Source organism: Streptomyces sp. AA4 (assembly GCF_000158875.1).
Lineage (GTDB): Bacteria > Actinomycetota > Actinomycetes > Mycobacteriales > Pseudonocardiaceae > Amycolatopsis.
Genome location: NZ_GG657746.1, coordinates 4,670,890 through 4,786,232, shown reverse-complemented (window position 1 = coordinate 4,786,232; position 115,343 = coordinate 4,670,890). Strand labels below are relative to the sequence as shown.

Genomic DNA, 115,343 nt, shown 5'->3' with positions numbered 1-115,343 from the left:
GGGAACCGATGGTCACGACCCGCAGGTCCAGTCCGAGGTCCGCACCGGCTTTCGCGGCGGCGTCCCGCCAGGCACCGCCGGTGAGTCCGGTGAGGACAGTCCACCGGCCGCGCCCGACAAGGTCCAATGTGGACACTCGGCGACCGTCGGGGCGGACGAGCCACACGTGCGGCAGTTTCGCGCCCGGCGTGGTCGTGGGCCGGTGGTACAGCTCGGCATCCCGCGCTGCAGGCGGTTCCTCGCCGTCCGGGAGCACCGCGCTCGAGACGTACCGCTGATCCATCTCCACGCCGTGCGCGTTGAACTCGTAGTTCTTCAGCTCGATCGCCGCCTGCAGTTGCTTCCGCCGCAACGCACCGGTCTCGGTCGCGGCCGTGCAGGCGGCGAGACCTGCGGCGATGGCGTCCGCATCGGTGTCGCCGTCGATGCCGAGCGCGGCGAAGATCGGCCCGAACTGGTCGCGGCTGAGGTTCGCCCGGTCCACGATCTGCTTGCCGACCGGCGCTCGCTCGGCGCTGTAGCTGTCGAGAAGCCCCTCGCCCGCCTCGCCGCGGACAACCATCGCGAGCTTCCACGCCAGGTTGTACGCGTCCTGCACCGACGTGTTGGACCCGAGCCCATTCGACGGCGGATGCCGGTGCACCGCGTCGCCCGCGCAGAAAACGCGGTCGGCCGAGTACTGCGTGGCGTAGCTGTGGTTGACCGTCCACAGTGAAGTCGAGGTGATCTCCACCGGCAGGTCCGGATCGCCGACGAGGTCCCGCACGATCCGGGTGGCCTCCTCGCCGGTCACATCCGGCGGCGGCTGCGCGATGTCGTAACCCCAGGTCAGCAGCCATTCGTTCCACGGCCGGACCATCCGCACCAGGCCCATCCCGATGCCGCTGAGGTGCGCGCCCGGCCGCATCACCCAGTACAGCACGCTCGGCCGGTGCGCGACGTACTCGGACAAGTCGGCGGTGAAGGTGATGTTCATGCTGCCGGCCTTGCCGGACTGGCCGTCGATCGGCAGCCCGGCCTGCTCGGCGACGCGGCTGCGGGCGCCGTCCGCGCCGATCAGGTAGCGTGCGCGGAGGGTGAACTCGTCGCCGCGAACCCGGTCCCGCAGCCGCGCGGTGACGCCGTCGGCATCCTGGGTGAAGTCCAGGAATTCGGTGTCCAGGCGCAGTTTCGCCCCGCGCGCGGCGGCGTTCGTGACCAGGATCGGTTCCAGATAGGTCTGCGGCAGGTCGATCAGGTGACACGGGCTTGCAGAGCCGTACTCGGCAGCCGAGCGATCGGCGGTGCCCCAGCTGGCGATCCGGCCGATCTCCTCGCCCGCGAGCGACGTGCACAGCACGGTGTCGCCCATCAGCTCCGGGGGAGTGCCCTGCGCGAGCGCCTGGTCTTCGATGCCGAGGTCGCGCAGGACTTCCATCGTCCGCTGGTTGGTGATGTGCGCCCGTGGGGTGTGCGCCGTCCAGCCGTATTTGGTGACGAGCACGGTGCGGACGCCGTAGGTCGCGAGCAGCAGCGCGGCGGAACCGCCCGCCGGGCCGCTGCCGACCACGAGGACGTCGGTGTCATGACTGGTCATGGTGGGTTCCCGGGGAGATGCGGAAGGTGAATTCGAGGCGGCGCCAGGGTTCGCGCCCGTCCGGCGCGGGGCCGGTCTGCTCGGCGAAGTCGACGATCAGGCCGTCTTTCACGCCGAACACGGTGTCCGAGTCGAGGTACTCGCCGCCGCGGACGAACAGCTGGGTGACCAGCGTGCGGTAGCCCGGTTTGGCGATCATGAAGTGGACGTGCGGCGCGCGGAAGGGATGCCGTCCGGTCGCGGCCAGCATCCCGCCGACCGGTCCGTCGTCCGGGATCGGGTACGCCGACGGCACGATCGTCCAGAACCGCAGCCTGCCTTCGGCGTCGGTGCGGAACCGGGCGCGCAGCACCGGACCGTCCACGTCGGGCAGCTGGACGTCGTAGAAACCGTCCTCGTTGGACTGCCAGACGTCCACGACCGCGTCCGGCACCGGGGTTCCGTCCGGCTCGGTCACGTGGACATCCGTCCACAATGGAGTTCCCGGAAGTCCTTCGGCGAGATCCGCGCCCTGCTCGGTTTCCGGCGGCCCCTCGACGTAGAACGGGCCCAGCACCGCCGAGGGCGTCGTATCGGGCGTGCGCGAGTTCGTGAGCACGTCGACCACGCTCGAAACGCCGAGGGTGTCCGAGAGCAGGATGAACTCCTGCCGCGTGTCCGAGCTGATCTGCCCGGTGCGCGTGAGGAAGCCGATCGCGTACTCCCACTCCTCTTGCGTGAGGTCGGTGCGCACGACGTACGAATGCAGGGTGCGGACCAGTTCCGACAGCAGTTCGCGCAACCGAGGGTCTGGCGTGGCGGCGAAACTGTCCACGACCTCCTGCGTGAGCCCGCGCAGGTCCGGCGGGGCGCCCAACGCGGGGGCCGGCCGGGTGCCGGACCACGCCTGCCGCAGCAGGTCTTCGATGCCGTCGCGAGTGAGTTCGCGCGGATTCGGATACGGCGCGGCGGTGGCCAGTTCGGCGGCCTTGGCGAGATCGCCTTCGGCAAGACCGATTTCGGCCAGCGAACGCGGCACCGGCAGACTGGCGATCAGATCGAACACCGCGGTCGGTGCGTCTGGGGCTCCGAGTGCTTCGGCGATCCGCCGCATCGCGTCGGCGGCGTTCGGCGCGTTGTACGCCATCGCGTGGGGGAGGACGATCGTGTGCGTTTCCGCGTGCGGCAGCCCGAAACTGCCGCCGAGGGTGTGGCAGAGCTTGTGGTGCAGGCCCATTCCGACCGAACCCAGGCACGAACCGGCCAGCCACGCGGCGCGCAACGCGTCCGTCCGGGCGTCCGCATCGGACGGATCGGCGGCGATCCGCGGCAGCGCGGCGGCGAGCAGCCGGATCGCTTCGAGGGCGAACTGGTCGACGATCGGGTTCGCCTGCGCCGAGTAAAGCGCCTCGACCGCGTGCGCCATCGCGTTGACGCCGCTGGTCAGCGAGGTCGGCACGGGCAGGCCGAGGGTGAGGTCGACGTCGTAGACGACCACCTCGGGCAGCACCTTCGGCGACGACTGCGTGGTCTTGCGCCCGTTCTCGGTCTGGCCGACCACCGGCGTCATCTCGGACCCGGCGTAGGTGGTCGGCACGATGACCTGCGGGATGTCGGTGCGCAGCGCGAGCGCCTTGGCGAGTCCGGTCGCGGAGCCGCCGCCGATCGCGATCACGCAATCGACGTTGTGCTCGGTGACCAGCGCGAGCGCGCGTTCGGTGACCTCGACGGGGGTGTGCATGGCGGGCTCGCCGAAGCGGGCGGCAAGCAGCGGGCCGAGCGCCTCGGCCGTCTGATCGGCGGCCTTGGCGGCGGATTTTCCGGCCACCAGCAGCACGCGGCCGGCGCCGAGCCGCTGCACCTCCTCGGGGACGACAGCGAGCGTGCCGCTGCCGAACACGACCCGAGCCGGGTTGGCGGTGTAGGTGAACATCGTCGGTCCTTCCACGCGGGTACGTCGAGTATCCGGGCGGCGAAGACCCAGCGCATGCACAGACGTGCTGAGCGGGTTGCACGAAACGCGCGCGTCAGCCGTCCCGGCGAAGCGCGGCGGGCGTGGTGCCCAGCTGTGCGCGCAGCACCCGGGTGAGGTGTTCCTGGTGGGAAAACCCGCAGCGCACGGCGATGTCCGCGATCGGTTCGGTGCCGGTGCGCAGCAGCAACCCGGCCTGTTCCACGCGCAGCCGCAGCAGGTACCGGTGCGGCGGCAGCCCGGTGCGCGCCTTGAACCGCCGGGCGAACCGGCTGACGCTCAACCCGGCCGCCGCGGCCAGCTCGGCCAGCCCGAGCGGTCCCGCGAGCCGTTCGTCCATCAGCTCGCGCACCTGGGCGAACTGCCGGTCGGTCAGCGCCTCGACCGGCGGCGGCGCGGGGGGAACGCTCCGCCCGGCCCGGTGCTGACGCGCGAGCTGCGCGGCCACGAGCGCACCCAGCTGATCCGCGTACGCGCGAGCGCCCGGCTCCCATTCCCGGACGACCCGGTCGAGCGCCAGAACGAGCTGTTCGAGCAGGGGATCGACGGTGCCGAGTTCGTCGGCCAGCCGGACCGGAGCGTCCGATCCGGCGGCCTCCTGCACCGCCGAATCCGGGAGGTAGACGTGCAGCGTGTCCAGTTCGCCGCCGAGTTCGACCGACAGTTCCTGGTGCGACGGCTGGAGAAAGAGCCCGCCCGCGGGGATCCGCCGGCTGCGCTCGCCGGGCGACCCGACGCCGCGGCGGACGGTGACCGGACCGGCGAGGTGCAGGATCAGCTGGTGCGTGCGAGCGGGCCCGAACTCCGCGCGATACGGCCGTTCGCGCTGTTTGGACAGGTAGATCCGGTCCCAGCCGAGGCCGGCGCTGGTGCGCTCCGGACGGATCCAGGGCAGGGAAAGGATGCCGTTGGTGTCGGCAGGCCCCAGCTCGCCCACGGCGTCCTCCTCTTCGAGGGTCCCGTGGGCGAGCGTACCTCTCAGAGCGGGTTGAACACGCCCAGCGGCGCGGTGCAGAACGGCCCGCCGACGTATTCGGCGGCCGCCCCGGTCGGCGCGGGCTTGTCCGCCAGCTGCTCGGCGTAGACCTCGGCGTTGTCGTGGGACTTGTAGCCCAGCGCCTCGGCCTCGGCGAGCGAGTAGACGCGGCGGGTGTTGTCCGAGACGCCCCAGATCAGCCGGTAGCCCGGCGACGGCGCGCTCAGGCACGCTTCGAACAGCCGCGCGCCGTCGTCCGGCGACAGCCAGCTGGTCAGGCCGCGGATGCCGAGCGGCAGCGGCGTTTCGAAGCACGAGCCGATGCGGACGACGATCACGTCCATGCCGAACCGCGACGCGTACAGGCTGCCCAGCGCTTCGATGGCGGCTTTGCTTACACCGTAATAAGTATCCGGCCGGGTGCTGGAGTCGGCGGGCAAGCCGCTCTCGCCCGCGTCGGCGTTCCGGCGGAAGCCGACCGCGTGGTTGCTCGACGCGAGCACGACCCGGCGGATCCCGGCTTCGCGCGCGGCTTCGAGGACGGTGTGCGTGCCGTTGATGTTGACGTCGAGCGTGTCCTCCCACGACGCCTCGCGGCTGAGCCCGCCCAGGTGGATCAACGCGTCCGCGCCCGCGCAGGCGGCGGCCATCGCATCCGGGTCGGTGACCGAACCGGTCACGATCTCGACCGCTTCGCCGTCCTCGGCGGGAGGCTGCTCGGCGAGGTCGAGCAGCCGCAGCACCCGGCCTTCCCGGCGCAGCCGCGGCCGCATCAGGGTGCCGACGACGCCGGCCGATCCGGTGATCAGCACACGCTGGTCTGGCATGGATTTCCTCTCACGAAAGCCCGCGGGCGGGCGACACGGTGGCGGCGGTCAGCGGATTCCGGCGCGGCGCAGCTGCTGGCCGAGCTCGGCGGTGGTTTCGGCCAGCAGCTCGCCGACGCGTTCGACGTCGGCGTCGGTGACCTTGCCCAGCGGCATCGAGCAGCTCATCGCGTCGGTGCCGGGAATGCGGTACGGGATCACCGCGGCCACGCAGCGCACGCCGAGGGTGCCCTCTTCGATCTCGGCGGCGTACCCGCGTTCCCGGGTGCGTGCGAGGTCGGCGTGCAGCGCGTCGAGCGTGGTGATCGTGTTCGGGGTGAGCGCGACCAGTTCCGCGGGCATGAGCGCCTCGACCTCTTCGTGGGTCAGCTCGGCGAGCAAGGCCTTGCCCAGCGCGGTCGCGTGCGCGGGCAGAGTGCGGCCGACGCGCGAGATCAGGTGCGTGGAGTGCTGGGACTCGCGCGTCTCGAGATAGACGACCTCGGTCCCGTTGCGGCGCGCGAAATGCGCGGTGAAGCCGGTCTTCTCGCGGATGCGCTCTAAAGCTTCGGTGGCGTAGGGGACGATCGCGTCGCGGTCGAGGTACGCGGTGCCGCAGATGAGCGCGCGGACGCCGAGCCGGTAGCGCGCGGAGTTCGCGTCGGCCTCCAGCCAGCCCGCGTCCAGCAGGGTGCGCAGCAGACCGTGCAGACTGGAGCGGGGGAACCCGGTGCGCGCGTGGAGATCCGACAGCGACAGCCACACGTCGTTCGCGGCGAACGTCTCGATCAGGTCGATGGCGCGCCGCGCCGACTTCACGCCCGCGGACTCCGCGGGAGCGGTGGCGGGGTCCGTCTTCTGCGCCATGCGCGTCCTCCAACCGGGCCGTTGACTTGTGAGTCCGGCCATATTAGCGTCCCGAACAGCGTTCTTGTGGGTGAACATAGTCACGATAACAGACTCCATTCAAGAATGTGAACATTGGAGCAGAAACTGATGGCACAGACCGAGATCGAGCTGGACGGCTTGCTGGCGTTCCCGCTGACCCCGTTCACCGAAGACCTCGAGATCAACCTCGACGGGTTCGCGGAAAACGTGGAGAGCCACATCGCCGCCGGTGCGGGCGCGCTGTTCGTCGCGTGCGGCACCGGGGAGTTCAGCTCGCTGTCGGTCGACGAGGTCGCCGCGCTGCTGGCCAAGGCGCGCGAGGTCGCCGGCGGGCGAGTGCCGGTGTGGGTCGGCGCGGGCGGCGGCGCGGCCGGTGCTCGTGCGGGCGTCGCGGCGGCGCAGGCGGGCAACGCCGACGGCGTGCTGCTGCTTCCGCCGTACCTGGTCACCGGGCCGCAGGAGGGTCTGGTCGACTACGTGCGCTACGCGGTCGGCGACACCTCCGTGCCGGTGATCGTCTACCACCGCAGCACCGGCGTGTTCACCGCGCCGGCCGCGGCGAAGCTGCTGGACATCCCGTCGGTGGTCGGGCTCAAGGACGGCTACGGCGACGTCGAAGCGATGACCCGGATCGTCACCACGATCCGCGCGCTCGGCACGCAGCGGTCCGCGGACTTCTTGTTCTTCAACGGTTTGCCGACGGCCGAGGTGTCCGCGAAGGCGTACGCGGCGGCGGGCGTCGCGCGCTACTCCTCGGCGGTGCACTGCTTCGCGCCGGAGATCGCGCACCGCTTCCACCGCGCGCTCGCCGAGGACGACAACGCGACGATGGACGCGCTGCTCGCCGGGTTCTACCTGCCGCTCGTGGCGTTGCGCGACGAGACGCCCGGCTTCGCGGTGTCGCTGGTCAAGGCCGCGGCCCGGCTGCGCGGCGACAAGGTCGGCACGGTCCGGCCGCCGCTGATCGAGCCGACGCCCGAGCAGATCGACCGGCTGGGCAAGGTCGTCGAGAACGGTTTCGCCGTGCTGAAAGGCCTCTGATGAAGATCCGGGACGTGGTGCTGACCCCGGTCGCCTTCGCGGACCCGCCGCTGCTCAACGTGATGGGCGTGCACGAGCCATACGCGTTGCGCAGCGTGGTCCAGGTGAGGTGCGACGACGGGGTGGTCGGCCTCGGCGAGTCTTACGGCGACGCGGCTTTCCTCGGCGAGGTGCGCAAGGTGCTGCCGGAACTGGCCGGACACGACATTTTCGACCTGCCGGGCCTGAAGCGGATCATCGCGCGCACGCTCGCCGGGACCGTGCTGACCGACGAGCACGGCCTGATCGGCGGGTTCTCCATCCGCAAGACGATCGCCAGCGTGTACTCGCTGTTCGAGGTCGCCTGCCTGGACGCGCAAGGACAGTACCTCGGCCGTCCGGTCGCCGACCTGCTCGGCGGCAAGGCGCGCGACGCCGTCGACTTCTCCGCGTATTTGTTCTACAAGTACGGCGCACACCTCGGCGCGGAAGAGGACAGCTGGGGCGAGATCCTTACCCCGGAAGCACTGGTCGGTTCGGCTAGCCGGATGGTTTCGGAGTACGGCTTCCGCTCGATCAAGCTCAAGGGCGGGGTTTTCGCGCCGGAGCAAGAGATCGAGGGCATTCGCGCGCTCGCTGCGGCGTTCCCCGCGCATCCCTTGCGCATCGACCCGAACGCGGCCTGGACGCCCGAGACCGGCATCCGCGTGGCCGCGGAACTCGACGGCGTGCTGGAGTACCTCGAAGACCCGACGCCGGGCATCGAGGGCATGGCGCAGGTCGCGCGCGAGGCGAGCATGCCGTTGGCCACCAACATGTGCGTGGTCAACTTCGGCGACCTGGAGCCCGCCTTCCGGGCGCGCGCGATCGGCGTTCTCCTGTCGGACCACCACTTCTGGGGCGGCATGCGCGACACCCAGGCGCTGTCGGTGGCCTGCGAAAGCTTCGGCGTCGGGCTGTCCATGCACTCCAACAGCCACCTCGGGATCAGCCTCGCCGCGATGGTGCACGTCGCGGCCGCCACCCCGCATCTGACGTACGCCTGCGACACGCACTGGCCGTGGAAAACTGCCGACGTGATCGAACCGGGCGTGCTGACTTTCGTCGACGGAGCGGTGGCGGTGCCGGACCGGCCCGGGCTCGGGATCACGCTGGACCAGGACGCGCTCGCCAGGGCGCACGAGGACTATGTCCGATGTGGACTGACCAAACGGGACGATGTGACGTACATGCGCAAGTACACGCCCGGCTTCGAACCGAACACGGCGAGGTGGTGACCCGGTGAAGGTGACCGGATACGCGTATCCGTGGGACGTGCTCGGCGAAACCGCTTTCGTCGAGCGGGTGCAGGACCTCGGCGTGGACGAGGTCGCGGTGGCCTTGTCCTACCACAGCACCCGCGCCGCGACGCCGTGGTCGACCGAGCAGACGTCGGTGGTCGCGCGCACTGCCGCGCTCTACCGTCCGGTGCGCGCGGAAGAATGGTCGGATCTCGTCCCCGCCGCGCCGGACTGGGTCGCCGGGGAAGACAGCGGCGGCGACGCGGTCCGCCGGCTCAACGAGGCCGGAATCCCGGCTGCCGCGTGGATCGTGCTCACGCACAACTCGCAGCTGGGCACGAAGTTTCCGCAGTACACCGTGCGCAACTGCTTCGGCGAGACGTACCCGTGGGCGCTGTGCCCCGCGCACCCCGAGGTCCGCTCGTACGCGGCGACGCTTACCGCGGAATCCGTTGCCGGACTTGATCTTTCGTCGGTTGTGCTGGAGGCGTGCGGCCCTCTCGGTGCCGTACACCAGCACCAGCACGAAAAGACCGACGGCGTCTGGGCTCCGGCCACCGCGCGCCTGTTGTCGATCTGCTGCTGCTCCGCTTGTGCCGAGGGCTGGACCGACCTCGACCCGTCGGAGGTCCGGGAAACCTTGCGCGCCGAGGTGCAGCGGCTCATCGCCACGGCGGATTTGTCGGTGGTCGAGGATAGACTCCCGGCTGGATTGAAGGAAAAACTGCTCTCCGGACGGCAGCAGTCAACCGACGCACTGCGGTCCGCGGTCCTGGCTGTGCTGGAGCCGGGTACGCGAATCGTGCTGCACGGCGCGCTCGACCCGTGGGTCACCGGCGCCCTGCCCGGCCTGACTCCGACGGCCGCCGACGACGCCGACACGGTGGTGCTGCAGAACTGGGCCCCGGGTCAAGGCAGCGTCGACGCCGTTGCCGCCGCTCGACGGGCACTGCCGGAACGGGTCGCGATCGGCAGCTACATCACGGCCGTGGCGGCGAGCGCGGTGCCGGATATTGAGGCGTACGTGGGCGAATTGGCGAAGGCCGGGGCGGGGGAACTGCACCTGTACCACTTGGGCCTCGCCGGGCCTGCCCGGTGGCCGGACCTGCACGCGGCTACCGCTGCTGCGCATTCGGCTCCCTGACGTTGACGAGGTGATCCGATGAGCCGGGGAATCTCCGCTGGGGACCGCGCGGCCGTGTGCCGGACCTGGGCGAGTGGCGGGCGCGCTCGGTGTTGCGACGTTGACGAGGTGAGCGGTTGAGCCGTGAAACTTCTCCATCGAGTTGGAGATGGGCTGGCCGCTCGTTCGCCGTGGCCGATGCCCTGCGCCTCGGTGCCCTGGCGGTGCTCGACGAGGAGATCCATTGACGCGCGAAATGAGAAGGTGGCCAACGGGGTCGAGCGGCAGGCGCGCTCGGCGCGCTGCCGTTGACGAGGTGATCGGTTGAGTCGCGAAGCTTCCGCCATGGAGAGTGTGCTGGCAGCCGCTCGCCACCACCCCCGCCCATGGAGCCGAATGGCTGGCCGCCGCGGCACCCTGAACGTGTTTGACGAGGAGATCCATTGACCCGCGAAACTTCCCCCGCCGACCTGGAAAACGTCCTGTCCGCCGCTGCGGCAGCCGCCCGGCCGTTCGCCGAAAGCACCCCGGCCGACCGGGCCAAGTGGCTCGCCGCCGCTGCGGACGCGCTCGACGCCGCGGCCGAAGAACTGATCCCGTTGGCGCATCAGGAAACCCGCCTCCCGGCCGCGCCCCGGTTGAAGGGCGAACTCGCGCGCACCACGTTCCAGTTGCGGCTGTTCGGCGAAGTCCTGCGGGACGGCGAGTTCCTGGGCGCGACCGTCGACCACGCCGACCCGGCCTGGCCGATGGGCGCGCGGCCGGACCTGCGTCGCGTGCTGGTGCCGATCGGGCCGGTGCTCGTGTTCGCCGCGAGCAACTTTCCGTTCGCGTTCAGCGTCGCGGGCGGCGACACCGCTTCGGCGCTGGCCGCCGGCTGCCCGGTCGTGCTCAAAGCGCATCCGGGTCACGAAGAACTCTCGACGCGGACCGGCGAGATCGTCGCCCGGGCGTTGACCGCGGCCGGTGCGCCGGAGGGTGCGTTCGCGGTGATCCACGGGGTCGAGCAGGGCGTCACGGCGCTCAAGGACCCGCGGATTTCGGCCGCCGCTTTCACCGGTTCGGTCCCGGGCGGACGCGCGCTGTTCGACATCGCCGTCTCGCGGCCGACGCCCATTCCGTTCTACGGCGAGCTGGGCAGCGTCAACCCGGTCGTCGTCACGCCGGGTGCGGTCGCCGCGCGCGGCGAGGCGGTGGCGAAGGGCTACGCCGGGTCGTTCAGCCTCGGCGCGGGCCAGTTCTGCACCAAACCGGGCCTGCTGTTCCTCCCCGAGGGCCACGGGCTCGACGAAACGCTGCGCGAGGCGGTGGGCGCGGTGGCCCAGCAGGAAATGCTGAACGACCGCATCGCGGCGGGGTTCGCGCGGAAGCTGGCGGACTTGCGCGCGGTGTCCGGCGTCGAGTCGGTGGTGGAAGGCGCGCAGGACGGCGACGCGTTCACTCCGTCGCTGCTGGCCACCACCGCGAAGGAGTTCCTGGCCGGCGGAGAGGCTGTCCGCGAGGAGCACTTCGGTCCCGCGTCGCTGATCGTCACCTACTCCGACCAGGCCGAACTCATCGAGGTGCTGGACAGCCTCGAACCCGGCCTCACCGCGACGATCCAGGGCGAGGACGGCGACGCGGACTTCGTGCGTCCGCTGCTGCCCTCGCTCACCCGGCTGGCCGGTCGGCTGCTGTGGAACGACTGGCCGACCGGCGTCACGGTCAGCTGGGCGCAGCAGCACGGCGGCCCGTACCCGGCGACGACCGCGCCGACCACGACGTCGGTCGGCACCGCGGCCATCGAACGTTTCCTGCGTCCGGTGGCGTGGCAGAGCTTCCCGGACGCGCTGCTGCCGGAAGCCCTGCAGGAAGCGAACCCGTGGCAACTGCCGCGCCGCGTCGACGGAGCGCGCTGAGCAGACCCCTCGTGAGTGGCCAAGCCGGTTCTGACCGGCTTGGCCACTCACGACCCAACACACTGGGAGGCACCGTCATGCCCGTGAACCGCAGAACCGCACTGCGTGGCGGTGCCGTCGCCGCGGCGCTCGCCGTCACCGCGCGCCCGGCCTTCGCCGCGCCCGCTGCTGATCCGCTGAAGAAGATCGTGGCCGGTTACCGTGAGCTGCAGACGGGCATCAACCGCCCGTCGCCGGAACGCTCGGCCGCGCTGAAGAACCTCGGCCGGGTCGCGAAGTCCTACTACGACGGCATGTCGGTGTCCGGCAACGGTCCACTGTGGACTGATCTCCCGCTCGGCCCGGGCAGCGACTACACCACCTCGATGTACGCCCGGCTGCGGGCGATCGCGGTCGACTGGGGGACCCCGGGCAGCACGCTCTCCGGCGATCCGAAGGTGCTCGACAGCATCAAGAAGGCGCTGGAGCTGATCTACGCCAGCCAGTACAACCCGCAGGTCGGCGAGATCGGCAACTGGTACACCTACGAGATCGGCGTGCCGTACTACCTGCTGCACACTCTCGTCACAGTCGCCGACCAGCTGACCGCCGACGAGCTGGCGCGGTACGTCAGCCCGATCAAGCGGTTCGTCGGCAACCCGAATCTGCGCGCGAACAACCCGAAGGTCGTCGAAACCGGGGCGAACCGGGCGGACAAGGCGCTGATCTCGATCGTCTCCGGCGCGCTGATCGGCGACACCGCGTGGATCCGCACCGGCATCGACGCGATCACCGACGTCGCCGGCGGGGGAGCGGCCAGCGTCCTGGCGAGGCTGGACCGCGCGGCGGGCGACGGGTTCCACGTCGACGGCTCGTTCATCCAGCACGACACCATCCCGTACCCCGGCCACTACGGCATCGTGTTGCTGACCGCGCTCGCCGGGACGATCCACGTCACCGAAGGCACCGAGTACGCGCTGCCGGACGACCTGAAGCAGAAGGTGTACGCGCTGGTCGGCGACACGTTCGCGCCGTTCGTGTACGCGGGCGCGCTGATGGAGCCGGTGCGCGGGCGGATGCTGTCGCGCCAGGGCGAAACCGGGCACGACATCGGGCACCAGTTGACGGTCGCGACTTTGGTCCTCGCGCGGTCGGCGACCGGGACCGTGAAGACTGAGTTGTCCGGGCTCGCCGCCAAGTGGATCAAGGAGGGCACGTACGCGCCGTTCCTGGAGATCCCCGATCCAGAACGGTTCGCGCCCGGCCCGGACCTCGTCGCGACACCGGGCATCGAGTTCGCCCAGGAGATGCTCGCCGGACGCGTGCGTCCCGCGCCGATCGTCGCGGCGCACCGGATTTTCGGCCAGCAGGACCGGATGGTGCACGTGACCGAGGGCTGGTCCGCGTCGCTCGGGGTCGGGTCCGCGCGAATCTCGCGCTACGAGTCGATCAACGGCATGAACCTGCACGGCTGGCACGTCGGCGACGGGGTGCTGTATTTGTTCCTTCCCAACGCGAAAGGCCACTACTCGGACGCCTATTGGCCGACGGTCGACCCGGCCCTCCTGCCCGGCACCACCGCGAAGGCCGGGCCGCCGGGACCGCTGGCAGCGACGCCGTTGACGACGAAAGCGCACGTCGGCGGCGTGCGCTGGGACGCCCGGCACGGCGCGTACGCGATGGATTTCGTCTCCGAAGACGGTTCGCTGACCGCGAAGAAGTCGTGGTTCTTCACTCCGGCGGGCATCGTCTGCCTCGGCGCGGGGATCACCGACACGTCCGGGCAGGCGGTCCGGACGACGATCGAAAATCGGAACCTCGGCGAAAACGGACGCGGCACGCTGCTGGCCGACGCGCGCGTGGTCGGCGATTCGAGCACCCTGCACCGGCCGCGCTGGCTGCACCTCGAGCACGTCGGCGGATACGTGCTGCTCGACAACGCCGAGGTCACCGCACTGCGCGAAGACCGGACCGGCGCGTGGCGGGACGTCGACACCGGGGCCAACACCAAGGGCACCACGACGCCGAACACGCGGCGGTACCAGAAGCTGGTGATCGAGCACGGCGCGAAGCCGGTGGACGCGAAGTACGCGTACGCGGTCCTGCCCGGCGCGTCGGTGGTGGGGACAGTCGCGTCGGTGCTCGCGTGGCGCGTGCGGGCTAATACGCCCGCTGTCCAGGCCTTGCGACTGTGGGATAACACACTGCTCGCAAACTTCTACAGTGCAGGTACCGTAGACGAAGTATCAGTCTCAGGACCCGCTTCGGTGGCGCTCGGCCGGGGCAGCCTCGCTGTTTCCGACCCGACGCAGCTGCAGGACAGCGTCCGCGTGACGGTACGGCGGCGCACGGTGGAAGTTCCGCTCAAGGACACCTTCGGCGCCACCAAGGTGGTTTCCCTGCGGTGACCCGGTTTTCCCCGCCGGGCCGGTGGTTCCCGGCCCGGCCCGGCGGGGCCCCACTTGATCCGGCCCCGGCCGTAAGGTGGGCGGAGTCGCTTCTCGCGGGGAGGAATCGTGGCGCATTTCGACGTCCTGGTCGTCGGAGCCGGGCTGTCCGGCATCGGCGCGGCCTGCCGGCTGCGGCAGCAGGCGCCGGACCGGACGTACGCCATCCTCGAAGCGCGCGACACGATCGGCGGAACCTGGGACCTCTTCCGGTACCCGGGCGTGCGCTCCGACTCGGACATGTTCACGCTCGGCTACCCGTTCCGGCCGTGGCGCAAGGAACAGGCGATCGCGTCCGGCGCCGAGATCCTGGAGTACCTCCGGGAGACCGCCGCTGAGCACGGGATCACCCGGCACGTCCGGTTCGGACATCGGGTCGTCCGCGCGTCCTGGTCGTCCGCCTCGGCCCGCTGGACGGTGGAAGCCTCGCACGACGGCGAGATCGTCCCGTTCACTTGTTCTTTTCTGTACCTGTGCAGCGGCTACTACAGCTACGAGAACGGCCACGTCGTCGACTTCCCGGGCCGCGCCTCGTTCCGGGGCGAGATCGTGCACCCCCAGTTCTGGCCGGAAGAGCTGGACCTCTCCGGCAAACGCGTGGTCGTCATCGGCAGCGGCGCCACCGCGGTGACCCTGGTGCCGGAACTGGCTTCGACGGCGAAGTCCGTGACGATGCTGCAACGCTCGCCCAGCTACGTCCTGGCCCGCCAGCGGACAGATTCGCTCGCCCGCCGCCTGCGGGGAGTCCTGCCTTCCCGGCTTGCCTACCGTGTGGTGCGAGCGAAGAACGTCCTGGTGGCCACGCTGCTCTACCAGGTCTCACGCCGACTGCCCCGCCGCACGGCAGCGTTCCTGGGGGGCGCGGCCGCGAAGCAGTTGCCCGCCTCGATACCCGTTGATCCGCATTTCTCGCCCCGGTATCAGCCCTGGGATCAGCGCCTCTGCCTGACGCCCGGCGCGGACTTCTTCGCAGCGCTCCGCAGCGGAAAGGCGGACATCGTCACCGACCGGATCGCCCGCTTCACGCCCGACGGCATCACGCTGGAATCGGGCGCACACCTGCCCGCGGACGTGATCGTCACCGCCACTGGCCTGCGCGTGATCGCGTTCGGCGGAATCGACCTGACCGTGGACGGCGAGGTGATCAACCCTTCGGAACAGCTGGTGTACAAGGGAATGATGCTCGGCGGGGTGCCGAACCTCGCGTGGTGCATCGGTTACGTGAACGCTTCCTGGACCCTGCGGTCGGACCTCGTTTCCCGGTACGTGTGCCGCGTGCTGAACCACCTGTCTCGCAACGGTTTCGACACCTGTGTGCCGCACCCGCCCGCGCTCCCGCCCGCCCGGCGGCGCCCCATCATGAACCTGACGTCGGGCTACCTGACCCGCGCCGCCTCCGCCCTGCCCCGCCAGGGCGACCGGCGCCCGTGGCTGATGCGGCAGAACTACCTGCTGGACGCGGCGGATCTGCGCCTGAGCCGAGTGGACGACGGAGTCCTGCGGTTCGGGCGGCGGAGTCGTAGCGCTTGACCTCCTGTTCTTCTGGCTTTCTGGTCTCCCGGCGTCTCGGTTCGAGGCTTGGCATTCGGGACGACTGGGCGGGGAGGCATTGCTCCCCGTGCCGAGCTTCCTGGCGACCTGGCTGGAACATCGCGGTCCCGCCGAAATCCTTCAGCCCCGGGCGACACGTTGGCCTGTCAGCAACTCCAGTCTTTGTCCAGATCCAGGTTCTCCCGCCGCTGGGTGAAGGAGAACCAGTTCCCGGAATCGTCGCGGAAGATGGCTTCGGTGCCGTAGGGCCGCTCCTGCGGCTCCTGCACGAACTCCACCCCGCGCGCCTTCAAGGTCTGGTAGTCGGCGTGAATGTCGTCGGTCCCGAAGACCCCCGCTCCCAGCACCCCTTTCGCGACGAGCTTCTTCAGCGCTTCAGCGGATTCCGGATCGAGCGCGGGCGGTCCAGGGACCATCAGCGTGATCTCGAGGTCCGGCTGGTCCTTGGCCCCGACGGTCAGCCAGCGCATCCCGCCGTCGCCCATCGTCAGGTCCGTGCGGACTTCGAGGCCCAGCTTTTCCGTGTAGAACTCCTTGGCCCGGTCATGGTCGAGGACCCAGACGTTGGCGATGGACAGGCCCTTGATCACAGTGACTCCTTGTGCCCGGCGGGCGCTGTTCGCCCGCTCTCTGTGATCGACAGTAGCCACTCCCGGGCCGCCGGACTTCTCGAAAATTGCGGTCCTCGGCGGGGCGGGCCGAGCGGACGGGGAGCGGTGTTTTTGTCGTACCTGTCTGGAATGCTCCGGGCATGGACCTGACGCTGCAGTTGACGATCGACTGTTCTGATCCCCCGAAGATGGTGCCCTTCTGGGCCGAGGCACTGCTAAGTGGCGCGCGCACTGGGCGGCGATGGGAGTTCCCGAGGCGGAGCTGCCGCCCGGGGCCGGGGACGGGGACCGCGGGTGTGGTTCCAGGAGGTTCCGGAGCCGAAAGCGGCCAAGACCGGTGGCCCTTCGCCCTGAAGGTCGGCGGCGGCCGGGACGGTCCGCTGGATGTCCGCGCGGGACAGGTCAAGTCCGAAGTGGACCGCCTGGTCGAAGCCGGAGCCACCGTGCTGCGGATCAATGACGAACCGGACCGCGGGCTCTACGCCGCTGCCATGCAGGACCCGGAGGGCGATGAATTCGACATCGTGGGGTGACGGGCTGGTCGCCGCCGTTCGATCCCCCCGGGATGCGGCGGCTGGGCCCCGGCGAGCCAGACGGCGCGAGCGACCGTCCGCGCGACGGGCTTCGGTGTCGTTGGCGAGGGGCTACTTGTGGTGGCGGGCTGGAGCGCTGTTGGCGGGTGCGAGCCGCGCCGTTGCGACGGACTGGGCGGTTGTTCGCGGGTGCGGGCTGTGCCGTTGCGACGGACTTCGGTGCCGTTCGCGGGTGCGGGTTGTGTTGTGGTGACGGGCGTGGGTGCCGTTGGCGGCGGGCTGCACTGTCGAGACGGGCTTGGGTGGTGGGTGCGGGCTGCGCTGTAGCGGTGGTTTTCGGTGCCGTTGACGGGTGCGGGTCGCGTTGTGGTGGCGGACCTGGGTGCCGTTGGCGAATGCGGGCTGTGCTGTTGCGCCGGGCGTGGCGGTCGTTGGCGGGTGCGGGCCACGCGGTCGCGATGGGTTTCGGTGCCGTTCGCGGGTGTCGGCTGGGCTGTCGTGCCGGGCTTCGGTGTCGTTTCCGAATGCGGCCCGCGTTCTCGCGCCTGGCTTCGGTTTCCTGGCCGGGACGCGGTTCGGTGGCCCGTCACTCAAGGTTCGTTTTCGGCGCCTGGTCCCAGTCCCTTGAACCCGCCGTGCCACAGCAGCGCGTAGCACCCGGGAACCAGGGCCGAGTTCTGCCGGACATGGCGCGCCCGGTATTCGCTCGGGGTCAGTCCGGTGTGCTTCTTGAAGCTCGCCGAAAACGAGCCGAGACTGCTGAACCCGACCAGCGTGCAGATCTCGGTGACCGAAAGGTTGGCGGTCCGCAGCAGGTCCTCCGCCCGCTCGATCCGCCGGCGGCTCAGGTACTGCCCGGGCGTCTGCCCGTACACGGCCCGGAAAAGCCGCACGAAGTGGTAACGCGAGTACCCGGCATGGGCTGCGATCGCGTCCAGATCCAGGGGCGCGGCCCAGTCCCGGTCCATGGCGTCCTTGGCCAGGCGCAGCTGCCGCAACTGCGAAAGCTGCGCATCGGGTGGCGAGCCGGGCGTGGTTCCCATTTCCCGATGGTGACACACCCGCCGCCGCGGAGGCTCGGGCTGGCCGGGAATCCGGGACGTCTCCGAAGCCTTCGTGCCTTCGGCGTCGGGCCCAAACGCGGCGCGGGCATAGGGCTGATGGGTCGGGCGGGGCGAGGTATTCAGCTCGGCGGGGAGGAGCTGGGGCCGTTCGGTGGCTCGGCGTTTCCGCAACAGAATGCGGGCGGGTCGATGAGTCTTGCCGGGTTTGGCGGAAGCGGGGCGGGGGAGCGTGTCCTTGGGGGTCGGTCGGTGGCTCGGAATCGGGGCCGGGGGGCGTGGTCAGCTCGGCTGGGAAGCGGCTCGGCGGTTCACGCCGGAGTGAGGTGAGGGCTGAGCGGTGAGTTTTGCTGGGCTTGGGGAGGCGGGTCGGGGAGCGGGTTGCTGGATCGGGCGGGGCATAGGGCTGAGACTTGAGCGGGCAAACGTGGCCACCTTGGCTGGGCGAAATCGCGAGCGGAACCTCCAAGCGGAGCCCAGCGCTTGGCTCGCGGTTGCTCACGACAGGGCTGAAACCCAGGCAGGGCAACGCGTTCCGCGCGGATGAGCGGAAGGGAATCCGCGCGATGGTCGACGTCCGATGGCGTGGCGCAGCGGGAGAGGCGGCAAGTCGTTCCGTCCGGCAGCACCGGCGAAACCGTCCGCAGGCAAAGCTTGTGCTGGTGCAAGACAATTCTTATGTCCCGCTGCCTCAGTTTGCTTCCGTCGAGCTACCCAGGCGACGGTCTGGGTCATTGCGCGGTCGCTGACGCGGCCCAGCGGGTCAAGTCCTCCCTTCGGAGCGCGGCGGCCATCAAGTCCGGGAAAAGATCCGGCGTGCAGGCGAAAGCGGGAACTCCCAGTTCGCTGAGCGCGGCCGCGTTGTCGTGGTCGTAGAAGGGCGCTCCGGAATCCGACAGTGCCAGCAGCGTGACCACCTGCACTCCGGAGCCGACTAGGTCCGCGACTCGGCGCAGGAGGTCGTCTCGTACTCCGCCTTCGTACAGGTCGCTGATCAGCACCAGGAGGGTCTGTTCGGGGCGCTCCACCAAGCCTTGGCAGTACGCCAATGCGCGGTTGATGTCGGTGCCGCCGCCGAGTTGGGTGCCGAAGAGGACGTCTACCGGGTCGTCCAGGTGATCCGACAAGTCAGCTACCGCGGTGTCGAAGGCGACGAACTTCGTGCTCAGGGCGCGCATCGAGGCGAGTGCGGCACCGAAAACTCCCGAGTACACCACGGATTCCGCCATCGAGCCGGACTGGTCGACGGCCAGGATCACGTCGCGGCGGACGCTGTGTTCTCGGCGGCCGAAGCCAAAAAGCTGTTCGGGCACAATGGTTTTCAGCTCGGGGGAGTAGTGTTTCAGGTTCCGGCGGACGGTGCGGTCCCAATCGATGTCCGCGCCTCGCGGGCGTTGGGTGCGGGCGGCGCGGTCCAGTGCGCCGCGGACTGCTGCTCGGGTGCGTTCGGCCAGGCGTTCCTCGAGTTCCGTGACGACTTTGCGCACGACGGCGCGTGCGGTTTCCTTCGTCTCTTCGGGCAGGACGTTGTTGAGGGACAACAACGTTCCGACCAGGTGGACGTCCGGTTCCACGGCACTGAGCAGTTCCGGCTCCAGCAGCATCCGGGTGATCCCCAGGCGGTCCACGGCGTCGCGTTGCATGACTTGGACGACGGAGCCGGGGAAGTACTTCCGGATGTCGCCCAGCCAGCGGGCGACTCGCGGTGCGGAGGCTTGCAGTCCGCCGCTGCGGTCGCCGCTGCTGCGCGGGTTTTTGGGGCGCTCGTCGTAAAGCGCGGCCAGCACGTTGTCGACGCCGGTGTCCCCTTCGGACAGTGCGTGGCCGGTGCCGTCGGAATCGCCGCCGAGTACTAGGCGCCAGCGGCGGAGGCGTTCGGTGCTCACGAGGCGGCTCCCAGGATGGTGGCGAAGACCGGCAAGGCGGCTGCGGCGCGGATCTCGTCCAGGTCTTCGGCGACCGTCGGTTCGGTGCGGCGAGTGCCGGACAGGGTGGCGGCGCGTTCGCCGATGGCGCGTTTTTCCGGACCGGCGAAGGCGCCGAAAGTGCGGCGCAGCAAGGGAAGCACCTCGGGGAAGACCTCGGGCGGGATCGAGGACAGCCAGGTGTCGACGACGCGCAGCATGCGTTCGTCGTGGACCAGCAGGAGCGCGCCGCCGGAGAAGAAGCCTTCTACGTAGGCCGCGCCGTCCGTCGGGGCGATGCCGGGGGTGAGCATGCGGCCCAGCCGGAGTTCGACCTCGGCGCCGTCGAGCAGGTCGGCGTCGTGCAGGAGGCGCACGATGCGGCCCGCCAGCAGCGGTGGCAGGGCGTCGCGGGTGGACAGCCGGGCAAGCGCGGTGAACCAGCGGTCGCGGGCCGCGTCGCCGAGGAGGTCGGTGGCTTCGTGGACGTCGTCGATCAGTTCGCAGAACTGTGCGGCGGCCTCCTCGTCGATGCCGTGCACGGCGGGCGGGAGACCAGCACAGACTCGGGTGAGGATGCGGTCGGCGACTTCTTGCAGCTGTGCGGTGTCGGTGCCGCGGACGTCGCCGTAGCGGGTGGCTCGGGCCAGCGGAGGCAACGCGGACATGAGGTGCGCGACGTCCGCGTCGGCGGCGGCACGGGTGTCCAGGGCAGCGAGCGTTTCCGGCAGCGCGTCGCCTAGATCGGCCAGCAGGCAGCGCTCGACCGCGGCGGTGATGTCGGCGAGCGGAGGAGCTTCGGCGACGGTTTCGCGCACGACAGCCGTCGCTGCGGCGGGCACGGTGGTTCCGTGTACGGCGGCTGCGACCAGGTCGACCTCGAAACCTGGTTCCCAGCACAGGGTCCAGGTTTCGCGGAAGGTGCCTTTGTTCCGCACCGACGACGGTTCCGGTTCGCCCCACGGGATGCCGAGGATCTGCAGGCGATGCAGCAGGCGCGAGCGGTCCAGACCGCCGGGCGTGCGCAGGTCCAGATCCAGTTCGCGCGCCTGGGGTTCGCGTTTGAGCCGGAGGCGGCGGGCGGTGGCGATCAGGTCGGCGGCCAGCGGCGCCTGCGGAACGTGGTCCGGGACCTCGCCGAGCAGTTCGCCGACCACGAGCCGACGCGTGACCAGGTCGGCCTGGACGTCGTCGCCTCCGCACAGAACCGCGCGGGTGGCGGCGTCGACCTCGGCCAGTCCGGCGGACGACCGGCCGCGCAATGCGGCCAGGGTGTCGGCCAGCCGCACCGCTTCGATCACGTGCGCGGTGGAGACAGGCAGATCTTCCTCGCGCAGCACTCCGGCGACGGCGGTGAGCCACCTGGTGGTGACGTCGCCGGGGGTGCTGAACAGGTGGTGGTACCAGCCGGGGGAGCGGACGCCCGCGCCGTAGCCGGTGACCGACGCAAGCCTGCCGTGCGTCCACGGCACCCACGTGCACACGACCTTGCGCTTCGGCAGTCCTTTGAGGACCGCCTGGTCCCTGGACGCGGGCGGCAGCGGATCGGCCAGCGCGGGCACGTGCCAGGCACCGCAGACCACGGCGATCCGCTCGTAGCCTTCTTTCCGCGTCTTGCGCAGCACGTTCCGCATGTACGCCTCGCGCCGCTGCTCGTGCGGATCGTCCGGACGGTCGCCCTCGCGCAGCGCGGTCATCGCGTCGGCGATCACCTCGAACGGCGATTCCTCGCCCCGGCGGGACTCGACGAAGTCGTCCCACCAGCGCTCCGGGTCGTCGTACCCGCCCGCCGCGGCCAGTTCCGCGAGCGGATCGGTGCGGGGCGCGGTCCGCTCCTCGCCGAGCGCGAACTGGTGTGCCGCAGGGAGATCGCAGAACTTCACCGGAACACCGGCCGCCGCGGCGTACCGCAGGGCTTGCCATTCCGGGCTGAACACCGCGAACGGCCAGAACGCCGCGCGCGACACGTCGTCGGACGCGTACGCCAGCAGCGCCACCGGCGGCCGCATGCCGTCGTCCGCGGCGAGATCGACGAGCTGGTCCGCTTCCGGCGGTCCCTCGATCAGCACCACGTCCGGCTCCAGTTCGACGAGCCGGGCGGCGACCGCCCGCGCCGAACCGGGACCGTGGTGCCGGATCCCGAGGAGATGAGTGGTCATCCGGCGATCTCCTGGCCTGCCCGGTAGAAGTCGGCCCAGCCTTCCCGCTCGCGCACCACGGTCTCCAGGTACTCGCTCCAGATCGCGCTGTCGGCGACCGGATCCTTCACCACCGCACCGTGGATCCCGGCCGCGACGTCCTGCGCTCGCAGCACGCCGTCGCCGAAGTGCGCGGCCAGCGCGAGACCGCCGGTGAGCACGCTGATCGCTTCCGCCGTGGACAGCGTGCCGGACGGGGTCTTCACCGCGGTGCGCCCGTCTTCGGTGCGGCCGGCCCGCAGCTCCCGGAAAACCGTGACCACGCGGCGGATTTCGGCGAGATCCGCGGCTTCGGCGGGCAGCGACAGCGCGGCCCCCAGCTGACCGACCCGCCGCCGGACGATGTCCACCTCGGCCTCGGCGGTGTCCGGCAGCGGCAGCACGACGGTGTTGAACCGCCGCCGGAGCGCGCTCGACAGCTCGTTGACGCCCTTGTCCCGGTTGTTCGCCGTGGCCACCAGCGTGAACCCGGGCCGGGCCGGCACCTCGGAGCCCAGTTCGGGGATCGGCAGCGTCTTCTCGGACAGGATCGTGATCAGCGAATCCTGCACGTCCGCCGGGATGCGGGTGAGTTCCTCGAGCCGGGCTACCTTGCCGTCGCGCATCGCGCGCAGGATCGGGCTTTCGACCAGCGCCTGGTCGCTCGGCCCCTCGGCGATGAGCCGCGCGTAGTTCCAGCCGTAGCGGATCTGCTCCTCGGAGGTGCCCGCGGTGCCCTGGACCAGCAGCGTGGAGTCGCCGCTGATCGCCGCCGCGAGGTGCTCGGACACCCACGTCTTCGCCGTGCCCGGCACGCCGAGCAGCAGCAGCGCGCGGTCGGTCGCGAGCGTGGCGACCGCGACCTCGATCAGCCGCCGCGGGCCGACGTACTTCGGGCTGATCTCGGTGCCGTCGTCGAGTTTCCCGCCGAGCAGGTAGGTGACCACCGCCCACGGGGAAAGCCGCCACGACGGCGGTTTCGCCCGGTCGTCGGCCGCGGCGAGGGCGGCCAGTTCGCCGGCGTATTCGGCTTCGGCGTGCGGCCGGAGAACGGGGGACGTCATGCGAGCTCCTTGTGCATTTCACGGCGGAAGGACAGGGTTTCGGCGACCGCGCGCCGCCACGGGGCGGCCTCGCCGGGAAGCGGGATCTCGGCCAGCGGGTGGCCGAGGCAGGCGACGGGCACGGCTTTCGCGATCAGCGCGGCCGCGTGCGCGACCAGCCGGTGGTCGCGCTGTCTGGCGACCCAGTCGAGCAGCACCGTGCCGAGCGCGGCGGGCCACGGCTGCGGCAGGTCCAGGATGAGCCGGGTGAGGGCTTCGACCGGCAGCCCGCGGGTCAGCTTCGCGACCGTGGCGGCCTGTTGTCCGGGCGACAGCACTCCGATGAGCGCGGCAGTGCTGCGTCCGCCCGGTTCGGCCTCCACGAGGGCTTGCGCCCATTGCTCGTCGCGTTGCCGAAGTGCGGCGGTCGCCCAGCTTTCGCGCACCACGTTCAGCGGCGGGCCTTCGACGAGCATCCCGGCCAGTTCGCCCGGAGTGCCGTACTCGGCCCAGAACCGCAGCGGAGTGGCGGCGATGATCGCGCGCAGCCGCGCGGTGCCTTGCCCGGGCCCGGGCGGGACCCGGATGCCGTCGCGGATCAGGCTCTCGTCCGGCTCCGGCGGGGTGAACTCGAGGACGTCGGCCCGCAGCGAGCGGCTGCGCACGGTGACGCAGGCGCGCAGCCGTTCGATCATCCGCTCGCCGGACGCGGAATCGGGATACCGGCCGATCAGCCGCAGCGCGATTTCGCGCACCCCGGCCGCCCGGTCGCCGAGCGCGGCTTCGACGAACGGTTCGTCCTCGGCGGTGAGATGCTCGCCGAGCAGAGTCAGGAACGTCGCCCGGACGTCGGCCGGTTCGCTGCCCCAGGCCGCGGCGAGCGCTTCCCGCGCGCGGGCGGGATCGGCGACGAGCACGCGTTCCAGCCAGGCCTGCCGGCGCGCGGCGGTGCCGAACTGCCAGGCGTCGTCGCTGGTGTCGTCCGCGGCGGCGACCAGGAACGCCCAATCCGGGTTTCGCTCGCCGAGCCACGCGCCGACCGGTCCGGCGACGGCGGCGAGCGGCGCGCGCAGCGACACCCGGGTCCGCGCCGCGTCGGCGAGTGCGGGCAGCCGCTCGGCCGGGACGCGGAATCCCTTGTCCGCCACCGTGACCAGCCATTCCTCGACCAGCTCCGGCCGGTTGGCGGAAAGCAGGTGCACGAGCCGCGCCCGCGCCACGGCCGGGATCAGCGGCCGGGTGTCCTCGGCGGCCGCCGGTTCGGGTTCGATGCCGGTGAGCGGTCGCTGCCCGGCGCGCCGATAGCCGGTGCAGGCCGCCGCCGCGACGAGCGCTTGGTCCGCGGGCTCAGTCCGTGGTGCGGCGATTTCCCTTACTCCGGGCGGCAATCCGGCGAGGTCGACGCTTCGGCGGCGGGTGCCGAGCAGGACGGTGCTGACGAGGTCGTTCCAGGCGCTCACAGCCGCACCATCCCGTCGCGATGCCAGCAGCTCAACGGCCGCAACCCCGCCGTCGTCCACTCCGCGGCCACCGTGACCGGCCGCTCGGCCGCGACCGCCAGCAGCGGCCACGGATCCACGGCAGACACCAGCGGCAGCGCCGCACCGTCCACATCGGACAGTGCCCAGCCCTCCCCGTGCCGGGCCGGACGGAGCTCGCTCACCAGCACCGGCCACCGGTCCAGCCACGGATCAGCGGCGAGCGCGGCAGCGTGGCCGGCGAGCGCGGCCGCGAACGTGCCGCCGACCGGCCCGCTTTCCGGAGTCACCGGTTCCTCCCGGTGGTCGAACACCGCCCGCAGCGGCACCGCGCCCGGGTGGAACACCAGCTCTCCCGCGACGACGAACCCGGGCGGCAGCGAGCTGTCCAGCGGACGCCCGGGCGGAGCGAACGACAGCACCAGCGCGTCCCGTCCGCTGCGTTTGCCCCGCAGCCACGTGCGCCTGCTGCGCAGCGAATCCTGTTCCTCGTCGATCGCGCCGGTGACCAGCCATTGGTCCGGCACCCGCTCGCCGGACTCCAGCACCTGCGCGGTGCTGACCGAGAACCCGAGCCGCGTCCGTACGGTGTCGGCGAGCCCGGCGGGCAGCGCTTCGAGCCTGCTCGCCGCGTCCGCGAGCACGTACCCCAGCGACAGTTCGGCCAGCAGCCGATCCGGCCAGTCGCGGCCGCGGCCGACCAGCGCCGCCGCCCGGCGCAGGCCGTTCGCCAGCCCGGGAGCTTGCGCGTCGACCATGCGCGAGGCGACCGAGTACAGCTCGTCGGCACCGCCGCGTTCGAACGTCGCGAACCCCGCCGACACCCGGTCAGTGAGCCATCCGCGCAGCTCGGCGGCCCCGGCGGTGACGCGCGCGAGCCGCTCCTGCGCCCGCTTGGCCGCCGCTTCGAGATCCTTCGGCGCGTCCGTCTTCTTCTCGGCCCGCTCCGCCCGGGCGGCCCGTTCGTCCAGCCACGTCCGCACCCATCCGGGCTCCTCCTCGCGGGGGACCTGCCCGTCGGCCCAGAGCAGCAGCAGCCCCAGCGCGTGCTTGCACGGGAACTTCCGGCTCGGGCAGGTGCACCGGAACGCGGGCGCGGCCGTTTCCACCGTCGTCTGGTACGGCCGCTTCCCGCTGCCCTGGCACGCGCCCCAGACGGCACGGCCGGACGCACCCGCGTCCGCCCACTTCGCCGGTGCTGCCTGGCCGCGTCCGGCTTTCGCCGACGCGGCGTCCGGCGCGAGTTCGAGCACCCTCTCCGGGCTCCACCGCGCCGCTGCTTCGTCCCCCACGTTTTCCTTGCCGCTCTTCCCGTTCCGACCCCCTCCGGGGCTGACTCGAAGAGCATCCCACCCCCCACCGACAATTTCCGGCACGGCGGGGGAGAGCAGCGGAAATCAGGACGTTTCGACCGCTCCGCGCCAGCGCACCGTCGGACGCAGCCGCTCGTCGTTCACCCGGTGCTTGTTCGCGCCGACGATGTCGAACATCGACTCGATCAGCGTGTCCGACAGCAGATGCGGCTCCAGCCCCAGTTCGACGAGCCCGGTGTGCTTGACGTTGTAGTAGTGCTCGGGCTGCTCCACCCGCGGGTTTTCCAGGTTCTCGATCTGCACCGGCCCGGGGAAGCGGTCGGCGACGACCTCGGCGATCCGGCGCACCGACATGCTCTCGGTCATCTGGTTGAACACCCGGAACTCGCCGCGTTCGGCCGGGTTCTCGACGGCCAGCCGGATGCACTCGACGGTGTCGCGGATGTCGATCAGCCCGCGCGTCTGCCCGCCCTTGCCGTACACCGTGAGCGGCTGCCCCAGCACAGCCTGGATGACGAACCGGTTGAGCACCGTGCCGAACACCGCGTCGTAGTCGAACCGCGTGGCCAGCCTCGGGTCGAGCGCGGTCTGCGGCGTCTGCTGGCCGTACACCACGCCCTGGTTGAGGTCGGTCGCGCGCAGGTCCCAGATCCGGCACGCGAACTCGATGTTGTGCGAATCGTGCACCTTCGACAGGTGGTAGAACGACCCCGGCTTCTTCGGGTAGAGCATCCGGTCGCGGCGGCCGTTGTGCTCGACCTCGAGCCAGCCTTCCTCGATGTCGATGTTCGGGGTCCCGTACTCGCCCATCGTGCCCAGTTTGACCAGGTGGATGTCCGGGTCGATCTCGGCGATCGCGTACAGCAGGTTGAGGTTGCCGACGACGTTGTTGTGCTGCGTGTAGACGGCGTGCTCGCGGTCGATCATCGAGTACGGCGCGGACCGCTGCTCGGCGAAATGCACGATCGCGGACGGACGGAATCCGCGCACCGCGCCGAACAGGAACTCCGCGTCGAGCAGGTCGCCCTCGTAGCGTTCGATGCGCTTGCCGGACACCGCGTGCCACGCGTCGACGCGGGTGCTCAGGTCCTCGATGGGGACGAGGCTCTCGGCGCCGAGCTCGACGTCGTACTGGCGCCGCGCGAAGTTGTCCAGAACCGCCACTTCGTGGCCTTTGTCCGACAAGTGAAGCGCAGTGGGCCAGCCGAGGTAGCCGTCACCGCCCAGAACCAGCACTCGCATCCGGAGCACCCTTTCCTTTCGTCTTCGCGACAGGCACGGCCTTTCGTTCTACACGAAGCCCGGTGTCGCGGTGGCAGATCCGAACCTAATCGCCCGCCGCTGATCGTCGGCTGGCAGTCAGCTGTGAATCCGCTGTGGGCCGGGGGGCCGCGCGGCGGAGCCGGCGGCCCGAGGGGAGACTGAGGACTATGACGACGGTAACCAACCCGGCGAACCCCCGCACGACGGAGGAATCGCCCAAGCCGCGCCGCCGCGGCCTGGTCCGGTTCGTCCGCGCGGCCGCCAGTTCGGTGGCCGCGACCCTGCTCAGCCAGGCCGCGCTGATCGCGGTGCTCGCCGCCGGCGGGGCTCCCTGGCTGGCCAGCGCGTGCGCGTTCGCGGCCGGGGCGGTGCTGAACTTCTTCCTGACCCGCCGCTGGGTGTGGGGCCGCCGCGGCCGTCCCGAACCGGTCCGCGAGCTGCTGCCCTACGTCCTCGTCATCTCGCTCGGCGGCCTCGCCTCGGTCGGCCTGACCACGCTCGCCGGGCACCTGCTCGCGCCGCTGCACCTGCCGCATTTCTGGTGGGTCGTGCTGCTCGACGCGGCGTACGTGCTCAGCTACGCGCTGGTGTTCGTCGCGAAGTTCACGATGCTCGACCGGTTCGTTTTCGACCGCGGCGCAGCACGTACCCGCGCCACCACGTCCCTGTCATGACCCGCGCGTAGTTCGCGCCGTACACGACGCTGCCGCCCTTTTTGCTCTTGCCCGCTTTGCGCAGCCGCATGCTCATCGGCCGTTCGAGCACGCGCGCGCCTCGCGCGGTCGCGCCCAACAGCAGTTCCGACGACTGGTACTGCGGTTCGTTCAGCGGGATCGCGCACGCGAGTTCCGCGCGCAGCGAACGGAATCCGAACGACGTGTCGGTGATCCGCCGCCAGGTCAGCACCGACGCGAGCCACGCGAACACGCGCACGCCGACCCAGCGCATCCGGCTGTCGGCCTCTTCGTGCCCCAGCCGCCGGGAGCCCGTCACGAAATCCGCGGTGCCGTCGAGCAGCGGCGCGACGAGTTCGGCCATTTCGCTGTTGTCGTACTGGCCGTCGCCGTCGGTCGTGACGATGTACTTCGCGCCGTTCTCGGCCGCGAGGTGGTACCCGAGGCGCAGCGCGGCGCCTTGACCGCGGTTAGTCGGCGCGACGCACACGTACGCGCCATGGTCTTCCGCGATGGCCGCAGTGTTGTCCGTACCGCCGTCTACGACCACCAGGACGTCTACTGGCAGTCCGAGACATTCGTCCGGCATCTTCTCCAGCACCTGGCCGATGCCGTCGGCTTCGTTGTACGCAGCGATCACCACGGTCAGCTCGGACAGCTTCGCGCCGGGATGCCGGTCGTGGAAGTCCGCGATCGCGCCTTCGTCGACAGCGTCCGGGTAACTGCCGAGACGCCGGTGGCTGGCGACGGTGAGCGTGGTGAACCCGAGCGCCCCGGCGACCGGCAGCAGCACGAGCGCGGGAAGCTGGTAGCGCCAGGAAAACTCGAACACCGCGGACCCGAACAGCAGGAACAACCCGGTGCCCGCGGCGAACAACGCCCCGCCGCGCGCCGGGTGCCGGGGTTTCTTGCGCCGCAGCACGGTCAGCAGGCCGAGCAGCGCGAAGAACCCGAGCACCGCGCCGGGCACGAACCCGCCGTTGAGCTGGTAGCCGCGCAGGAACGCCGCGATCGGTTCGTCGACCTGGGGATCCGTGCCGTCGAACTGCTGCGTGACCGCCTTGACCGCGGCGGGTTCGGCGAATTCCGGATAAGCGAGCTGGAACTGCCACCGGTCGATCGGCACGTCGGTGGGTGCGGTGTAGCGGGTGAACTGGAAGCTCTTGCCGAAGTCGCCGAGGATCGCCGTCGCGACGTCCCACCACTGCGCTTTCAGCGTGGTCATCGCGAATTCGTGCGCCAGCGCGCCCTTGTCCGCGCCGGGCGGCAGCGGGCCGGGCCACGCCGGGTCGAGGTCGGCGTGCGTGTAGTTGTCGACCAGCCGGTTCTCGACCGGTTCGGTGGGGCAGAACGGCCGCACGGCGGGGTCGAGCCGCAGTTTCGCGCAGTCCGCGACCGCGGCGGTGCGGCCGTAGAGCATGCTGCCCGACGGTCCGCTCAGGCCCCAATTCCCGGTCTCCGCCTTGACTTTCGCCGCGTACGGGACGACCACGGCGAGGATCGCCAGCAGCCCGGCGCCCGCGTTGCGCCAACCGCGCCAGGTGCGCCAAGCGCTGCCCGCGGCGAGCACGTACAGCAGGAACGGCGCGGCGATCGTGACGCCGATCAGCCGCACCAGCACGCCGAACCCGACCACCAGCCCGGCCAGCGCGATCCGCCGCCAGTTCGGTTTTCCCTTGGCCAGCACCAGCCACAGCAGCCCGAACAGCAGTGCCTCGAACAGCACCTCGGCCATGATGTTCTGCTCGATCTGCACCTGGTAGGCGTCGAGCAGCAGCGGCGCGGCGGCCAGCGCGCCGACCCAGTTGCGCGCGCCGAGCCGCCGGGCCAGCGCGTAGCTCCCGACCGCGATCGCCAGCCCGGCGAGGTGCTGCACGGCGGCGACGAAAGACAGCCCGCCGACCGCGAGCAGCGGTTTCAGCAGCAGGTCGTAGCCGACCGGGTTGATCCCGTCGGCGCGCAGGCCCTGCAGATTGTCCAGGTACCGGAAGGAATCGATGTACAGCAGCGCGGGCCGGTAGGCGAGCCAGGCCAGCACCCGCAGCGTGATTCCCGCGGCGAGGAGCACCAGCAGGAACGCGTGGCGGCGGAGGAATCCGGTCACGGCGCCTCGGCCCGGTCCAGTCCGGAGAAGTACTTCCACGCCGTGGCGAGACCGTCGGCGAGGCTGATTTCCGGGCGGTAGCCGATGGTTTCCGCGCTCGCCGACACGTCCACGACCACTGCGGGCATCTCGCCGGCGGGCGCGGGCACGTGCTCCACGGGCAGCTCGGCCCCGGTCACCGCGCGCACGGTCTCGACCATTTCCAGCACTGACACCGAATGTCCGGCCCCGACGATCGCGCGGCCGGTGTAGCCGCTCTCGTACGCGAGCGCGATCGCACGCACGACGTCGTCTACGTGCACGAGGTCGCGACGCTGCTCGCCGGTGCCGTACACCCGCACGCCTTCATTATTCAACGCCGCGCGCATCATCCGCGGGACGAAGCTGTCTTTATGCGACATGCCGGGCCCGTACACGTTGGTGAAGCGCAGCGCGCACGTCGTGATGCTGTACGCGCCCGCGTAGCCCGACAGGAGCATCTCGCAGGCCGCTTTCGTGGCGCCGTATGGCGTAAGCGGCTTCGTGGGCAGGTCGACCGTGATGGTGTTAGTGCCGACATCGCCGATCACTGCGTTCGTGGACGCGAGGATGAAGCGCGGCACCTCGCGTACGCGACACAGTTCGAGAAGTTCTTGTGTCACGGCGACGTTCTCCGCGTACGTGTCGCGCGGCAGCTCTACGGACTTCAGTACGGACGTCAGCGCGGCAAGGTGCACGATTCCGCCGACGCCTTCCTCGACAGCCGCTTCGCGGGTCTCGGCGTCGCGCAGGTCTCCGACGACGACGCGCACTCCCTCGTCCGTCGTCTCGTAGCGCACGCGGTCCACGACTGTGACCGGATAACCGCGCTCACGGAACGCGCGCACGACAGCGCGGCCGATGAAGCCGCTGCCGCCGGTGACGACGACGGGTGTCCTTTCGGGACTGTGGGGGAGTGTCATGGCGCACAACCTACCTCCGCAGCCTGTGCGGCACTTGTGCGTCCCTCGCTCGACCAGGAGCGGGCAGGCGCGGGACCGCGTGCGGGCACCCCCAGCGACCGCACGCGGATCCCGGTGTTTAGTTTTCTAAACGATGCGCGGGCCGAGTGTATCCGTAACGGGACGGCTGGTGTCAAGTTTTCGAGACGGTTATGCTGGACGCTGTTACGGAGACGGAACGGTGGTGGGGGCGGCATGGCCGAGCAGGACCAGGAGCGCAGCTTCGCGGAACGGCTGGCGCACCTGATCGCGACCGTGCACCCGCCGGACCGCAAGCCCTACTCCTACCGCGAGATCGCCCAGGGCGTCGCCGACGTGACCGGCGTCAGCATGTCGGCCACGCACGTCCAGCAGCTGGCTGTCGGCGCGCGGCGCGACCCGAAGCGGTCGCACATCCAGGCGCTCGCGCGGTTCTTCGGCGTGCCGGTCACCTATTTCTTCGACGACGAGGTCGCCGGCCGGGTCGACGAGCAGGTCGCCGACGTGGTCGCCTGGCGCGACACCCAGGCCCGCGAGCTGGCGCAGCGCGCGATGCGGCTGTCCGAGCGCGACCGGCGGACCGTCGCCGCCCTGATGGACCAGCTCGGCAGCTACGCCGAGGGACGCGAGCGCACCCGGCGCGGACGCAAGCCCGAGTGATCCGGGCGGCTATGCTGGCGGCGGCCGGAGCGTCGGGGACCCCCTGGTGCACCAGGCTGGTCCAGCCGCCGATCGCCTCGGGAGGGGACATCGACCCGACCGTGCGAACGCGCGCCCGCGACCGGGTGCGCGACCTGCTGCGGCACGTGCCCGCCCCGCGGCCGTGGTCGATGAACGCGTGGATCGACCGGCTGGAACGGCACCGCGGCCGCGACATCGACCTGGTCGCGGTCGACTACGCGCCCGGCCAGCCCTCCGGCGCGTGGCAGCGGCACGACGACTACGACCTGATCGCGTACGCGGCGGGCACGTCGTCGCTGCACCAGGACCACATCATCGCCCACGAAATCGCCCATCTGCTGTGCGAGCACCGCGGCGAATGCGTGCTCGTCGACGCCGAAGCGGCGACGCTCGCGCCGGATCTCAGCGCGCACCTGCTGTCGCATTTGCTGACCCGTGTCACCACGAATGCCGACGAATACGAAGCGGAGCTCATCGCCGTGTTCCTGATGAGCGCCGCCACGGCGGACGGCGCCCCATTGCGTCCCGGCGCGTCCGGACCGGCTGCGGATCGCGCGCGGCGTTTCGCGTCGCTGCTCGGGTAGTGCGCGAATGATCGACGTTCTGTTCTTCGGCGTCGGCCTGCTCGCCGTCGCGACCGGGATCTGGCGCGCGGTGCGAGCGCGGCGGACCGGTGCGGGCTCGGGGCTCGCGATCAGCCTGATCGCCCTCGGCATCGCGTTGTGCTTGCTCGCCGACAGTGCGCAGGCGATCGAGAGCCAGCTGTACCCGAGCCTTGGCCGGCTGCTGTCGAACCTCGCGACCATGGTGGCCGCGTACGGGATCGAAGTGACTGTCGCGGAGATCGGTGGCGTGGCAGAGCGTCGGCGGCGCGCACGGCTCGGGGTGTTGATTGTCGCGCTCGTCGTGCTCACTGCGTCGTTCTTCGCGACGCGCGGGCTGCCGACGGGCGTAGGGCTCTTCGACGCGCTGTACCGGTCGAATCCGACACTGGTCGTATACATCGTCGTGTACACGCTGTACCTGGGCTTCGCGGTGGCGGACATCGCCGTGGTGTCGGCTGGGGCAGTGCGCGCGGGTACCGGCGCGCTGCGGGCCGGGCTGGGCATCATGCTGCTGGCCTGTGTGTTCGCTTTCGCTTATCTGGTCGGCAAGATCGTCGATCTGATCAGCGGACTGACCGCCGAGCATCCGGCCCCGAAGCTGTGCCGCGGCGCGTTTTCGACGGTTCGGTGCACGCTCGCGGTCGGCTTTCCGGCGTTATCGGTGCTGCTGATCGTCGTGGGGCTGACGGTGCCCGCGTTGCCCGCGTTGGGGCGGGCGGTGCGCGACGCGCGTACGCGGGCGGCGTTGCGGCCGTTGCGGGAGCACCTGGCTTCGCGGTACCCCGACATCGTCCGTCTTGACGACGCGTCGGGGACCGGCCGGGAGCGGTTGCTGACGATGATGAGCGAGATCAACGACGGGTTGCTGTTGTCCGGGGTCGGGCCTGATGCGTCGCCGACCGCGGCTGCGCAGGTGGTGCGCAGTTCGGGGCCGGTGCCGGACGAGCCCGCGGAACCGCCGGTGCTGCCCCAGGAGACGGCTTTCGCGGCCGAGGTCGCCCGGCTGCGGGCTATCGCGCAGGCGTTCCGAGCGGAGCCGACAGCCGGAGCTGCCAACCCTGCTCCGTGAGCACGACGAGGTGCAGCGTTTCCGCCCGGGCGGTGACCGGCAGCGCCGCTCGGGCTCGTTCGGCGACCTCGGCGCGCTGGTCGTCGGTGCCGCCGAGGGCGATCGTCAGGTGTGCTGGCGGGTGCGCGCCGAAGCGGCCGCCGTACGGGGGCGTGTCGGGCCAGCGGTCGCACACGGCGTCGGCGAGGGGCTGCAGCGCGGGGGCGGCCGCGGCGACGAATCCGGGCGCGGCGACCAGGTCGGCGAGTTGCACGTCTGTCGCGGGGAAGCTGGCGGCGAGCTGGCTGATGTCGGCGCTGGTCCGGTCGGTGAGCCGGTCGGCGGGCAGGAACGGGTACAGCGCCGTGACGTGCGGCGGGAGGCCGGGACGGACGAGTCTGGGGTCGACAGCCGCGGCGGTTTCGAGCAGGACGGCGGCGGAGGGGAGCGTGACGACGAGCGCGCTGGTTCCGGGCGTGGGCACGGCCCCGATCCTGCCGGACTCCCCGCCGCGGCGCACCGGAAGGGCCCGCTCGGGGCGGAGAGGAAAGGCAACCCTTTCTTTTCTGCTTCTTCCGGGGAATTCGGCTGAACCGAACCCTAAGTTTTCCCCAAGTCCGCCGACGGCGATTCTTCGCGGTCCTACACTCGGTGGATGAAGATCGTCCTATGGACCGCATTGTGCGGATTGTGCGCCGTCACCGGCCACGTGCTCCTGGGCGTCGTGGCAGGTTTCCTTCTGCTGGCTTGCGTTCCGAACCGTCCCGCTCCGGGGCGGCCGGCGCCCGAAAGGGAATTGATCAGCTCCCGCGGCTGACTTTCCGGCGAATTCGCCCGGAAATTGCCGCCGGGCGCCCGGCGGAGCCCCCTCCCGCCCGCCGGAGTCCCGGAATTGTCGGTGCCGTGCGGTACAACGGTGGCCGGCGAACAGGGAGGAACGATGCATTGCGTCGAACACGGTTCCGGCACGCCCGTGCTGGCCGTCCACGGCTGGATGCCGGACCACCGCCTGATGACCGGCTGCCTCGAGCCGGTTTTCGCGCGGCGGCCCGGATTCCGGCGGATCTACCCGGATCTGCCCGGGATGGGCGAATCGCCCGCCGGGTCCGCGCGCGGGTCGGACGACCTTCTCGCGGCGCTGGAGGACCTGGTGGACGACCTGATCGGGGACGAGCCGTTCCTGCTGGTGGGGGAGTCGTACGGCGGTTACCTGGCGCGCGGGCTCACGCGGGCGCGGCCCGGGCAGGTGGCCGGCTTGGCGCTGGTGTGCCCGGTCGGCCGCCCGGTGCCGGTGCTCGAGAGGGACGTGCCGGACCACGAGGTGCTGCGCGCCGATCCGGAGCTGCTGGCGGGTCTCGACCCGGCGGAGGCGGCGGAGTACGGGGAGATCGCGGTGGTCCAGTCCGCGGAGACGCTGGCGCGGTTCCGCGCGGACGTGGCGCCGGGCCTGGCGGTCGCGGACCGGGCCGCGCTGCAGCGGATGCTGGCGGGCTGGCCGCTGTCGGTCGATCCGGAAAGCGGTCCGGAGTACCGGAAACCGGCGCTGATCGTGTGCGGGCGGCAGGACTCGTCTACGGGATTCGCGGAGTCGTACGGATTGCTGGGGCACTACCCGCGGGCGAGTTACGCGGTGCTCGACCGGGCGGGGCACAACCTGCAGTTCGAGCAGCCGGTGCTGTTCGAGGCGTTGGTGGAGGAGTGGCTGGACCGCGTGGTGGAGGGGAGTGGTGCGGCGGAGTGAGGGCGGTGGCGCGGTTCGTGGTGCGGTGGCGGGAGTTCGGCATCCCGGGCGGCTGTTCCGTACTTTGTGGGCCCGGGCGCGCGGCTCGGCGGGATGCGGAGTGGACGGCGGCCCCGGCGAGTCGCTGAGTGCGGTTCGCCGTGCCATGGCGTGCGGTGATGGCGGTCGGTGATTTCCTTGTGCCGCATGCGGTCCTGCCTCTCGCGATGCGCGGGTCGGTGTGGCGTTGGGGACGGTGCGGGGCGGGGCGCACGGCCGCGTGCGGTTTGTCGTGCCATGGCGGCAAGGTGTCGTTCGGCTGGTTTGTGCGTGGCATGCGGTTGTGCGCCCAGTGATGCCCAGGTTCCGCTGGGGCTGGGGGAAGTGCGCGCGGGTGGTCAGGTGCTGTTCCGTTGCGCGGTCCGGCGGGGTGCGGGAGCGGACAGCGGACGAGGCGAGTCGCCGAGTGTTCACCGCAGCGTCGTTGAAGGGGGTGGTCCCGGCGGTTAGCGTCGGCGCGACTTCTTTGCTGCGGAGGTAGGGCATGTCCACTGGGGAACTCAACCGGCGCAACCTGTTCCGGGCCGGCGGCGTCGTCGCCGCGGGGGCGGCGATGAGCATGGTGCCGGGCGTCTCGTTCGCGGCGCCCGCGCCCGGCGACGGGCAGCAGACGAAGACCGTCACCGGCACCTTTCGCCCGGACGTGCCCGACTGGTACTACCTCCCGGTCGACGTGCCGCGCGGGGTGAAGCAGATCGACGTCGTCTACTCCTACGACCGGCCGTCGGTGCCCGCCGGGACGCGCGGAAATGCTTGCGACATCGGGATGTTCGGCCCGGAGGGGCACGAACTGGGCACGCGGCGCGGCTTCCGCGGCTGGTCCGGCGGCTTCCGCGACCGGTTCTCGATCAGCGCCGCCGAGGCGACGCCCGGGTACCTCGCCGGGCCGATCACGCCCGGCCGCTGGCACGTGATCCTCGGCCCGTACACGGTCGCTCCGCAGGGGCTGAACTACCGCGTGGACATCACGCTGACCTTCGGCCGGGACACCGCGAAGCCGTTCCAGCCGAACCCGGCCCCGGAGACCGCGCCGGCGCGCGATCGCGGCCGGTCCTGGTACCGCGGCGACTCGCACCTGCACACCGTCCACTCCGACGGCAGGCGCACGCCCGAGCAGCTGGTCGCGGACGCGCGGGCGGCCGGGCTGGACTTCATCGTGTCCACCGACCACAACACGTCCAGCTCGCAGCTGGTGTGGGGCAACTACGCCACCGACGACCTGCTGATCCTGAACGGCGAGGAGGTCACCACGCGGTCCGGGCACTGGCCGGCGATCGGCGTCCCGGCCGGCACGTGGATCGACTGGCGCTACCGGGCTTCCGACCCGCGCGACTTCCGCCGGTTCACCGACCAGGTGCACCGGGCGGGCGGCCTGGTCACCGCCGCGCACCCGTTCGCGAACTGCTTCGGCTGCACCTACGAATTCGCCTACGAGATCGCCGACCTCGTCGAGGTCTGGAACGGCCCGTGGACCCCGGACGACGACGCGAGCGTCACGCACTGGGACGGCCTGCTGCGCGGCGGCCGGTGGATCCCGGCGATCGGCGATTCCGACGCGCACAACCCGGACCACACCGTGGCGCTCCCGCACACCGTCGTCCAGGCGGACCGGCTCGGCCGCGCCGAACTGCTCGCCGGGCTCAAGGCAGGCCGGTCGTGGCTCGCCGAATCGAAGGACGTGCAGCTCGACTTCTCGGTCTCCGGAGCGGGGCGTACCGCGGGCATCGGCGGACGGCTCGTCGCCGGCACTGGCACGCCGATCGAGGTGCGCGCGGTCGTTCGCGGAGTGCCGGGCACGACCGTGACGTTCCTCGACCAGCTCGGGCCGGAGCACAGCGAGACCGTCCCGGAGTCCGGCGCCGCGACCGTCACGTGGACGACGTACCCGCGCTACAGCCGCTGGGTCCGCGTCGAGGTGCGGCGTCCGTCGGGCGGCCCGAAGACGACGACGCCAAACGCCATGGTCGCCATGTCGAACCCGATCTTCCTGGGCCCCGCCGACGCGGGCTGACCTGACCCGAGCGTCTCGCGGCCGGGCCGCCCGGGCAGACTGTGCACTTAAAGTGGGCAGTGGGGAAGGGCGGGCACGAGTGCGCGGGTGTGGCGTGCGAGCGGCGATCCTGGCGGTCGTCGTGGCGCTCGCGGCGGTGGTCGTCGTGGTGGTCATGTTCTCGAGCAGTGACGAGGTGAAGACCCCCGGCTGCACGGTCGCGTTGCCGAAGGGGCCGAACGACGCGTCCGCGCCGCAGTACACGCTGCAACCGGAACCGATGAACAACGCCGCGATCATCGCCGCGGTCGGGATCAAGCAGGGCCTGCCCTCGCACGCGGTCACGGTCGCCCTCGCGACCGCCCTGCAGGAGTCGAAACTGCGCAACCTGAGCGGCGGCGACCGGGATTCGATCGGCCTGTTCCAGCAGCGCCCCAGCCAAGGCTGGGGCACTCCCGACCAGCTTCAGGACCCGGTGTACTCGGCGACGGAGTTCTACAAGAAACTCGCGAAACTCGACAACTGGCAGACCATTCCGATCACCGAGGCCGCGCAGGCGGTGCAGCGCTCAGGCGCCCCCGACGCGTACGCCCAGTGGGAAGACGAGGCCACCGCACTGACCGGTGCGCTGACCGGCCAGTACCCCGCGGCGCTGACCTGCCGGAACCTGACGCTGAACCCGCCGGCGAACCTGGTGACGGTCGCGAACGCCGAACTCGGCACGGCCCGCTTGAGCGGCGCGCACCCGGCCGCGGAGGGCTGGCGGATCGCGAGCTGGCTGGTCGCGCGCGCGGCGAGGCTGGGCGTGGACCGGGTGAGCTTCGCCGGTCAGACGTGGACGGCCGAGTCGGGCGCGTGGGCCCCCGATGACAAGGCCGGGCAGAATCTCTCGCTGCACCAGGCCCCGGCTGCGCCGCCCAGCTCCAGCTGATTGGCGGGGCAGCCCTCCGCGGTCGAGGATTCTGCGCATCGCATCGAAAGTGGGCACCCTCGTCGTGCAAAGACTGGAGAGCGGGATCCTCGCCTGGGGCGAGCGCCGTTGCTTCTTCCCGCATCGCACGTTTCGCCGCCCGCCGTTGCGGACGACCACTTTCGGTGTCGACCGCCCGGATTCGTGCCGGGAACGCGCTCGTCCGCTCGATCGACGGCCTCCCACGTCGTCAGCGCGACGCGTCCGCCCGGACGGTGCACTCGGCGCATCTCCCCGAATAACTACGCGGTCGCCGGGAATTCGATCAACGCACACGATCCCGTCCACTGATTCGGATGGCACGGTCGTGTCGGCGAGGCCGCCCGGAAAGAACTGTGCGTCTCCGGGATCGAATCGTTGAGCCAGACGACGGGCTTGGTCGATTGCCGCCCGCGCGAAATCGGCACCGATCAACCGCGTGCCGGTTCGGGAAGCGATCTCCGGGCCGTATCCGCCGCGCCCGCATGCAAGATCCAGCAGTCGGTTTCCCGGTTCACGCCGCAGCGCCTCGACGGCTTCCGCGATGCCGTCCCAGGTGAGCGGGCTGCTCGACAGTCCAGATGCCGCTGGTGGATGTCGTCGTGGGCGGCGCTGTCTCGCAGGTGCGAGCATCGCAGCCTTCCGCCAGCCCGTTCCCGTCGACAGAACCGTACGCGGAGAGTCAGCTGATCGCGGAGCGGTAGAGCTGGTCGATGTCGTCGTCGAAGTAGGCGCTGTAGGAGACGTCCGGGGTGGCGCCGCCGGTTTGGTAGCCGCCGATGGCGCCGATGACGGTGCCGGTTCCGGTGTTCGGGTCCTCGTTGATGACCCAGGGTCCGCCGCTGGTGCCGTCGGGGAAGCCGGGGCAGGCGACGCGTTGCTGGTAGGTGTCGGACTGGGTCGTGGTGCCGGTGCAGACGACCGGCTGTTCGGTGCCGTCGGGGTAGCCGGTGAGGGTGATCGTGTGCGAGAACCCTTGGTTCGTGCCCAGCTGGTTGGCGCCGGTGAGGCTTTCGAGGCTCGCGGAACCGGGCTGGGCGACCTTGAGGAACGCGAAGTCGAGGTCCTGGTCGGACGAGGATTTCCACCCGTCGGCGACGACCGCGGCGGTGACCTGCCAGGTGCCGTAGGGGGCGAGGCCGTCGTGGTAGCCGGGTTTGAAGGTGACGCCGGAAATGTCGCCGCTGACGCAGTGCGCGGCGGTGAGGAGCAGGTCGCCGGCCGGGCTGTGCACCACGCTGGCCGAGCAGAAGTGGTTGCCGCCGGAGAACAACGCGCCGACGGTCGGGCTGGCCGTCGCGGTCGCCGGAGCCGCAGGCGCCGGGTTCGCGGGCGTCGCCGAGTTCGCCGGCGCTGCCGGGCTCGCGGGGGCCGCCGGGGTGGCAGGCGCCGCCGAGTTCGCAGGCGTCGTCGGGGTGCTGCCGGAGGAGAGGTTCGTCCCGGAGCCGCCGGAACCCCCGCCGGTCGAGACGGCCGGGGTGCCGACGCCGCTCGGCTGGACGGCCGGGCCGGTGACGTCAGCGGTGTCGACGACGGCGTTGGCGCCGCCGGTCGCGACGATCGCCGCCGCCGCGCAAACGACCAGCGCTGTCCGGGAAACGTTGACTCTCACGCTTCAAGATGACCATGCCGACGCCCGCCAGGCATCCCGTGCGGCCGGATGCACAGCAACCTCACAGCGCTCGCACATCCGCTCACAGCAGGGGATTCGGCCGCGGGCGCGCGAGATTTTCCACCCTCGCGGGGGTGGTCCGCGGGGTGCTCGGAGGTGCAGTTCGCCTCCCAACCCACCACATCCGCATCGGGCGGCGCGGTGTGCCACCGGCCAGCCTGGGGACTGGCTGGTGGCCTGCCCCCGGTGGGTAGGGCGCAGCACGCTGTCTCGCCCGCGGTTGTCGGCGTTGGTGGGCTCTGATCGTGGACCAGTCTGGGGCATTGGCGGGTCCCCGTCTTGCGGTGCAGGCAGCACGGAGGAGAACGCAGGGCCGAGCCGGAGGCCGTCCGCGTGGGCGGAGTGGCCGCGGTCAGTCCGGGATCGGCTCGGCTGCCTGGTCCGCCGCCGGTCCGGGTGATGACTCCGGAACGAAGGGGCGACCGTCCGAGCTGGTACACACTCCTTTCCCCGATAGGGCTGTTTCCCGCAGGCGGGTTCCTGGTCGCTCAGCCGTTGACGTCGGCAAGTGCGATCTCTGGACAGGGCCGTTGATCATTCGCGTCGGCAGCACGCCTGAGACGTCGGCGGCGTCCTCTCCAGGCGGCAGGCGGCAGGCGGCGATTGCCGGTCCGGTCGTCGGCCACCGACCGGACCGGCAATCGCCGCGAATCGCGCGAGCGACGGCCGGGACTGCTGGGCTTACCTGGCCACCAGCGCCTCCGGGCCGGAGCGAGTCACTCGGGTGCCGCGGGGTTTCGTCATGGTTGCCCACCCGCCGCGGGGCCGTGGGTGACCAGCAGGGTCACGCCTGATTCTCCGTCGCAGTCGACCATCACCGGGCCCACTCCGTCGCCGATCTTCGTCGTGAGTAGCGCGGTGGCCTTGAAGGACTCCGGGTTCGCGTCGACGATCTTGACGTCCTTCAGGATCTGGTGGCCGGGATAGCCGCCGATCACCTTCTTCAGGCCTTTTCCTCCGCCGCAGTCGCCGGTGATCGTGACGTCCCCGCCGGGGGCGGCCGGGTTCGGGTCGACCTTCACGGTCGCTCGGGCGCCCTCCGGCGGCTGTTCGGCGGCGGGCGGCTGGGCGACACCGGCACCGGCACCGGCAGCAGCACCGACACTGGCAGGCGGAGCCGGATGGGCGCCGGGCGAAGCGGCGGCCACTCCGATCGTTCCGCCCGCGACGACGGCCGCGGCGAGTGCCGTGCCTGCGGCCAGCCGGCCGTGGCGCAGGATCGAAGACTTCAGTGACATTCGGTTTCCCTCCCTCGGAGTGTCCATTGAGGACACCGTGCGGTTCACCCGTGCACGGGTTCGTCCGGATAGTCGACGCGACCCCTCCCGCAGGTTCTCTCCGGCACGAAAAGTGACGGGGGTCACACAAGACAGAAAAGGCTACGATGGCGAGAAACCCAACGCTGGCGGGGAGTTTTCGTGACAGTGGCCGGAGAAGCGCGCGAACGGCTGAGTCCGCGGGTCGCCAAGCAGGTGCGCGACCTGATCCTCACCGGCGCGGTCCGCGGCGGCGAGCGGCTGCGGACCGAGCATCTGGCGGAGCGGCTCGGCGTCAGCGCGACCCCGGTCCGCGAGGCGTTGATGGCCCTCGCGGGCGAGGGCATGGTGGATTTCCGTCCAGGGCGCGGATTCCGGGTGATCCCGGTGACCCGCCGGGACGTCGTGGACGTCTACGCGATGCAGGCCTACGTCTCCGGCGAACTGGCCGCGCGGGCGGCGGAGGCCTTCGACCCGGCGGGGCTGGCGCGGCTGGACGATCTCCAGCGCGAGATCGAGAAAACGGTCCGCGAAGGCGACCTCGACGCGACCGAGCGGGCCGATTTCGCGTTGCACCGCATGGTGAATCACGCTGCGGCCGCGCCGAAGTTCACCTGGATGCTGTCGTTGACGCTCCGGTACGTGCCGTTTTCGGCGTACGCGGACATCCCCGGCTGGCCGCTGCTCGCGCGCGACGACCACGATCGGGTGCTCGCCGCGCTGAACGAGCGCAAGCCGGAAGCGGCCCGGGAAGCGATGGCGGCGCACATCCGCGAGGCGGGCGACCTGCTGGTCGACTTCCTCGCGGCGCAGGGCGTCCTCGCGGCGCACTAGACAGTCGGAGCGTTTTCTATAGAATCCGGCGGCGAGGAGAGAACCTAGGTCGGAGGAGACTCGGTGGCTGAACGCGACGTGCTGTACATCGGCGGCGAATGGGTCCGTTCGGACGGGAAATCCACGATCCCGGTGGAAAATCCGGCCACCGAGCAGGTACAGGCGCACGTCCCGGAGGGCACGGCCGCGGACGTCGACCGGGCGGTCCGGGCGGCGCGCGAGGCGTTTCCGGCGTGGGCGGAGACCAGCCGGGCGGACCGTGCGGAGCTGCTCCGCAAACTTCTCGACGGGCTGGCGAAACGAGCCGACGAGATCGGCGAGACGATCGCGAAGGACGTCGGGACTCCGTTGCGGATCGCGACCCGGATCCAGGCCGCGCTGCCGCAGACCGACGTGCAGACGTACGTCGACCTGCTCGGCCAGGAGGAGCCCGAGGAGAAAATCGGCAACTCGCTGATCGTGCGCGAACCGGCGGGCGTGGTGGCGGCGATCACGCCGTGGAACTACCCGCTGCACCAGATCACCTGCAAGATCGCGCCCGCGCTGGCGGCGGGCTGCACCGTCGTGGTGAAGCCGAGCGAGGTCGCGCCGCTGAGCGCGTACCAGCTGTTCGACGCGATCCACGAGGCCGGTTTCCCGCCGGGCGTGGTCAATCTCGTCACCGGGTACGGGCCGGAGGTCGGCGAGGCGCTGGCGACGCATCCGGAGGTGGACGTCGTGTCGTTCACCGGTTCGGTGCGCGCCGGGACGCGGGTCGCGGAGCTGGCGGCGCGCACGGTCAAGCGCGTGACGCTGGAGCTGGGCGGCAAGTCCGCCAACGTGATCCTCGACGACGCGGACCTCGCGACGGCGGTCAAGGTCGGCGTCTCCAACGCGTTCCTCAACGGCGGCCAGACCTGCACGGCGTGGACGCGCATGCTCGTCCCGCGCGAGAAGCACGACGAAGCGGCGGCGCTTGCGAAGACGTTCGCCGAAGGGTTCACGACGGGCGATCCGCTGGACCCCAAGACCAAGCTCGGCCCGCTGGTGAGCGCGGCACAGCGCGACCGCGTGCGCGGGTACATCGAAAAGGGCATCGCCGAGGGCGCGACTCTGGTGACGGGCGGCGTCGAAGCTCCTGCGGACACAGGCTACTTCGTCGCACCGACAGTTTTCGCGGGCGTCGACCCGGATTCGACGATCGCGCAGGAAGAGATCTTCGGCCCGGTGCTGTCGATCATCCCGTTCGACGACGAGGAAGACGCGCTGCGGATCGCCAACAACTCCCGCTACGGCCTGCACGGCGCGGTGTGGGCGGCCGACCAGGACCGCGCGCTGGCCTTCGCGCGCAAGGTCCGGACCGGGCAGATCGACGTGAACGGCGGGGCCTTCAACCCGCTGGCCCCGTTCGGCGGGTACAAGCAGTCCGGTCTCGGCCGCGAGATGGGCCGCGCTGCGCTCGACGAGTTCACCGAGCTCAAATCCATCCAGCTCTAGCCCGATCCGAAGGAGAACCCCCGTGGTCAAAGCCGTGGTCGTGCGCGAGCAGGGCGGGCGTCCGGAAGTGTGCGACATCGTGCTGCCGCCGGTCGGGCCGGAGGACGTGCGGGTGCGGGTCGCCGCCGCCGGCGTGTGCCATTCCGATCTGTCCATGGTGGACGGAACGCTGCGTCCGCAGTACCCGTTCGTGCCGGGGCACGAGGCGTCCGGCGTCGTGGCGGAGGTCGGCAGCCAGGTCGCGCACGTGCGGCCGGGGGACCGGGTCGTGCTCAACTGGGCCGCCGCGTGCCGGGAATGCTGGTTCTGCCGGGCCGGGGAACCGTGGTTGTGTTCGGCGATCGAGGGCGTCACGACGCTGCCGCGCGGGGAATTGGACGGCGCTCAGCTCAACGTCCTGCTGGGCGTCGGCGGGTTCGCCGAGGAGACCGTGGTGCCAGGCCGGTCCGTCGTGCCGCTGCCGGACGGCGTGCCGCTCGACCTGGCCGCGCTCATGGGCTGCGCGGTGCTCACCGGGGTCGGCGCGGTGCGCAACACCGCGAAGGTCCGAAGTGGACAGAGCGTGCTCGTGCTCGGGCTCGGCGGGATCGGGTTGTGCGTGGTGCTCGGCGCGAAACTCGCGGGCGCCAGGCAGATCATCGCGGCCGACCTGTCGCCGGAAAAGGAAGCGCTCGCCCGCGCGGCCGGTGCGACGGATTTCCTGGTGAGCGACGACAAACTCGCCAAACAGGTGCGCGGGCTGACCGAGGGCCGCGGCGCGGACTACGCCTTCGAATGCGTCGGTGCGGCGACGACGATCCGCGCGGCGTGGAGTTCGGTGCGCCGCGGCGGGCACTGCACGGTGGTCGGCGTCGGGCGGAAGGACCAGCAGGTCGTGCTGAACCCGCTGGAGATCTTCCACTTCGCCCGCACGCTCACCAGCACGGTCTACGGCGCGTCCGACCCGGACCGCGACATCCCGGTGCTCGCCGACGAGGTCCGTTCGGGCGAACTGGATCTGGAAACCCTGGTGACGCACCGGATTTCGCTCGACAAGGTCGGCGAGGCGTTCGACCGGATGCGGCGCGGGGAAGGCGCCCGGTCGCTCGTCCGGATCGGGAACTGAGGCAGGTGCCGAAGGTCCGTGAAGGACTCCCCGAGGGAATCTGATTCCCGGAAGGAGTCCTTCACGGACAACAACCTCGGTCAGTCCGCGACGTCCAGCGCCGCCTGGATGATGCTGTCCGTGTCGATGCCGTGGTGCCGGTACACGCTCTCCAGATCGCCCGACTGCCCGAACCGCGTCACGCCCAGGTGCGCCGCCCGCACGCGGTGGACGTTCGCCAGGAACGCCAGCGTGTGCGGGTGCCCGTCGAGCACCGTCACCATCGGCGCGGACCGTTCGGACGGCAGCGCCGACTCCAGGATCCACGTGTCGGCGGTGTCCTGGCCCGCCCGGGCCTGCACGGCGCGGAACAGCAGGCCGGGGCTCGTCACGCACACGACGTCGGCGTGCTTGCCCAGCGCGTCCAGCCGGGAGGCGGCTTCCAGCGCCTCGGTGACCATCGCGCCCATCGTCACCAGCGTGACGTCCGGGCGCGCCACCGCGGCGGTGCGGATCGGGTACGCGCCCGCCACGACCTGGCGGCGACGGCGCTCCCGCGCGGCCGGGTCGGTCGGCACCGCGGCCAGGCTCTGGTCCACCGGGCGGGTCGAGAGCCGGAGGTACGCCGAGGTGCCGTCGGGGCGGCCGAGCCGCGAAAGGGACGCCAGCAGGGTCCACTCGACGTCCAGCGCGAACGCGGGTTCGTACGTCACGCAGCCCGGCTGTTCCAGCCCGACCGACGGCGTGGTCACCGACTGGTGCGCACCGCCCTCGGGCGCGAGCGTGACGCCGGACGGGGTGCCGACCAAAATGGACTGTCCGCCGCCGTAGATCCCGAACGACCACGGTTCCAGCGCGCGCTCCACGAAGGGGTCGTAGAGCACCCCGATCGGCAGCAGCGGGCGGCCCCAGCGCGACCACGTCGTGCCCAGTTCCCCGAGCGCGCTCACCAGGTTCACCTCGGCGATGCCCAGTTCCAGATGCTGTCCGCTGGGCCGCTCGCGCCAGTGCAGGATCGTCTCCGGGTCGTCGGCGAACCAGTCGACGCGTTCCTGCGGCGACCACACGCCGACCTTGTTGACCCAGCCGCCGAGGTTGGTGCTGGACGAGACGTCCGGACACAGCGTCACGACGAGTTCCGCTGCCTCGGGAGCTTCGCGGGTCAGGTCGAGCAGTGCGCGGCCGAGGGCGGCCTGCGTCGTGGTGCGGCCGGACGGCGTGCGGCCGATGTCGGACGGCAGAGCCGGAACCGGTTGCAGCTCAACGGGTCCCCGCTTCAGGCGAGCGGCGGTCGAGGCGCACAGCTGGGCGGCCGCGGAGCCGTCGGCGAACTTCTGCCACGGGTTCTCCGGCGAAATCCCGACGCGTTCGGCCAGCGCACCCAGCTGCTCGGCGGTCAGCAGCGACGAGTGGTTCTGCGGATGTCCTTCGCTCGCCAGGCCGAATCCCTTGACCGTGTAAGCGAAAACGACCGTCGGCCGGTGGTCGTCGATGGCGTCGAACGTGTCCAGCAGCGCGGACAGGTCGTGGCCGCCGAGGTTGCGGATGGCGGCGTGCAGCGTTTCGTCGTCGAGGGTGTCGAGCAGCGGAGCCAGTTCCGGCGTGGCCAGGCGTTCGCGCAGCTGGGCCGGGGTGCACCGGAGGAGGCGCTGGTACTCCGGGTTCGGCATCTCGTCGATGCGCCGGCGCAGCGCGGAGCCGCCCGGCCGTTCGAACAGTTCCTGCAGCAGCCGCCCGTACTTCACGGTCAGCACCTGCCAGCCGGCCGCCTCGAACATGCCCTGCAGCCGGGTCGCGCCGATGTTCGGGACCACGCGGTCGAGCGACTGCCGGTTCAGGTCGACGATCCAGACGACCTCGCCGAGTTCGGCCACGTTCGGGTCGAGGATGGCCTCCCAGCACGCGCCCTCGTCCAGCTCCGCGTCGCCGACCAGCGAGTACTGCCGCCCGGTGCCCGCGCCGCCGCCGTGCGATTCGACGTAGCGGCGGGCGAGCGCGCCCCAGATCGGGGCGGTCGCGCCGATGCCGACCGAGCCGGTGGAGTAGTCGACCTGGTCCGGGTCCTTCGAGCGCGACGGGTAGCTCTGCAGGCCGCCGAACTCGCGCAGCGTCGTCAGGTACTTCTCGTCGAGGTCGCCGAGCAAGTAGTTGATCGCGTGCAGCACGGGGGAGGCGTGTGGTTTGACCGAAACGCGGTCCTCCGCGCGCAGCCGGGCGAACCACAGCGCGGTCATGATCGACACCATCGAGGCGCTGGACGCCTGGTGCCCGCCGACCTTGAGCCCGGTCGGATTCGGCCGCACCCGGTTCGCGTGGTCGATGATCGCGGCCGACAGCCACAGCACCCGGTCCTGCACCTCGCGCAGGACGGTCACCGTGTCGTTGTCCGGAAGGCGTTCGGGGGCGGCGCTGCTCACGAAGGATCGGACCTTTCTTGGGCGGAAAGTTCAGGCCAGTCCAGCAGAGCTGGGTAAGGTGCACAACAAGTGCGTTCGACATTGCGCAGAACGCCCAACACAGCACCGCGCGGTGCGGAGAGGATTGCGCAGCATGCCCAGCACTCAGCGGCTCGATGCCACCGACGCCCGGATCCTGCTCGCGCTCGGCCGCACTCCGCGCGCCACCGCGGTCGCGCTCGCCGACGAGCTGGGCCTGTCGCGCAACACCGTGCAGAGCAGGCTCGCCCGGCTCGAACAGGGCGACGCGCTGCGCTCGGCCGAACACCGGATCGACCCGGCCGCGCTCGGCTACCCGCTCACCGCGTTCGTCACGGTGCAAGCGCGGCAACGCCTGCTGGACGAGGTCGGGCGCGCGCTCGCCGCGGTTCCGGAGGTGCTGCAGGTGCGCGGACTGACCGGCGCGCAGGACCTTCTGGTGCACGTCGTGGCGACCGACGCGGACGACCTGTACCGGATCGCCGGGGAAATCCTGGAAATCCCCGGCGTCGAGCGCACCAACAACGCGCTCGTCATGCGCGAGATGGTGCCGTACCGGCTCACGCCGCTGCTCGAGCGCGCCGCGCAGCGCGGCTGATCACGTCCGGTCGTCGTCGGGCACGGGTTCGCGGCGGCGCTGCAGCGTCGTCCGATGAATCCAGACCAGCAGCGGCGCGGCGAGCAGGCCCCACAGGAACCATCCCGTCTCGCCCGCCATCAGGCCGAAGACCAGCATCAGCAGAACGGTGACCTCGGCCAGCACGAGGATCTTCTGCCACCGCCGGGTGTGCGCCGGCGGCACGCCTTGGCTCAGCGTCGCGGCGAACACGGGGTCGCTCGCGGCGAGTTCCTCTTCGATCTTCCGCAGGGCGCTGCGGTCGCGATAGGGCAGCATGATCCCCTCCTCGGGCAGGACGGGCCGGTGATCGCTCAAGTACCAGTGGAGTACCCGGCCCGGGCCGCCGTCAAGCCCGGGTTTTCGCGGGATCGATCCGCAGGCCGGGAGGCCGTTGCAAACTGAAACACGTTCTAATACCGTGCCGGGGGTGAGATACGGGATCGTGCTGTTCACCAGCGACCGGGGCATCTCCCCGGCGGCGGCCGCGCAGGCCGCGGAAGAGTGCGGGTTCGCGACGTTCTACGTGCCCGAGCACACCCACATCCCGGTCCGCCGGGACGCGCCGCATCCGCGCACGGGCGACTCCTCGCTGCCGGACGACCGCTATCTGCGCACGCTCGACCCGTGGGTCGCCCTCGCCAGCGCGGTGCCGGTGACCTCGACGATCCGGCTGGCGACCGCGGTGGCGCTGCCGGTGGAGAGCGACCCGATCACGCTGGCCAAGACCGTCGCGACGCTGGACCACCTGTCCGGCGGCCGGGTCACGCTCGGCGTCGGGTTCGGCTGGAACACCGACGAACTGGCCGATCACGGCGTGCCCGGGAAGCGGCGGCGGACCGCGCTGCGCGAGTACCTCGAGGCGATGCGCGCGCTGTGGACCGAGGAAGAGGCGAGCTACGCGGGCGAGTTCGTGGAGTTCGGGCCGAGCTGGGCGTGGCCCAAACCAGTGCAGTCCAAGGTGCCGGTGGTCGTCGGCGCGGGCGGGACCGAACGGACGTTCCGCTGGATCGCCCGGCACAGCGACGGCTGGCTCACCACGCCCGCCGAAGGCGACATCGCCGGGAAAGTCGCGCAGTTGCGCGAAATCTGGCGCGCAGAGGGTCGCGCGGGAGAGCCGGAAGTGATCGCGCTCGGCCCGCGCCCGGACCCGGAAGGGCTCGCCAGGCTCGAGGAGGCGGGCGTGACCGAGGTCGTGTTCGGCCTGCCGGACCGGCCGGCGGGCGAGGTCGAGGCGTGGCTGGACCGGCTCGCCGGAAAGCTCGGGCAACTGGCCGGAGCCTGACCGGAATCTCTGGGGGCGGCTTTACCCCCGCCGAACGGAAACTGCGCGTTGAAATTGCGAATAGCGCCTGAACGGGTGAACTCGGCGGCCGTGCGTCATTCCCGGGAACGCCTTCCCTCTTGTTTCGTGTGGCGGTGACCGGCCGGCACGCCCCCCGACCGGCCGGTCACCGCTTCGCCCGGATGCGGCGGCGGGGCGAATGGCGGCGAGGGGCTCCGCCCGGGACACTGGTCCGGTGCGCATTCCCGTTCCCCGGACCGAAACGTGACCCCCGAACTGGCCGAACTGGCCGCCGCTCGCGGAGTCGCCACCCACTACGAAAACGCCGACCAAGTCGAAGTACAGGTCGATCCTGACGTCGTGATCGCCGTATTGGCGCAGCTGGACGTCGATGCCAGCACTCCACAGGCAATCGAGCGGGAATTGGCCGCGGTGCGGGAAGCCCGTGCCTCGCGAGCGCTGCCGCCGACGGTCGTGGTGCGCGCCGGGCAAGAACGCGAACTCGGCCAGCCCGCCTCGGTCGAACTCGAGGACGGCACCACGCGTGACGTCGGCACCACGCTTCCGGCTGACCTTCCGCTCGGCTGGCACCGGATCGTCACCGCCGAGCAACGGGTTTCGCTCGCCGTCGTCCCGGCGAAGCTGCCCGAGGTGCCGCCCGCGTGGGGCTGGATGCTGCAGCTCTACGCCCTGCATTCCGGCCAGTCGTGGGGGATGGGCGATTTCGGCGATCTCGCCGCGATGGCCTCCCGGTCGGCCGCCGAACTGGGCGCGGGCGTGCTGCTCGTCAACCCGGTGCAGGCGATCAGCCCGGCGCATCCGGTCGAGCGGTCGCCGTATTCGCCGTCCAGCCGCCGGTTCGCGAACCCGCTGTACCTGCGGGTAACCGACACCGAAGCGTTCGCCCGCGCCGACGAGGACACCCAGCGGAGGGTGCGGGCGCTCGCGCCGGACCCGATCGGCGAGCTGATCGACTACGACGCCGTGTGGACCGCCAAACGCGCCGCGCTGGAACTGCTGCGCCCGCACCACCCGCGTCCGGTCGAACTGGACGACGACCTTCGCGATTTCGCCGCGTTCGGCGCGCTCGCCGAGGTGCACGGAAACGACTGGCGCGAGTGGCCCGAGCCGTTGCGCGATCCCGGCAGCGCCGAGGTCGCCGCCGCGCGCGAGGAACTGGCCGAACGGATCGAGTTCCACGGCTGGCTTCAGCAGCTCTGCCACGAACAGCTCGACAACGTCCGCCGTGCCGCGCGGGACGCGGGCATGCCGGTCGGCGTCGTGCACGACCTGCCGGTCGGGGTGCATCCCGGCGGCGCGGACACCTGGGCGCTGCGGGACGTCTTCGCCGCGCAGGTGCGGGTCGGCGCGCCGCCGGACGCGTTCAACCAGCAGGGCCAGGACTGGAATCTCCCGCCGTGGCGGCCGGACCGGCTCGCCGAAGCCGGATACGCGCCGTTCCGCGACGTCGTGCGCGGCGTCTTGCGCCACGCCGACGGCATCCGCGTGGACCACGTCGCGGGGATGTGGCGGCTGTGGTGGATTCCGCCGGGCGAACCGGCTGGCCGCGGCACGTACGTGCATTACGACGCCGAAGCGATGCTCGGCGTGCTCGCGCTGGAAGCGCACCGCGCGGGCGCGGTCGTGGTGGGGGAGGACCTCGGCACCGTCGAGGACACCGTCACCGAGACCATGCACGAACGCGGCCTGCTCAGCTCCGCGGTGCTGTGGTTCCAGCGCGACTGGGACGCGCCCGGCAAGCCGTTCGTCCGCCCGGACCGCTGGGACCCGGACGCGATGGCCAGCATTTCGACGCACGACCTGCCGACCGTGTCCGGCTGGCTCGACGCCGAGCACGTCCGGGTCCGCGCCGAACTCGGCCAGCTCGACCGGCCGGTGGAGCAGGAGTACGCCGAGGCGGCGGCCGAACGTCGAGCGTTGCTCGAATTGGTTGCCAGCGAAGGAATTCCGGACGACGACTTGGTGGTCGCCTTGCACACGCTGCTCGCTTCGGCGGCGTCGCGGCTGGTGCTCACCGCGCCGGCGGACGTCGTCGGCGAACGGCGCCAGCCGAATTTGCCGGGAACCGTGGATGAGTACCCTAACTGGCGCATCCCCCTTCCCGTCACCGTCGACGGGTTCTTCGCCGACCCGCGAGTGCGGGCAGCGGTCGCCCCGCTCGCCGCGGCCCGCCCGTTGCGCTGAAACACTCGCAAAGCCCGTCCGGACAACGAAAACCGATGCCCAAGGAGAAGCCCTGTGCGGCCCTGGCCCGGAAAGCCCTACCCGCTCGGCGCCACCTATGACGGCGTGGGGACCAACTTCGCGCTGTTCTCGGAGGTCGCCGAGCACGTCGATCTCTGCCTGTTCGACGAGGAGGGCAACGAAACCCGCTCGCGGCTCGAGGAAGTCGACGGCTTCGTCCACCACGGCTACCTGCTCGGCGTCGGCCCCGGGCAGCGCTACGGATTCCGCGTGCACGGGCCGTACGACCCGAGCCGCGGCCAGCGCTGCAACCCGAGCAAGCTGCTGATCGACCCGTACGCCAAGGCGCTGTCCCGCGGCGTCGACTGGTCCGAAGCGCTGTTCAGCTACCGCTTCGACGACCCGGAACAGCTCAACGAGGACGATTCGGCGGGCCACGTGCCGTATTCGCTCGTGGTCAGCCCGTTCTTCGACTGGGCCAACGACCGCGCGCCGCGGGTGCCGTACCACGAGACGGTGATTTACGAGACGCACGTGCGCGGCATGACGATGACGCACCCGTTCGTCCCCGAGCGGCTGCGCGGCACGTACGCCGGGCTGGCGCACCCGGCGATCGTCGAGCATTTGCAGAAACTCGGCGTGACGACGGTGGAGCTGATGCCGGTGCACCAGTTCGTCACCGACCACGCGCTCGACGAGAAGGGCCTCCGCAACTACTGGGGCTACAACACGATCGGGTACTTCGCCCCGCATGACGGGTACGCCGCGATGCAGGGCCAGGGCGGGCAGGTGCAGGAGTTCAAGGGCATGGTCCGCGCCCTGCACGAGGCGGGCATCGAAGTGATCCTCGACGTGGTTTACAACCACACCGCGGAGGGAAACCACCTCGGCCCGACGCTGTCCATGCGCGGCATCGACAACGAGGCGTACTACCGCCTGGTCGAGGACGATCCGCAGTACTACATGGACTACACCGGCACCGGGAACTCGCTCAACGTGCGCAGCCCGCACACGCTGCAGCTGATCATGGATTCGCTGCGGTACTGGGTGACCGAGATGCACGTGGACGGCTTCCGGTTCGACCTCGCCTCGGCGCTGGCCCGCGAGTTCTACGACGTCGACCGGCTGTCGACGTTCTTCGACCTCGTGCAGCAGGACCCGATCGTGAGCCAGGTGAAGCTGATCGCCGAACCGTGGGACGTCGGGCCGGGCGGCTACCAGGTCGGCAACTTCCCGCCGCTGTGGACGGAATGGAACGGGCAGTACCGCGACACCGTCCGCGATTTCTGGCGCGGCGAACCGTCCACCCTCGGCGAGTTCGCCTCGCGGATCACCGGGTCGTCGGACCTGTACCAGGACGACGGCCGCCGTCCGTTCGCGTCGATCAACTTCGTCACCGCGCACGACGGGTTCACCCTCACCGACCTGGTGTCCTACAACGAAAAGCACAACGAGGCCAACGGCGAGGACAACCGCGACGGCGCCGACGACAACCGGTCGTGGAACTGCGGCGTCGAGGGTCCGACCGACGACAAGGAAGTGCTCGCGCTGCGCGCCCGGCAGCGGCGGAACCTGCTCGCCACGCTGCTGCTGTCGCAAGGCGTGCCGATGCTGCTGCACGGCGACGAACTCGGCCGCACCCAGGAGGGCAACAACAACGCCTACTGCCAGGACACCGAACTGTCCTGGATGGACTGGGAACTCGCGACGGAGAACGCCGACCTGATCGAATTCACCGCCGCGCTCACCGCGTTCCGCAAGGCGCATCCGGTGTTCCGTCGCCGCCGGTTCTTCCAAGGAAAACCGGTGCGCAAGGGCGAGGAACTCGGCGACATCGCCTGGTTCACGCCCGCGGGCGAGGAGATGACCGAGCAGAACTGGGACGACGCGTTCGGCAAGTCCGTGGTGATTTTCCTGAACGGGGAAGGGATTCCGGACCTCGATCCGCGCGGGATGCCGGTCGAGGACGATTCGTTCCTGCTCGCGTTCAACGCGCACTGGGAGGACATCGCGATGACCCTGCCGGGCAACGGCTACGGTCGCGAGTGGACGGTCGTGGTCGACACCGAGACCGGCGCGGTCGGGGAGACCGGCATCGAGCCGGTCGAAGGCGGCGGCAAGTTCACGCTCGCCGCGCGCTCGCTCGTCGTGCTCCAGCGCACCGCCAAGGAGGGCGAATGAGCACGCCGTCCTCGACGTACCGCGTGCAGCTGCGGCCGGAGTTCGGCTTCGCGGACGCCGAGGCGATCGTGGAGTACTTGCGCGAGCTGGGCGTCGGCGCGTTGTACGGCTCGCCGATGCTCGACGCGACGCCCGGGTCCACGCACGGTTACGACGTCACCGATCCGACGCGCGCCCGGGGCGAACTGGGCGGCGAAGACGCGCGGAAGGCGTTGTCGGCGCGGCTGAAGGACGCCGGGCTCGGGTTCGTGGTGGACATCGTGCCGAACCACATGTCCGTCGAAGTGCCGAAGGCGAACCAGTGGTGGTGGGACGTTCTGCGGAACGGCCGGGATTCGCCGTACGCGCAGTTTTTCGACATCGACTGGTCTCGCGGCCGGATCCTGCTGCCGGTGCTCGGCGACGACAACGACGAGCTGACCGTCGAAGGGGACGAACTCGTCTACTACGACCACCGTTTCCCGATCGCGCCCGGCACCGGCGAGGGCACGCCGGCCGAGGTGCACGCGCGCCAGCACTACGAGCTGGCCGGCTGGCGGCGCGGCAACCGGGAGCTGAACTACCGGCGGTTCTTCGACATCACGAACCTGGCCGCGGTCACCGTGGAGCGGCCGGAGGTGTTCGCCGAAACGCACGGCGAGGTGCTGCGCTGGGTGTCCGACGGCGACGTGACCGGCCTGCGCGTGGACCATCCGGACGGGCTCGCCGACCCCGGCGGCTACTTCCGGCGGCTCCGCGAGGGCGCGCCCGGGGCGTGGCTGGTCGTGGAGAAGATCCTGCACCCGGGCGAGGCGCTGCCGCAGAGCTGGCCGGTCGACGGGACCACCGGGTACGACGCGCTGCGCGAGATCGCCGGCGTGTTCGTGGACCCGGCCGCCGCGCCGGTGTTCACCCGCCTCGCCGCCGAGCAGGGCGCGCGCACCGACTACCACGCGGTGGAGGAAGGCGCGCGGCGGCTGGTGACCGACGGCATCCTGGTCGCCGAGGTGCACCGGATCGCCGCGCTGCTGCAAGGCGTGGACGCCGACGCGGCCCGCGCCGCCGTGGCCGAGGTGATGATCGCGTTCCCGGTCTACCGTTCGTACCTCCCCGAGGGCGCCGGGCACTGGGCGACCGCCGTCGCGCGGGCGCGCAAGCGGCGGCCGGAACTGGCCCCGGCGCTCGACGCGCTGGACAGCCAGGTGCGCGGTGCGCCGGACGGCGAGCTGGCGACGCGGATCCAGCAGACGTCCGGCATGGTCGTCGCGAAGGGCACCGAGGACACGACGTTCTACCGGTTCACCCGGTTCGCCGCGCTGAACGAGGTCGGCGGCAACCCGGACCGGTTCGGGCTGAGCCCGGCGGAATTCCACACGCTGGCCGCGGGGCGGGCGGCCGCGGCCCCGGCCACGATGACCACCCTGACCACCCACGACACGAAGCGATCCGAGGACACGCGCGCCCGGATGGCCGCGCTGTCGGAGGTCGCGGACGAGTTCGCGGTCGCGTTCCGCCGCTGGACTGCCGCGCGCGGGATCGACGAGCCCGCGCTGAACCTCCTGGCGTGGCAGACGCTCGTGGGCGCGTGGCCGATCTCGCCGGAGCGGCTGCGCGACTACCTCGACAAGGCCGCGAAGGAAGCGAAACTCCGCACCACGTGGACGGACCACGACGAGGACTTCGAGCGCGCCGTCGCCGAGTGGCCGTCCGCGGTGCTCGGCGACGCTGCCTTGGCGGCCGACGTCGAGTCGTTCGTCCGGCGGGTGCGCGGCGCGGGCTGGGCGAACTCGCTGGGGCAGAAGCTGCTGCAGCTGGCCGGACCCGGCGTGCCGGACGTCTACCAGGGCACCGAGCTGTGGGACTACTCGCTGGTCGACCCGGACAACCGCCGCGAGGTCGACTACGGCGTCCGGCGCGAACTGCTCGCCCGCGTCCAGTCCGGCGAACAGCCGGAGATCGACGAGACCGGCGCGGCGAAGCTCCTGGTGGTGCACCACGCGCTGACCCTGCGCCGGGACCGGCCGGAACTGTTCACCGGATACCGGCCGTTGCACGCCGAAGGCGTTGCCGCGGAACACCTTCTGGCCTTCGAACGCGGCACCGGCCTGACCGTCGCGGTCACGCGGCTGCCGCTGGGGCTGGAGCGGGCGGGCGGCTGGCGCGACACCGTGCTGCCGCTGCGCGCCGGGGAATGGACCGACGTGCTGACCGGCCGCGGAGTGGGCGACACCCCGCGGGCGTCGGCGTTGTTCGAGCAGTATCCGGTCGCGCTTCTGGTGCGGGAGGACTCCTGATGTTCCGCGTATGGGCCCCTTCCGCCGAGCGCGTCCGCGTCCGCGTGGACGGCGCCGACCACGAGATGACCGCCGCCGACGGCGGCTGGTGGCAGGCCGACGTCACCGGCGCCGACTACGCCTTCCTGCTCGGCGACGACGACCGGCCGCTGCCGGACCCGCGCTCGCTCCGCCAGCCGAACGGCGTGCACGAGGCGTCGCGGGTCTACGACCATTCCGCGTTCCAGTGGACCGACCAGTCGTGGACCGGACGGCAGCTGGCCGGCGGCGTGGTCTACGAACTGCACGTCGGCACCTTCACCGAGGCGGGCACGTTCGACGCGGTCATCGAACGGCTCGGGCACCTGGTCGACCTCGGCGTCACGCACGTCGAACTGCTCCCGGTGAACTCCTTCGACGGCACCGCGGGCTGGGGCTACGACGGCGTCCTGTGGGGCGCGGCGCACGAACCGTACGGCGGTCCCGACGGGCTGAAACGCCTGGTCGACGCGTGTCACGCGCGCGGTCTCGCGGTCGTGCTCGACGTGGTCTACAACCACCTCGGCCCGTCCGGCGCCTACCTCGACCGGTTCGGCCCGTACTTCGCCGGGGCCACCGACTGGGGCGCCGGGCTGAACCTCGACGGCGAGGGTTCCGACGAGGTCCGCCGCTACGTCATCGACAACGCACTGGGCTGGCTGCGCGATTTCCACTTCGACGGCCTGCGCCTGGACGCCGTGCACGCGCTGGTCGACAAACGCGCCGTGCATCTGCTGGAGGAACTCTCCGCCGAGGTCGACGCGCTGTCGGCGGCCCTGAACCGCCCGCTGACGCTGATCGCCGAGTCCGACCAGAACGACCCGAAACTCGTCACCACGCGGGACGCCGGCGGCTACGGCCTGCACGCGCAGTGGTCCGACGACCTGCACCACGCGCTGCACGTCCGGCTCACCGGCGAAACCACCGGCTACTACACCGATTTCGCCGCACCCGGCGCGCTGGCCAAGACCCTGCGGGAGGCGTTCTTCCACGCCGGGACCTGGTCGTCGTTCCGCTCCCGGGTCCACGGCCGCCCGCTCGACCGCCGGGTGGCTCCCGGCCACCGGTTCCTGGCCTACCTGCAGGACCACGACCAGATCGGCAACCGCGCGACCGGCGACCGGCTGTCCGCGACCGTGTCGCCCGGCCTGCTGGCCTGCGGCGCGGCGGTGGTGTTCTACTCGCCGTTCACGCCGATGCTGTTCATGGGGGAGGAGTGGGCGGCGGGGACGCCGTGGCAGTTCTTCGCGTCGTTCCCGGACCCGGAACTGGCTGAGGCCGTCCGCACCGGCCGCCGCCGCGAGTTCGCCCGGCACGGCTGGGGGGAATCGGAGGTCCCGGACCCGATGGACCCGGCCACCGTCGCCCGCTCCCGGCTCGACTGGAGCGAACCGGGCAAAGCGGGGCACCGGGAGATGCTGGACCTGTACCGGACGCTGATCCGCCTCCGCCGCTCGCATCCGGACCTGACCGATCCGCGGCTGGACCGGGTCGTGGTGGAAACCGCCCCGGACGATGCGTGGCTGGTCCTGCACCGGGGCGCGTTGCGGCTGGCGTGCAACTTCGGGCCGGAACCGGCGGAGGTCCCGGTGGCGGGGGAGGTGCTGGCTTCCTGGGGCGATCCGGAGGTCGGCGACGCGACGGTGCTGCCCAAGGAGTCGTTCGTCCTGGTGGCTACCCGCTGACCTCGGCGTAGCGGCGAAGCATCGACGCCAACGCCTCGGCCAGCCGGTCCCGAAGCTCCTGCGGCGCAACCACTTCCGCCAGCGGACCGAGCCGCAAGAGGTCGTGCACCGCTTGGTCGGGGTGCTCGACCGGGACGACCACCCGGGTCCAGCCGTCCGCCTCGACCACGCCGCACGCCGCCGCGCGGGCAACGGCCGGTTCAGCGAGCTGAGGCAACAGCCGCACGCCCTCCGGCGACAGCCGCAGCACCGCTTCGCCCCGGTGCCGCCGGGCGTCGAAGTCCTCCAGGTAGTCCGACCAGTACTGGCCCAGATCGAACGACTCCGCCCGGTCGAAGGTCTCGTCCAGCAGCTCCGCCTCGGCGATCCGTGCCACCCGGTAGGTCCGGAACGCCCCGGAACGGGCGACCAGGTACCACTGCCCGGCCTTCAGCACCACCCCGTACGGCTCGACGGTCCGGCTCACTTCATGCGGCGCGGCCCATCGCTGATACCGGATCCGGACGCGCCGCTGCTGCCACACCGCGTCCGAGACTGTCGGCAGCTGCGGCGTGGCCTCCGGGTCGTGATACCAGGACGCCGCGTCCAGATGGAACCGCTCGCGGACCCGGTCCGCGTGGGACCGCAGTTCCGCCGGGAGCGCGGCCAGCAGCTTGCGCTCCGTGTTCGCCGCGACCGGCCCGAGGCCGAGCCCGGAGGCCGCCGCGGGCAGGCCGGTGAGGAAGAGCGCTTCGGCTTCTTGCCTGGTCAGGCCGGTGAGCTGGGTCCGGTACCCGTCGACCAGCCGGTACCCGCCGTCGTGGCCGGGCTCGCCGTACACCGGGATCCCGGCCGCGCTCAGCGCCTCGATGTCGCGGTAGACGGTGCGCGGGGAGACCTCCAGCCGGGCGGCCAGCTCCTCGGCGGTCCTCGGCTGGCGGGCCTGCAGCAGCAACAGGAGGGAGACGAGCCGGCTCGCGCGCATGGGACCAGCATGCCGGGGACCACTGACAAAACCTGTCCGGAATCGGCACGCCCGGCCCGCGACCCCTGCCCGCATCGCCGTCGGACCAGGTCACCACCCCTAACCCGGGGAAGTTCAGCCAAGCGCCGGAGCCCGCCGCCGCCCGGGGTTTGAAAAGATCGGCGCATGGCACAACGACCCGCATCCGACAGCCAGGTCCTCGCCGGACGTCCGTTCCCGCTCGGCGCCCACCCGGAGGCGGGCGGCGTCCGGTTCGCGGTGACCTCCGCGGTCGCCGACGCGGTCGAGGTGTGCCTCGTCGGCGACGACGGCTCCGAGCGGCGGATCGAACTGACCGAACGCACGTTCGGCGTTTGGCACGGGCTAGTCCCGGGCGTCACGGTCGGCCAGCGCTACGGCTACCGCGTGCACGGCCCGTACGACCCGGCGCACGGCTACCGCTGCAATCCGGCCAAGCTCCTCGTCGACCCGTACGCGCGCCGGATCGACGGGAAGCTCGCCAGCCTGCACGCCGCACAGGGCTTCACCGGCGACCCCGAGCGCGGTCCGATGTCCACTGTGGACTCCCTGGGCGCGGTGCCGCTGTCGGTCGTCACCTCGCCGGGCGGGCAGGACACCGGGATCAAGCCCGAAGTGCCGTTCGAGGAATCGGTGATCTGCGAACTGCACGTCAAGGGGTTCACTCAGCAGCATCCGTTCATCCCGGAAGCGCTGCGCGGCACGTACCTCGGCCTCGCGCACCCGGTCGCGATCGAGCACCTGACCCGGCTCGGCGTGACGACCGTCGAACTGCTGCCGGTGCACGCGTTCGCCGACGAACCCGCGCTCATCCGCTCGGGACGGCACAACTACTGGGGCTACTCGCCGCTGGGCTACTTCGCGCCGCACGCCGGGTACGCGAGCGAGCCGGGCCGAGAGGTCGAGGAATTCCGCACAATGGTCGCGGCCCTGCACGCGGCGGGCATCGAGGTGCTGCTGGACGTCGTCTTCAACCACACCTGCGAAGGCGGCCCGGACGGTCCGACGCTCTCGTTGCGCGGCCTCGACGCCCCGGCGTACTACCTGCACACCCGCCGCGGCCACATGGCCGACCTCACCGGCTGCGGCAACACCCTCGACGCCGGTTCGCCGACGGTCGTCCGGCTGGTCACCGATTCGCTGCGGTACTGGACGCAGGAGATGGGCGTCGACGGCTTCCGCTTCGACCTGGCGAGCACGCTCGGCCGCCCGCGCGGCGAGATGTTCGACCGCGAGTCGACGATGCTCACCGCGATCACCACCGACCCGGTGCTGTCGCGCTGCAAGCTGATCGCCGAACCGTGGGACGCGACCGGCGAGGGCTACCGCGTCGGCGACTTCGGCGCGCAGTGGGCCGAGTGGAACGGCCGCTACCGCGACACCGTCCGCGATTTCTGGCGCGGCGCGACCGGCGTGCGCGACCTCGCGTACCGGCTGTCCGGCTCGTCGGACCTGTACGACCACAACCTGCGCCGGCCGTGGCAGTCGATCAACTTCGTCACCGCGCACGACGGCTTCACGCTGCGGGACCTGGTGTCCTACAACGAAAAGCACAACGAGGCCAACGGCGAGGACAACCGCGACGGCACGAACGACAACCGGTCGTGGAACCACGGCGCGGAGGGCGAGACCGACGACGCGGCGATCGTCGCGCTGCGCACCCGGCAGGCGCGCAACCTCTTCGCGACGCTGCTGCTGTCCACCGGCACGCCGATGTTCACCGCGGGCGACGAGATGTGGCGGACCCAGCACGGCAACAACAACGCCTACTGCCTCGACGACGAGACCTCGTGGATCGACTGGACCCCGACCGAGGCGTCCGAGCCGATGCTCGACTTCGCCCGCCGCGTGGTCCGGCTGCGCGCGCACAGCCCGGCGCTGCGGCAGCCGGAGTTCTTCGAGGGCCGCACGACGGTCACCGGCAAGCCCGACCTCGTCTGGTTCCGCCCGGACGGCGAGGAATTCGACGAGATCGACTGGTTCGACGAGGACCGCCGCACGCTCTGCATGTGGATCGACGGGTCGAACAGCCAGGCGCGCAACCGCGAGGGCGCGCTCGTCACCGACCATTCGTGGCTGCTGGTGCTGCACGCGGGCGCCGAGCCGGCCGAGATCGTGCTGCCCGGCCCGGAGTACGGCGAGACTTTCAAGCCCACTTTGGACACCAGCACCGCCGACGGCACCCCGGCCAATCCCGGCGTGCTGGAGCCGAAGGCGCGGATCACGGTCGAGGCGCGCTCGCTGCTGTTGCTGCGCGCGCCGCGGGACACGGTGGAGATCCCGCAGCTGTAAGGAACCGCGGCGGGCATTCCAGCGGGGGATACCCGCTGATACTCACGAGTAATCACCGGAACGCGCCGCCGTTTGTTAACGCAATTCGGCGCGCGTGTTGCGGGCCGGAGACGGGAATGCGTCCGGGAGTTCCGCCGAATGGGCGCGTTTCGCCCGACCGGGTGGCGGGAATTGCAGAAAAAGGCCCCGCTGTCAACGGCTTTGGAGGAATCAGGCACACTGACCGTGCTCGCGCGAGCGCACTCCGACCACCCTCCCACCCACCGTGAAAAAGGGGCATTGCCATGACCGGCAGGCTCGGGATCGACGACGTCGCACCCATGGTCAGCTGCGGCCGGCATCCGGCCAAAGCCGTTGCAGGCGAACATTTCCCCGTCACCGCCACGGTCTGGCGGGAGGGCCACGACGCGGTCGCCGCGACGGTCGCCTGGCGCGGTCCGGGCGACCGCGCCGCGCGCCAGACGCGGATGGCCGAACAGGGTCGCGGGCTCGACCGGTTCGGCGCGGTGATCGTGCCCGACGCCGAGGGCATGTGGACCTATCGGGTGGACGCGTGGAGCGATCCCTGGGCCACCTGGGAGCACGCGGTCGAGGTGAAGATCGCCGCCGGGCAGGGGCCGGGGGAGCTGGCGAACGACCTGGAGAGCGGGGCGCGGCTGCTCGACCGCGTGTCGCGCCGCCCGGAGCGCCGGGCCGAGCGCCCGCTGCTCGCCGGGGCCGCGGCCGCGCTGCGCGACGGCGAACGCGATCTCGCCGAGCGCGTCGGGCCGGCGCTCTCGCCTGAGGTCCGCCAGCTCATGCACGATTTCCCGGTGCGCGAGCTGATCACCAAGGGCCGCGTGCTGAAGCTGTGGGTCGACCGCAAACGCGCCGCTTTCGGTTCCTGGTACGAATTCTTCCCCCGGTCCACCGGCGGGGTCGACGCGCAGGGCCGCGCCGTGCACGGCACCTTCGCCACCGCGCAGCGCGAGCTGGACCGCGTCGCGGGCATGGGCTTCGACGTCGTCTACCTGCCGCCGATCCACCCGATCGGCCGGGTGAACCGCAAGGGCCCCAACAACACTCTCGACGCGACGCCGGACGACGTCGGCTCGCCGTGGGCGATCGGCGCGGACGAGGGCGGGCACGACGCGGTCCACCCGGAGCTCGGCACGATCGAGGATTTCGACGCCTTCGTGGCGCGCGCGGGGGAACTCGGTCTCGAGGTCGCGCTCGACCTCGCGCTGCAGGCCGCGCCGGACCACCCGTGGGTGGTGAAGTACCCGGAGTTCTTCACGACCCGCCCGGACGGCACCATCGCGTACGCGGAGAACCCGCCGAAGAAGTACCAGGACATCTACCCGGTCAACTTCGACAACGACCCGCGCGGCATCTACGACGAGGTGCTGCGCGTCGTGCTGCACTGGGTGTCGCACGGGGTGCGGATCTTCCGGGTCGACAACCCGCACACCAAGCCGCCGGACTTCTGGGCGTGGCTGATCCAGTCGGTGAAGGACGCGCATCCGGACGTGCTGTTCCTCGCCGAGGCGTTCACCCGTCCGGCCCGGCTGTGGGGGCTGGCGAAGCTCGGCTTCACGCAGAGCTACACGTATTTCACCTGGCGCACCACGAAAGAAGAGCTGACCGAGTTCGGCACGGACCTCGTCGAGCACTGGGACCACGGCCGCCCGAACCTCTTCGTGAACACTCCGGACATCCTGCACGAATCGCTGCAGCACGGCGGTCCGGGCATGTTCGCGCTGCGCGCCGCGCTCGCCGCGACGATGTCGCCGACCTGGGGCGTGTACTCCGGCTACGAGCTGTTCGAATCCGAGGCGGTGCGGCCGGGCAGCGAGGAGTACCTCGACTCGGAGAAGTACCAGCTGCGCCCGCGCGATTTCGCCCGCGCGCTCGCCGAGGGCCGCTCGCTCGAACCGTGGCTGACCCGGCTCAACGCCGTCCGCCGCGCGCACCCCGCGCTGCAGGGCATGCGGTCGCTGCGCTTCCACCACATCGACAACGACGCCCTGCTCGCCTACTCCAAACAGGACCCGGCGACCGGCGACACGGTCGTCGCGGTGGTGAACCTCGACCCGCACAACGGGCAGGAGGGCACGCTCTGGCTCGACCTGCCGTCGCTCGGCTTCGACTGGTCCGAGCGGCTCATCGCGCACGACGAGGTCACCGGCGAGACCTGGGACTGGGGCCAGGCGAACTTCGTCCGGCTCGAACCGTGGCGGGCGGTGGCGCACATCGTGGCGCTGCGCCGCAGGCTCGCGGCCTGACGCCGCGGCGTCTCGGGCACGCGCGGTTATCCCGGAGCCGTTCGGGATAACCATTGTTCAGCACAGGCTACTCAGGACAAGGTGGAACGGATGGACGAGGAGAGCCGGCCCGGCGCCGCGACGGGACTGGCGGGCGTGCCGCACACCGGGGAGGCGGTGACCGCCGACGGCCTGCTGGTCGAGCCGCAGGCGGACGACTTCGCGCACGCGCACGCGGCGCCGAAGGACCCGGAATGGTTCAAGAGCGCGGTGTTCTACGAGGTGCTGGTGCGCGCGTTCGCCGACTCGAACGGCGACGGCACCGGCGACCTGCGCGGGCTGGCGGGCCGGCTCGACTACCTCGAATGGCTCGGCGTGGACTGCCTGTGGCTGCCGCCGTTCTACGCCTCGCCGCTGCGCGACGGCGGCTACGACATCAGCGATTTCCGGGCCGTGCTGCCGGAATTCGGCAGCGTCGACGACTTCGTGTACCTGCTCGACGAGGCGCACCGGCGCGGCATCCGGGTGATCACCGACCTGGTGCTCAACCACACCTCGGACGCGCATCCGTGGTTCCAGCAGTCCCGCTCGGACCCGGACGGCCCCTACGGCGACTACTACGTGTGGAGCGACGACGATTCCCGCTACGCCGACGCGCGGATCATCTTCGTCGACACCGAAACGTCGAACTGGACCTACGACCCGGTGCGCGGCCAGTTCTACTGGCACCGGTTCTTCTCCCACCAGCCGGACCTCAACTACGAGAACCCGGCCGTGCAGGACGCGATGATCGACGTGCTGCGGTTCTGGCTCGACATCGGCATCGACGGCTTCCGCCTCGACGCCGTGCCCTACCTGTTCGAACAGGAGGGCACCAACTGCGAGAACCTGCCGCGCACGCACGATTTCCTCAAGCGCTGCCGGAAAGTCGTCGACGACGAGTACCCCGGCCGGATCCTGCTCGCCGAGGCGAACCAGTGGCCCAGCGACGTGGTGGAGTACTTCGGCGACGCGGAGTCCGGCGGCGACGAATGCCACATGGCGTTCCACTTCCCGCTCATGCCGCGGATCTTCATGGCGGTGCGCCGGGAATCGCGATTCCCGATCTCGGAGATCCTGCTGCAGACGCCGCAGATCCCGTCCGGCACGCAGTGGGGCATCTTCCTGCGCAACCACGACGAGCTGACGCTCGAGATGGTCAGCGACGAAGAGCGCGACTACATGTACTCCGAGTACGCCAAAGACCCGCGGATGAAGGCCAACATCGGCATCCGCCGCCGGCTCGCCCCGCTGCTGGACAACGACCGCAACCAGCAGGAGCTGTTCACCGCGCTGCTGCTGTCGCTGCCCGGGTCGCCGGTGCTGTACTACGGCGACGAGATCGGCATGGGCGACAACATCTGGCTCGGCGACCGCGACGCCGTCCGCACGCCGATGCAGTGGACCCCGGACCGCAACGCCGGGTTCTCCACCTGCGACCCCGGCCGGATCTACCTGCCGGTGATCATGGACCCGGTCTACGGGCACCAGGCGCTGAACGTCGAGGCGCAGGCCGACAACGCGGCGTCGCTGCTGAACTGGACGCGCCGGATGATCGAGGTCCGCAAGCAGCACCACGCCTTCGGCCAGGGCGATTTCGCCGACCTCGGCGGCTCGAACCCGAGCGTGCTCGCCTACCAGCGCCGGTGGCGGCGCCCGGACGGCCGCGAGGACGTCGTGCTGTGCGTCAACAACCTGTCCCGTTTCCCGCAGCCGGTGGAACTGGACCTGTCCGCGCACCAGGGCGCGACGCCGGTCGAGCTGACCGGCGGGGTGCGCTTCCCGGACATCGGCGAGCTGCCGTACCTGCTCACCCTGCCCGGCCACGGGTTCTACTGGTTCCAGCTGCTCGAGCCGGAAGAATGAGGTGAGTCCGCTGTCGCACCACGGTCCCCCGCCCGAATCGCCCGAGCCGTCCGAACCGTCCGGCCTGTCCGGCGCGCTGGCCGAGCTGCTGCCGGACTGGCTGCCCGCGCAGCGCTGGTTCGCGGGCAAGGACCGGCCGGTCGACGAGGTACGCCCGGCCGGCCTCACCGTGCTGGCCGGCCCGGATCCGCTGCTGGTGCACGCGGTCGTCGACGTGGTGCAGGGCGACCGCACCGAGCCCTACCAGCTGCTGATCGGCCGCCGGTCCGGGATCCCGGAGGTCGCGTCGGCCGCGCTGATCGGCGAACGGTTCTACGAGGCGAGCGGCGACGCCGACCTCACCGCCGGGCTGCTGGACCGGATGGCGGCGGGGGAGTCGGCCGGGCCGCTGCGGTTCTCCGCGGAGCCGGGCGCGACGCTCGAACCCGGGCTGCGCTCGCGGCCGATCACCGCGGAGCAGAGCAACACCTCGCTGGTGTACGGCGGGCAGTACATCCTCAAGCTGTTCCGCAAGCTCAGCCCGGGCATGAACAAGGACCTGCTGCTGCACCGCGCGCTGCAGGACGCCGGGTGCAAGCACGTGGCGCGCGTGGTCGGCTCGATCTCCGGCGAACTGCACGGCGAACCCGCGACGATGGGGATGCTGCAGGAGTTCCTGCCGGACGCGGTCGACGGCTGGGCGATGGCGACCACGAGCGTGCGGGACCTGCTGGCCGATCCGGACCAGTCCGCGGCCGAGGCGGGCGGCGATTTCGCCGGCGAAGCCGAACGGCTCGGCGCCGCGGTGGCCGAGGTGCACGCGGATCTCGCGACCGCGCTCGGCACCGAGCCCGCGGACGCCGGCGAGCTGGACCGAACGGTGCGCGCGATGACCGAACGGCTCGACCAGGTGTCCGAAATGGTCCCGGAGCTGGCGGTGTACGCGCCCGCGCTGCGCGAGGTGTTCGAAGGGGTGCGCGCGCACGCGTCGTCGATCGAGCTGCAGTACATCCACGGAGATCTGCACTTGGGCCAAGTGCTGCGTACCGTCAACGGATGGCTGCTGCTGGACTTCGAAGGCGAACCGGCCGCCCCGGTCGCGGAACGGCACGCGCTGCGCTCGCCGTTGCGCGACGTCGCGGGCATGCTCCGGTCGTTCGACTACGCGGCGCACCAGCGGCTCGTCGGGCAGCCCGAGAACGCGGACGTGACCCGGCACGCGATGGAATGGGCCCGGCGCAACCGCGCCGCGTTCTGCGCCGGGTACGCCCGCGCGGGCGGCCCGGTCGGCGACCTGCAGGACCACGCGGACCTGCTGCGCGCCTTTGAACTGGACAAAGCGGTGTACGAGGTCGCCTACGAGCACGCGAACCGGCCGGACTGGCTGAGCGTGCCGCTGGCGGCGATCGCCCGCAGCACCGACGGAAGCGAGTGACCCCCGTGAACGCTGTCCCCGCGGATCTGCCCTCGGCGGCGCCGTCTCCGCGCGACATCGACCGGCTGCTGGCAGGCGAGCACCACGACCCGCATTCGGTGCTCGGCGTGCACACCGACGGCAGCGACATCGTCGTGCGGGCGCTGCGCCCGGGCGCGACGTCGGTGTCCGTCGTCGCCGGCGAGCGCCGCGTCCCGCTGGAACGGGTGGCGGACGCGCTGTTCGCCGCGACGCTGCCGGAACATCCCGGCGACTACCGGATCGAAGTCGGCTACGACAACCACACTGTCGTCGCCGACGACCCGTACCGGTGGCTGCCGACGGTGGGGGAGCTGGACCAGCACCTCATCGGCGAAGGACGGCACGAACGGCTGTGGGACGTCCTCGGCGCGCACGTGCGCCGGTACGACACCCCGAACGGCGTCGTCGAAGGCGTGTCCTTCGCGGTGTGGGCCCCGACCGCGCGCGGCGTGCGGGTGATCGGCGACTTCAACGGCTGGGAGGGCCGCGGCCACCCGATGCGCTCGCTCGGGTCGTCCGGCGTGTGGGAGCTGTTCGTGCCCGGCGTTTCCGTCGGCAGCTGCTACAAATTCCGCATCCTCGGCGCGGACGGGCACTGGCACGAGAAGGCCGACCCGATGGCGTTCGCCACCGAGGTGCCGCCCGCGACCGCGTCGAAGGTGACCGAATCGTCGTACGCCTGGGGCGACGACGAGTGGGTCGCCCGGCGCGAGGCGACCGACTGGGCGGACGCGCCGATGAGCGTGTACGAGGTGCACCTCGGCTCGTGGCGGCCCGGGCTCGGCTACCGCGAACTGGCCGACCAGCTGGCCGACTACGTCGAGGAAACCGGCTTCACCCACGTCGAATTCCTGCCGGTGGCCGAGCATCCGTTCGGCGGCTCGTGGGGCTACCAGGTCACGTCGTACTACGCGCCGACGTCGCGGTTCGGGTCGCCGGACGATTTCCGGTACCTGGTCGACCACCTGCACCAGCGCGGCATCGGCGTGCTCGTGGACTGGGTGCCCGCGCATTTCCCGCGCGACATCTGGGCGCTGGCGCGGTTCGACGGCAGCCCGCTGTACGAGCACGAGGACCCGCGCCGCGGCGAGCAGCCGGACTGGGGCACGCTCGTGTTCAACTTCGGCCGCAACGAGGTGCGCAACTTCCTCGTCGCCAACGCGCTGTTCTGGCTGGAGGAGTTCCACCTCGACGGCCTGCGCGTGGACGCGGTCGCCTCGATGCTGTACCTCGACTACTCGCGCAAGGACGGCGAGTGGCTGCCGAACGAGTACGGCGGCCGGGAAAACCTCGACGCCGTACGGTTTCTGCAGGAGCTGAACGCGACTGTCTACAAGCGACACCCGGGCGTCGTGATGGTCGCCGAGGAGTCCACCGCCTGGCCGGGCGTCACCCGCCCGACGCATCTGGGCGGCCTGGGCTTCGGCTTCAAGTGGAACATGGGCTGGATGCACGACACGCTCCGCTACCTGTCGCACGAGCCGATCCACCGGGCGTACCACCACAACGAGATGACGTTCTCGCTCGTGTACGCGTGGAGCGAGAATTTCGTCCTGCCGCTGTCGCACGACGAAGTGGTGCACGGCAAGGGTTCGCTGTGGGAACGGATGCCGGGCGACGACTGGAACAAGGCCGCCGGGCTGCGCGCGCTGCTGGCGTTCATGTGGGCGCATCCGGGCAAGCAATTGCTGTTCATGGGCGGCGAATTCGGCCAGCCGCGCGAATGGTCGGAGTCGCGGTCGCTGGACTGGCACCTGCTGGAAAGCCCGCTGCACCGCGGCGTGCGCGACCTGATCCGGCAGCTGAACGCGGTTTACCGGGACACCGCCGCGCTGTTCAGCGGCGACGTCCGGCCCGAGGGCTTCCGCTGGATCGACGCGAACGACTCGGGCGGGAACGTGCTGAGCTTCCTGCGCCTCGGCGCGGACGGTTCGCGGCTGGCGTGCGTCGCGAACTTCGCCGGGGTCCCGCACCACGACTACCGGGTCGGCCTCCCGTCCGCCGGACGCTGGACCGAGGTGCTGAACACCGACGCGGAGTCCTTCGGCGGTTCGGGCGTCGGGAACCTCGGCGCGGTGGAGGCGACCGAGGAGCCGTGGCACGGACAGCCCGCGTCGGCGGTGCTGCAGCTGCCGCCGAGCGGGGTGGTGTGGCTGCTGGAGGAGCGTCCGTCCGCGGAGGCTTGACCCGCCTGCGCACTTGCCGCCGCGGCGGTCCGTGAGGGCCACCTTCAGGGACTCTGAGTACCTCAGGGTTCCCCTCACGGACGGCCACGGCAGGTTCGCTTGCCCGTCCGGCCCTCCTGCGTTGCCCGGAGTTCCTCCTGTGAGCGCCCTTTTCCGGCCTTGGTCGGAAAATGACCCACGGGACGTATTGCCGGTGAACGCACTGGTCGGCATACTTTGTTGCCATCCACAACAAACCCGGGGTGGCGCCGCCAGGCCGCCCCTCGAGTGATCGAGGGATGACGATGACGTCCAGGCACACCTCCGCTCGCTGGCGGCTGCTCGCGATTCCCGCCGCGCTCGCCCTTGTCGGCACGGCCGCGCTGGCGCCCGCGGGCAACGCCGCCCCGGCCGCCGGGTTCTCCGACGACTTCGACGGCCCGGCCGGCTCGCCCGCCGACGGGAGCAAGTGGACCTACGAAACCGGCGACAACAACGGCAACAACCACGAACGGCAGTGGTACACCGCGGGCGCGGCCAACGGCGCGCTCGACGGCCAGGGCCACCTCGTGATCACCGCGAAGAAAGAGAACTCCGGCCGCACCTGCTGGTACGGCGCGTGCCAGTACACCTCCGCGCGGCTGAACACGTCCGGCAAGTTCAGCCAGGCGTACGGGCATCTGGAAGTGCGGATGAAACTGCCGCGCGGACAGGGGATGTGGCCCGCGTTCTGGATGCTCGGCGGCGGGCAGTGGCCGGACGACGGCGAGATCGACGTGATGGAGAACATCGGCAAGGAGCCGAACACCGTGCACGGCACGATCCACGGCCCGGGCTACTCGGGCGCGGGCGGCATCGGCGCGCCGTTCACCGGCCCGAACTTCTCCGACGATTTCCACACCTACGCGGTCGACTGGGCGCCGGGCAAGATCGTCTGGCTGGTCGACGGACAGGCCTATCAGACCCGCACCCCGGCGGACCTCAACGGCAAGAAATGGGTGTACGACCACCCGTTCTTCCTGATCCTCAACCTCGCGGTGGGCGGCGACTGGCCGGGCGACCCGGACGGCAGCACCCAGTTCCCGCAACAGCTGGTGGTCGACTACGTCCACGTGAGCTGACCGCTCTAGCCGCCGTCCGGGTCCACAGCTTCCGCACGGACGACGGCAAGGAAAATCTCAGGGAGCGGGTGTTTCCTGAGCTGGCGGAGGGGCTACGAGACGCAGGAGCGGACCATGAACGAGCAGGAGAGCGGCGGGCGCGACCAGGGACAACCCGGCTACGGCGGGCAGGCTTACCCGCCGGGAGCGGGGCAGCCGTACCAGCAGGGCTGGGCGCACTGGGGCACTCCGCCGCCCGGCGCCTACGGTCCCCAATACGCCGGTCAGCCCTATCCGACCCAGCAGTTCGACCAGCCGCGTTCGCGGCACCCGTTGCGGACGGCGGCCGTCACAGTCGGCGCGATCGCGTTGTCGGTCGCCGTCGGGCTCGGGGTGGGGCACTTCGTGTGGACGCCGTCCGCGCCGTCCGGCGTGTCGGGGAACCAGAACTTCGGCTCGATCGGCAACCAGACCAACCCGTCGAACACGGCGCTCGACCCGCAAGCGATCGCGAAGAAGGTCAGCGCGGGCATCGTCAACATCAACACCGAGCTGGGCTACCAGGGCGCGGCCGCGGCGGGCACCGGCATCGTGCTCACCCCCGACGGCGAGGTGCTCACGAACAACCACGTCGTCGAGGGCGCGACGAGCATCAAGGTCACCGACATCGGCAACGGCCAGACGTATCCCGCCTCCGTGCTCGGCTACGACCGCAGTCACGACGTCGCGGTGCTCAAGCTGGCCGCGGCGTCCGGGCTGGCGACGGAGACGCTCGGCGATTCGTCGTCGGTCAAGGTCGGCGACGCGGTCGTCGGGCTCGGCAACGCCGGAGGCGCCGGGGGAGCGCCGATCCCGGCCGGCGGGCGGGTGACCGCGCTGAACCAGTCGATCACCGCGTCCGACGAATCGAACAGCTCGTCCGAGCAGCTGAAGGACCTGATCCAGGTCGACGCGAACATCCAGTCCGGCGATTCCGGCGGCCCGCTCGTGAACGCGCAGGGCCAGGTCGTCGGCGTGGACACCGCGGCCTCGGCCGGATACCAGTTCAACGGCGGCGGACGGCGCGGGCACAGCGGGCTCGGCAACGGCTTCCCCGGCGACAACTCCCAGGGCGGCTCACAAGGCGACGGCTCCCAGGGCAACGGCTCCCAGGGCAACGGCTCCCAGGGTTCCGGCGGGCACGAGGGCTACGCGATCCCGATCAACCAGGCGATCTCCCTCGCGCACCAGATCGTCGGCGGCACCGGCTCCGACACTGTCCACATCGGAAAGAGCGCGTTCCTCGGCGTGACCGTCAGCGATGCCGGGCAGCAGCAGGGCGGAACCGGTTCGGGCGCGGCGATCCAGCAGGTCGTCCCGGACGGCGCGGCCGCGCAAGCTGGCCTGGCCGCCGGCGACGTGATCACCGCGGTGGACGGCAAAGCGGTCGATTCGCCCACCGCGCTGACCGCCCTGATGGACCAGCACCACCCCGGCGACAAGCTGACGGTGACTTTCCTCGATCAGACCGGTCAGCAGCAGAACGCGACGGTCGTGCCCGCCGACGGGCCCGTCGGCTGACCCCGGGTTTGTCCGGACGGCTGAAGGTGTTCAGTCGTCCGGATAACGCGTGTCCAGCGAAACCTCCTCCCACGCCGCGAGATCGGCGAGCTGTTGTTCGAGCTTCGCCCGGATCCGGGTCACCGCCTCGGGTCCGAGCGGCAGCCGCAGCGGCGAGTCCGGAGTGTCGACCAGTTTGACAATGGCCTCGGCGGCTTTCCTCGGATCGTTCGGCTGCGCGCCGTCCTGTGCGGAAAACCGTTGGCGCATCAGGCCTGCCGGGGTGTCTTTGTAGTCGTCGATGGGCTCGGAGAACGTCATCGACCGCCCGGCGAAGTCCGTCCGGAACGGCCCCGGTTCCACCAGGCTGACCCGGATCCCGAGCGGCGCGACCTCCCCGGCGAGCGCCTCGGACATCCCTTCCAGCGCGAACTTCGACGTCGCGTACAACGCGTGCCCCGGGTTCCCGACCACCCCGCCGACCGACGACAGCTGCACGATGTGCCCGCTGCGCTGCGCCCGCAGATGCGGCAGCACCGCGCGCGTGACGTTGAGAACGCCGAAGACGTTGGTCTCGAGCACCTGCCGCGCCTGCGCGTCGGTCAGTTCCTCCAGCGCCCCGACCAGCCCGTGTCCCGCGTTGTTGACCAGCACGTCGATCCGCCCGTACTCGCCGATCGCCGCGGCCACTGCCGCCTCCACCGACGCCGGATCCGTCACGTCCAGCCGAGCGGTGAACGTCTCCAACCCTTCGAGTGCGCTCGTGTCGCGAGCCGTGGCCACGACCTTTTCGCCGCGCGCCAGCACGGTTTCCGCGAGCACGCGGCCGAACCCGCTGCTCGCTCCCGTGATGAACCAGACGCGTCCGGGCATGCGGACCTCCCCAGGAGCAGTTATCTTGATACTCAAATCAAACTACCTTGAGCTTCGAGGGAGTGTCCAGTTGGACTCAGTGGGAGCGGACCTGCCCGAATGGCTGGCCGTGATGCCGGACGGCGTGGACGAGCAGGTCGAAGCGGCGCGGCAGCGAATCGGACGGCTGTCGCGGCAGTTCGAGCAGGTGCTCCGCGACGTCGCGGAGGAATACGGCTTCAGCACGGGGGATTGGCAAGCCCTGTCGGCGCTGCACCGCTCAGGCCGCGCCGCCGTGCTCACACCGAAGGAACTGGGCGACCGGCTGGGCGTCACCTCCGGCACCGTCACGGTCCGCATCGACCGCCTGGAGCGCGCGGGCCTGGTGGAACGCGTAACCGGTTCCGCGGACGGCCGCAGCCGCCCGATCCGCTTGACCCGCAAAGGCCGCGCCCGCTGGGCCGCCGCGACCCGGAAACGCACGGAACGAGAGCAGGCCCTGTTCACGTCCGTGCTGAACGACGACGATCTCGCTGTGCTGAACGCTCTCCTGTCCCGCGTGCTGACCCGCTTCGAAACCGAGTTCGGCCCGTCCTCCGCGCACGATGCACTTCGCCCGGAGTGACTTCGCCGTTTTTTGTCGGTGGTGGGCGCTAGCGTGAGCGGCACCTGACTGGAGGGAAGACCATGACCACTCTCAAGGACCGGCCTAACACCGCACTGCTGGTCGTCGATGTGCAAACGGGCGTCGTCGCCGACGCGCACGAACGGGACAGCGTCGTGGCGAACGTCGCCGCCTTGGTGGACAAAGCCCGGGAGGCCGAGGTCCCCGTCGTGTGGGTGCGGCACCACGACAAGGATCTGGCGAAGGACAGCCCGGAATGGGAACTGGTCCCGGAGCTGAAGCCCTTGCCCGCGGAGCCCTTGGTGGAGAAGTCCTACGGCGACTCGTTCGAAGAAACCACCCTGGAATCGGTGCTCGCCGACCTCGGCGTGGGACACCTGGTGGTCAGCGGAGCCCAGACGGACGCCTGCATCCGCTCCACCCTGCACGGCGCCTTCGCCCGAGGCTACGACGCGACCTTAGTGAGCGACGCCCACACGACCGACGACCTCACCAACTGGGGCGCGCCGCCGCCCGCACAGGTCATCGCTCACACGAACCTGTACTGGACCCACCAAACCGCCCCCGGCCGGACGGCGGGCACGGTGGCCACGAAGGAGGTCGCCTTCAAGCGCGGGTCGTGAGCCCGTCCGGTCGTGAGCCCGGTCTGGTCGCGCGCCCGTCGCCCCTGGTCGTGAGACCGTCGCCGGGAGCCGGGAGCCGGGAGCCGGGAGCCGGGAGCCGGGAGCCGGGAGCCGGGAGCCGGGAGCCGGGAGCCATGTCCGGAGGCGCTGAGCCACGCGGGGAGGCGGACGGCGCGTGGCGGGGAGGTGCCGAGCCGCGGGGGCGTGAGCTGGGAGCCGGTAGCCGGAAGCCATGCGCGGAGGCGCTGAGCCACGCGGGGAGGCGGACGGCGCGTGGCGGGGAGGTGCCGAGCCGCGGGGGCGTGAGCTGGGAGCCGGTAGCCGGAAGCCATGCGCGGAGGCGCTGAGCCACGCGGGGAGGCGGACGGCGCGTGGCGGGGAGGTGCCGAGCCGCGGGGGCGTGAGCTGGGAGCCGGTAGCCGGAAGCCATGCGCGGAGGCGCTGAGCCACGCGGGGAGCCGGACGGCGCGCGGCGGGAAGGTGCCGAGTCGCGCGGGGGTCGGCGTGAGCTGGGCGTCGGGGGCGGGATGGTGCTCTGCGGGGAGGCTCCGAGTCGCGCGGGGGTCGGCGTGAGCTGGGCGCCGGGAGCGGGATGGTGCTCTGCCGGGAGGCGCCGAGCCGCGCGAAGGTTGGCGTGAGCGGGAGCCGGACGGTGTGCTGCGCAGAGGCACCGAGCCGCGCGGGTCGCCGGGAACCTGGTACGCAGCCCGGAAGTCCGGAGCCGGGCGGCGCGTTGCCCGGAGGCGCCGAGCCAGGGAGGTCGACGGGAGCTGCGCGCCGTCCGGGAGTGGGTGGGCTGCGCGGGTCAGGAGCCTGGAGTTCCGCTCGTCGCGCTGCCCGGATGCGCCGGGCTGCGTGAACCGGCCCGGATGCGGGAGCCCTGGACCCGGAGACCACACGCCGGAAGCGAGGCGGCAAGGAACCGGACGGCACGCTTCGCGGATGGGCGAGCCTCGTGAGTCGGCTCGGAGTGGGGAGCGGGAGCTGCGGTGTCCCGGAGTGGGTGCGCTGCTCGACGGCCGAGCGTCGTGCTGGCCGGAGGCGGCAAACGGGGCGGGCCGCCGTGAACCTGCCGCAGCCGGGAAGCCGGGCGGGGAGGCCAGGGGGGTGGCTTGCCCATGCGGTGCTGACGAGGACTCGCGCCGAGCGAGGGGGCGTGGCGTGCCGTCGTGCGGGAGCGGCTCCACCCAGAGTCGTTCGCCGCGGCCCCACCGGACCGATTCAGCCGCAACAACAGACCCGGCCACGACCTCGTCCACCGGAACCGAGCAAGCGTTCGTCCGTCACATCCACCGGGTGAATCCTCGCTGCCCCAACCTAAAACCTCTCACTCGCCGGAACCCCGCACCAGCAGCCGACACCGCCAACCCCGGCAGAAACCCTCTGCCACCACGGCTTTCCCCGGAACCAGCCCGCGCACCGAGCCGCGAAACCGCGCCCTGTACCGGAAATGTCCCGCGCGCCGCGCCCCAGGGTGCCTCCCCGCGACGGTAACCCGACCAGTTACGGTGACCCGCGTGTCCTCGTTCCGTCCGGTGAGCGTGTCTTCGGGGAACCGGCGGATCAGCTGGGACCTCGTGCGCGGTGGGTGCGTCGTGCTGGTGCTGCTGTACCACGCGACCTACATGAGCGTCGTCGTGCACCCGGAACTGGGGCCGCGGCGGTTCGTGTTCCCGCATCAGATCGGGGCGAGCCTGCTGCTCGTGATCTCCGCGTACTTCGCCGCCGTCACGATCGGGCGCGGGGCGCTCGGCCGGTACTGGTGGGGGAGGATCGCGCGGTTGCTGCCGCCGTTCCTCGCCGCCGTCGTGGCGATCTACTTCGCGCTGCGGTACCTGTCGCCGCCCGGCTGGTTCGGCCCCCGCTTCGGCGACCTCGCCGCCAACCTCCTGATGCTCTGGAACTGGAAACCCGCCGAGTTTCCCTTCCTCGACGGCTCCCACTGGACGATTCCCCTCCAGCTCATGGCGTTCACCGTCGCCGCGCTGCTCTACCGGAGCAGCTGGGGCCACGGCCGCAAGTTCCGGATCGTGATGTGGGCCGCCCTGCTCGTCCCGCTCGCGCAGTGGCCGCTGCGCGTCGCCGGTCCGCCCGAGTGGTATCGCGTCGTCGTCGACGGGTTCGGATTCCACCGCTGGCACCTGTTCGTCGCGGGCATCGCGGTCCGGCTCTGGGCGACGAAACGCCTTTCCACCGCGGAATTCGTGCTGCTGGAAGTCCTGTGCGTCACCGCGCACGCGCTGCACGGCGCGGCCGTCACCCCCGCCGGGATCAAGGTCGAATGGGGCTCGACGATCGGCATCGCGATCGGGATCGCGGTCATCTCGCTCGCCGCGGCGGGCCCGGACTGGAACCGCTTCCTCCCGTCGTTCGTCCAGCGCGCGATCACCTGGTTCGCCGGCATCTCCTACGGCGTCTTCCTGATCCACCAGGCCATCGGCTACCTCGTGCTGCACTGGCTGTCCGGCCTCGGCGTCGACCCGCTGCTGCAGACCGCGGGCATGATCGCCGCCGGCGTCGTCCTCGGCTGGGCGCTCACCCGCTTGGTCGAACGCCCCGCCCACCGCTTCCTCATGCGCGGCTACGACTCCTGGACCGCCCGCCGCCGCCCCGACGGCGAACCGTCCCCGGTCGCCGCCGGGAAGCCCGGCTGACGGACAACCCTGACAGATGTCCGGGACATCCCCGATGCCCGGCGGCTGAGCACGGCCATAACGTGAAAGTCCGGCTTCAAGAGAAGAGGACGAAACGTGCGAAGTGGTCGGTTGGCCGTGGCTGGTGTCCTGGCAGTGAGCGTCTCGGCATGCCAGCTCCCCGTGCAACACGACGGGGATTCCGTGTCGCTCTGGCAAAACACCGTGAAGGACACGTCGACGCTCGCCGGTTCGGCGACGGCGATCAAGATCGACAGCCCCGCCGGATACGTGCGGCTGCGTTCCGGCGGCGCCCGCGACTCGATCACCGTCGAGCGCGAGATCCGTTACCAAGGGACGAAACCGGACGGCGTCTGGCATCGCTTGAGCGGTCCGACGCTCGAACTCGGCGGGTCGTGCGGAGCCCAGTGCGTCGTCTCCTACACCGTGACCTTGCCCGACCGGGCCGCGGTGACCGGGAAGATGGGAGCGGGCGAGTTCGACGCGGCGAAGGTCAGTTCGCTGGACCTGACGATGTCCGCGGGAAAGGTCTCGGTCCAGGATTCGGCCGGGCCGGTCAAGGCGGTGACCTCCGTCGGAGAAGTGGACATCGCCCTGAGCGCGCCCGCGGACGCCACCATCAGGACCGACGTGGGCGCCGTTTCCCTCGCCGTCCCGGGCACGGACTACGCGGTTTCGGCGAAGACCGCGGTCGGCGAGCGCAGCGGCACGCTCCCGGACCGGCAGGCCGGCGCGCACCGGATCGACGTCAGCTCCAGCGCCGGGGAAATCCGGGTCGATTCCCGCTGATCCGGCTCCGCCGCACCCGGGCAACCGGGAAGGGGGTGCGGCGGCTCGGCCCCGGATTCGGAGCGCGGTGACTGGGGAGTGGGTTCGGTGCGAACCGGGGCGCGCCGTGATTCGGTTGGGCGCAGGGCGAGATCGTCGGGGAGTTGGTGCGGGCGCCGGGCCCGGAACTAGTTCGAGGCGGCGGGAACGCGTTCATGCTCCGGCCCGAAGTCGGAGCGAAGCAACAGGGGGTGGGGGCGGTGGGAACCTGAGGCGATCGGCCGCGGTGAACACCAAAAAAGATCGCTTCGACAGGAAAGCCAGCGTCGACGCCCGTACTCCCGACCGCCACGCCACCTGCCCGCGTCACTCCACAATGGACACCCAACGCCCAGGAAAGTCCCCGCCGCGAGCACCCCTCACAGCGCGAACGCGACAGACCGCACCACCAGCGCCGCGATGAAGACCACCGTGAACGCCAGGTCGATCCCCACCCCGCCGGCGCGGATCGGCGGCAGCACCCGGCGCACCGGGGCGATCACCGGCTCGGTCGCGCGGTGGCTGATCCGCCGCGCCTGGCCGAGCCACGCGGGCCCGGTCGCGACCAGGCGCGTCCAGTCCAGGACCATCCGCACCACCAGCACCACGACGAACACGGTCAGGACGTACCCGACCAGGGTCCCGATCAGGCTCATCGCACACCTCGCTTTTCCGGCGACATTCTCACCCCTCCCAACGTCCGGCGCCCCCGCGAAGTGTCCGGTTCACCGGAATTCTCAGCCGATTGCCAGGATCCGCGCGATCGGGTATCGAGGAAGGCTCCGGAGAAGGGAGCGGCGGAGTGCGCAGTGCGGCGTGGTTCGGGGCGTCCGGCCGGGCGGGGATGATCCACCGCTCGTGGATGCGGTCCCAGGGCTTCGGCCCGGAGGTGTTCGACGGCCGCCCGGTGATCGGGATCGCGGTGAGCGCTTCCGAGCTGGCCCCGTGCAACGTCCACCTCGACCGCGTCGCCGAGGCGGTCAAGCGCGGCGTCTGGCAGGCGGGCGGCCTCCCGCTCGCGTTCCCGACGATGGCGACCGGCGAAACGCTCATGCGCCCCACCGCGATGCTCTACCGCAACCTGATGGCGATGGAGGTCGAGGAGCTGATCCGCGCCAACCCGCTCGACGGCGTCGTCCTCCTTTCCGGCTGTGACAAGACGACCCCGGCGATGCTGATGGGCGCGGCGAGCGTCGACCTGCCCGCGGTGATGGTGACCGGCGGCCCGATGCTCAACGGCAAGTTCCGCGGCGGCGACGTCGGCTCGGGCACGCACGTCTGGAAATTCGAGGAAGAAGTCAAAGCCGGCCGGATGACCGAGGAGGAGTGCTTCTTCGCCGAGGGCTGCATGGCCCGCTCGAACGGCCACTGCATGACCATGGGCACCGCGTCGACGATGGCCTGTCTAGCCGAAGCGCTCGGCATGCAGCTGCCCGGTTCGGCAACCTGGCCCGCGGTCGACGCGCGGCGCTTCGAAACCGCGCAGGCGGCCGGTCAGCGGATTGTCGCGATGGTCGAGGAAAACCTGCGTCCGTCCGACATCCTGACCCGCGAGGCGTTCGAAAACGCGATCCGCGTCAACGCGGCGATCGGCGGGTCCACCAACGCGATCGTGCACCTTCTCGCGCTGGCCGGGCGCGTCGGCGTCCCGCTCGCCATGAACGACTTCGACGAGCTGGGCCGCGCTGTTCCCACCTTGGTGAACCTGATGCCCTCGGGCGGGTTCCTGATGGAGGATTTCTGTTACGCGGGCGGCGTTCCGGTGGTCCTGAGCAGGCTCGCCGAAGCCGGGCTCCTGCACGCCGACGTCCGCACGGTCACCGGCAAGCCGAGAGAACCCGCGGAGTGCTGGAACGACGAGGTAATCACGACCGTCGAGGCGCCGTTCCAGCCGCCCGGCACCGGAACCGCTGTGCTCACCGGGAATCTCGCCCCGGACGGTGCGGTGCTGAAGCAGTCGGCCGCGTCGCCGGAACTGCTCACGCACACCGGCCCGGCGCTCGTCTTCGACACCGCGGAGGAGTACCACCGCGTGGCCGACGACCCGGACCTGCCGGTCACCCCCGACACGATCCTGGTGATCCGCGGCGCGGGTCCCAAGGGCTACCCGGGGATGCCGGAGGTGGCGAACGTCCCGGTGCCGAAAGAGCTGCTCGCACAAGGGATCACCGACGTGGTGCGGATCTGCGACGGCCGGATGTCCGGCACCGGCTACGGCACGGTCGTGCTGCACGTGAGCCCGGAATCGGCGGTCGGCGGCCCGCTCGCGCTCGTCCGCACCGGCGACCGGATCACGCTCGACACCCCGGCCCGCCGGCTGACCCTGCACGTGCCCGACGAGGAACTCGCCGCCCGCCGCGCGGCATGGACGCCGCCGGAAAGCCCGTACCGCAGCGGATACACCTGGCTCTACCGCGAGCACGTCACCCAGGCCCACCTCGGCGCGGACTTCGATTTCCTGCACGGCACCCGCGGTTCCGCCGTGCCGAGGGATTCGCACTGATGCGCCGCCTCGCGAAAACCGCCGCGGGCTGGCGGGTCACCGACGGCGAGTCCACCGGCGCGCTCCCGCCTGGCACCACGCTCGGCTCCCTCCTGGCCCGGCCCGCCACCGAATTCGCCACGGCGCTGGCGATCGAGCTGACGCCAGGGGAGCCGGGCGACCTGCGCGCACCGGTCGACGACGACACCGAGGTGTGGGCCGCCGGAGTCACCTACGAGGTGTCGCGCGAGGCGCGGATGGAGGAAAGCGGCGACGCCGACGTCTACGCGCGGGTCTACGAGGCGGAACGGCCGGAGCTGTTCTTCAAGAGCGTCGGGCACCGCGTCCGGGGGCCGGGCGAGCCGATCGGCGTGCGCGAGGATTCCGCTTGGGACGTTCCCGAGCCCGAATTGGCGTTGGTGTGCAACGCGTTTGGGGAGATCGTCGGCTACACGATCGTCAACGACGTGAGTTCGCGCAGCATCGAAGGCGAGAACCCGCTGTACCTGCCGCAGGCCAAGACGTACCGCGGCTCGTGCGCGGCCGGGCCGTGGATCGTGCCCGCGAACGAGGTCCCGGACCCGTACGCGCTCGGCATCGCGGTGTCGATCCATCGCGCCGGAGCACTGCTCTGGTCAGGGGAGACGTCCACTGCGCGGCTGCACCGGCGGCTCACCGAGCTGGTCGGGTGGCTCTATCGCGGCGACGTTTTCCCGCGCGGCGCCGTCCTGGCCACCGGTACATCGGCGGTTCCCGGCCCGGACGTCACGCTCGAGGCGGACGACGAGGTCACCATCATGATCGAGGGCATCGGCACCCTCCGGAACCCGGTCCGCCGCGGCCGCTCCGCCTGACCTCCTCTTGACGCGGCCGCACGCGCTCGGCTATTCAATCTCAGTTCACATATCTGTGGAGTATTCATATTCTTGAACGGAGTTGCGGTGCTGCCTCCTTCCCGGTCTTCCCGTCCGCGTCGTCTCGCGGCGGTTCTCGCGACGGTCGCGGGGCTGCTCGCGACCACTGCCGGAGCGGCGACCGCCGCGCCCGCGCCGAGGTCCTGCTCTTTTATCTGCGTGCCGGACACCGTCGTGCTCGACGGCGTGCACCTGGCAGGCAACAAAATCGGCCTGATGGCCGGGAACCCGACGCTGCGCACGGCGTTGTCGAATCTGCTGAAGCAGGCCGACGACGCGCTGACGAAGGGTCCGTGGACGGTCGTCGACAAGGAGCGCGTCCCGCCGAGCGGCGACAAGCACGACTATCTGAGCCTCGCGCCGTACTACTGGCCCAGTCAGCCGAAAACGCCGGAAAACCCGCAGGGCTGCCCGTACGTCGACCGCGACGGCCAGGTCAACCCCGAGATGAAGAACGTGCCGGACAAGGCCGAGCGGCTCGTCGCGTTCAACTCGATCTACCAGCTCTCGCTCGCCTGGTACTACACCGGCAAGGCCGAATACGCCCAGCGCGCCGCGCTCGATCTGCGCACCTGGTTCCTCGACGCGGCGACGAAAATGAACCCGAACCTGAACTTCGCGCAGGGCATCCCGTGCAAGACCGACGGGCGGGGGATCGGCATCATCGAGTTCTCCTACACCTTCACCCAGGTCCTCGACGCCGCCCGGATCCTCGACGCGGGCGCGCCCGGCTGGACGAAGGCCGACGGCAAGGCGTTCCGCGGCTGGTCGGCCGATTTCCTCACCTGGTTGCGCACCAGCAAGAACGGCACCGACGAGGCCAAGGCGACCAACAACCACGGCACCTTCTACGACCTGCTCACGGCAGCGACCGCGAGCTACGTCGGCCAGCGGGACCTCGCCCGGCAGATCGTCCGCGATTCCGGCAGGGCCCGGATCGACCGCCAGATCGCCGCGGACGGCGGCCAGCCCGAGGAATCGACCCGCACGCGGACGTACCACTACCACACGTTCAACCTGGTCGCGCTGACCCGGCTCGCGCAGCTGGGCAAGCACCTGGGCGTCGACCTGTGGGCCTACCGGAACCCGCAGGGCGGCAGCATTTTCGCCGCCGTCGACCACCTGCTCCCGGCGGCCACCGGCGCCGCGCCCTGGCCGTTGCCGGACATCCACTTCATCCAGTACGCCGCCCTCGACAGCGTGCACGCCGCGGCTGACGCGGGGGACCGGAAGGCCCGCGCCGCGGTCGGCCGCATCCCGGTCCCGCCCGGCGGCGACCTGTTCCCGGTGCGCCCGGCGGCCGAGCAGCTGGACGACGTTTCCACCACCTGACCCCGGTTTTCACCCGGACGCGGCACCCGCCGCGTCCGGGTTTCCGGCGGCGGTCGTGGAACGATTCAGAACGACCGATTCGCCGGAACGGGAAAGGGAAACGCCGTGATCAAGACCAGCCGGAGCAACGGCTCCGGGGCCCGGCGGGTGACGTTCGTCCTGCCGCTCGACACCCCGCCCGGCCCGGTGAGCGTGGTCGGCGACTTCAACGACTGGCAGCCCGGACGCCACGAACTCCGCAAACGCTCGAACGGCACGCGCTCGGCCGCGGTGGAGGTCCCGCCGGGCGCCCGGCTCCGCTTCCGCTACCTGGCCGAAGGCGGCCGCTGGCTGGACGACCCGGACGCGACGGCCCGCGACGGGCACGACTGTCTTTACATCGCGGACTGACCCAGCCCTGGCGAGGCGCGTGCGGTCGCGGCGAAATGCGGCTCGGTTTCGCGGGCGGGGCGGGAATCGCGCCCTGTCCGGCGAACGGGCGAGGGGCCGAGAATCGCCCTGGGGCTTCCCACGGTCCGGGCGACAGGCGCACGACGCGCCTCGTCGGTCACCGATCCGGGCGCACGCGTGGAGGTTTTCTCGCTGCCGGACAACGCTTCCGGCAGTGAATGCCCGTCCGGAACGACGCTGCGCACCGGCGAGTGGCTGCGCCGCGGGCAGCAGGCGAACGGCGCGGCGGCTCGTGGGCGGTCGTGAGTGCTGATGCCGGTTCTAACCGGCATCAGCACTCACGAGACCTGAGTCGCACATCACCCCGCCCTGGTTTTGGAGCACGTGCTCCATTACCCTCGCATCCATGCCCCGCCCCCGGATCCACGACCCCGAGCTGATCCTCGACGTCGCCGAGCGCCTCATCGCCGCCATCGGCCCCGAAGCGCTCACCGTCCGGCGGCTCGCGCAGGAAGCGGGCGTCCCGAACAGCACGATCTACCACTCCTTCACCAACCTCCCCGCCCTGATCGGCCGGACCTGGCTCCGCGCCGCCACCTTCTTCCTCGACGAACAAGAGCGGCTGGTCGACGCAGCCGCCGACCCGGTCGAAGCGGTGGTCGCGGCAGCCGGCACCCCCGCCGTGATCGCCGACGTCCGTCCGGACGCCGCGCGGATGATGATCGCCATTCCGGCAAAACGCGTGCTGGGGCCGCACTTGCCCGAAGATGTCGCGGAAGCCTTGCACGCCTTGGACAAACGCCTCGTCCGCCTCCTCGTCCGGCTGGCCAGGCAGCTCTGGAACCGCGGCGACGGAACAGCCGTCGAGGTCATCACCGCCTGCGTCGTCGACCTGCCGACCGCCCTGCTCCGCCGCGAACTCGCCACCGGACCCGCCAGCGGGGAAAGCCGGGAACGGCTGGCCGCGGCGGTCCGCGCCATCCTCGCCCTCGACCCACCGCGAATGTCCAGAAAGGACTGAAATGCCCACTCTTACCACCGCCGGTCCGGTCCACGTGCTCGACTTCGGCTCCGACGAAAACCGGTTCGCCCCCACGTGGCTGGAGGAAGTCCACGCCCATCTCGACACCGTGACCGCGGGCAAGGAGCCGTCCGCGCTCGTCACGATCGGCAGCGGCAAGTACTACTCCAACGGCCTCGACCTCGACTGGCTCACCAGCCATCCCGACGAGGCGGGCAAGTACGTCACGAGCATCCACGAACTCCTCGCCCGCGTGCTCGCGCTGCCGGTCCCGACCGTCGCCGCGGTCAACGGACACGCCTTCGGCGGCGGCGCGATGCTCGCCATGGCCCACGATTTCCGCGTGATGCGCGAGGATCGCGGCTACTTCTGCTTCCCCGAAGCCGACCTCAACCTCCCGTTCACCCCGGGCATGGCCGCGCTCGTCCAGGCGAAGCTGACCCCGTCCGCCGCGATCGCGTCGATGACCACCGGCAGCCGTTTCGGCGGTCCGCAAGCGAAAGCGCTCGGGTTGGTCGACGCGACCGCTCCGCTGGAGACCCTGCGGACGGCGGCGACAGAACGAGTCGCCCCGCTGGCGGGCAAGGACCGCGGCACGCTCGGCGCGATCAAGTCCACTATGTTCGGTCCGGCGCTGACCGCGTTGCGGGAGGCGGGGAACTGATCGAGTAAGCTCGGGTACGCGGCGGTGGGGCTCGCCGCTCCGGGAATCTCCCGGACAACCGCGGCCTACGCCGCCAACAGTCCCTACTCGACCGGTGGCCCCTGCCCGTGGAGTAGGAGAAGACTGTGCCCGAAGAACCTCTCGACCCGGATGTCGACCTCCGGGATCCCGCGCAGCAACGCGAACTCGTCCGGCACCACGTGTCGGTGCTCGGCGTGATCGCGCTCGGCGGCGGGCTCGGCGCGCTGGCCCGCTACGGCCTCGCCCAGGCCCTGCCCGCCGCGCCCGGCGGCTTCCCGTGGGCGACCTTCTGGACGAACGTCGCCGGCTGCTTCCTCATCGGCGTGCTGATGGTGCTGGTCACCGAGGCGTGGTCGGCGCACCGGCTCGTGCGGCCGTTCCTCGGCGTCGGCATCCTCGGCGGGTTCACCACGTTCTCCACGTACGCGGTCGAAGCGCGCAACCTGCTCCGGCCGGACACCGTGCCGCTCGCCTTCGGCTACCTCGGCGGGACGCTCGTCGCCGCGCTGCTGGCCGTCCTGCTGGGACACGCGATCACCCGCAAGCTGGTCCCGGTGGAGGTGGCTGCCTGATGACCGCCCTCCTCGTCTTCCTCGGCGCCGCGGTCGGAGCGCCGATGCGGTACCTGACCGACCGGGCCGTCCAGTCCCGGCACCAGAGCCTGTTCCCGTGGGGCACGTTCACCGTCAACCTGGTCGGCTGTGTCCTGCTCGGTGGGCTCGCCGGCGCCGGGACCGCGCTGCCCGCGGCCGTCTACTCGCTGCTCGGCACCGGATTCTGCGGCGCGCTGACGACCTACAGCACGTTCAGCTACGAAACCGTCCGGCTGGTCGAGCGCCGGGCGTACTTCCCCGCGGCGGCGAACGTGGTCGTCAGCGTCGCGGCGGGCGTCGGCGCGGCAGCGTTCGCCTACGAGGCTGTCCACGCCTTGATCAGCTGAGAGTGCGACATGCACTGCCGCATGATCCCGGTTGTGCGGATTGCACGGTGACCCCGCCGGAGCCGCTGCTTACGGTGCTGGGAACCCGTTCCCCTCCCGGATAGGAGGTCGCCATGGCCTCGGCTGTCGGTGTCGACGATTACGCGCTGACCAGGGTGCCCGATTCCGCCCGTTACTCCTGGTGGTCGGTCGCTGTGCAGCGGTTCGGCCAGGTTTCCGCGCTGTCGCAGTTCCTGCTCGGCGCCACGATCGGCTTCGGGATGACCTTCTGGAACGCCGTGCTGGCGTTCACGCTCGGCTCGGTCATCCTCGAACTGATCACCGTCCTCGTCGGCGTGATCGGGGTCCGCGAGGGCCTCACCACGTCGATGATCGCGCGCTGGACCGGCTTCGGCCGCGGCGGTTCCGCGCTCATCGGGCTGGCCATCGGGATCAGCCTGATCGGCTGGTTCGGCATCCAGTCCGCGGTGTCCGCGCAAGGCCTCGCCGCGCTGGTCGGCGGCCTGCCGGAATGGGGCTGGGCGCTCGTGTTCGGCCTGGTGGTGACCGCGATCGTGGTCCGCGGCTTCCATTCGATGGCGTGGACGGCGTACCTGATGGTGCCCGCGTTCCTGATCCTGGTCGGCTGGTCGGTGGTCTCCGAACTGACCCGGCACGACCTCGGCGCGCTCGTCGCGTCGGCGCCGCCGGGTCCGCCGCTGTCCCTGCTGCAGGGCACGACGCTGGTCGCGGGCGGGTTCATCGTCGGCGCGGTGATCACGCCGGACATGACCCGGTTCAACCGCACCACCGGCGACGTCGTCAAGCAGACGCTCGTCGGCGTCACGCTCGGCGAGTACGTGATCGGCCTGGCCGGCGTGCTGCTCGCGCACGCGGTCGGCACGGCGCAGATCACCACGATCGTCACGTCGTCGGTCGGCTGGGTCGGGCTGCTGATCGTCATCGCGGGCACGATGAAGATCAACGACTGGAACCTGTACTCGTCCGGGCTCGGCGTCGTGAACTTCATCGGCACCGTCTCCGGGAAACGGGCGCACCGCGGCCTGGTCACCGCCGTGCTCGGCGTGGTGGGCAGCGTGCTCGCCGCGGCCGGGATCCTCTCGAAGTTCACCGATTTCCTGACCGTGCTCGGGGTCGCGTTCCCGCCCATCGCCGGGATCATGGTGGCCGAGTACTTCGTGGTGAAGCAGTGGCGCGGCGACCTGGAGGAGGCGCGGGCGCGGGGCGCGGTGCCCACCGCCGCGCCGGTGTGGGTGCCCGCGACGATCGTCGTCTGGATCGCCGCCGCGTTGTTCGGCGAGTTCGTGGACTGGGGCCTGCCCAGCATCAACTCGCTCGTCGTCGCTTTCGTTCTGTACGTGGCCGCCGGGAAGCTCGGCCTGGTCCGCGGGTTCGGCAAGAGCGCCACCGCGGACGCCGAACCGGCCCCGGCCGCCTGATTCCCTTACCTGGAAGGAGATTTCTTCGTGCGCATCGGCATCGACGTCGGCGGAACCAACACCGACGCGGTCCTGCTGGACGGCCGCGAGGTGCTCGCCTCGATCAAGACCAGCACCACCGAGGACGTCACCTCGGGCATCGTCGCCGCGATCGCCGGACTGCAGCGGCAAAGGGCGTTCGACCCGGCCGCGGTGCGGGCGGTGATGATCGGCACCACGCACTTCATCAACGCGCTCGTCGAGGCGCACCGGCTGGCCCCGACCGCGGCGGTGCGGCTCAGCCTGCCCGCCGGCGCGTCGCTGCCGCCGATGGTGGACTGGCCGCAGCGGCTGGTCGACGCGGTGTCCGGGCGCAGCTACCTGGTGCACGGCGGCCACGAGTTCGACGGACGGCACATCGCCGAACTGGACGAGAGCGAACTGCGCAAGGCCGCCGACGACATGGGCTCCGCCGGGGTCCGCAGCGTCGCCATCACGTCGGTGTTCTCGCCGGTGAACGCGGAGTTCGAGGCGCGGGCGGCGGAGATCATCGCGTCGCAGCTGCCGGACGTCGCGATCTCGCTGTCCCACGAAATCGGCCGGATCGGCTTGCTGGAGCGGGAAAACGCGACCGTCATCAACGCCGCGCTGCGCGAGCTGGCGGCGCACATCGTGGACGGGCTGGCCGCGTCGGTCACCGGTGCGGGCATCACCGCTCCGCTCTACCTGAGCCAGAACGACGGCACGCTGATGGACGTCGACTTCGCCCGCCGCTACCCGGTCGCGACCTTCGCGTCCGGCCCGACGAACTCGATGCGCGGCGCGGCAGTGCTGTCCGGTTTGGACACTTGCGCGGTGGTCGACGTCGGCGGCACCACCAGTGACGTCGGCGTGCTGCGGCAGGGTTTCCCGCGCGAGGCGACCACCGATGTGAGCGTGGCCGGGATCCGCACGAACTTCCGCATGCCGGACGTCCTTTCGATCGGCATCGGCGGCGGCAGCCGGGTCCGCGGCGACGCGGCCGGCGTGACCGTCGGACCGGATTCCGTCGGCTACGAGCTGACCTCGAAGGCGCTCGTGTTCGGCGGAGACACCTTGACCGCCACGGACATCGCGGTCGCCGCCGGACGCGCCGAGATCGGCGACCCGGCGCTGGTCGCGCACCTCGACCGGGACTTCGTGAAGGCGGCGCTGGACCGGATCGCGGCGGACGTTTCCGACGTCGTGGACCGGATGCGCACGTCGTCCGAGCCGCTTCCGGTGGTCGCGGTCGGCGGCGGTTCGGTGCTGCTGCCGGACGAGCTGGCCGGGTCCGGCGAGGTCCGCCGGCCGGACCACTACGCGGTCGCCAACGCGATCGGCGCGGCGATCGCGCAGATCGGCGGCGAGGTCGACCGGGTGTACGTGATCGAGCCCGGCCGGCGCGAGGCGGTGGTGGACGAGGCGAAGCAGGAGGCGGTCGACCGCGCGGTCGCCGCCGGGGCGAGCCCGGCGTCCGTCGGCATCGTCGACTTCGACGAGGTGCCGATCCCGTACCTGCCCGGCAACGCCACCCGGATCCGGGTCAAGGCGGTCGGCGACCTGCAGCTGGGGGCGTGAACGATGGCTGAGATCAAGTCCGAGATCACCGAGAAGGACCTGGACGACATCGCGCGCGGCGCGGCGATCCTCGGCACCGGCGGCGGGGGAGACCCGTACATCGGCCGGTTGCTGGCGCATTCCGCGGTCCGCGAGCACGGTTCGGTGCCGCTGGTGAAACTGTCCGAACTGGCCGACGACGCCGTGGTGCTGCCGGTCGCGATGATGGGCGCGCCGACGGTGATGGTGGAGAAACTGCCGTCCGCCGAACAGGTCGGGCTCGCCGCCCGGACGCTGGCCACGTACCTGGGCAAGGAACTCACGCACATCGCCTGCGCCGAAGCGGGCGGCGTGAACTCGCTGATCCCGGTCGTCGCGGCGGCGCAGCTGGGCCTGCCGCTGGTGGACGCGGACGGCATGGGCCGCGCGTTCCCGGAACTGCAGATGGTTTTGCCGACCCTGTACGGAATCCGCGCGACCCCGATGTCCATTGCGGACGAGAAGGGCAACCGCGGCGTACTGGACACTGTGGACAATCGCTGGGCGGAGCGGCTGGCCCGGTCGGCGACCATCGACATGGGTTGTTCGGCGATGATCAGCAACTACGCGATGTCCGGCGCGCAGGCCCGGGAATCGATGGTGCCCGGCACGCTGACCCTCTGCGCGGAACTCGGCGCGCTCGTGCGGCGGGCCCGGGACGAGCACGAGAACCCGGTGGACCGCGTCGTGGAGCGGCTGCGCGGCCGGACGCTGTTCAGCGGCAAGGTCGTCGACGTCGCCCGTCGCACCGTCACCGGCTTCGCGCGCGGCGAGGCCCGGCTGTCCGGAATGGACGGGGACATCGGGACGGAAATGCTGCTGCGCTTCCAGAACGAGCATCTGGTGGCCGAAGTGGACGGTGAGGTGCGCGCTTCGGTGCCGGACCTCATCTGTACGCTTGACCGCGAGTCCGGCGAGGCCGTCACCACCGAGGGCCTGCGCTACGGCCAGCGGGTCACCGTGATCGCGGCCCCGGCGGACCCGCGCTGGCACACTCCGGAAGGCATCGCGCTCGCCGGTCCGCGGTACTTCGGCTACGACCTGGACCCGATCGGGGTCGCCGGATGAGCTGGACCCTGACCGAGGACCACCTCGAAGACCTCGCCCGCGGCGCGGCTGTCCTCGGCACCGGTGGCGGCGGCGATCCGTACGTCGGACGGCTGCTGGTGCGCGAGGCGATCCGCGAGCACGGACCGGTCACCGTGCTCGATCCGGACGACCTGGACGACGACGCCCTCGTCATCCCGACCGCGCAGATGGGCGCGCCGACCGTCGTGCACGAGAAGCTCCCGAACGGCGCCGAGCCCGAACTCGCCTTGCGGGCGCTGGAAAAGCACCTCGGCGCGAAGGCCGACGCGACGATGCCGATCGAATGCGGCGGGATCAACTCGATGATCCCGCTGGTCGTCGGCGCGCGGCTCGGGCTGCCGGTGGTCGACGCCGACGGCATGGGCCGGGCGTTCCCGGAACTGCAGATGGAGACGTTCGGCGTGTACGGAGTCCCCGGTTCGCCGATGGGCATCGCCGGGGAGCGCGGCGAGACCGCGGTGATCGACACCGGGGCCGACAACCGGCGGATGGAATGGCTGGCGCGCGGGGTCACCATCCGGCTCGGCGGCGTCGCGCACATCGCCGAGTACTCGATGAGCGGCGCGGACGTGAAGCGCACGGCCGTGCCTCGGACGCTCTCGCTCGCGCTGAGCGCCGGCCGGGCGATCCGCCTTGCCCGCGAAGGGAATGCCGATCCGGTGGCGGCGTTGGCGACGGCGCTCGGCGACACGTTGTACTCGCATCTGCGGGTGTTGTTCCGCGGCAAAGTGTCCGATGTGGAACGCCGGACCGAAGAAGGGTTCGCCCGCGGACGCGCCGCGGCGGTGTCTTTCGACGGCGAGCACAAGCTGGAAATCCTGTTCCAGAACGAAAACCTGGTCGCACTGGTCGACAGCGAGGTCCGCTGCCTGGTCCCGGACCTGATCTGCGTGCTGGAGGCGGAGTCCGCCGAACCGATCACCACCGAAACGCTGCGCTTCGGCCAGCGGGTCACGGTGGTCGGGATCTCGACGCCGCCGCTCATGCGCACCCCGGAAGCGCTGGCCACGTTCGGCCCGGCGGCGTTCGGGCTGGCGCACGATTTCGTCCCCGTGGAGGTGGTTTCGTGAGTCCGCTCGACGGCCGGGTCGTCGTGATCCTCGGCGGCGGGTCCGGGATCGGGCTGGAGGTCGCCCGGCGCGCGACGGCGGCGGGCGCGCTCGTCCACTTGGGCGGCCGGTCCGGCGACAAACTGCGCGCGGCGGCGGCGGAACTGGGCCCGACCGCGACCTGGCAGGCCGTGGACACCACCGACCAGGCGTCGCTGGCCGAGTTCTTCGGCGCGCTGGAGCGGGTCGACCACCTGTTCACGCCCGCCGCGTCCTACACCGTCGGCCCGATGCGGGACCTCAGCGACGAGGAGGCGGAAAGCCCGTTCGTCACGAAGTTCTGGGGCCAGTACCACGCGGTGAAGCACGCCGCGCCGAAGCTGGCGGACGACGCGTCGGTGGTGCTGATGTCGGGTGTGGCGAGCGTGCGCCCGCCCGCCGCGGCCCCGGCGTACATCGCGTGCAACGCGGCGATCGAGGGGCTCGGCCGCGGGCTCGCGGTGGAACTGGCCCCGGTCCGGGTGAACGTCGTGTCGCCGGGCACGATCGACGGGAACCTGTGGGCCGGGCGTCCGGCAGCCGCGCGGGAGGCGAGTTTCGCGCAGTACCGCGCGGACACGCTGCTGCACCGCGTCGGCCGGGAGTCCGAAGTGGCCGATGCCGTGCTGTACCTGTTCACCAGCACCTACACCACCGGCTCGACGCTGTATCCGGACGGCGGGTACAGCTTCCGCTGATACGCTGACCAGCCATGCGCATCACCGCCGCGGACGTGCCGGCACTCGAACGCGGCGTCGCGCTGCTCGGGTCCGGCGGGGGCGGGGACACCGTCACCGCGGCGGTGCTGCTGCGGCGGCTGACCGAATCCGGGCGCGAACCCGTCGTGCACCCGGTCGCGGACCTGCCGCCGGACACCCTGGTGGTTCCGGTCGGCATCGTCGGCGCGACGGCCGCCTTCGCCGAAAAGCTGCCCAGCGGCGACGAGTTCGCTTCCGCGATCAAGGCGATCGAACGCTGGACCGGCGAGCGCGCGCAGGCCTTGATGACCATCGAGATCGGCGGGCTCAACGGCCTGCTCCCGCTGGTCGTCGCCCAGGAACTGGGGCTGCCGTGCGTGGACGCGGACCTGTCCGGACGCGGCCTGCCGCGGCTCGACCAGCTCTCGGTCGCCGCGACCGGCCGCGGCGTCGCTCCGGCCGCGATGGCCGAACCCGGCGGCCGCGTGGTGGTGCTCGCCGCCGCGGCGGCCGCGGTCGTCGAAAGCGGGATCCGCGCGTTCCTGGCCAGCTCCGGCGGCTGGGCGGCGATCGCGCTGGCCCCGATCCCGGCCGGCGAACTGGCCGAGCACACCGTGCTCGGCACGACGAGCGAGGCGCTCGCCCTCGGCGCCCGCGTGCTCGCCGCGGGGGAGAGCCCCGACCTCGCGGCCTTGGAAACCGCCCTCGACGGCCGGGTCCTCGCGCGCGGCCGCGTGCTGGAGGTGTCGCGGCACATCGGCCCCGGACAACACGGCCACCCCGGCTTCGGCCGCGGTTCGGCGACGTTGACCGACCACCGCGACGGCGCGTTGCTGCGGCTGGAAATGGAGAACGAGTACCTGCTCGCGTTGCGGGACGGGCTGCCGGTGGCGTCCACTCCGGACGTGCTGTCGGTGCTCGACCGCCGCACCGGCGTCCCGCTGCAGTGCGACGCGATCCGCGCCGGGGTGGAGGTGGACGTCGTGTGCCTTGCCGCTTCGCCGTTCTGGACCGACCCGAGACGTCGTCCGCTGCTGGAACCGCGCGCGTACGGAATCGACTGCGATCCGGTGGCAGTCCCGTGATTCTCCGTCAGCTGCTCGCTCTGCCGTCGTGGGCCGATCCGGTCCGGGTGTGTTCCGGCGAGTCTGGTTTGGACCGTCCACTCAGTACAGTCAAGGCCGCGCTGGACGCTTCCGGTACGCCCGCTCCCGGCGAGCTGGTGGTGGTCCTGCGTCCGCTCGGTTCCGACTGGCAGATCGACGCCCTCCTGCGCCGCTGCGCCGACGCCCAGGCCGCTGGAGTCCTGCTCCCCGGCCCCGAACCGCTTGCCGCGTCCCGGCTTCTGGCCGAACGGCTGTCGGTGCCGCTGCTGGTCACCTCCGCCGATCCGCTCGACCTGCTCGTGGACGCCCGCCTCGCGCTGGCGGCCCCGGACATCGACCGGGCCGACGCGGTGCTCGCCGCGCACCGGGCGCTGGGGGAGCGGTTGCGTCCGCCCGAGGAAATCGTGACCGTGCTGCGGCGGTTGCTGGACGCTCCGGTCGCCGTCCTCGACGACCGCGGCGAGGTGCTTGCCGGAGAACTCGCCGAGGCCGCCCGCGTACGAGTGCACGAGCCGGTCCCGCAACGCGTCGCCCTCGCCGACGGTGTTCTGCTCGCGCATCCCGCCGTGCTGCCGCAGCCGTCGGTCTGGCTGGCCGCCGAGCTGACCGGCGCGAAGGCCCCGCGCGCGGACGTCGTCGCCGCGACGCTGGCCGTCGCCGCCGGTGCCGTGCAGCGCTGGTTGCTGGCCCACCGCCTGGAACTGGAACGCGACGCCCGTTCTCGCTCCGCGCTGCTGGGCGACCTGTTGCGGCAAGACACCGAACCCGGGGCCGACCTGCGCCGGCGCGCGGCTGACGCGGGCTGGCGACTCGGCGGCTGGCACGTCGGCCTGCGCATCGGCGTGCCCGCGGACGTCGACACGGTTTCCCGCACGCAGGAGGTCGTGCGCGCGCTACGAGCCGAGTCGATCGACGCGGTGACCGTCGAACACGGCGAAGGCTGGACCGGCTGGGTCACCTTCGAACAAGAACCGACCGCGGAACGGGTGCGGGCGTTGTCCGCACGGCTGCGCGCCGTGCACCACAACCTGCGCCGCACCCTCGACGCGCACCTCGGCGTCGGCCGCCCGCACGCCGACGGTCTCACCGCGACAGTCGCCGAAGCCACCGACGCTGCCCGCCTCGCCGCGACCCGCCCGGAGACCGGGCACTTCCTGCACGTGGACCAGCTCGGCATGGCCCAGCTGCTGCTGGAATGGACCCGGACAGACACGTTCGAGCCCGCTGCGCGCGCGTTGCTCGCTCCGTTGGTCTCGGTGCCCGGGGACTTGATCCGCACCCTCGCGGCGTACCTGGACGCGGAGTCTTCGCTGGCCGAAACCGCGACTGTGCTGGGAATCCACCGGAACACCGTGGCCGCGCGGATCAGCCGGATCGAGCAGCTGCTGCACGTCGACCTGTCGCGTCCGGACGAGCGGCTGGCTCTGCATCTCGCCGCTCGCGCGGTGATCCTCGCCCGGTCCGCTGAGTAGTACTGGCAGGGCCAGCTACCGCCTTGGTGATCGACTGCGCGGAAGGCAGACTCGAGGCATGGGCAAGAACGACCTGGGCGATTTCCTGCGGGCCCGCCGCGCCGGGCTGAAGCCGGACGAGATCGGTCTTCCGGCCGGGTCCGAGGCCGGTCGGCGGGTGTCCGGCCTGCGCCGCAGCGAGGTCGCGCAGCTGGCCGGGGTGAGCACCGAGTACTACACCCGGCTGGAACAAGGCCGGGCCCGGCAGCCGTCGGAGCAGGTGCTGCACGCCCTCTGCGACGCGCTGCGGTTCGACGACATCGAGCGGCGGCATCTGTTCGCTCTCGCGGGCGCCTCCGCCGAGCGCCTGGACCGGGCCGAGCCTTCGTCCCGGTTGCGTCCGGCGCTGCGGCAGGTGCTGGACTCGATGGAGCTGGCGTCGGCGTTCGTGAGCGACCAGAACCTCACGGTCGTCGGCGGGAACGCGTTGTGGGCCTTGCTGTTTCCCGACGTGGCCGACCTGCCGCGGCGGGAACGCAGCATGGCGCGCTGGACCCTGCTGGATCCCCGGGCCCGCCTGGTGTGGCGGGACTGGGAACGCGTCGCCCGCGATTACGTGCACGGGTTGCGGCGGGCCGCGGCCGCGCAGCCGCGGAACCAGCACATCGCCAACCTGATCGGCGAGCTGATGATGCGGTCGCCCGAGTTCCCGGCGTGGTGGTCGGAACACCGCGTCCAGGAACGCAGCACCGGCCTGAAACGCCTGCGCCATCCGGTCGCCGGGGATCTGGAACTGCAGTACGAGATCTTCACCTCGGTCGCCGACCCGGGCCAGTCGATGGTCGTCTACAGCGCTCCGGCCGGTTCGCCCTCGCAGGAACGGTTGCGGCTGCTGGCCAGCTGGGGCCGCGAACCCGCGCCCGCCGCCGAGTCCTGACTTTCACCCACCATCCGGCCCCGCCGCATCCGCGGGGTCCATGCCGTCATGCATTTTTTGAAAGGACACTCCGCAGTGAGCAAGAACTTCCTGATCACCGGCGTCAGCACCGGCCTCGGACGCGCCATCGCGCAGCGCGCCCTCGCGGCTGGGCACCGCGTCGCGGGCACCGTGCGCACCGAGAAGCACGCGGCCGAGTTCCGGGCGCTGGACCCGGAACGCGCCCGGGCTTTCGTCCTCGACCTGACCGAGGCGGACCGGATCGAGCCGGCCGTGCGCGCGGCCGAAACGGAACTGGGCCGGATCGACGTGCTCGTGGCCAACGCCGGGTACGGGCTCGAAGGCACCTTCGAAGAGTCGTCGATGGAAGAGCTGCGCCGCCAGTTCGAGGTCAACGTCTTCGGCACGGTCGCGACGATCAAGGCGGTCCTGCCCGCCATGCGCGAACGGCGCGACGGCCAGATTTTCGTCATCACCTCGATGGGCGGGCACACCACCTTCCCCGGGCTGGCGTTCTACGAGGGCAGCAAACACGCGCTGGAAGGCATCACCGACACCCTCGCCCAGGAGGTCGGGCAGTTCGGCGTGCGGGTCACCGCCGTGGCGCCCGGCGCGTTCAAGACCGACTGGGCGGGCCGGTCGCTGGTCCGCGCGCCGCGCAGCATCGCCGACTACGACGCCCTGTTCGACCCGATCCGGACCCGCCGCCAGGCTCTCGCCGGTCAGGGCATCGGCGACCCCGCCCGCGCGGGCGACGCGATCCTCTCCTTGCTGGACGAGGAAAACCCGCCGGTGCACCTGCTGCTCGGCTCGGACGCGCTGCGCCTGGTCACCGCCGGGCGCCAGCGCGTCCAGGACGACTTCGACGCCTGGCAGGACCTGACGCTGTCCACCGACTCCACCGAAGGCGGCGTCACCGTCGCCTGACCGCCGTCTGTGCGGGGAACCCCCGGGGATTCCCCGCACGGCACGTCAGACGCGTCCGCGCACGAGGTCGATCAACCGGCCGAGCACGTGGTCGCCCGAGGCACGCAGGCCGTTGTGCTCGTATTCGTTGGTGATCCACGGCTTGAGCGTCGGGATCAGCCGCGCGGTTTCCTCGGAAAACACCCGCTCGACGTACATGTCGTTGGCGTAGATCGCGGCCGCCGCCGGGACCGTGCACTCGCGCAGCACGTCGGCGTCGTACAGCCGCGGCCATTCGTGCTCGGCGAGCAGCTCGGCGGTTTCCTTCATCGGCCGGAGGCTGTGGAGATCGTCGAAGAGCCAAGGGAACACGTGCTCGCCGGTGAAGAGCGTGCGGTCGGTGCGGAACTCGTCCGGCAGCACGCGCTCGGCGGACCAGCGGGTGGCGAACCCGTCGGAGTAGGACGACTCGTGGATGACCGAATACAGCGGATTGCGCGCGGTGAACGGCAGCGAGCTGGCGACGTCGTGCGCGAAAGCGGGGGACTTCGGGTCGCGTTCGAGCAGGTAGTGCAGCGCTTCCTCGCCGCCGCCGGTGCCGAGGAGCTGCCCGAGCTGCTGGAACAACCGCGGCGTGAGCGGACTGCCGTCGGGAAGGACGACGGCCCCGTCGTCGAGCAACGGCAGCAGCGCTTCGACGCGGGCGCGATCGCCGGGGTAGCGGAGGTAGTAACGGCGGTTGCGCTCGAGCAGGTTGGCGAACGTCGCGGTGTAAACCTCGTCCGGATGCCGTCCGATCGGCGGCAGCCCGCCGGTGAAGAACGCCTCGGCCAGCCCGTCCGGTGCGGAGGAAAGGTAGTGGAGCGTGCAAAACCCGCCGAACGACTGCCCGAGCACGCTCCACTTCTTGACGCCCAGCTGCTCGCGCACGAACTCCGCGTCGCGCACGATCGCGTCCGCGCGGAAGTGCGTGAGGTACTCGGCCTGCTCGGCCGGGGTGCCCGTCAGCGTGCCGACCGGCGTGGAGCGCCCGGTGCCGCGCTGGTCGAGCATGATGACCCGGTATTCCCGCAACGCCCGCGGCAGCCAACTCGGCGCACCCCGCGACGGCCGCGGCGCCTCGTGCCCGGGACCGCCCTGCAGATACACGAGAAACGGCCGGTCGAGCCCGTCCGGATCGGCGACCTCCCGCGCGAAGACGGTGATCTTCGCGCCTTCCGGACGGGAATGGTCGAGGGGAACGGAGAACTCGTGCTCGGTGAGCACCAGACCGGGAACGCGCACGGTGGTTGCCATACCGGCGATTCAACCAGAACGGGCGTCTAGGAGGCTACGGAAAATCGGCGGGTTGGGTCCATTGTGGACGGTCGTCGCATGCGCCCGGACGGCCTTCGCCGGTCCGCGTCGGGCGGCTTCTTGCGTGCCTAGGACAAGTCTCGGGGGCGGCAATGCAGTTGCTTCGCGCTCGGCCTTGCCGGTGCTGGATGTTTCCGTCGCCGTGCGCGAGGGATCCAGACGAGCCTTTGGCACGGCGATGCTCGCGGCCGCTTTCCGCGCGGGCGTCTCGGCCCGGCTTCGTCCTCCGGACTCCCGGGGTCTCGGCGTGGATGCCCGCTCAGGTTCGCCGGTGGTGGATGTTCCCGTTGTTGTGCGCGAGGCGTGCGGGGCGAGTCCTTGGCGCGGCGATGTTCGCGGCCGTTTCCTGCTTGGCTTCGTGCTCCGGGCTCGCTGGGGTTTCGCGGGGAATGTCCGCGCAGCTTAACCGGTGCTGGATGTTTCCGTCGCCGTGCACGAGGCATGCGGGACGAGTCCTGGGCACGGCGACGTTCGCAGCCGCTTCCCGCTCGGCTTCGTGCCTCCGGACGCGCTGGGGTTTCGCGAGGAGTGCCCGCAGCCTCGCCGATGCCGGATGTGTCCGTCGCCGCACGCGGAGGAAAGCCCGACCGCCCGGCCGGAAACGGTGTTATTCCTTGCCCATCGACCGGCGGATCTCGGCCAGCTTGTCCTTCGCCGCCTCCTTGCGGTCGGCGATCTTCTTGTCCAGCGACTGCAGATCCTCCGGCCCGCCGATCCCGGCGAGTTCCTGAGAACCGACCGAAGTGTGGTAGCGCTTCTCGATCCGGTCCCGCACGAAGTCGAACGACGGGGCGCCGTTGTCGCTGTAGTCGGGTTCGGGGAGGTCGGCGGGCGGCGTGCCGGGGCTCTCCACGATCTCCGCGTCGAGCGGCTCCTGCTCGCCGGGCTTGTCCGCGCTCATCGTCTCGCCTCTTCTCGGTCGTCGGCTCCGCCTTCGACCCTAGCCGACCTCGCGCGGGCCGCGCCGATGTTTCGCCGCCGCCGGTGTGCGGTAGCCCATCAGGGAGAGAAAGGAGCCCGCGAATGCTTCGCCCCCGCTCGACCGCGCCGCCCGCCCCGCCCGAGCCCGTTCCGCCCGGTCCGGTGGAGCCGGACCCGGTGACGCCGGGACCGGACCGTCCGCTGCCCGACCCGGAACCCCTTCCGCCCGAATCCGAACCCGGCCCCGATCTGGCGGCGGCCGGTCCCCTGTGGACGGTCCGGCCGGAATGATCCGCGCGGACGCCGGAGGGAGCGTCGGCCAGGGAGACCTGGTGGCGCTGCACCCCGTGCGACCACGCGCCCAGCCAAGTCCGGAGCCGGTCGGCAGCTGGGTTCTCCCGCGGCATCGCCTGCTCGCGCCGCCGAACTCGTCGCTTGCCCGAGCCCCGAGCACATCTGCCGCTGAGCCCGGAGCGAAATCACCGGCCAGCGGGGAGCTGTCGGCTCAGTCGGGGAACGGTTCGCGCAGCATCCGGAACACCGGGGCTTTGCTGCGGAGTCGGCCAGCTTCTGGAGCTGCGTCCGCTCAGCCCAGGCTTGGGCTGCGAACACCCGGCAACTCCGGAGCTGAGCTGCGGAACCCGCCAGCCTGGGGAGCCGAGTCCGCTCAGCCCGGGCTTGGTCGGCGAAGCACCTGAGAAACCCGGGGGTCAGCTGCGAGCGCGCCAGTTTCCGGAGCTGTGCCCGCTCGACCCCGGGCTTGGTCGGCGAAGCACCCGAGAACCCTGGGGCTCAGCTGCGGAACCCGCCAGCCTCCAGCGCCGCGTCCACTCAGCCCAGCCCAGGTCGGCGAAGCACCCGAGAACCCCGGCGCTCAGCCGCGGAACCCGCCAGCCTCCAGAGCCGCATCCACCTTCGCCCGGTGCGCCTCGGCCCATTCGTCGAGCGTCTGCGCCTCCTCCTTGGCCAGCTTGCCCCGAGCGTCCGCGAGCACCTGCGCCGCGTCGGCCCCCGGCACTACCACCACGCCTTCCTCGTCCGCCACGACGATGTCCCCGGCGTGCACGGTCACCCCGCCGCACCGGGCGGGCTCGCCCAGGGGCGTCACCTTGGCTTTCGTACCGGGAATCGGGATCACGCCGCGCGCGAACACCGGGAAGCGCGCCTCCCGGACCTCCGACAGGTCGCGGATCACGCCGTCCAGGACGAAGCCCGCGATGCCGCGCCGCTGGGCGGTCGCGCAGACGTTGCCGCCGGCCAGGGCGTAGTCGACGTCGCCGGATTCCGCGACGATCACCGCTCCGGCGGGCGCGCGGTGGATGGCCGCGTGCAGCATCAGGTTGTCGCCCGGCGGGCAGCGCACCGGGTACGCGGGCCCGGCGATCCGCGGCACCGGCCCCCACAAGGGGCGCACGCCGTAGTCGAGCACCTGGCCGCGGCCGAGCAGGTCGGCGAGGGTCGTGGTCGGGATGTCGGCGAAACCGTCGTCCATGGACGGCGATGCTCTCACGCGCGGCCCGGCCGGATACCGTTCCGTGGCACCGATCACGGAGGAGAAGATGGCTTTCCGGCACACTGTCGCCGCCTCGCCGGTCGGCGACCTCACCCTCGTCGCCGACGGCGGCGCGCTGGTCGCGGTCTACTTCGACGGCCACAGCCGGACCCCGCGTTTCCCGGACTTCGGCCCCCGCACCGACGACGGTTTCGCCGAGGCCGTCCGGCAGCTCGACGAATACTTCAGCGGCCGGCGCCGGACCTTCGACCTCGAACTGGACCTGCGCGGCTCCGAATTCGAACGCCGCGTGTGGCAGCTGCTGACCCGCATCCCCTACGGCGAGACGCGCACCTACCGCGAACTGGCCGTTGAACTGGGCGAGCCCGGCGCGGCACAGGCGGTCGGGAACGCGAACGGCTGGAATCCGCTGAGCATCGTCGTGCCCTGCCACCGGGTGGTCGGCAGCAGCGGCGGCCTCACCGGATATGCGGGCGGCGTCGCCCGGAAACGGTTCCTGCTGCAGCTGGAGGAACCGCCTGCCGACGACGCCGGACGGCTGTTCTGAAGCGGTTACCCCAACGAGGCGCGGCCGTGCTTCCAGTACCCCTGGAACGCGATCGCCTGCTTCGGCACCCCGCGCTCCCGCGTGAGGAATCGCCGCGCGCCGGTGGCCAGCCCGCTTTCCCCGGCGACCCACGTGTAGCCCGGCGGGTCGGACAGATCGAGCTGGGCGAGAACGTCGAGCGCGAGCCGTCCCGGGAGCCGTTCGTCCTCGCGGACCAGCCATTGGACGTCGGCGCCGAGCGGCGCGTCGACCGCGTGGATGTCGTCCCGCGCCCCGACTTCCAGCAGCACCGTGGCCCGCAGATCCGGCGACGACTCCAGGATGGCCAGCGCCGCCGGAATGGCGCTTTCGTCGGCGAGAAGCAGTTGCTTGCCGCCTTCTGGCGGCAGGTAAGTGAGGCCCTCGTCGAGAATCCCGACCTCGTCGCCTGCCCGTGCGTTCTCCGCGAACCTCGAAGCCGGGCCGCCGTCGCCGTGCACCGCGAACTCGATGTCGACCTCGCCGGGCCGGGTCGCCCGGATCGTGTAGTTCCGCACCCACGGCCGGGACGCGGCGCTCATGAGCAGGTGCTGAGCGAGCCAGCGGCCGCTCGACGCGGTGGGGAGGCGCAGCCCGCGTTGTCCCTCGCGCGGGAAGAACAACCGGCACCATTGATCGAACCCCAGCGGTGCGAAGTCCTCGAGGTCCTCCCCACCGACGGTGAGGGTCACGAAATGCGTGGACGTCCGTTCGGCGCGCAGCACGGACGCCCGGAGCAGCCGCCTGCTGTCGGGCGTGCGGCGCTGGGGGAGGGTCGGCATGGATTCCCGTTTCAATCAGGTAAGGCTTACCTACTGAACGCTAGCTGTTGCTTCGAGGGGAAGGCAAGGACTGAAACGGCCCTGGTTGCGCCTCTGCGTACGCCTTGCCTAGTGCTCGTGCATCCGTTCGGGCCAACGCGCTGCTCGTCGCCTCCTTCCGTTGATCACTCTCCGTGTCACTCATGTGGGTGACGGTTGACTGCTCAATAATCGGGCTCGACGTGACACTCTGTGTATCACCGCGGGGCGGCGAGGGTGCCGGAGTCGAGTTTCTCCGTCTGGCGACTGTGCGAATGAACGTGCATCTTCCCGTGTCAGAGCCGGTTCGCCGCAGTTCGCGGATGCGTCGAGAGGTCTGGACAAGTCGTCGCCCGGGTGGCCGCCGGATGACGAAACAGTGACCGCGAAGAGTAGCGAAAACCGTCACTCGAACCGTTGGGCGACGATGAGGGACCGTTCACCGCGACACTGCCAGTAGAACTGGCTGGTAACGCACCGTCTTCGCCAGGATGAGCGCATCCGGGACCCGCTTCCGTACGACGGCCGGGGTCCGGACAGCCGTCGGAACCGGTCCGCCGGCCGGAAGAGAAAGGGATCGACGACCTCATGACGGTGGTTCCCTGCCTCGCCGACCAGCCGCGCCGAACCGGGCAGCCGCGCCGGACCGGCGAGCCGCCCGAGCCGCAGGAAGGCGCGGTGCTGGTCCGGGAGCCTCAGCCGCCGACCCGCCTCGGCGAACCGGAGCCCGCCGGGGAAACGGCACCGCCTCGGGGCACGGCGGGCCTGGCTTGTCCTGCCGAGACGACGCAGCTGCGCGGCGCGAACGATCAGACAGGCAATACGGCGGAGTCGACGCAGGCGAGCGATGCGGCCGATCCAGGCCCCGCAGTCCCGGCCAAACCCGCTCCGCCTGCGAGCGCCGCAGCGGCGAGCGACCCGGCGGCCGTCGACGCCGCCCCAACCGCCCCGAAGCAGCCAGCCGAACCGGCCCGCCCTGACCCCGAGCGCCCCGCCCGGGTCCGCGTCGTTGTCGACTGGGATCCCTTCTCCCGTCCGCCGCGTCGCGTGGCGACCCGGGACGAGATGGTCGACTCCGCGCGCCGGGTTCTGGACCGCCGCAAGCGGGGGCGTCATCGCAAGCCCGACACCCGCGAGCCGTGGGCCTCCCGGGCGGCGGATTTCGTCGTCGCTTGGGCGTCCGCGATCCGGATGGCGCTGCTCATTCTCGCCGGGACCGCGTTCCTCGCCGCGCTCGTGCTGATGAACAGCCCGGTCGCGGGGGTGGCCGTGACCCTGGCGGCGGGTGCCGCGGCGTGGGCGGCGCGGCCGCGAAGGTCCCCCTCGCACCGCTGTTGAACAAGCCGGCCAGATCGGTTCCGCGGCAAAGGATTCGTCGACTCCGGCCGTCTCGGGGCGGACGGTGCCGACGACCCGCACGGGCTCGTCAGTGGACTGTCCGAACTGGACGCCGCAGCCCTCGATGCGCCTTGCCGTGCTTTCCCGGCCAGGCAAGAGAATTCCGCCTGCGCCCGCTCCCGCGACGACTCAGCCTGACGCACCAGCCCGGCTAGTGATCGACAGCACACCCGCCTGCGCAAGGTCCATCCGAGTACGGTTGACGGTGCCACGGAATCCTGCGTGGTTCAGGCCGGACGGGGAAGGGCGATCGTGGAGCTGAAGGTCGGGTACAAGGCGTCGGCGGAACAGTTCGGGCCTCGCGAGCTGGTGGAGTTCGCGGTGCGGGCCGAGGAGCTGGGGCTGGACTCGGTGTGGGTGTCGGACCACTTCCTGCCGTGGCGGCACGAGGGCGGGCACGCGCCGTGGGCGCTCGCGTGGATGCCGGCGGTGGCGGAGCGGACCAGCCGGGTGTTGATCGGGACCAGCGTGCTGACGCCGACGTTCCGGTACAACCCGGCGGTGATCGCGCAGGCGTTCGCGACGATGGCGCTGCTGTCGAATGACCGCGTGATCCTGGGCGCGGGCACTGGGGAGGCGTTGAACGAGATCGCGGTGTCGGGCCGGGAATGGCCGGAGTTCAAGGAGCGGTTCGCGCGGCTGCGGGAGTCGGTGCGGTTGATGCGCGAGCTGTGGAGCAAGGACAACGTCGATTTCGAGGGCGACTACTACCAGCTGGTCAACGCGAAGATCTACGACCGCCCGGAGCGTCCGGTGCCGGTGTACATCGCCGCGGGCGGGCCGGTCGTGGCGAAGTACGCGGGCCGCGCGGGCGACGGGATGATCTGCACGTCCGGCAAGGGCATGGAGCTCTACACCGAGAAGCTGATGCCCGCGATGGCCGAGGGCGCGGCCGCCGCTGAGCGCGACGCGGCGCAGGTGGACCGGATGATCGAGATCAAGATGTCGTACGACCGCGACCCGGAGAAGGCGCTGGCGAACACGCGGTTCTGGGCGCCGCTGTCGTTGAGTGCGGAGCAGAAGCACACGGTGTCGTCGGCGGAGGAGATGGAGCGGCTGGCCGACGAGCTGCCGATCGAGCAGGTCGCGAAGCGGTGGATCGTGGCGTCGGATCCGGACGAGGCGGTCGCGCAGATCAAGCCGTACCTCGACGCGGGCCTGAACCACCTGGTCTTCCACGGCCCCGGCCACGACCAGGAGCGCTACCTGGGCCAGTTCGCCGAGGACGTGCTGCCGCGGCTGCGCGCGCTTTCCTGAGCCGTTCGCGCGGAACCTCCGTCCGGCTTCGGCCGGGCGGAGGCCGTTGTCCCCGGTGCCGGTCCGTCCACTCCGGACAGTGACGAGAAACCGCAGCATGTCGACGCGGCGGGTGGCCGACGTCGCGGAATGGCTGGCGCGGCAACGGCGATCGTGGCCCGCCTACGGTGCGCGGGCCTCGACCACCTTGTGATTACTGTTGCTTGAAGCGCCTTCTTCGGCTCGCCACCAGGAAGCCCGTGCCTGCGGCGACGAGGGCGCCCCCGAGGATCAGCAGCAGTCGAATCCCGGTCGCCGACGGGGGAGCGGTCACCGGCGCTTAGCCGGTGCTGAGCCGTCCGGTCTCGGGCGGCACGACGTTCGAATCGTGCGCCCGGTCCGGACCGGCGGCCGGGAGCGTGAAGCGCAGATCGGTCGCCGAGAGCCGAACCTCCTGTGCGAGCGTCCCGGCGAGATGGGAGCTGCTGCCCTGCGCGACGACGGGGAGCAAGACCGTCCTCCGCGGCTTCGCAACGACTCCAGGAACGATGGAAGCCCCGCCTCTCCGAAGAGAAGCGGGGCTTCCGGGCGACGCTGGTGCGCGATACTGGGATTGAACCAGTGACCTCTTCCGTGTCAGGGAAGCGCTCTCCCGCTGAGCTAATCGCGCGAGGTGGAGACGGGATTCGAACCCGTGTACACGGCTTTGCAGGCCGTTGCCTCGCCTCTCGGCCACTCCACCGCATGGGGCTTGAGCCCTCCGAGCGGACGACGGGATTCGAACCCGCGACCCTCACCTTGGCAAGGTGATGCGCTACCAGCTGCGCTACGTCCGCACTACCGTGGCTTCGGGATCGCGGGCCGGAAGCCCGCACCCCGTCGCCGTGGTGTGAAGAAACCATATCCGACCCCGGCAACCGTCCCGGCACCGGGGGGTTGTTGACCCTTCCGCGGGGCGGTGATCAGGCCAGATCGTTCGGGATCAGGTGGGTGAGCGCGTCGTCGACGTCGACCCACAGGTGCTCGTTGCCCGGCAGCACGACGTCGTACGTGCGGTCCAGGAAATCGGCCAGCTCCTGCGCGGACGCCTCGAACATGGCGTGCCCGGACGGCGAGTTCAGCTCGATCAGGACCGACTCCGGGTCCTCCACCGAGGGGCGGATGCGGACGTCCCCGTCGCCGGCGTCGGCGAGCAGGCCGTCGGCGAGCAGGTCGCGCGCGTAGACCCATTCGACCCAGCCGGCCCGCCCGGTGCGGAAGGCGGCGACTACGGCATAGGGGTCGCGGGTGTCGTAGCGCAGCTCCACCTTCACCGGAACCGCCGGGGTCCGCGGCGCCAGCAGGTCGAAGACCGCCGTCGAGCGGAGCGTCACGTGATCGTTGCGCATCGTCCTACCCTTCGTCTCCCTTCCCGGCCCGGACGACCGAGGACAACGGTGAGACGCACCAGGAGCCCGGATCCGTCGCGGGTGCGCTCGAGATCACCCGTTCGAGACCGTCTGCCCCGAGGTCCGTCCGGTCCGTCGCCGTCCGTGCCGCGCAGCCTTCAGCGGGCGCCCGGTGGGGAGCCACCAGTACATCTTGCGCGGTTCGGCCGCTGTGCGATAGCACCGTCGCACGGATGTCGCGGACGGCCGCACGCGCCCCCGCCCGCGCAAGGCCTCGGTTAGCTCGGGGTTGTTCGGACGGTATTCGCAGGCAGACGCGCTGTAGTCGGCGCAAACCACCCGTTTGCAGGCCCCCGAAAGTCGTGGGGTAGTCTGGACCGGCACCGCGAGCGGGCGATTAGCTCAGCGGGAGAGCGCTTCGTTCACACCGAAGAGGTCACTGGTTCGATCCCAGTATCGCCCACAGTTCGCCCGAAGGTCCGCCGACAGGTCTGTCGGCGGACCTTCTGCGTTTCCCGGGACGATCCGCGTCCCGTCCCTGCGGCCCCGGAAATCGATATCCCGGGCACTCGTCCCGCCGATCGGGATTCCCGCGCACCGAAACGGCGAGCCGGAGGCAATTTCACGCGCTTTTCACCTCACTTTCCGGTTGTCGCTCCTGTCCGCTCCACGGTATGTGCGGCAGCAATTTAAGCGCTCCTTAACCGGGTCTTTTGAGTCCGCTGATAGGGTGGTGGAACTGGTGGGAAATAAATGGCTGTCCGGGGTCGTCCGCGGCGCGCTCCGGTCTGCCCTGTGCACTGTCCGTGCCGAGGTCAGCCGACGCGGTTCCGGCTACCCGCGGACGGGATTAGCGCTGTTTTAGCCGCATTTATCAAGCTGCTGCTAACGTTGCCGACGATTGCGATATTGAGGGGCGGTAGGGCTGTGCGTGAAATGGTCGTCAGCAAGCAGGCTGACGCGAAATTCGGCGTCGTCGTCGAAGGATTCGACGCGACGACCGCGACTTCCGAGGAATTCGCCGAACTGAAGCGCCAGGTGTACGAGAACAAGATCGCCGTGCTCAAGGACCAGAAGCTCTCGCCCGACGAGTTCGTCGAGATGGGCAAGCGGATGGGGGAGCCGTCCTCGTACTACGAGCCGGTCTACCACCACCCGGACAACCCGCTGATCTTCGTGTCGTCGAACGTCCCGAAGGACGGCAAGCAGATCGGCGTGCCGAAGACCGGCAAGTTCTGGCACGCGGACTACCAGTTCATGGACAAGCCGTACGGCCTGACGCTGATCTACCCGCAGGTCGTGCCGCAGAAGAACCGGGGCACCTACTTCATCGACATGGGCGCGGCCTACGAGGGCCTGCCCGAATCGCTGAAGCAGGAGGTCGCCGACGCGGTCGCCGTGCACAGCCCGCGCCGGTTCTTCAAGATCCGCCCGAGCGACGTCTACCGGCCGGTCGGCGAGCTGCTGGCCGAGATCGAGGAGCGCACGCCCGAGGTCCGCCACCGCGCGGTCGTCAAGCACCCGGTCACCGGCGAATCGGTGCTCTACGTCAGCGAGGGCTTCACCACCGGCCTCGAGGACGCGAAGGGCGAGGAGATCCGCGGCGACCTGCTGAGCAGGCTGCTCGACGCGGTCGGCCAGCTGGACACGACCTTCGAGCACGAGAACATCCACCTGCAGCGCTTCTCCGAGGGCGACATGCTCGTCTGGGACAACCGCAGCCTGGTGCACCGCGCGCTGCACACCGTCACCCCCGAACCCGCCGTGTCGTTCCGGGTGACGCTCTACGACGAGCACCCGTTCGACGCCGGAGCCTGACCCGCCGTGCCCGCTTCCACCGAAGAGGAATCCATGACGAGCAAATGCCCGTTCGGCGGGGACGCCACCGCCCCGGTCTTCGACGCGGACTACTTCGCCGACCCGTACACCCGGTACGAACAGCTCCGGGAGGCCGGCCCGGTCCACCAGGTCTGGCTGCCCGAGGGCATGCCCGCGTGGCTGGTCACGCGCTACGACCTGGTCGGCGAGCTGCTGAAGGACAAGCGGCTCGTGCGCAACCGCGAGCACGCCAACGAGAGCTACCAGAACGAACTGCTGCCGCAGGCGGTGCGGGAAGGCAACCTCCACATGGAGGACGGGGCGCTGCACACGCGGCTGCGCCGGTTCATGAACTTCGCCTTCACGCCCAAGCGGATCGACGCGCTGCGGCCGCGGATGAGCAAGGTCGCGGACGAACTGCTGGAGGCGTTCGCCACGGCCGGCGGCGGCGACCTGATGACGGCGTTCGCCGAGCCGATGCCGATCGCCATCATCGTGGACATCCTCGGCATCCCGGCCGACATGCACGGCGACTTCCACACGTGGAGCGACATGATCATGTGCGGCGTCCTGGAGGACGCGCACCAGGCGGGCCGCAACCTGATCGAGTACACCCACCAGCTGATCGAGCGCAAGCGCGCCGAACCGCTCGACGACCTGCTGTCGCACTGGGTCCACGGCAAGGACGAGGAAGGCAACGGCCTCAACGACAACGAGATCGTCGGCATGACCTTCTTCCTCCTGCTCGGCGGCTACGTCACCACGTTCGGCTCGTTCGGCACCGCCGTGCTCGGCCTGCTGGCCCAGCCGGAGAAGGCCGCCCAGCTGCGCGCGAACCCGGACCTGCTCCCGGAGGCCGTCGAGGAATTCCTGCGCTGGGACGGCTCGGCGCAGAACTCCATGCGGCGCTTCGCGATCGAGGAGATGGAGATCGCCGGGGTCCGCATCCCCAAGGGCGACACCGTGATCCTGTCGCTGGGCTCGGCCAATCGCGACCCGCGCCATTTCCCGGACCCCGACGTGCTCGACTTCGAACGCGAGGACAAACAGCACTGGACCTTCGGCCGCGGCCCGCACCACTGCCCGGCCAAGGAACTCGCCCGGATCGAACTGCAGATCATGATCGGCAAGCTGCTCGAGCGCTTCCCCGACCTGTCGCTGGCGGTGCCCGCGGAGTCGATCGAATGGCGTCCGAACTACATCTTCCGCGCTCCGCGCACGCTGCCGGTGTCGCTCCGCCCGTGAACCCGACGAGGTCTGACATGCCGAGCAAATGCCCAGTCCACGCACTTCCCGTGCCGTTCGACGAAGGCTACTTCGCCGATCCCTATCCCACCTACGCGAAACTGCGCGAAGACGCGCCGATCCACCGCGTCTGCCTGCCCGAGGGCCCGCCGGTCTGGCTGGTCACCCGCTACGACGACGTCGCCGAGCTGCTGAAGGACCGGCGCCTGGTGCGCAACCGCCGGCACGCCAACAGCGACTACGAGAGCGAACTGCTGCCGGTGCTCGTGCGCGAGGGCAATCTGCACATGGAGGACGGCGAGCTGCACACGCGGCTGCGCCGGTTCATGAACTTCGCCTTCACGCCCAAGCGGATCGCCATGCTGCGCACCCGGATCGAGCAGGAGACCGACCGCCTGCTCGACGAGATCGAAGCGCGGGGCGGCGGCGACCTGATGCACCTGCTCGCCGCGCCGCTGCCGATCCAGATCACCATCGACCTGCTCGGCATCCCGCGCGACATGGGCGGGAACTTCCGCGGCTGGAGCGACGCGATGCTCGGCGGCGTGATCGAGGAGGCGCGCACCGCGGGCAAGCAGCTGATCGAGTTCATCTACCAGCTCGTCGCCCGCAAGCGCGAGAACCCGGACGACGACCTGATGTCGCACTGGGTGCACGGCAAGGACGAGGAGGGCCACGGGCTCAGCGAGCAGGAGATGGTCGGCATGACCTTCTTCCTCGTGCTCGGCGGCTACGACACCACGGTCGGCTCGATGGGCAGCACGATCCTCGCCCTGCTCACCCAGCCGGACAAGGCGCAGCGGCTGCGGGAGCACCCGGAGCTGATCCCGGACGCGGTGGAGGAAATGCTGCGCTGGGACGGCTCGGCGCACAACGCCTTGCGCCGCTTCGCCGTCGAGGACATGGAAATCTGCGGCACGCAGGTCAAAGCCGGCGACACGGTGATCCTCAGCATCTCCTCGGCGAACCGCGACCCGGCCCGCTTCCCCGACCCGGACGTGCTCGACTTCGACCGCGAGGACAAGCAGCACTGGTCCTTCGGCCGCGGCGCGCACCACTGCCCGGGCAAGGAACTCGCGCGGATCGAGATCCAGATCATGGTCGAGAAGCTGCTGACCCGGTTCCCGGACCTCAAGCTCGCGATCGCGCGCGAGGAGATCGAATGGCGGCCGAACTACCTGATCCGCTCGCCGCGCAGGATCCCGGTGACCGTCCGATGAGGACGGACGAACACCCGGCCGGGCGGCTCGTGCGGTTCGACACCGACCACGAGCTGCTCGACCGGGTCCTGCGGGTGTACCGCGAACACTGCCGCTACCTCAAATTCGCCGAGACCACCGTGCCGCACGGGCCGGAGTCCGGCGAGGGGATTTCGGTGGCGGGGGAGTTCGCGATCCCCGAGTCGTGCTACATCGACGACACCGGGCACTTCAACGCGGTCGAGTTCAACATCTGCTACAACCAGATGGCCTACTACCTGATCGCCAAGGCGGTCCAGGACGGCCTGCACCCGGTTTTCGCGCGCTGGACCATCGACGACTTCTGGCGGCTGCAGCTGGGGAACATCCTGATCACCGACCTGAAGAGCACCTTCAAGCGCCAGATGCGCGGAAGGATGTTCGAGGGCCGGACCACCGTCGTCGACGTCGTGCGGCTCGACCAGGTCGAGCGCTGGGACCCGCTGATCGTCCTCCGCACGAAGTGCGAGTTCTGGGACGAGACCGGCGGAAACTGCCGAGGTGAAGTGAAGATTGCCATCTCCAATCCCGTCTGAGGAACGGCCGCGGGCCGTCGAAGAGCTGCTGGCGCTGCCGCGGCCGGACCGCCGGGACGCGCTCGAGACGCTGGTCTCGGCCGAGTTCCGGCGCGCGCTGCTGATGTCCGAAAAGGACGATCTGCCGCCCGACGAGAACTACTTCGCGCTGGGGCTGACCTCGTTGCGGGCGGCCGAGATCAAGCAGCGGCTCGAAGAAAAGCTCGGCTGCGAGCTGGACGCGTCGCTGCTGTTCGACAACGCGACCGTCCGCCAGGTCGTCGACTTCGTCGCCGAAGCGGTCCTGCCCGGGGCCGGTGCGCCCGCCGCGGCGGAACCGTCCGGGCCGGGGCACCGGCAGCTGGTCGATTCCCTGCTCGAAGACCTCTACGAACACTGAACTTTTAGGGAGCGCCGTCCCGCCGGGGCGGCGCGAGGGAGGGAGAACGGTGTCCGAGACCCGCGCCGAACGCGAGCAGGCGCTGCTGCGCGAGCTGCTGCTGGAGAAGTACGAGCCGATCGCCATCGTCGGGGTCGGCCTGCGCTTCCCCGGCGGCAGCACGACGCCGGCCGAGTTCGAGGAGTTCCTGCGGGACGGCCGTTGCGGCACCGGCCCGATCCCGGACGACCGGTGGGACGTGGCCGGGTACTTCTCGGCCGAGGGCACGGCGAAGGGCAAGACCTCGGCGTCGGGCGGCGGCTTCCTCGACCGGATCGACCGCTTCGACCCCGGGTTCTTCAACATCTCCCCGAAAGAGGCCCAGTACATCGACCCGCAGCACCGGCTGGGGCTCGAAACCGCGTGGGAGGCGCTGGAGGACGCCACGATCGACCCGTCCGCGCTGCGCGGGCGCAACGGCGGCGTGTACATCGGCATCTCCTGCTTCGACTACACGCTGGAGATCGGCGCGCTGGCCGACGACGAGCTGGACGCGTACGTGGGCACCGGCACCGCGCACAGCGCCCTGCCCGGCCGCATTTCCTACTTGCTCGGCTGGCGGGGCCCGAGCATCGCGATCGACACCGCGTGCTCGTCCTCGATCGTCGCGCTCGACCTGGCGGTGCAGGGCCTGCGCCGCGGCGACTGCGAGATCGCCATCACCGGCGGCGTGAACGCGATCCACCATCCGCTCAACCACATCGTGTTCTCCCAGGCCGGAATGCTGTCTCCGGACGGCAAGTGCAAGACGTTCGACGAGTCGGCCGACGGCTACGCCCGCAGCGAAGGCGCCGGGATGATCGTGCTCAAGCGGCTTTCCGACGCCAAGCGCGACGGCGACCGGATCCTCGCGCTGATCCGCGGCACCGCGGTGCGCCAGGACGGCGAGAGCGGCGGCTTGACCGTGCCCAACAGCGTCGCGCAGGAAGCCGTCATGCGCGCGGCGCTGGACCGCGCTTCGCTGAGCCCGGCCGACATCCAGTACGTCGAGGCGCACGGCACCGGGACCTCCCTCGGCGACCCGATCGAGATGCGCTCGATCAGCGGCGTGTTCGCTGAATCGCACACGCCGGAGAACCCCGTCGTCGTCGGCTCGCTCAAGACCAACATCGGGCACATGGAGGCCGCCGCGGGCATCGGCGGCGTCATCAAGACCGCGCTGCAGCTGCGGCACGGCCGGATCTACCCGCATCTGCACGTCGACCGGCCCTCCGCGCACATCCCGTGGGACCGCTCGCCGGTTTCGGTTCCGGAGACGACGACGCGGTGGGAGGCTCCGGTGCGCCGGGCCGTGGTCAACTCGTTCGGTTTCGCCGGGACGATCGCCTCGGCCGTGCTGGAGCAGACGCCGGAGAAGCTGCTCGCCCCCGCCGAGCCGGCGTCCGCGCGCGAGGGGGAGGGCGAGGTGTTCGTCCTGTCCGCCAAGAGCCCGAAGGCGCTTCGCTTGCAGGCAGCCAAATACCGCGACTTCCTCGCCCAGACGCCGGACGTGCCGCTGCGCGACGTCTGCTACACCGCCGCCGTCGGCCGGGCGCATTTCGACGAGCGGCTGTCCGGGGTCGTGTCCAGCCGGGAGGACCTGCTCGCCCTGCTGGCCGCCGAACCCGCGGCGGCGACGGGGGAGACGTACAAGGTCGCGATGCTGTTCACCGGCCAGGGCGCCCAGTACCCGGGCATGGGCCGCGCGCTGTACGAGCGCTATCCGGAATTCCGGGCCCACGTCGACGAATGCGACCGCCTGTTCGCCCGGCACCTCGGAGTGTCCGTGCGGGACTTGGGTTTCGGCTCCGACCGCGAACCGCTCGACCGGACCGAATTCACCCAGCCCGCCCTGTTCACCGTCGAGTACGCCATGGCGAAGCTCTGGATCGGCTGGGGCGTCGAGCCGAGCGTGCTGATCGGGCACAGCATCGGCGAGGTCGTCGCCGCCGCGGTCGCCGGGCTGTTCTCGCTCGAGGACGCGGTGCTGCTCGTCGCGGCGCGCGCCCGGCTGATGCAGTCGGTCTCGGCGCCGGGCGGCATGGTGTCGGTCGCGCTGCCCGCCGCCGAACTGGAGCCGCTGCTCGCCGGGTACTCGGACCTGGCGATCGCGGCGGTCAACGCGCCCGGGCTCTGCGTGGTCTCCGGCGGCGAGGAATCGCTCGCCAAGGTCGTCGAGCAGCTGGCCGCGCGCGAGGTGAAGGCCAAGCCCCTCGCCGTTTCGCACGCGTTCCACTCGCCGCTGATGCGCGAGGTCTTCGCCGACTTCGCCGCGGCCATCGCGGGCATCGAATTCCACGAGCCGGACCGCACCCTGATCTCCAACGTCACCGGCGCGGTCGCGTCGCCGGAGCTGTTGTCGGACCCGCAGTACTGGGTCCGGCACATCGGCGAGCCGGTGGACTTCGCCGCGGGCATGGCGGCGATCGCGGCCCGCGGCAGGCACGCGTTCGTCGAGGTCGGCCCGGCGGGCACGCTGCTCGGCCTCGGCCGCCGGTGCGTCGACCCGGGCGAGCACCTCTGGCTGGCCAGCATGCACCCCGACGACGCGACCGGCGAGGTGCTCAAGAAGTCCGTCGCCGAGCTGTACCGGGCCGGGCTTTCCCTGTCCTGGGCGGGTTATTACCGCGGCCGGGAAGGCCGCCGCGTCACGCTGCCGGCCTACGCGTTCGACCGGCGGCGGTACTGGCTGCCCGCGTCCGCCGGGCGCAAGCAGGACGGCGGCGGAGCGAGCGCGCACCACCCGCTGCTCGGCGTTCCGGCGCGGGGCGAGGGCAGCGTCCGGGAATTCCGCACGACGCTGAGCCCCGGCCGTCCCGGCTACCTGCGCGACCACGTCGTGATGGGCCAGTTCGTGGTCCCCGCCGCCGCGTTCGTCGAGGTGCTGCTGGCGGCGCAGGACGTCGTGTTCGGCGAGACCGGCCGTCCGTTGCGGGACATCGGGATCCACGAGCCGCTGATCGTGTCCGACGAATACGAGGTCGAGGTTCGCACACTGGTGTGGCCGGACGAAAACGGCTGTGCCGCGGTCGAGATCTTCAGCCGGGTCGCGGGCGAGGACGGCGGCATCGAGCGCAAGCACGTCACCGCGACCATCGACGCACCCGCCGACGCGTTGCTGCCCGAACTCGCGGCGGCGTCGGCCGAACTGCGCGAACGCGCGGCCGCGGTAGTGGACGCCGAACCGGTGGCCGTCGTGCCCGAAGACCTCTACGCCGACTTCGACGACCTCGGGCTGTCGTACGGTCCCGAGTTCGCGCGGATCACCTCGCTGACGCGGGAAGGCGACCGTGTTTCGGTAGCCGCGCTGCGCGGGCACGACACCGGCGCGGGCGAGTACCTGCCGCCGTTCTTGCTGGACAACGTGATCCAGTCGGTCGCCGGGGTGCTCGACGACGGCGAGAGCTACCTGCCGGTCGGCTTCGGCACCCTGCAACTGCTCAAGAAGCCGAAGGGCGAGACGCTGCGCAGCCTGCTGCGCATCACCAGCGACGACCTGACCAGCCGGGACCTGACCGCCGACATGCTGCTGCTCGACGGGGACCGGGCGGTGTTCGTCGCGCGGGGGCTCGCGTTCCGGCGCGTCGCCGCCGGGCCGAACGAGCAGCGGCGCGGGCTGTTCCACGAAACCCGGTGGGTCAAGCGTTCTCTCGTGCGCACGTCCCGGGCCGAGCCGCGCGACGTCGTCGTGGTCAACCGGTCCGCGGCGCAGTTCGATTCGCTCGCCGAGCCGTTGCGGGCAGCGGGGATCCGCGTGCGCTACGCCGCGGACGCGGCCGGCGTGGCGGCGTTGTACGCCGAGCGCACGCCGACGGACGTCTGCTGGTTCTGGCGGCCGGCCGCCGGGGGCATGCTGCCCGAGGAGGCCGAGCGCAACTACTCCGACCTTCTGTCTACTTTGGACATTCTGCAGCGCCGCTCGTTCGGGCAGGGCCAGCGATTCTGGCTGGTGACCGAAGGCGCTCAGCAGCTGCCGGGCGATGCCGAGGACGTCTCCGTGCCGCCGCTCGCGGCGTCGCTGTGGGGCTTCGGCCGGTCGCTGTGGTCGGAAAGCCCGGCCTATCGGCCGACCCTGGTCGACGTCGTGGAGGGCGACTACGCACCGCTGATCGCGGAGTGGCAGCTGGCCGAGGCCGACGAGTTCCAGGTCGCCTACCGCGACGGGATCCGGCACGTGCGCCGGATCCGCGCGCTCGACGCGGCCGGTCCGCGCGACGACAACTTCGCCCTGGTCCCGGGCAAGGACGGCGAATTCGCCGGGATCCGGCGCGCGCCGGTCGAGGACGAACCGCCCCAGGGCGCCGAAATCCAGGTCCGCGTGCACGCCGCCGGGATCAACTTCAAGGACGTGCTCAACGCCCTGGGCCTGCTCGCCCAGCACGCCGCCGACACCGGAGCCGAGTACCGCGAACTGCCGCTCGGCTTCGAGGGCGCGGGCACGGTGGTCGCGGCCGGTCCGGAGGCGGAGTTCGCGGTCGGCGACGAAGTGATCGTGAGCCACCTCGGCTGCATGCGCCGCCGGGTGACCGTGCCGTCGGAAATGGCGGTGCGCAAGCCGCCGAACCTCGGGTTCGCGGAGGCCGCCGGCGTGCCGACGGCGTACGTGACCGCGTACTACTCGCTGCACACGCTGGCCGGGATCAAGCCGGGCGACCGGGTGCTCGTCCACGCCGCCGCGGGCGGGGTCGGCCAGGCGGCGGTCGCGCTGGCCAAGCTCGCCGGTGCGGAAATCTACGCCACGGCCAGCCCCGGCAAGCACGATTTCCTTCGCGCGCAAGGCATCGAGCACGTGCTGAACTCGCGCACGCTGGAGTTCGGCGACCGGATCCGGGAGCTGACCGGCGGCCGCGGCGTCGACATCGTGCTCAACAGCCTCAACAAGGACTTCATCCCGGCGGGCCTCGGCGTGCTGGCCGAGGGCGGCCGGTTCGTGGAGCTCGGCAAGCTGGGCATCTGGTCGGCCGAACAGGTCCGCGAGGTGCGGCCGGACGTCGGCTACCACAACTTCGACCTCAGCGAGTTCCCCGAGGCGGAGCTGCGGCGGATCAGCAAGGACATCCTCGAAACCGTGGCCGGCCTGCTCACTTCCGGGCAGATCGCGCCGATCGCGACGACCGCGTACTCGCTCGACGAGATCGAGGAGGCGTTCGGCGTGCTCAGCCGGGGCGCGAACGTCGGCAAGCTGGTGCTGGACTTCGCCGAGCGCCCCGGGATCGGCTCCGGCCCGGGCGTCGCCCTGAGCCCGGACGAGACGTACCTGATCACCGGCGGTCTCGGCGCGCTCGGCGTCGTCACCGCCCGGAAGCTGGTCGACGAGGGCGCCCGGCACCTGAGCCTGGTCAGCCGCCGGGAACCGGACGCGCGAGCGATCGCGGATCTCGCGCAGCGGCTCGGCGAGGACGTGCGGGTCGAGTTCTACCGGGGCGACATCGCCGACGCGGCGGACGTCGGCCGCATCGCCGAGGCGATCGGCGCGGCGGGCCGTCCGCTCGGCGGGATCGTGCACGCGGCGGGCGTCCTCGCCGACGGGCCGATCTCGGCGATGACGTGGGAGCAGATCGACCGGGTCTTCCGGACGAAGGTCTACGGCACCTGGCTGCTGCACGAGATGGCCGCGAAGTTCCCCGAGCTGAAGTTCTTCGTCGGCTACTCGTCGATGTCCGCCGCGCTCGGCCCGGCGGGCCAGGCGAACTACGCGGCGGGCAACACGTTCGTCGACGCGGTGATGACGCGGCGGGCGGCGGCCGGGCAGGCGGGGCTGAGCGTCGGCTGGGGCCCGTGGGCCGAGGTCGGCATGGCGGCGAGCCTGACCGAGCAGATGATCCGCGGCATCGAGGGCCAGGGTCTGCGCTTCCTCAAGCCGAGGGCCGGGGCCAGGGCGCTCGGGAAGCTGCTCGGGCAGCCGGTCTCCGAGGTCATGGTCGGCGAGGTCGAATGGGACCGGTTCGTCCCGTCGCGCCCGGCGGCCAACGCGTTGTTCCGGCTGGTGGCGCGGACGGCCACGGTGGCCGACCGCTCGGTCGACCTGGACGCGCTGCGGGCGCTGCCGAAACTCGAGCGGCGGGCGGCGATCAACGAGGCCGTGCGCGCGCGGATCGCGGACCTGCTGCGGTTCGACGACGCCGGCGACATCTCGCCGCAGGCGAAGTTCATGGAACTCGGCGTCGACTCGCTGATGGCGGTGGAGATGAAAAACGCGCTGGAGTCGGCGTTCCGCGTCTCGTTGCCGACTTCCGTGGTCTTCGACTACCCGTCGGTGGCCGTGCTCGCCGCGTTCGTGGACGAGCAGCTCGTCCCGGAAACGGCGGCCCCGGATGCCGGGACCGGCGCGGTCGAGACCATGCCGGACGCGGAGATCGACGCCGAACTCGCCGCGCTGCGGGGGATGTGAGCCGGTGAAGGAGTACATCGACTCGCTCGAGCGGCTGCCGCACAAGCAGCTGGTGATGCTGCTCGCGCGGCAGCGGCTCGCCGCCACCCAGGACATTTCGGTGGTGGGCATGGGATTGCGGTTCCCCGGCGAGCTCGACGGCCCGGACGCGCTGTGGTCGGCGCTGCGGGAGGGCCGCGTGGTGTTCGAGGACCAGCCGGAGGTGCCGCTCGACAGCACCGGCCGCCCGCGCTGGAACCTCGACGCGGAAGACCTGCGGCCGTACGCGGATCTGCTGCGCCGGGGTTCGTACCTGTCCTCGATAGACGTCTTCGACGCCGAGCGCTTCGGAATCGACGAGGAAGAAGCGAAATACCTGGACCCGCAGCAACGGCTTCTCGTCACCTGCGCGGCGGAAGCGCTCGCCGACGCCGGGCTCGACGACGTGACCGGTGTACGGGCGGGAGTCTTCGCGGCGGTCAGCACGGTGGAGTACAACTTCGCCGCGCTGCGCAACGGCGTGGGCGAAGACCGGCTGTCCGCCCACATGGGGCCGGGCAGCGCGCTGAGCGCCGCCG

92 protein-coding genes, 4 tRNA genes and 1 pseudogene (2 of these 97 only partly in view) are annotated in these 115,343 nt (G+C 70.9%); 64 read left to right on the top strand and 33 right to left on the bottom strand.

Annotated features, from left to right (window positions below; all coding sequences use genetic code 11):
- From SSMG_RS21975 to SSMG_RS21955, 5 genes are all read right to left on the bottom strand, one after another.
- Nucleotides 1-1,576, bottom strand: the 5' portion of a protein-coding gene (locus tag SSMG_RS21975) for an FAD-dependent monooxygenase (RefSeq protein ID WP_009079534.1). Its footprint begins 155 nt before the window's first position; only the first 1,576 of its 1,731 coding nucleotides appear in the window; the start codon lies at nucleotides 1,574-1,576; its stop codon lies off the left edge, out of view.
- On the bottom strand, nucleotides 1,563-3,488 hold the full coding sequence (locus tag SSMG_RS21970) for a maleylacetate reductase and hydroxyquinol 1,2-dioxygenase domain-containing protein (protein ID WP_009079533.1): 1,926 nt from the start codon (nucleotides 3,486-3,488) through the stop codon (nucleotides 1,563-1,565). Before SSMG_RS21970 ends, SSMG_RS21975 begins: the two co-directional genes overlap by 14 nt.
- A gap of 94 nt (nucleotides 3,489-3,582) precedes the next feature.
- Nucleotides 3,583-4,464, bottom strand: coding sequence for a helix-turn-helix domain-containing protein (locus SSMG_RS21965; protein WP_009079532.1), 882 nt, complete (start codon nucleotides 4,462-4,464; stop codon nucleotides 3,583-3,585).
- A 41-nt stretch (nucleotides 4,465-4,505) separates the two neighbouring features.
- Nucleotides 4,506-5,330, bottom strand: coding sequence for an NAD(P)-dependent oxidoreductase (locus SSMG_RS21960; RefSeq protein WP_009079531.1), 825 nt, complete (start codon nucleotides 5,328-5,330; stop codon nucleotides 4,506-4,508).
- A gap of 48 nt (nucleotides 5,331-5,378) precedes the next feature.
- Nucleotides 5,379-6,176 (bottom strand): IclR family transcriptional regulator, encoded by a 798-nt coding sequence (locus SSMG_RS21955; protein WP_009079530.1) that lies wholly within the window; start codon nucleotides 6,174-6,176, stop codon nucleotides 5,379-5,381.
- Between the two features lie 129 nt (nucleotides 6,177-6,305).
- Between SSMG_RS21955 and SSMG_RS21950 the strand changes: the two genes are divergently transcribed.
- From SSMG_RS21950 to SSMG_RS21925, 6 genes are all read left to right on the top strand, one after another.
- Complete coding sequence (locus SSMG_RS21950; protein ID WP_009079529.1) at nucleotides 6,306-7,238, top strand: 5-dehydro-4-deoxyglucarate dehydratase; 933 nt, start codon at nucleotides 6,306-6,308, stop codon at nucleotides 7,236-7,238.
- A complete protein-coding gene (locus tag SSMG_RS21945) occupies nucleotides 7,238-8,494 on the top strand; it encodes a glucarate dehydratase family protein (protein WP_037714465.1) in 1,257 nt (418 codons plus the stop codon). The genes SSMG_RS21950 and SSMG_RS21945 overlap by 1 nt, the downstream gene beginning before the upstream one ends.
- Nucleotides 8,495-8,498: 4 nt before the next feature.
- Entirely contained in the window at nucleotides 8,499-9,641 is a 1,143-nt protein-coding gene (locus SSMG_RS21940) for a hypothetical protein (protein ID WP_009079527.1), read from the top strand.
- A 422-nt stretch (nucleotides 9,642-10,063) separates the two neighbouring features.
- A complete protein-coding gene (locus SSMG_RS21935) occupies nucleotides 10,064-11,518 on the top strand; it encodes an aldehyde dehydrogenase (NADP(+)) (protein WP_009079526.1) in 1,455 nt (484 codons plus the stop codon).
- 83 nt (nucleotides 11,519-11,601) lie between these two features.
- Entirely contained in the window at nucleotides 11,602-13,905 is a 2,304-nt protein-coding gene (locus SSMG_RS21930) for a polysaccharide lyase 8 family protein (protein ID WP_199785952.1), read from the top strand.
- 108 nt (nucleotides 13,906-14,013) lie between these two features.
- Nucleotides 14,014-15,474 (top strand): NAD(P)/FAD-dependent oxidoreductase, encoded by a 1,461-nt coding sequence (locus tag SSMG_RS21925; protein WP_009079524.1) that lies wholly within the window; start codon nucleotides 14,014-14,016, stop codon nucleotides 15,472-15,474.
- A 167-nt stretch (nucleotides 15,475-15,641) separates the two neighbouring features.
- On the opposite strand, the gene SSMG_RS21920 is transcribed toward SSMG_RS21925, so the two are convergent.
- A complete protein-coding gene (locus SSMG_RS21920) occupies nucleotides 15,642-16,085 on the bottom strand; it encodes a VOC family protein (protein WP_009079523.1) in 444 nt (147 codons plus the stop codon).
- A gap of 161 nt (nucleotides 16,086-16,246) precedes the next feature.
- Between SSMG_RS21920 and SSMG_RS21915 the strand changes: the two genes are divergently transcribed.
- The gene (locus tag SSMG_RS21915; protein WP_158688060.1) at nucleotides 16,247-16,639 is read left to right on the top strand and encodes a VOC family protein; all 393 of its coding nucleotides are present in this window, start codon (nucleotides 16,247-16,249) and stop codon (nucleotides 16,637-16,639) included.
- 590 nt (nucleotides 16,640-17,229) lie between these two features.
- Here the strand turns inward: SSMG_RS21915 and SSMG_RS21910 are convergent.
- From SSMG_RS21910 to SSMG_RS21880, 7 genes are all read right to left on the bottom strand, one after another.
- Nucleotides 17,230-17,682, bottom strand: coding sequence for a helix-turn-helix transcriptional regulator (locus tag SSMG_RS21910; RefSeq protein WP_009079521.1), 453 nt, complete (start codon nucleotides 17,680-17,682; stop codon nucleotides 17,230-17,232).
- 749 nt (nucleotides 17,683-18,431) lie between these two features.
- Complete coding sequence (locus tag SSMG_RS47085) at nucleotides 18,432-19,586, bottom strand: VWA domain-containing protein (RefSeq protein WP_009079520.1); 1,155 nt, start codon at nucleotides 19,584-19,586, stop codon at nucleotides 18,432-18,434.
- A complete protein-coding gene (locus SSMG_RS47080) occupies nucleotides 19,583-21,763 on the bottom strand; it encodes a DUF5682 family protein (protein WP_009079519.1) in 2,181 nt (726 codons plus the stop codon). Before SSMG_RS47080 ends, SSMG_RS47085 begins: the two co-directional genes overlap by 4 nt.
- Nucleotides 21,760-22,845: an AAA family ATPase gene (locus SSMG_RS21895; RefSeq protein ID WP_009079517.1), complete on the bottom strand. Its 1,086-nt coding sequence runs from the start codon at nucleotides 22,843-22,845 to the stop codon at nucleotides 21,760-21,762. Before SSMG_RS21895 ends, SSMG_RS47080 begins: the two co-directional genes overlap by 4 nt.
- The gene (locus tag SSMG_RS21890; protein ID WP_037714460.1) at nucleotides 22,842-24,284 is read right to left on the bottom strand and encodes a DUF5691 domain-containing protein; all 1,443 of its coding nucleotides are present in this window, start codon (nucleotides 24,282-24,284) and stop codon (nucleotides 22,842-22,844) included. The genes SSMG_RS21895 and SSMG_RS21890 overlap by 4 nt, the downstream gene beginning before the upstream one ends.
- Entirely contained in the window at nucleotides 24,281-25,594 is a 1,314-nt protein-coding gene (locus SSMG_RS21885) for an SWIM zinc finger family protein (protein ID WP_037714458.1), read from the bottom strand. The genes SSMG_RS21890 and SSMG_RS21885 overlap by 4 nt, the downstream gene beginning before the upstream one ends.
- Nucleotides 25,595-25,699: 105 nt before the next feature.
- Nucleotides 25,700-26,857: an NAD-dependent epimerase/dehydratase family protein gene (locus tag SSMG_RS21880; RefSeq protein ID WP_037714456.1), complete on the bottom strand. Its 1,158-nt coding sequence runs from the start codon at nucleotides 26,855-26,857 to the stop codon at nucleotides 25,700-25,702.
- A gap of 188 nt (nucleotides 26,858-27,045) precedes the next feature.
- Here SSMG_RS21880 and SSMG_RS21875 point away from each other — a divergent pair, with 188 nt between their 5' ends.
- Entirely contained in the window at nucleotides 27,046-27,552 is a 507-nt protein-coding gene (locus SSMG_RS21875) for a GtrA family protein (protein ID WP_037714454.1), read from the top strand.
- Here SSMG_RS21875 and SSMG_RS21870 read toward each other — a convergent pair.
- Nucleotides 27,482-29,656: a glycosyltransferase family 2 protein gene (locus SSMG_RS21870; RefSeq protein WP_037714452.1), complete on the bottom strand. Its 2,175-nt coding sequence runs from the start codon at nucleotides 29,654-29,656 to the stop codon at nucleotides 27,482-27,484. The genes SSMG_RS21875 and SSMG_RS21870 overlap by 71 nt on opposite strands.
- Nucleotides 29,653-30,597: an NAD(P)-dependent oxidoreductase gene (locus SSMG_RS21865; protein WP_009079511.1), complete on the bottom strand. Its 945-nt coding sequence runs from the start codon at nucleotides 30,595-30,597 to the stop codon at nucleotides 29,653-29,655. The genes SSMG_RS21870 and SSMG_RS21865 overlap by 4 nt, the downstream gene beginning before the upstream one ends.
- 234 nt (nucleotides 30,598-30,831) lie before the next feature.
- Between SSMG_RS21865 and SSMG_RS21860 the strand changes: the two genes are divergently transcribed.
- From SSMG_RS21860 to SSMG_RS21850, 3 genes are all read left to right on the top strand, one after another.
- Nucleotides 30,832-31,275, top strand: coding sequence for a hypothetical protein (locus SSMG_RS21860; protein ID WP_009079510.1), 444 nt, complete (start codon nucleotides 30,832-30,834; stop codon nucleotides 31,273-31,275).
- A gap of 101 nt (nucleotides 31,276-31,376) precedes the next feature.
- Nucleotides 31,377-31,880 carry a hypothetical protein gene (locus tag SSMG_RS21855; protein ID WP_009079509.1) on the top strand — a complete coding sequence of 168 codons (504 nt, stop codon included), beginning with the start codon at nucleotides 31,377-31,379 and terminating at the stop codon, nucleotides 31,878-31,880.
- 7 nt (nucleotides 31,881-31,887) lie between these two features.
- Nucleotides 31,888-32,970, top strand: coding sequence for an MAB_1171c family putative transporter (locus tag SSMG_RS21850; protein WP_009079507.1), 1,083 nt, complete (start codon nucleotides 31,888-31,890; stop codon nucleotides 32,968-32,970).
- Here SSMG_RS21850 and SSMG_RS21845 read toward each other — a convergent pair.
- The gene (locus tag SSMG_RS21845) at nucleotides 32,912-33,433 is read right to left on the bottom strand and encodes a 2'-5' RNA ligase family protein (RefSeq protein ID WP_037714446.1); all 522 of its coding nucleotides are present in this window, start codon (nucleotides 33,431-33,433) and stop codon (nucleotides 32,912-32,914) included. The genes SSMG_RS21850 and SSMG_RS21845 overlap by 59 nt on opposite strands.
- Before the next feature lie 456 nt (nucleotides 33,434-33,889).
- Between SSMG_RS21845 and SSMG_RS21840 the strand changes: the two genes are divergently transcribed.
- The 3 genes from SSMG_RS21840 (at nucleotide 33,890) to SSMG_RS21830 (ending at nucleotide 37,650) form a co-directional block, all read left to right on the top strand.
- Nucleotides 33,890-34,690 (top strand): alpha/beta fold hydrolase, encoded by an 801-nt coding sequence (locus SSMG_RS21840; protein ID WP_009079503.1) that lies wholly within the window; start codon nucleotides 33,890-33,892, stop codon nucleotides 34,688-34,690.
- Between the two features lie 523 nt (nucleotides 34,691-35,213).
- Nucleotides 35,214-36,740, top strand: coding sequence for a CehA/McbA family metallohydrolase (locus tag SSMG_RS21835; protein ID WP_009079501.1), 1,527 nt, complete (start codon nucleotides 35,214-35,216; stop codon nucleotides 36,738-36,740).
- A gap of 94 nt (nucleotides 36,741-36,834) precedes the next feature.
- Nucleotides 36,835-37,650: a hypothetical protein gene (locus SSMG_RS21830; protein ID WP_037714444.1), complete on the top strand. Its 816-nt coding sequence runs from the start codon at nucleotides 36,835-36,837 to the stop codon at nucleotides 37,648-37,650.
- A gap of 318 nt (nucleotides 37,651-37,968) precedes the next feature.
- On the opposite strand, the pseudogene SSMG_RS47705 reads toward SSMG_RS21830, so the two are convergent.
- From SSMG_RS47705 to SSMG_RS21820, 3 genes and pseudogenes are all read right to left on the bottom strand, one after another.
- Nucleotides 37,969-38,301 (bottom strand): annotated as a pseudogene (locus SSMG_RS47705) (class I SAM-dependent methyltransferase); the annotation flags it as partial.
- Between the two features lie 49 nt (nucleotides 38,302-38,350).
- The gene (locus SSMG_RS21825) at nucleotides 38,351-39,280 is read right to left on the bottom strand and encodes a serine protease (RefSeq protein ID WP_037714440.1); all 930 of its coding nucleotides are present in this window, start codon (nucleotides 39,278-39,280) and stop codon (nucleotides 38,351-38,353) included.
- Between the two features lie 800 nt (nucleotides 39,281-40,080).
- Nucleotides 40,081-40,578, bottom strand: a complete 498-nt coding sequence (locus SSMG_RS21820) for a hypothetical protein (protein WP_100266844.1) — start codon at nucleotides 40,576-40,578, stop codon at nucleotides 40,081-40,083.
- A gap of 180 nt (nucleotides 40,579-40,758) precedes the next feature.
- Here SSMG_RS21820 and SSMG_RS21815 point away from each other — a divergent pair, with 180 nt between their 5' ends.
- The 3 genes from SSMG_RS21815 to SSMG_RS21805 all read left to right on the top strand — a co-directional run bounded on the left by SSMG_RS21815 (nucleotide 40,759) and on the right by SSMG_RS21805 (nucleotide 44,011).
- Nucleotides 40,759-41,430, top strand: a complete 672-nt coding sequence (locus SSMG_RS21815) for a GntR family transcriptional regulator (RefSeq protein WP_009079497.1) — start codon at nucleotides 40,759-40,761, stop codon at nucleotides 41,428-41,430.
- Between the two features lie 63 nt (nucleotides 41,431-41,493).
- Nucleotides 41,494-42,906: an aldehyde dehydrogenase family protein gene (locus tag SSMG_RS21810; protein ID WP_009079496.1), complete on the top strand. Its 1,413-nt coding sequence runs from the start codon at nucleotides 41,494-41,496 to the stop codon at nucleotides 42,904-42,906.
- A gap of 22 nt (nucleotides 42,907-42,928) precedes the next feature.
- Nucleotides 42,929-44,011 (top strand): alcohol dehydrogenase catalytic domain-containing protein, encoded by a 1,083-nt coding sequence (locus tag SSMG_RS21805; RefSeq protein WP_009079495.1) that lies wholly within the window; start codon nucleotides 42,929-42,931, stop codon nucleotides 44,009-44,011.
- Between the two features lie 80 nt (nucleotides 44,012-44,091).
- On the opposite strand, the gene SSMG_RS21800 is transcribed toward SSMG_RS21805, so the two are convergent.
- Nucleotides 44,092-46,407, bottom strand: coding sequence for a pyruvate dehydrogenase E1 (locus SSMG_RS21800; protein ID WP_009079494.1), 2,316 nt, complete (start codon nucleotides 46,405-46,407; stop codon nucleotides 44,092-44,094).
- 133 nt (nucleotides 46,408-46,540) lie between these two features.
- Between SSMG_RS21800 and SSMG_RS21795 the strand changes: the two genes are divergently transcribed.
- On the top strand, nucleotides 46,541-47,023 hold the full coding sequence (locus SSMG_RS21795) for an Lrp/AsnC family transcriptional regulator (RefSeq protein ID WP_009079493.1): 483 nt from the start codon (nucleotides 46,541-46,543) through the stop codon (nucleotides 47,021-47,023).
- Here SSMG_RS21795 and SSMG_RS45475 read toward each other — a convergent pair whose 3' ends face one another.
- Nucleotides 47,024-47,320, bottom strand: coding sequence for a DUF3040 domain-containing protein (locus tag SSMG_RS45475; RefSeq protein WP_050788250.1), 297 nt, complete (start codon nucleotides 47,318-47,320; stop codon nucleotides 47,024-47,026). It abuts the gene before it with no gap.
- Between the two features lie 151 nt (nucleotides 47,321-47,471).
- On the opposite strand from SSMG_RS45475, the gene SSMG_RS21785 reads away from it, so the two are divergent.
- The 5 genes from SSMG_RS21785 to treZ all read left to right on the top strand — a co-directional run bounded on the left by SSMG_RS21785 (nucleotide 47,472) and on the right by treZ (nucleotide 56,688).
- Complete coding sequence (locus tag SSMG_RS21785; RefSeq protein ID WP_037714438.1) at nucleotides 47,472-48,326, top strand: LLM class F420-dependent oxidoreductase; 855 nt, start codon at nucleotides 47,472-47,474, stop codon at nucleotides 48,324-48,326.
- Nucleotides 48,327-48,590: 264 nt separating this feature from the next.
- Nucleotides 48,591-50,531, top strand: a complete 1,941-nt coding sequence (gene malQ / locus SSMG_RS21780) for a 4-alpha-glucanotransferase (protein ID WP_009079490.1) — start codon at nucleotides 48,591-48,593, stop codon at nucleotides 50,529-50,531.
- A 54-nt stretch (nucleotides 50,532-50,585) separates the two neighbouring features.
- Nucleotides 50,586-52,712: a glycogen debranching protein GlgX gene (glgX, locus tag SSMG_RS21775; protein WP_009079489.1), complete on the top strand. Its 2,127-nt coding sequence runs from the start codon at nucleotides 50,586-50,588 to the stop codon at nucleotides 52,710-52,712.
- A complete protein-coding gene (gene treY, locus SSMG_RS21770) occupies nucleotides 52,709-54,985 on the top strand; it encodes a malto-oligosyltrehalose synthase (RefSeq protein WP_009079487.1) in 2,277 nt (758 codons plus the stop codon). The genes glgX (SSMG_RS21775) and treY overlap by 4 nt, the downstream gene beginning before the upstream one ends.
- A complete protein-coding gene (treZ, locus tag SSMG_RS21765) occupies nucleotides 54,982-56,688 on the top strand; it encodes a malto-oligosyltrehalose trehalohydrolase (RefSeq protein ID WP_037717686.1) in 1,707 nt (568 codons plus the stop codon). The genes treY and treZ overlap by 4 nt, the downstream gene beginning before the upstream one ends.
- Here the strand turns inward: treZ and SSMG_RS21760 are convergent.
- Entirely contained in the window at nucleotides 56,678-57,652 is a 975-nt protein-coding gene (locus tag SSMG_RS21760; protein ID WP_009079484.1) for a YafY family protein, read from the bottom strand. The two genes, treZ and SSMG_RS21760, sit on opposite strands and share 11 nt — an antisense overlap.
- A 165-nt stretch (nucleotides 57,653-57,817) precedes the next feature.
- On the opposite strand from SSMG_RS21760, the gene glgX (SSMG_RS21755) reads away from it, so the two are divergent.
- The 7 genes from glgX (SSMG_RS21755) (at nucleotide 57,818) to SSMG_RS42515 (ending at nucleotide 70,370) form a co-directional block, all read left to right on the top strand.
- Complete coding sequence (gene glgX / locus SSMG_RS21755) at nucleotides 57,818-59,962, top strand: glycogen debranching protein GlgX (RefSeq protein ID WP_009079482.1); 2,145 nt, start codon at nucleotides 57,818-57,820, stop codon at nucleotides 59,960-59,962.
- Nucleotides 59,963-60,246: 284 nt separating this feature from the next.
- Entirely contained in the window at nucleotides 60,247-62,226 is a 1,980-nt protein-coding gene (locus SSMG_RS21750) for an alpha-1,4-glucan--maltose-1-phosphate maltosyltransferase (RefSeq protein WP_009079481.1), read from the top strand.
- Between the two features lie 90 nt (nucleotides 62,227-62,316).
- On the top strand, nucleotides 62,317-64,110 hold the full coding sequence (gene treS / locus SSMG_RS21745; RefSeq protein WP_009079479.1) for a maltose alpha-D-glucosyltransferase: 1,794 nt from the start codon (nucleotides 62,317-62,319) through the stop codon (nucleotides 64,108-64,110).
- A gap of 1 nt (nucleotide 64,111) precedes the next feature.
- Nucleotides 64,112-65,524 (top strand): aminoglycoside phosphotransferase, encoded by a 1,413-nt coding sequence (locus tag SSMG_RS21740; protein WP_009079477.1) that lies wholly within the window; start codon nucleotides 64,112-64,114, stop codon nucleotides 65,522-65,524.
- A gap of 5 nt (nucleotides 65,525-65,529) precedes the next feature.
- A complete protein-coding gene (gene glgB / locus SSMG_RS21735; protein WP_037717682.1) occupies nucleotides 65,530-67,731 on the top strand; it encodes a 1,4-alpha-glucan branching protein GlgB in 2,202 nt (733 codons plus the stop codon).
- Nucleotides 67,732-68,015: 284 nt separating this feature from the next.
- Complete coding sequence (locus SSMG_RS21730; RefSeq protein WP_009079473.1) at nucleotides 68,016-68,831, top strand: family 16 glycosylhydrolase; 816 nt, start codon at nucleotides 68,016-68,018, stop codon at nucleotides 68,829-68,831.
- 114 nt (nucleotides 68,832-68,945) lie between these two features.
- Nucleotides 68,946-70,370 (top strand): S1C family serine protease, encoded by a 1,425-nt coding sequence (locus SSMG_RS42515; protein WP_009079471.1) that lies wholly within the window; start codon nucleotides 68,946-68,948, stop codon nucleotides 70,368-70,370.
- Nucleotides 70,371-70,400: 30 nt separating this feature from the next.
- Here the strand turns inward: SSMG_RS42515 and SSMG_RS21715 are convergent, their stop codons facing one another.
- Nucleotides 70,401-71,222: an oxidoreductase gene (locus SSMG_RS21715; RefSeq protein WP_009079469.1), complete on the bottom strand. Its 822-nt coding sequence runs from the start codon at nucleotides 71,220-71,222 to the stop codon at nucleotides 70,401-70,403.
- A gap of 79 nt (nucleotides 71,223-71,301) precedes the next feature.
- Between SSMG_RS21715 and SSMG_RS21710 the strand changes: the two genes are divergently transcribed.
- From SSMG_RS21710 to SSMG_RS21695, 4 genes are all read left to right on the top strand, one after another.
- Nucleotides 71,302-71,826, top strand: coding sequence for a MarR family winged helix-turn-helix transcriptional regulator (locus tag SSMG_RS21710; protein WP_009079467.1), 525 nt, complete (start codon nucleotides 71,302-71,304; stop codon nucleotides 71,824-71,826).
- A 62-nt stretch (nucleotides 71,827-71,888) separates the two neighbouring features.
- Entirely contained in the window at nucleotides 71,889-72,449 is a 561-nt protein-coding gene (locus tag SSMG_RS21705) for a cysteine hydrolase family protein (RefSeq protein ID WP_009079466.1), read from the top strand.
- Between the two features lie 1,517 nt (nucleotides 72,450-73,966).
- Complete coding sequence (locus tag SSMG_RS21700) at nucleotides 73,967-75,103, top strand: acyltransferase (RefSeq protein WP_199785951.1); 1,137 nt, start codon at nucleotides 73,967-73,969, stop codon at nucleotides 75,101-75,103.
- Between the two features lie 183 nt (nucleotides 75,104-75,286).
- Nucleotides 75,287-75,892 carry a DUF4097 family beta strand repeat-containing protein gene (locus SSMG_RS21695; protein WP_037714433.1) on the top strand — a complete coding sequence of 202 codons (606 nt, stop codon included), beginning with the start codon at nucleotides 75,287-75,289 and terminating at the stop codon, nucleotides 75,890-75,892.
- A gap of 398 nt (nucleotides 75,893-76,290) precedes the next feature.
- On the opposite strand, the gene SSMG_RS21690 is transcribed toward SSMG_RS21695, so the two are convergent.
- Complete coding sequence (locus SSMG_RS21690) at nucleotides 76,291-76,566, bottom strand: YggT family protein (RefSeq protein WP_009079462.1); 276 nt, start codon at nucleotides 76,564-76,566, stop codon at nucleotides 76,291-76,293.
- 146 nt (nucleotides 76,567-76,712) lie between these two features.
- Between SSMG_RS21690 and SSMG_RS21685 the strand changes: the two genes are divergently transcribed.
- The 18 genes from SSMG_RS21685 (at nucleotide 76,713) to SSMG_RS21605 (ending at nucleotide 94,005) form a co-directional block, all read left to right on the top strand.
- Nucleotides 76,713-78,413: an IlvD/Edd family dehydratase gene (locus SSMG_RS21685; protein ID WP_037714430.1), complete on the top strand. Its 1,701-nt coding sequence runs from the start codon at nucleotides 76,713-76,715 to the stop codon at nucleotides 78,411-78,413.
- Nucleotides 78,413-79,246, top strand: a complete 834-nt coding sequence (locus SSMG_RS21680; RefSeq protein WP_009079460.1) for a fumarylacetoacetate hydrolase family protein — start codon at nucleotides 78,413-78,415, stop codon at nucleotides 79,244-79,246. Before SSMG_RS21685 ends, SSMG_RS21680 begins: the two co-directional genes overlap by 1 nt.
- Nucleotides 79,247-79,333: 87 nt before the next feature.
- Nucleotides 79,334-80,638, top strand: a complete 1,305-nt coding sequence (locus tag SSMG_RS21675; RefSeq protein ID WP_050788248.1) for an alginate lyase family protein — start codon at nucleotides 79,334-79,336, stop codon at nucleotides 80,636-80,638.
- Nucleotides 80,639-80,743: 105 nt separating this feature from the next.
- The gene (locus tag SSMG_RS21670) at nucleotides 80,744-81,028 is read left to right on the top strand and encodes an isoamylase early set domain-containing protein (protein WP_009079458.1); all 285 of its coding nucleotides are present in this window, start codon (nucleotides 80,744-80,746) and stop codon (nucleotides 81,026-81,028) included.
- 177 nt (nucleotides 81,029-81,205) lie between these two features.
- Complete coding sequence (locus SSMG_RS47075; RefSeq protein WP_255409763.1) at nucleotides 81,206-81,334, top strand: hypothetical protein; 129 nt, start codon at nucleotides 81,206-81,208, stop codon at nucleotides 81,332-81,334.
- 100 nt (nucleotides 81,335-81,434) lie between these two features.
- Complete coding sequence (locus SSMG_RS21665) at nucleotides 81,435-82,049, top strand: TetR/AcrR family transcriptional regulator (RefSeq protein WP_009079457.1); 615 nt, start codon at nucleotides 81,435-81,437, stop codon at nucleotides 82,047-82,049.
- A gap of 1 nt (nucleotide 82,050) precedes the next feature.
- Nucleotides 82,051-82,713, top strand: a complete 663-nt coding sequence (locus SSMG_RS21660) for an enoyl-CoA hydratase/isomerase family protein (RefSeq protein ID WP_009079456.1) — start codon at nucleotides 82,051-82,053, stop codon at nucleotides 82,711-82,713.
- A gap of 125 nt (nucleotides 82,714-82,838) precedes the next feature.
- Nucleotides 82,839-83,306 carry a CrcB family protein gene (locus tag SSMG_RS21655; protein WP_009079455.1) on the top strand — a complete coding sequence of 156 codons (468 nt, stop codon included), beginning with the start codon at nucleotides 82,839-82,841 and terminating at the stop codon, nucleotides 83,304-83,306.
- The gene (gene crcB / locus SSMG_RS21650) at nucleotides 83,306-83,674 is read left to right on the top strand and encodes a fluoride efflux transporter CrcB (protein WP_037714427.1); all 369 of its coding nucleotides are present in this window, start codon (nucleotides 83,306-83,308) and stop codon (nucleotides 83,672-83,674) included. Before SSMG_RS21655 ends, crcB begins: the two co-directional genes overlap by 1 nt.
- Nucleotides 83,675-83,787: 113 nt before the next feature.
- Nucleotides 83,788-85,113, top strand: coding sequence for a cytosine permease (locus tag SSMG_RS21645; RefSeq protein WP_009079452.1), 1,326 nt, complete (start codon nucleotides 83,788-83,790; stop codon nucleotides 85,111-85,113).
- Between the two features lie 27 nt (nucleotides 85,114-85,140).
- Nucleotides 85,141-86,691 (top strand): hydantoinase/oxoprolinase N-terminal domain-containing protein, encoded by a 1,551-nt coding sequence (locus tag SSMG_RS21640; RefSeq protein ID WP_009079451.1) that lies wholly within the window; start codon nucleotides 85,141-85,143, stop codon nucleotides 86,689-86,691.
- A 3-nt stretch (nucleotides 86,692-86,694) separates the two neighbouring features.
- Complete coding sequence (locus tag SSMG_RS21635) at nucleotides 86,695-87,777, top strand: DUF917 domain-containing protein (RefSeq protein WP_009079449.1); 1,083 nt, start codon at nucleotides 86,695-86,697, stop codon at nucleotides 87,775-87,777.
- Entirely contained in the window at nucleotides 87,774-88,868 is a 1,095-nt protein-coding gene (locus SSMG_RS47070; RefSeq protein WP_009079447.1) for a DUF917 domain-containing protein, read from the top strand. Before SSMG_RS21635 ends, SSMG_RS47070 begins: the two co-directional genes overlap by 4 nt.
- Nucleotides 88,865-89,584, top strand: a complete 720-nt coding sequence (locus SSMG_RS47065) for an SDR family oxidoreductase (protein WP_009079445.1) — start codon at nucleotides 88,865-88,867, stop codon at nucleotides 89,582-89,584. The genes SSMG_RS47070 and SSMG_RS47065 overlap by 4 nt, the downstream gene beginning before the upstream one ends.
- 14 nt (nucleotides 89,585-89,598) lie before the next feature.
- Nucleotides 89,599-90,669, top strand: a complete 1,071-nt coding sequence (locus SSMG_RS21620; RefSeq protein ID WP_037714424.1) for a DUF917 domain-containing protein — start codon at nucleotides 89,599-89,601, stop codon at nucleotides 90,667-90,669.
- A complete protein-coding gene (locus SSMG_RS21615) occupies nucleotides 90,666-92,162 on the top strand; it encodes a PucR family transcriptional regulator (protein WP_037714421.1) in 1,497 nt (498 codons plus the stop codon). The genes SSMG_RS21620 and SSMG_RS21615 overlap by 4 nt, the downstream gene beginning before the upstream one ends.
- 58 nt (nucleotides 92,163-92,220) lie before the next feature.
- Complete coding sequence (locus tag SSMG_RS21610) at nucleotides 92,221-93,078, top strand: helix-turn-helix transcriptional regulator (protein ID WP_009079440.1); 858 nt, start codon at nucleotides 92,221-92,223, stop codon at nucleotides 93,076-93,078.
- 75 nt (nucleotides 93,079-93,153) lie between these two features.
- A complete protein-coding gene (locus tag SSMG_RS21605) occupies nucleotides 93,154-94,005 on the top strand; it encodes an oxidoreductase (RefSeq protein WP_009079438.1) in 852 nt (283 codons plus the stop codon).
- A 45-nt stretch (nucleotides 94,006-94,050) separates the two neighbouring features.
- On the opposite strand, the gene SSMG_RS21600 is transcribed toward SSMG_RS21605, so the two are convergent.
- Nucleotides 94,051-95,280, bottom strand: coding sequence for an alpha/beta fold hydrolase (locus SSMG_RS21600; protein ID WP_009079436.1), 1,230 nt, complete (start codon nucleotides 95,278-95,280; stop codon nucleotides 94,051-94,053).
- Between the two features lie 667 nt (nucleotides 95,281-95,947).
- The gene (locus tag SSMG_RS21595) at nucleotides 95,948-96,241 is read right to left on the bottom strand and encodes a hypothetical protein (protein ID WP_009079434.1); all 294 of its coding nucleotides are present in this window, start codon (nucleotides 96,239-96,241) and stop codon (nucleotides 95,948-95,950) included.
- 122 nt (nucleotides 96,242-96,363) lie between these two features.
- On the opposite strand from SSMG_RS21595, the gene SSMG_RS21590 reads away from it, so the two are divergent.
- Nucleotides 96,364-96,552: a hypothetical protein gene (locus SSMG_RS21590; protein ID WP_009079431.1), complete on the top strand. Its 189-nt coding sequence runs from the start codon at nucleotides 96,364-96,366 to the stop codon at nucleotides 96,550-96,552.
- A 583-nt stretch (nucleotides 96,553-97,135) separates the two neighbouring features.
- On the opposite strand, the gene SSMG_RS21585 is transcribed toward SSMG_RS21590, so the two are convergent.
- The gene (locus tag SSMG_RS21585; RefSeq protein ID WP_037714419.1) at nucleotides 97,136-97,753 is read right to left on the bottom strand and encodes an RraA family protein; all 618 of its coding nucleotides are present in this window, start codon (nucleotides 97,751-97,753) and stop codon (nucleotides 97,136-97,138) included.
- 67 nt (nucleotides 97,754-97,820) lie between these two features.
- On the opposite strand from SSMG_RS21585, the gene SSMG_RS21580 reads away from it, so the two are divergent.
- On the top strand, nucleotides 97,821-98,321 hold the full coding sequence (locus tag SSMG_RS21580; RefSeq protein ID WP_037717675.1) for a methylated-DNA--[protein]-cysteine S-methyltransferase: 501 nt from the start codon (nucleotides 97,821-97,823) through the stop codon (nucleotides 98,319-98,321).
- Nucleotides 98,322-98,326: 5 nt separating this feature from the next.
- On the opposite strand, the gene SSMG_RS21575 is transcribed toward SSMG_RS21580, so the two are convergent.
- Nucleotides 98,327-99,121 carry a siderophore-interacting protein gene (locus SSMG_RS21575; protein WP_009079423.1) on the bottom strand — a complete coding sequence of 265 codons (795 nt, stop codon included), beginning with the start codon at nucleotides 99,119-99,121 and terminating at the stop codon, nucleotides 98,327-98,329.
- A gap of 606 nt (nucleotides 99,122-99,727) precedes the next feature.
- On the opposite strand from SSMG_RS21575, the gene SSMG_RS21570 reads away from it, so the two are divergent.
- Together SSMG_RS21570 and fgd are read left to right on the top strand one after the other, a co-directional pair.
- A complete protein-coding gene (locus SSMG_RS21570) occupies nucleotides 99,728-100,477 on the top strand; it encodes a hypothetical protein (RefSeq protein ID WP_009079421.1) in 750 nt (249 codons plus the stop codon).
- 312 nt (nucleotides 100,478-100,789) lie between these two features.
- Complete coding sequence (fgd, locus tag SSMG_RS21565; RefSeq protein WP_009079419.1) at nucleotides 100,790-101,794, top strand: glucose-6-phosphate dehydrogenase (coenzyme-F420); 1,005 nt, start codon at nucleotides 100,790-100,792, stop codon at nucleotides 101,792-101,794.
- A gap of 319 nt (nucleotides 101,795-102,113) precedes the next feature.
- Here the strand turns inward: fgd and SSMG_RS47700 are convergent, their stop codons facing one another.
- From SSMG_RS47700 to SSMG_RS21545, 5 genes are all read right to left on the bottom strand, one after another.
- On the bottom strand, nucleotides 102,114-102,284 hold the full coding sequence (locus SSMG_RS47700; RefSeq protein WP_199786433.1) for a hypothetical protein: 171 nt from the start codon (nucleotides 102,282-102,284) through the stop codon (nucleotides 102,114-102,116).
- Nucleotides 102,285-102,368: 84 nt separating this feature from the next.
- Nucleotides 102,369-102,443 (bottom strand) — tRNA-Val (locus SSMG_RS21560).
- A 1-nt stretch (nucleotide 102,444) separates the two neighbouring features.
- Nucleotides 102,445-102,515: transfer RNA gene (locus SSMG_RS21555), tRNA-Cys, on the bottom strand.
- 21 nt (nucleotides 102,516-102,536) lie between these two features.
- Nucleotides 102,537-102,609: transfer RNA gene (locus SSMG_RS21550), tRNA-Gly, on the bottom strand.
- A gap of 126 nt (nucleotides 102,610-102,735) precedes the next feature.
- Nucleotides 102,736-103,161: an SsgA family sporulation/cell division regulator gene (locus SSMG_RS21545; RefSeq protein ID WP_005159130.1), complete on the bottom strand. Its 426-nt coding sequence runs from the start codon at nucleotides 103,159-103,161 to the stop codon at nucleotides 102,736-102,738.
- A 391-nt stretch (nucleotides 103,162-103,552) separates the two neighbouring features.
- Between SSMG_RS21545 and SSMG_RS21540 the strand changes: the two genes are divergently transcribed.
- From SSMG_RS21540 to SSMG_RS21505, 8 genes are all read left to right on the top strand, one after another.
- Nucleotides 103,553-103,624 (top strand) — tRNA-Val (locus tag SSMG_RS21540).
- A gap of 473 nt (nucleotides 103,625-104,097) precedes the next feature.
- Nucleotides 104,098-104,979 carry a TauD/TfdA family dioxygenase gene (locus SSMG_RS21535; protein ID WP_009079415.1) on the top strand — a complete coding sequence of 294 codons (882 nt, stop codon included), beginning with the start codon at nucleotides 104,098-104,100 and terminating at the stop codon, nucleotides 104,977-104,979.
- 33 nt (nucleotides 104,980-105,012) lie between these two features.
- Nucleotides 105,013-106,224, top strand: coding sequence for a cytochrome P450 (locus tag SSMG_RS21530; protein WP_009079412.1), 1,212 nt, complete (start codon nucleotides 105,013-105,015; stop codon nucleotides 106,222-106,224).
- 50 nt (nucleotides 106,225-106,274) lie between these two features.
- Nucleotides 106,275-107,444 (top strand): cytochrome P450, encoded by a 1,170-nt coding sequence (locus SSMG_RS21525; protein WP_050788247.1) that lies wholly within the window; start codon nucleotides 106,275-106,277, stop codon nucleotides 107,442-107,444.
- Nucleotides 107,441-107,998: an FcoT family thioesterase gene (locus tag SSMG_RS21520; protein WP_009079408.1), complete on the top strand. Its 558-nt coding sequence runs from the start codon at nucleotides 107,441-107,443 to the stop codon at nucleotides 107,996-107,998. The genes SSMG_RS21525 and SSMG_RS21520 overlap by 4 nt, the downstream gene beginning before the upstream one ends.
- On the top strand, nucleotides 107,976-108,377 hold the full coding sequence (locus SSMG_RS21515; protein ID WP_050788246.1) for an acyl carrier protein: 402 nt from the start codon (nucleotides 107,976-107,978) through the stop codon (nucleotides 108,375-108,377). Before SSMG_RS21520 ends, SSMG_RS21515 begins: the two co-directional genes overlap by 23 nt.
- 49 nt (nucleotides 108,378-108,426) lie before the next feature.
- Nucleotides 108,427-114,786, top strand: coding sequence for a type I polyketide synthase (locus SSMG_RS21510; RefSeq protein ID WP_078560831.1), 6,360 nt, complete (start codon nucleotides 108,427-108,429; stop codon nucleotides 114,784-114,786).
- A gap of 4 nt (nucleotides 114,787-114,790) precedes the next feature.
- Nucleotides 114,791-115,343, top strand: partial view of a polyketide synthase gene (locus tag SSMG_RS21505; RefSeq protein WP_050788245.1) — the beginning only. Its footprint extends 896 nt past the window's final position; 553 of the gene's 1,449 nt are visible here — the first part of the coding sequence; its start codon is at nucleotides 114,791-114,793; its stop codon lies off the right edge, out of view.

What these genes read in the sequence shown, in the direction of transcription:
- SSMG_RS21520 (WP_009079408.1), top strand. Translation starts at nt 107,441, where the DNA reads ATGAGGACGGACGAACACCCGGCCGGGCGGCTCGTGCGGTTCGACACC.
- treS (WP_009079479.1), top strand. Translation starts at nt 62,317, where the DNA reads ATGGACGAGGAGAGCCGGCCCGGCGCCGCGACGGGACTGGCGGGCGTG.
- SSMG_RS21665 (WP_009079457.1), top strand. Translation starts at nt 81,435, where the DNA reads ATGCCCCGCCCCCGGATCCACGACCCCGAGCTGATCCTCGACGTCGCC.
- SSMG_RS21705 (WP_009079466.1), top strand. Translation starts at nt 71,889, where the DNA reads ATGACCACTCTCAAGGACCGGCCTAACACCGCACTGCTGGTCGTCGAT.
- SSMG_RS21645 (WP_009079452.1), top strand. Translation starts at nt 83,788, where the DNA reads ATGGCCTCGGCTGTCGGTGTCGACGATTACGCGCTGACCAGGGTGCCC.
- SSMG_RS42515 (WP_009079471.1), top strand. Translation starts at nt 68,946, where the DNA reads ATGAACGAGCAGGAGAGCGGCGGGCGCGACCAGGGACAACCCGGCTAC.
- SSMG_RS21950 (WP_009079529.1), top strand. Translation starts at nt 6,306, where the DNA reads ATGGCACAGACCGAGATCGAGCTGGACGGCTTGCTGGCGTTCCCGCTG.
- SSMG_RS21910 (WP_009079521.1), bottom strand. Translation starts at nt 17,682, where the DNA reads ATGGGAACCACGCCCGGCTCGCCACCCGATGCGCAGCTTTCGCAGTTG.
- SSMG_RS45475 (WP_050788250.1), bottom strand. Translation starts at nt 47,320, where the DNA reads ATGCTGCCCTATCGCGACCGCAGCGCCCTGCGGAAGATCGAAGAGGAA.
- SSMG_RS21850 (WP_009079507.1), top strand. Translation starts at nt 31,888, where the DNA reads ATGATCGACGTTCTGTTCTTCGGCGTCGGCCTGCTCGCCGTCGCGACC.
- SSMG_RS21610 (WP_009079440.1), top strand. Translation starts at nt 92,221, where the DNA reads ATGGGCAAGAACGACCTGGGCGATTTCCTGCGGGCCCGCCGCGCCGGG.
- SSMG_RS21960 (WP_009079531.1), bottom strand. Translation starts at nt 5,330, where the DNA reads ATGCCAGACCAGCGTGTGCTGATCACCGGATCGGCCGGCGTCGTCGGC.
- SSMG_RS21875 (WP_037714454.1), top strand. Translation starts at nt 27,046, where the DNA reads ATGACGACGGTAACCAACCCGGCGAACCCCCGCACGACGGAGGAATCG.
- SSMG_RS21955 (WP_009079530.1), bottom strand. Translation starts at nt 6,176, where the DNA reads ATGGCGCAGAAGACGGACCCCGCCACCGCTCCCGCGGAGTCCGCGGGC.
- SSMG_RS21915 (WP_158688060.1), top strand. Translation starts at nt 16,247, where the DNA reads ATGGACCTGACGCTGCAGTTGACGATCGACTGTTCTGATCCCCCGAAG.
- SSMG_RS21570 (WP_009079421.1), top strand. Translation starts at nt 99,728, where the DNA reads ATGACGGTGGTTCCCTGCCTCGCCGACCAGCCGCGCCGAACCGGGCAG.
- SSMG_RS21680 (WP_009079460.1), top strand. Translation starts at nt 78,413, where the DNA reads ATGCGCCGCCTCGCGAAAACCGCCGCGGGCTGGCGGGTCACCGACGGC.
- SSMG_RS21860 (WP_009079510.1), top strand. Translation starts at nt 30,832, where the DNA reads ATGGCCGAGCAGGACCAGGAGCGCAGCTTCGCGGAACGGCTGGCGCAC.
- SSMG_RS21590 (WP_009079431.1), top strand. Translation starts at nt 96,364, where the DNA reads ATGCTTCGCCCCCGCTCGACCGCGCCGCCCGCCCCGCCCGAGCCCGTT.
- SSMG_RS21660 (WP_009079456.1), top strand. Translation starts at nt 82,051, where the DNA reads ATGCCCACTCTTACCACCGCCGGTCCGGTCCACGTGCTCGACTTCGGC.
- SSMG_RS47070 (WP_009079447.1), top strand. Translation starts at nt 87,774, where the DNA reads ATGAGCTGGACCCTGACCGAGGACCACCTCGAAGACCTCGCCCGCGGC.
- SSMG_RS21535 (WP_009079415.1), top strand. Translation starts at nt 104,098, where the DNA reads ATGGTCGTCAGCAAGCAGGCTGACGCGAAATTCGGCGTCGTCGTCGAA.
- SSMG_RS21835 (WP_009079501.1), top strand. Translation starts at nt 35,214, where the DNA reads ATGTCCACTGGGGAACTCAACCGGCGCAACCTGTTCCGGGCCGGCGGC.
- SSMG_RS21545 (WP_005159130.1), bottom strand. Translation starts at nt 103,161, where the DNA reads ATGCGCAACGATCACGTGACGCTCCGCTCGACGGCGGTCTTCGACCTG.
- SSMG_RS21880 (WP_037714456.1), bottom strand. Translation starts at nt 26,857, where the DNA reads ATGCGAGTGCTGGTTCTGGGCGGTGACGGCTACCTCGGCTGGCCCACT.
- SSMG_RS21580 (WP_037717675.1), top strand. Translation starts at nt 97,821, where the DNA reads ATGGCTTTCCGGCACACTGTCGCCGCCTCGCCGGTCGGCGACCTCACC.
- SSMG_RS21690 (WP_009079462.1), bottom strand. Translation starts at nt 76,566, where the DNA reads ATGAGCCTGATCGGGACCCTGGTCGGGTACGTCCTGACCGTGTTCGTC.
- SSMG_RS21730 (WP_009079473.1), top strand. Translation starts at nt 68,016, where the DNA reads ATGACGTCCAGGCACACCTCCGCTCGCTGGCGGCTGCTCGCGATTCCC.
- SSMG_RS21895 (WP_009079517.1), bottom strand. Translation starts at nt 22,845, where the DNA reads ATGACGTCCCCCGTTCTCCGGCCGCACGCCGAAGCCGAATACGCCGGC.
- SSMG_RS21795 (WP_009079493.1), top strand. Translation starts at nt 46,541, where the DNA reads ATGCCCAGCACTCAGCGGCTCGATGCCACCGACGCCCGGATCCTGCTC.
- treY (WP_009079487.1), top strand. Translation starts at nt 52,709, where the DNA reads ATGAGCACGCCGTCCTCGACGTACCGCGTGCAGCTGCGGCCGGAGTTC.
- SSMG_RS21750 (WP_009079481.1), top strand. Translation starts at nt 60,247, where the DNA reads ATGACCGGCAGGCTCGGGATCGACGACGTCGCACCCATGGTCAGCTGC.
- SSMG_RS21865 (WP_009079511.1), bottom strand. Translation starts at nt 30,597, where the DNA reads ATGACACTCCCCCACAGTCCCGAAAGGACACCCGTCGTCGTCACCGGC.
- SSMG_RS21600 (WP_009079436.1), bottom strand. Translation starts at nt 95,280, where the DNA reads ATGGCAACCACCGTGCGCGTTCCCGGTCTGGTGCTCACCGAGCACGAG.
- SSMG_RS21820 (WP_100266844.1), bottom strand. Translation starts at nt 40,578, where the DNA reads ATGTCACTGAAGTCTTCGATCCTGCGCCACGGCCGGCTGGCCGCAGGC.
- SSMG_RS21575 (WP_009079423.1), bottom strand. Translation starts at nt 99,121, where the DNA reads ATGCCGACCCTCCCCCAGCGCCGCACGCCCGACAGCAGGCGGCTGCTC.
- SSMG_RS47080 (WP_009079519.1), bottom strand. Translation starts at nt 21,763, where the DNA reads ATGACCACTCATCTCCTCGGGATCCGGCACCACGGTCCCGGTTCGGCG.
- SSMG_RS21970 (WP_009079533.1), bottom strand. Translation starts at nt 3,488, where the DNA reads ATGTTCACCTACACCGCCAACCCGGCTCGGGTCGTGTTCGGCAGCGGC.
- SSMG_RS21595 (WP_009079434.1), bottom strand. Translation starts at nt 96,241, where the DNA reads ATGAGCGCGGACAAGCCCGGCGAGCAGGAGCCGCTCGACGCGGAGATC.
- crcB (WP_037714427.1), top strand. Translation starts at nt 83,306, where the DNA reads ATGACCGCCCTCCTCGTCTTCCTCGGCGCCGCGGTCGGAGCGCCGATG.
- SSMG_RS21530 (WP_009079412.1), top strand. Translation starts at nt 105,013, where the DNA reads ATGACGAGCAAATGCCCGTTCGGCGGGGACGCCACCGCCCCGGTCTTC.
- SSMG_RS21945 (WP_037714465.1), top strand. Translation starts at nt 7,238, where the DNA reads ATGAAGATCCGGGACGTGGTGCTGACCCCGGTCGCCTTCGCGGACCCG.
- SSMG_RS21840 (WP_009079503.1), top strand. Translation starts at nt 33,890, where the DNA reads ATGCATTGCGTCGAACACGGTTCCGGCACGCCCGTGCTGGCCGTCCAC.
- SSMG_RS21715 (WP_009079469.1), bottom strand. Translation starts at nt 71,222, where the DNA reads ATGCCCGGACGCGTCTGGTTCATCACGGGAGCGAGCAGCGGGTTCGGC.
- glgX (WP_009079482.1), top strand. Translation starts at nt 57,818, where the DNA reads ATGGCACAACGACCCGCATCCGACAGCCAGGTCCTCGCCGGACGTCCG.
- SSMG_RS21620 (WP_037714424.1), top strand. Translation starts at nt 89,599, where the DNA reads ATGCGCATCACCGCCGCGGACGTGCCGGCACTCGAACGCGGCGTCGCG.
- SSMG_RS21585 (WP_037714419.1), bottom strand. Translation starts at nt 97,753, where the DNA reads ATGGACGACGGTTTCGCCGACATCCCGACCACGACCCTCGCCGACCTG.
- SSMG_RS21760 (WP_009079484.1), bottom strand. Translation starts at nt 57,652, where the DNA reads ATGCGCGCGAGCCGGCTCGTCTCCCTCCTGTTGCTGCTGCAGGCCCGC.
- SSMG_RS21635 (WP_009079449.1), top strand. Translation starts at nt 86,695, where the DNA reads ATGGCTGAGATCAAGTCCGAGATCACCGAGAAGGACCTGGACGACATC.